Source organism: Haemophilus sp. CCUG 66565, from assembly GCF_001679495.1.
Classification (GTDB): domain Bacteria; phylum Pseudomonadota; class Gammaproteobacteria; order Enterobacterales; family Pasteurellaceae; genus Haemophilus; species Haemophilus haemolyticus_K.
The window spans coordinates 223,760-305,751 of record NZ_LZOX01000013.1 but is presented as its reverse complement, the minus strand read 5'-3'; the positions used below and the strand labels follow the sequence as shown (position 1 = coordinate 305,751).

Below are 81,992 nucleotides of genomic sequence, written 5' to 3'. Positions count from 1 at the left end.
CCAAGAGATGAGTTCTCCCGGGTTATAAACCTGTAAGGGTTGTTTAAGACTAAGACGTAGATAGGCAGGGTGTGTAAGTGATGTGAGTCATTGAGCTAACCTGTACTAATTGCCCGAGAGGCTTAACTATACAACGCTCAAGTGTTTTTGGAAAACAGAGTGAAAGAAAAAGAAATTAACTAAACGTTCAGCTTGTGGCCAATGAAGAACGAGTGAAAGGTCAAGTAAGAGCTGAGTAGCGAAAGATAAAAGAGAAAAGAGAAGTTATCAAAGAATTATCCTGGCGGCGATAGTGCGGTGGAACCACCTGACACCATACCGAACTCAGAAGTGAAACGCTGTAATGCCGATGGTAGTGTGGGGCTTCCCCATGTGAGAGTAGGGCACCGCCAGGTTACTAAATACTTATCTAAGTTAAATCAAATAAAAACAGAAGAACCCCAGTTTAATTACTGGGGTTTTTGTTTTCTCTATAGAATATTAATTCGAATATTTCGTATTTTAAGGTATTATATCTATCATCTAATTTTCTATTTTGTATGAATATTTTTAATGAAACCAACCTTTCTAGAATTTAGACATCTTAAAACTTTATTGGCCTTAAAAGAGACGGGCAGCGTTTCTTTAGCTGCAAAACGAGTATATCTAACGCAATCAGCCCTTTCTCACCAAATTAAATTAATAGAAGAACAGTTTGGTTTGCCTTTGTTTGAACGTAAAAGTAATCCACTTCGTTTTACTTCGGCTGGAGAGCGTTTAATTCGTCTTGCTAATGAAGTGATGCCAAAAGTTGTTGATGCTGAACGAGATCTTGCTCGTGTTAAACATGGAGATGCAGGTCAGCTTCGCATAGCTGTGGAATGTCATACTTGTTTTGATTGGTTAATGCCTGCCATGGATGAATTTCGTCGGCATTGGGGACTAGTTGAGTTGGATATTGTATCTGGTTTTCATACGGATCCTGTTGGTTTATTGCTTTCTCACCGAGCAGATTGGGCGATAGTATCAGAAGTAGAGCATAATGATGATGTCATTTTTAAACCGCTCTTTTCTTATGAGATGGTTGGAATTTGCTCAAAAGATCACCCTTTAGCAGAAAAAGACATTTGGGATGCAGAAGATTTTGTAGATGAAACCTGGGTAACTTACCCAGTTCCTGATGATATGTTAGATCTATTGCGTAAAGTGCTTAAACCCAAAGGCATTAATCCTACTCGCCGCACAACTGAATTGACTATTGCTATGATTCAATTAGTAGCGAGTCGTCGTGGCATTGCGACTATTCCTTATTGGGCTGCGTTGCCTTATTTGGAAAAGGGGTATGTCGTGGCAAGAAAAGTCACAAAAGAAGGTTTATATAGCAATCTATATGCGGCTATTCGCAAAGAAGATGAATCCCTTTCTTATTTAGAAGATTTTTATCAAACCGTAAAAGCTCAAAGTTTTTCAACTTTACCTGGGCTATCTGTTTTAGATTTATAGAAGTAATAAATGAATTTTTCTCAACAAAATCAGCAGCCTCACCTGATTAGTGTGGCGGCTAAAGCTGCTTTTCCTTATAGTGCACCAATGATTGCAGGATTTTTATTTCTTGGTGTGGCATACGGTATTTATATGAAGGCACTAGGTTTCGGATTTTTATATCCTACTTTGATGGCTTTACTTATTTATGCCGGTTCTGTTGAGTTTATTGCTGCTGGAGCACTTATTGCACCTTTTTCTCCCATCAGTGTGTTATTAATTACCTTGATGATCAGTACTCGTCAGATTTTCTATGGCATATCAATGTTAGAAAAATATGGCGTACACATTGGTCATAAACGTTGGTATTTAATTACCACCCTTGTTGATGAATCTTTTTCTTTAAATTATATGGCCAAAACTCCACCGCACTTAGATAAAGGTTGGTATATGTTTTTTGTAAGCTTATATTTGCATATTTATTGGGTGGTTGGCGCTGCAATTGGTAACTTATTTGGCTCTGTTTTACCTTTTGATTTAAAAGGTGTGGAATTTTCGATGACCGCTCTTTTCTTAGTCATTTTTGCAGAAAATTGGATAAAGGAAAAATCCCATGAAAGCTCTCTCTTAGGTTTAGGGATTGCATTGGCTTTTTTACTGATTGTAGGCAAAAAATATTTCTTAATTCCAACATTAATTGGTATCTGGTTAATTCTAACTATGCGTGGGCCTAAATTAGACACAAAATTGGAGTCGCTAAAATGACACTTACAGAACAGATTATGACGATTGGAATTTGTGTGCTTACGGTGCAATTTACGCGCTTATTGCCATTTTTTGTATTCCCGGCTAATCGTCCGATTCCACAATATATTCGCTATCTTGGGAAAGTTTTACCTCCAGCTATGTTTGGTATGCTTGTAGTTTATTGCTATAAGAATATTGATGTTTTAACTGGTTATCATGGTATTCCTGATTTTCTTGCAGGCATAGTGGTGCTAGGGCTACATTTTTGGAAGAAAAATATGTTTCTATCTATTGCTGTTGGTACGCTTTTCTATATGTTTTTAGTACAACTTGTCTTTATTTAGAATAAAACCATAACTTTCATTTCTTTATAATCCTCTTGAATCTAAAGTTACTTCATAGCTTATAATCAATCCGATTTCTAGAATAATAGAAATTGGAATTCTGGTTATTACAAAAGATATAACCTCATTTTATTAAATTTCTTTATTGTTCATTGTTCGAACATCTAGATTACTAAAAGAATTTAGCCGGTGACAAAGTGCGGGTTGAGAGAGCTAGAGTTATCTAATTCTCCCAAATTGGATATGCTCCCAAGATTTTTGATGTGCGCACTCGTCTCGGCTTTTACGCGCTAATGATGATAAAAATACCTTTATTCTTTGTAAAATAAAATAATTTTATCTTGCAATCGGTTGCTTTTTTTTCTGATCTTTTCCTTATTTTAAAAATCTTTTATCATGGCGCCCGTTTTTATTTTTAATCGAAGAGAACAGAATTATGGAATTGAATTTAGTTGAATTATTGGGTTATATCGCAACCTTTTTTGTTGCAGTATCGTTTTTGTTTAAATCTATTGTACATTTACGCATAGTGAACAGCATTGGTGCAATTTTATTTGTCATCTATAGCGTAATTATCGCCGCTTATCCTGTAGCATTATTAAATGCATTTTTAGCTGTTGTGAATGTTTATCAACTTTGGCGATTAAGACAAGAAAAAGTTTCTAAATAAAAGAAAAGCGTTGAATTAAATTTCAACGCTTTTTTTCTGGAAAAGTGCGGTGAAATTTCACTGCACTTTGTCGTTTTAATGTTCGCGAGTTTTGTAAAAAACGACATCAGGATAACGTTCTTGAGCTAAATTCAGATTTACCATTGTTGGCGCAATATAGGTCAAGTTATCCCCGCCATCTAAAGCTAAATTTTGCTCATTTTTGCGTTTAAATTCTTCGAATTTTTTCGCATCGGCACATTCCACCCAGCGTGCGGTTGCAACGTTCACATTTTCATAAATGGCTTCTACGTTATATTCAGTTTTTAGACGAGAAACCACCACATCAAACTGCAAAACACCCACTGCGCCCACGATTAAATCGTTATTCATTAATGGGCGAAATACCTGAACAGCACCTTCTTCTGAAAGTTGTACTAAACCTTTAAGTAATTGTTTTTGTTTGAGAGGATCTCTCAAGCGAATACGGCGGAATAGCTCTGGCGCAAAGTTTGGAATACCGGTAAATTTCAAGGTTTCGCCTTGCGTAAAGGTATCGCCAATTTGGATCGTTCCGTGATTATGTAAACCGATAATATCTCCAGCGTAAGCTTCTTCGGCGTGAGCACGGTCGCCAGCCATAAAGGTAAGTGCATCAGAAATCACGACATCTTTACCAATTCGAACATGTTTTAATTTCATGCCTTTTTCATATTTGCCTGAAACAACACGCATAAAGGCAACACGGTCGCGGTGTTTTGGATCCATATTGGCTTGAATTTTAAATACGAAACCAGAGAATTTTTCTTCTGAACTTTCGACTGTTCTTGTATCAGCTTGACGAGATTGTGGTTTTGGCGCCCATTGTGTTAAACCATCAAGGAAATGATCCACACCAAAGTTACCTAATGCTGTCCCGAAAAATACCGGCGTAAGTTCACCTTTAATAAAGGCATCATGTTCAAATTCGTTACTTGCGCCTTGCACTAATTCCAATTCATCGCGAAGTTGTTGTGCTAAATCATCGCCAACCGCGGCATCTAATTCTGGGCTATTTAAACCTTTGACAATGCGAACTTCTTGAATGGTTGAACCTTGACCGGATTGATAAAGATAGGTTTCATCTTTAGCGATATGATAAACGCCTTTAAATAATTTTCCGCAACCAATCGGCCATGTAATTGGCGCACAACGAATTTTCAGAATATTTTCTACTTCATCTAATAATTCCATTGGATCGCGAATATCGCGGTCGAGTTTGTTCATAAAGGTGATGATTGGCGTATCACGTAAGCGAGTTACTTCCATTAGTTTAATTGTACGTTCCTCAACCCCTTTTGCTGAGTCGATAACCATTAAACAGCTATCCACAGCAGTTAAAGTGCGGTAAGTATCTTCAGAGAAATCTTCGTGCCCCGGGGTATCAAGTAAGTTTACCAAGCAATCGTTATAAGGAAATTGCATTACGGAAGTGGTAATCGAAATCCCACGTTGTTTTTCCATTTCCATCCAGTCGGATTTGGCATGCGCAGTTGAGCCTTTGCCTTTTACAGAACCTGCAGTTTGAATCGCATTTCCGTATAAAAGTACTTTTTCGGTGATGGTTGTTTTACCTGCATCGGGGTGGGAAATAATTGCAAAAGTGCGACGTTTATTAACTTCTTCTAATGGATAACTCATTGTTTCTTCTTCGTTCAATTAAAAATGTGGGCTATTTTCGCTGATTTTAGGTTTTTGCTCAAACGAATTTGTAAATAAAGTGCGGTTGGTTTTATTAGAAAAATTGGTCTGCTTTGTACAAAGACAAATTTTCGCTTATACTACGCAAGTTTTTTACGCTAACAATATAGGAAAAATTATGGGTTTCTTAACAGGTAAACGCATTTTAGTAACCGGTCTTGCAAGCAATCGTTCTATCGCTTACGGGATCGCAAAATCAATGAAAGAACAAGGTGCAGAACTTGCTTTCACTTATTTAAATGATAAATTACAACCGCGCGTAGAAGAATTTGCCAAAGAATTTGGTTCTGATATCGTGCTTCCTTTAGATGTTGCAACTGATGAAAGCATCCAAAATTGCTTCGCAGAATTAAGTAAGCGTTGGGATAAATTTGATGGTTTTGTTCACGCTATCGCATTTGCGCCAGGCGACCAATTAGATGGGGATTACGTAAACGCAGCGACACGTGAAGGTTACCGTATTGCTCACGATATTAGCGCATACAGCTTCGTTGCAATGGCACAAGCGGCACGTCCTTATTTAAATCCAAATGCTGCATTATTAACGTTGTCTTACTTAGGTGCAGAGCGCGCAATTCCTAACTACAACGTCATGTGTTTAGCGAAAGCGTCTCTTGAAGCGGCAACTCGCGTGATGGCTGCTGATTTAGGTAAAGAAGGTATTCGTGTGAATGCGATCTCTGCTGGTCCAATCCGCACTTTAGCAGCATCAGGTATTAAAAACTTCAAGAAAATGTTTTCTACCTTTGAGAAAACCGCTGCATTACGCCGCACTGTCACTATCGAAGATGTAGGTAACTCAGCAGCATTTTTATGCTCTGATTTAGCATCGGGTATTACTGGTGAAATCGTTCACGTAGATGCAGGTTTCAGCATCACCGCAATGGGCGAATTAGGCGAAGAATAATTTTTCTTACATTCTTTTTTAGGCAGGCTTTTCAGTCTGCCTTTTCTCTTTTTTAAAATATAACTATGTTCCAAGATAATCCATTACTCGCACAACTTAAGCAACAAATCCACGACAGCAAAGAGCATGTAGAAGGCGTGGTAAAAAGCACAGATAAAGCCTATGGTTTTTTAGAGTGCGATAAGAAAACCTATTTCATCGCGCCGCCTTCAATGAAAAAGGTGATGCACGGTGACAAAATCAAAGCTACCATTGAAAAGCAAGGCGATAAAGAACAAGCCGAGCCAGAATCCTTAATTGAGCCAATGTTGACACGTTTCATTGCAAAAGTGCGGTTCAATAAAGATAAGAAATTGCAAGTTTTGGTGGATCATCCAAGTATTAACCAACCGATTGGCGCACAACAAGCTAAATCCGTAAAAGAAGAATTACAAGAAGGCGATTGGGTGGTTGCTAATTTAAAAACGCACCCATTACGTGATGATCGCTTTTTCTATGCCACTATTAATCAGTTTATTTGCCGAGCTGATGATGAATTTGCCCCTTGGTGGGTAACATTGGCACGTCATGAGCAATCTCGTTATCCTGTGCAAGGCGCTGAAACTTATGAAATGTTAGATCAACAAACCCGTGAAGATCTGACCGCACTTCATTTTGTGACGATTGACTCTGAAAGCACAATGGATATGGACGATGCCTTATATATCGAGCCTATCGAACAAAATGCAGTACAAACAGGTTGGAAATTAGTTGTTGCGATTGCGGATCCAACTGCTTATATCGCGTTAGATTCTCAAATTGAAAAAGATGCGAAACAGCGTTGTTTCACCAATTATTTGCCTGGCTTTAACATCCCTATGTTGCCACGCGAATTATCTGATGAATTATGTTCGTTAATCGCAAATGAAACGCGTCCAGCGCTTGTTTGTTATATAGAAACGGATCTTGAAGGCAATATCACGGCTAAATCGCATTTTGTTTCGGCTTATGTTCAATCTAAAGCGAAATTGGCTTATAACAAAGTGTCGGATTATTTAGAACAGGCAGATAACGCATGGCAGCCTGAAACATTAGAAATTGTACAGCAAATTGATTGGTTACATCAATTTACCAAAGCACGTATTCAATGGCGTAAGACTCATTCTTTGTTATTTAAAGAAAAACCGGATTATTCTTTTGTGCTCGCTGAAAATGGCAAAGTGGCAGAAATCAAAGCAGAATATCGTCGTATAGCCAATCAAATTGTCGAAGAATCGATGATTATTGCTAACATTTGTGCTGCGCAATTCTTAGCAGAGCAGGCTCAAACTGGTATTTTCAATACTCATAGCGGTTTTGATAAAAAATTCTTAGAGAATGCGCACAATTTCTTAATGGCAAATTTAGCCAATGAACAAAATCAAGCTGAACTTGCTGAGCGTTATTCGGTAGAAAATTTGGCAACATTAAATGGTTATTGCCAAATGCGCCACGATATTGAACCGATAGAAGGCGACTATTTAGAATTCCGTTTACGTCGTTATTTAACGTTCGCTGAATTTAAATCAGAATTAGCACCGCACTTTGGTCTTGGTTTAGAAGGGTATGCGACATGGACATCTCCAATTCGTAAATATTCTGATATGGTGAATCATCGTTTAATTAAAGCAGTATTGACACAACAAGCTTGTAACAAGCCACAAGATGAAGTGCTGGCCCGTTTACAAGAGGCTCGTCGCCAAAATCGCCTAGTAGAACGTGATATTGCAGATTGGTTATATTGCCGTTATCTTGCTGATAAAGTTGCATCAAATACTGAATTTGAGGCGGAAGTGCAAGATGCGATGCGTGGTGGATTACGTGTGCAATTATTAGAAAATGGCGCCTCAATGTTTATACCAGCTTCAACTTTACATAATAATAAAGAAGAAATGCAGGTGAATTCTGATGAGATTGCCCTTTATATTAAAGGTGAGCGTATTTACAAAATAGGTGATATTGTGAGAGTGAAACTTACGGAAGTGAAAGAAGCAACTCGCAGTATTGTCGGTGAAATCGTTCAATAAAATTGTTCTTCTTTAAACCGATTTTCAGTGATTGAAAATCGGTTTTTTCTTTTTAAAAACTTGCTTAGTTTATACCGCACTTTTTATCCAAAAGTTATGAAGTGTAATTAAGCAATAATGTACGCCAAATTATTGCGTTTACAATACTTTTTGTGTTCTAAAAAATTGATATATGTCAATTTTAATGGTACAAGCACTTATAATTATCTTGAGTTACGCAATCGTTTACTCTATGCTCTTGACGATTTATTTCAACCTTAGGAGTATCCAATGATTCAAGTAATCGTTGCAGCTCACGGCAAGCTTGCTGCTGAGTTGGTCAATTCTTCTGAAATGGTGTTCGGTGAGGTGGAAGGCCTACACGGTGTAACATTCGTTCCAGGAGAAGGGCAAGACACCTTGGTGGAAAAGTATGAGGCTATTATTGCTGAATGCTCGCCATCAGATAGCGTGTTATTTTTGGTAGATTTATTTGGTGGTAGCCCCTATAACGCAGCGGCCCGAGTAGCGGCAAAACGCCCTCAAGACGATATTGTCACTGGTGTAAGTTTACCAATGTTATTAGAAGTATTAGATGCCAAGGATGATGCAAAATCAGCGGAAGCACTTGCTGATGTCGCCAAGGAAGTTGGCGTAATGGCAGTGAAAAGTTATCGGAAACCAGATGACATTGCTTCTTTCGCTCAACCTGAAACTCCAAAAGAGGAAGCAAAAGAAGAACAAGAAAGCGAAGAAGATAATACTCAATACGATCCTAATGGACGTATGAGTGTCAACTTACTGCGTATTGATGATCGTTTAATTCATGGTCAAGTCGCTACTTCTTGGGCAAAAGCAGTGAAATGCGAAGCCATTTTTGCTATTAGTGATGAAGTGGCAAATGATGAATTGCGTAAGGAATTGCTTCTTCAAATTGCTCCGCCACATTTGAAAGCCTATGTAATTCCTGTGGATAAAGCGATTAAGGTTTACAACAATCCAAAATATGCGAGCCGTAATATTTTAATGCTTGTGACCAAGCCTGAAGATGCAGTGCGTTTAATCGAAGGTGGTTTGCGTATTGATACCATTAACGTGGGCGGAATGACGCATAAAGAAGGAAATAAACAGCTTTCTGATGCAGTCACAGTGAATCCATCTAATGTCGCTGCATTCAAAAAATTACTTGATATGGGCGTGAAGCTTTCCCTTCAAAAAGTGGCAGCGAATAAGCCTGTTGAACTTACTCGCGAAAAACTTGATTCAATTAAATTCTAGGAGCGCATTTTATGTCAACAATGGAACTCATTTTAGTCGTGCTTGTCGCGGCAATTTGCGGTATGGGGAGCGTATTAGATGAACGTCAAACCCACCGTCCACTTTTTGCTTGTACTATGATTGGCTTGGTATTAGGCGATCTTGAAACCGGTATTATCCTTGGCGGTACATTAGAAATGATCGCACTAGGTTGGATGAACGTTGGGGCTGCTATGGCGCCAGATGCAGCGCTTGCTAGTGTGATCTCCGCGATTCTTGTTATTAAAGGCGGTCAATCTGTGGGTACGGCGATTGCTATCGCGGTGCCAGTTGCTGCTGCAGGTCAAGTGCTTACTATTTTTGTACGTACACTAACAATCTTCTTACAACATAAAGCGGATAAATTTGCCGAACAAGCTAATTTCCGTGGGATTGAACTTTGCCATTTTGCAGGGCTTTCCTTACAAGCATTGCGTGTTGCAATTCCTGCATTAGCGGTTGGTTTAGTTGCTGGCACAGATGCTGTAACTAGTGCATTAGATGCAATTCCTGAAGTGATTACTCGTGGCTTACAAATTGCGGGTGGATTTATCGTCGTAGTGGGTTATGCAATGGTGATTAATATGATGCGTGCGGGTGCATTAATGCCATTCTTCTTCCTTGGTTTTGTTATTGCTTCCTTTACTAATTACAACTTAGTTGGATTGGGTATTCTTGGTACTTGTTTAGCAATGCTTTATATCCAATTAAATCCGCGTTTTAACCAAGTCGCGATACCAGTGGCAAGTAAAAGAAAACTTGCTGATAACGAATTAGAAGGTCTATAAGGAGCGTATTATGTCAGAACAAAAAGTAACTCTCACAAAGGGCGATATTTTAAGTACTTATTTCCGTTCAACGTTCCTTTTAGGTTCATTTAACTTTGAACGTATGCAATCAATGGGATTCTGTGTTTCGATGATCCCAACAATCAAACGCCTATATAGCAAAAAAGAAGATCAAGCTGCGGCATTAAAACGTCATCTTGAATTTTTTAATACTCAACCTTGGGTTGGATCTGCAATTATGGGCGTGACTGCCGCAATGGAACAAGAACGCGCGAATGGCGCAAAAGATGTCGATGATGCGGCAATTAGCGGTGTAAAAGTCGGACTTATGGGGCCACTAGCTGGTGTAGGCGATCCTATTTTCTGGGGAACTTTACGCCCAGTTTTAGCCGCACTTGGTGCTGGAATTGCTTTAACAGGTAGCATTTTAGGTCCATTATTGTTTTTTATCTTAATCAATGTGATCCGTGCTGTCACTCGTTGGTATGGTTTCAAATATGGTTATGAAAAAGGCACCGAAATTGTTTCTGATATGGGAGGTGGGCGTTTGCAAAAAATCACTCAAGGGGCTTCTATTCTTGGGCTCTTTGTCATGGGCTCGCTTGTTTCTAAATGGACAAGCATTAATGTCCCATTAGAACTTACTCGCTATAAAAACCAATTAGGTGAAGAAGTTGTGGTCACCTTGCAAGGCGTATTAAATGACCTACTTCCAGGTTTATTAGCCTTATTACTGACTTTCTTATGTATGTATTTATTACGTAAAAAAGTGAATGCAATGGTTATTATCTTCGGTTTATTTGGTGTAGGGATTTTAGGTTACTGGGCAGGTATTCTTGCATAATCCTTGCGAAAGTTAATAATAAGGGCGATGATAACGCCCTTATTTTTTATGGTGAATTTGAATGAAATTATCTGAACTTATCCAAGCGCCCCCCAGTGAAACTTATATTAAAAACAGCTCTCGACTGGTTTCAGGCTTATTTGTTATAGGTGGAGTATTGTATTATCCGACGAACGGTTATGGCACTGTCATTGCATTGGCATTAGCACTAATTGTGTTAGTTGGGCAAAAGATGTTGCTTACCCAAGCAAATAAGGATTTTGCTGATATGTATCAAGCACAGTCTTTATTTGAAAAAACGCAAAACTATGATTATTTACGTTTTATTATGGCGCGTTCAGAACAGATGTTAAAGGATAATAAAGTGCTTTCTGACAAAGCAAAAAATGAGATTCATAAGCTACAAGTATTTTCTCAAGATGAATTAGAAAAGATGGGGGAATAAAAAATGGCTACATGAAGTAGCCATTTTTATAATCGGAAAAGTTCGGTAATTTTTCACCGCACTTTTATCTTATTTCTTGCCTAATTGTGGCAATACTGAATCTTTAATTGCGCTTAATAAACCTGTTTGTGCATAGATGCCAAGTTTACCTCGGGTGTCAGATACATCTAAATTGCGCATTGTTAATTGACCGATACGATCAATTGGATCAAATGGTGCATCTTCCACTTTTTCCATACTTAAACGTTCTGCTTCGTAGGTTAAGTTTGGTGATTCAGTATTTAAGATAGTGAAGTCGTTACCACGACGAAGCTCAAGTGTTACCGTACCCGTAATTGCTTTTGCCACCCAACGTTGTGCCGTTTCACGCAGCATTAATGCTTGTGGATCAAACCAACGGCCTTGGTATAACAAACGGCCTAAACGGATACCATTAATACGATATTGTTCGATGGTATCTTCATTGTGAATACCAGTTACCAAACGTTCATAAGCAATATGCAATAATGCCATTCCTGGTGCTTCATAAATACCACGAGATTTTGCTTCAATTATGCGGTTTTCGATTTGGTCAGACATCCCTAAACCATGACGACCACCGATACGATTTGCTTCTAGAATAATATCAACTGCATTATCAAAACGTTTACCATTTAATGCGACAGGGACGCCTTCTTCAAATGTGACGGTTACTGTTTCTGGTTTAATTTCTACCTTCTCGTCCCAAAATGCGACACCCATAATTGGTTTAACAATTTTCATGCCTGTGCTTAATTGCTCTAAGTCTTTTGCTTCATGGGTTGCACCCAGCATATTGGAATCGGTCGAATAGGCTTTTTCAACGGACATCTTATAGTCAAAACCATGTTCGATAAGAAATTGAGACATTTCGAAACGACCGCCGAGTTCTTCAATAAACTGTGGATCTAACCAAGGTTTATAGATTTTTAAATTCGGGTTTGTTAATAAACCATAACGATAGAAACGTTCGATGTCATTCCCTTTGAATGTAGAACCATCGCCCCAAATATTCACATCGTCTTCTTTCATTGCCGCAACGAGCATTGTGCCGGTTACTGCACGACCAAGTGGAGTCGTATTGAAGTAAGGAATTCCGCCTGTAGAAATATGGAATGCACCGCATTGAATTGCAGCAATGCCTTCGTGAGCAAGCTGAGAGCGACAATCAATTAAGCGAGCATTTTCTGCACCATACGACATCGCTTTTTTCGGGATTGCGCTGTAATCATCTTCATCAGGTTGACCTAAATTGGCGGTGTATGCATAAGGCACAGCACCTTTTTGACGCATCCAAAGTAATGCTGCGCTGGTGTCTAATCCTCCAGAGAAAGCAATACCGACTTTTTGCCCTTCAGGTAAATGTTGTAGAATTGTATTTGACATATCTTTTCCTTGTTTATAATTTAGATTGAATAATTAATCATTTTATTTGAATAAAAAGTCATTTAAATATAACCGCACTTTTTATGTTTGTCTAGCCTTTTATGTATTTAGACTAAAAATCTTTAGTTGTCATCATGCATAAAAATCCCCGCTGTAAATAGCAGGGATTTTGATCTCTATTTTGCGGCATTATGTAGCAGTTGCACAAAGATTTAACCACTTGAAAATACTACAATCTCCATTGAACTTACAATTCAATGGAGATTTTTATTATGTCAGAAGCCTATCTAATTTCGCAAATGGTAAAGTTACTTGAGAAATGCCATAAAGAAAAAACGATTGTCTCTTATAGATTGAAAGAATTGGTTAATCAAGAGAAATTATTAGAAGCACAGATTAGCTCTTTTACAACATCTTTAGGATATATCGATCCCAATTTTGATTTTAACACGATTAAAAAGGATTATGATGCTGCAAAATTACTTCGTCAAAAACCATTCAATAAGAATTTATCGTATCTAATTTCAGAAGTATTTAAACAAAAGAATCAATGGCTAGATTTATATTTAATCACTTCTTATGCGATTAAAATAGATAAAGAGTTATTAACCACTCATTACCCTGAAGTAACAATACAGCATAAATGTGCTATCGGAAATGCACTGCGTAAGTTATATAAACAAGGAATCATTGAGCGACAAGAGAAGTACTTACATTATAAGATTAAGAAAAGAGGAATGTTTGATACATCAGAATGGCGGTTAAAATCGTTTGAATAGGGGGAAGGAATAGCGGTAGAAATACCGCTATTATCATTTAGAATTTCATTTTAAGCGAGGACGACACAACATTTTGTGGTGTTTCTTCTTTCTTATTTGTTGCTTCATCTAGCAATGCTTTAAATTGCTTTTGAGCATTAGGCGTTAATGCCTGCATAGCTGGGTGATTGTGCATTTGTTGCGTGAAATAAATCATTTCTGCCATTTCATTTAGCTCAAGTGCAATTTGTTCAACGTCCATAATCTTATTTAGTAATGGATCGGCTTCAATATCTTCCCGATATAAGCTCACTAATTTATCAGGATCTTGTGAAAAACCTTTTAAACGTGCAGCAAGTTCATCATCGAAATATTCAGCATAATGGCTTGCTAAGAAATGCAAATCAAATAAATCACGCCCTTTCGTTCGAATATTATCACCATCATAAGTGGCGTGCAGTTTGTTATCAATAATGCGTTCTACCGATGAAAAACGAATGCCATCTTTAACCGTAATTTGCTCATCTGATGCGGGTGTTCGGTAAGAAATTTCCATTTTTAGGGCATCTTTGACACCTGTATCACGGATATGATAATTCACAATATAACGGCTCACTGTATCTGTATCTTTTTTCACATTAATCTCATCAATGACAATACCGTGCGGAGCTGATGCTTTAATTTTATTGAGCAAATTTAACTTCTTACCAGAGTCAAAATCTAAATCTTCGGAAAAACGGTTTAAGCCGTAACCGAGATAAAGTGCTGTACCGCCCTTTAAAACCAAAGGCGTATCAGAAAGATTTTTTAGGATATTCACCATCAATTTTTCGTGATGTTTATCACGTTCCGTGAGCATTACATTATCGGGTTTTTGCGTTTCCATAATTGTAAATTTTCCCATTCTTGTTCAGTTAAGTGTGGTTCAATTTGATTCAGCAAATCATAAACTGACTGTTTATCTTCATCATTAGGAAACCAATCATCTAAAATAACACGTCCGATTGAGCCTGTTTGAAGTACAGCGGTATAGAGATAATCCACGCAAGCACGGGGGTGGTCGGCAAGCCAAACAGGATAATTTTTAGGGTAATATCCCATTTCATTTAATCGTTTAGTGCCATCAATTACGCCTAGATTTCCCAATAGATGATTAGTGTTTCTTTTTTGGTTTTCACCGTAAATGTAAAAATCTTGCGGATAAGCATCATCATTTAACGCTGCCGCACTATGCCAATCGCCCGTACCATTTGGACTATGCACGTTTAATGCCACAATACTACTGACATAGCGTTTAGAGTGTGTTTGAGGAATATACAGCATAAACTTTCCTTAAATTGATTATGTTTTAAGCTCATTATCTTTGAATTTCCATTTCACGTCCACCACATTAATTTCCAATCGTTCTACAACACCTTTATCAAGCCAATGCTTTAACGCAGCACGCATCGACACGGTATGTTGAGGGTGAATGATAGGTTCTTGACCGCACTTGATTAATACGCGTTTAATCAACTCATTCACGGTAAAATATCGGTCGGGTTCGGCTTTTAATTCTGCCAGTAATAATTGGCGGAGTTTCCCTTTAAATCGCCGTTTATAAGTACGATAAGAGTAAACCTCGGTATCGTATTCATTAGTCAAAGCTTCGGCTTCCATCACCTCTAAGGCATCTTGGAGCTTTTTGATTTTGCTATCAACCAATTCAAGGTGTTCTAATACTTGCTTTCGTTCACGCTGCAAGCGGTCGACTTTCGCCTGAATTTGACTAAGGTAGATTTTCTTTGCCATTACATCATGAGCCTTTCTGCTGGGCGGTGATTACCTTGCCAATAGCCTTGCCAGTCGGTTGCATTGTCGGTGGCAAGGCATTGCTCAAGCATACTGTTGAACAAGCTAAGGTTATCGACACGGCGATTATCTTCACGATAAGCACATTCATTGGCGTAATTATCGAGGTATTTATTGCTGATTTTATGGTGCGTGCCGATAATCATACGCTTAAAGCGACTGAAATAGCTTTCTGCAAGATTGTTAGTGATACCTTCATCGCTACGGTATTCTTTTTGATGGTTCACACGGCGTAAATCGTAGTGAATCATCAATTCGTCATAAGCCGAGTTTTCGTCTGCGTGAATACGACTGCCTGCCTTAATATAGCTTGTTGCCAGTTTATTCACGACTTGACTATTTTCCGATAAAATCGGAAAGGTTAAGGTTTTCTTTGCGCCCACTAAATACGGGTTTTCTGCGGTTTCTTCTTCGCTATAACGGCTTCGCATCACCAAAATTGACCGTTTATTAGGATTGGCATTTTCTTTCAACCGTCTGTCCACGCGTTCGTTTTTCTTATTTTTAGGACGTGGGGCAGAATGAACATAAGTGCCGTCTATGTGAATTTCACCCGAAAGCGGAAATAATTGTTTCTGAATTTGTAAACTTTCACGGATTTTGTGAGCAAGCGTAAAAGCCGTCTTATATTGCACGTTTAAATCACGAGAGAGTTGGCAAGCGGACAAGCCTTTGGCAGCATTAACGAATAAGGCAATGGCGTAAAGGTAGGTCTGAATAGACAGCTTACGGTTGGCAAAAATTGTGCCTGATGTCACGCTAAAGGTATGATGACAATGTTTACACCGCCATTGATTACGACTGGCAATGCGATAAGCAATATGTTGTACACTACATTTTGGACATACCACATTTTCCTCACTTCCCCAACGGATTTGGCATAGCAGCGAACGAGCTTCGGTATCAGATAGCTGTGCCATCTTGATAGGCGAAAACTTGCGAGACTTACTTAACAAGTGAAAATGAGATGCCATAATAATTTTGCTTTATTGACGATTTAACTCTAAAATATACCCGTTAGGGTAACTTTAACGCAGTAAATATTACCCTAAAGAACATAAAAAGTCAATATGGAATACCCGAATGAGTATAAGCGAAAGATTAAAACAAGTTATTGAAGATAAAAATTTGAATATCAAAGCATTCTCGGAAATCTCTGGCATTCCTTATCGTTCCATTCAAAACTATTTGCGTAATGAAAGAGAACCGAACGTAGAAGCTCTGATTAAGTTAAAAGAAGCAATGAACATTGACATTAACTGGTTGCTTACTGGTGAAGGAAAAATGTATCGCAACTTACCTAATGATGAATTAAAAGCAAAAGAACAAGCTCTTATCAACCATTACCGAATGATGTCGAATGATACGCAAACTGCGTTTGATGTGTCGTTTAAAACATTATCTGAAATGAAAAAAAACAGCGAGTAGTTTGCTTACCAAAGAGATTTTTCGGTCGATTAAAAATAGAATATTATTACGGCAAGCAATTTGAGACTTTCGAACAACTTGAGCAAACAATCCATGAGTATATTAATTTTGTTTGCTATACTTCTGAATAGGCGAATATTGGCAAGAAGGACTGTTTTTTGTTCATATTTCAAAAAAGTAGTTAAAGCCTTGTAATAAGGTTTTAACCACTTTTTTACCAACTATTTTGTCCTATATACCTTTGAAAATACTATAAAAGGGCTTTTTCTATTGAATCCCTAATTTTCTGGAATCCACTAGAATTATACATTGCCTCATTAGATATCAGAGCATCCATAAGATCTTTATATTTCTTATTTTTTGATTTAATATATAGACATTGGCTTCTATTAGATGGTTCTGATGAATCGCATTCACCACATGAAAAACGGCTTGTTACACAACCTTGAGAATGAATAAATTTGATGTACTCTAATGTGGCATAACAAAAATAAGATAGCAACCATTTTCCTTTAGTATAGTTTTTTATAACATAATTAATATCATTAATATTTGATATATTATACCTTCTTTCCCATCTTTTTTGTATGAAATTCCTTATATATCCAACCTTATTACGATTAGAGATATTTTCATACATACCATGCCTATTAGCCCCTAAAAATATATGAGTAACATCATCGCAGTCATAAGTTAGTTTAAATTTTTTAGCATCTCTACAACAATAATTCTTGTTAATAGCGACTGCATTCTTCTTATCTTTTTTTATTAAAATTTTTTTCCTTCCATTTTTAATAAATGGTCTATTGTTTTGCGTTTTTTTATGTCTATATTCTGAAATATAAGAATATAGAATAAATAGTGTTAGATTATATAGTTCAACGAGTTTATTTTTAATAAATTCTTCGAATGCTTCTTCAGTAAACAAATTATTCACCTGCTCTTGAGATAGATCAGTTACTAATTCTATAATCTTCTTAAATGCTAAGAAATTAAAGAAATAACTTTCTATCGAATAGCAATCTAATATAATTAAGCTATTATTCTTCAGATTCTTTCTAAAAATCGAGATAGGATGAAGATCTTTATCAATTATACCAAGGAAATATTTTTCAGAAGTATCAGGTATCTGTTCCATTATAGCTATTACAGATAGACAGCCTCCTACATAATTTTTATTAGGTATATCAATTTTATTGGGTGTTATTATCTTTATATTATCTTTATTCTTTATATAAGAATAAATCTTAGGATCTGATTTCCCTTCAACTATAAGATACTTTATCTTATTTCTTTCCATTTGAGATAAAGTAATATATTCATTAATACTTTTCTTCATTTTCAGAAATTTCTATTTTACATAAATAATTAATAACATGGCTATTGTCATGATTACTTGCTAATGTTGAGCTGTGTGATGCAACAATAATTTGTGAGTCGGATATTTTAGCTAAGAATGGGAGCAACTTCCTTTTCCAAGTCGCATGTAATGATGACTCTGGCTCATCAATAATAATAAAATCCTTCTTGTTTGAAATTAATATTATAGTAAGAAGCAAAAGAAATTGTCTTTCTCCACTAGATAATTTATCAATAGAATGAGATATGTTTTCTCCTATAACTATTTTCAACTCATCTTCTGTAATTATTAACTCCTTGTTAAGAATAGATGTTTGATTATCATTAAGGAATTCATTATAATATTCGATTAATGAGATTATTTTAGTGTTCGCTTCATAAGACTCTTTAATTAATCTAATAAATTCTATCAAAATAGATGTTGTTAATTTGTCATTATTAACATTTTTATCTAAATTATAACTTTTAATAAAAAGAATGTTGGTCAAATACTTATCTATTACTTTCCTATTTGGATAAATATATTTCTCTAGATCGTGATTATTTATTCGGGTAAAGTCGTCTGATTGTTCTGACTTATGATTTAATCTACTTAGCAGATGTGCTACAGCAGAATAAAGATTTTGTTTTATATACTCAACGTACTCCTTATGACTATTTTTTAAAATCCCAATTAAATCTCTTAAATCAAAATTTTCAACTAGAACATGTCTATGGTTAAAGATTCTATGCCTTTTAAATTCTGTTGTTCTAATAATCGTTCTTTTCTGTAAAAACGATGATAATTCTAATGCTAGATCTTTAGCTTGTTTTTCATTTAAATTTAAATTTGTTTTCTCATTAAAAAAGGGAAGGGAAGTTTGATTTGTAACATATCTATAGAAAAAATCATATAAATCAGCCAAAGGTATTCTATTAGTTTTTTCAGATGCTGAAGAATACCTAGAAATATTAAAATATATTGAACTTAATTGATTTTCACTACTCCATTCATATTTTAATGGTTCTACACGTTTAACAATTAGATTTCCGTTATCAAAAGTTAATTCAACTTTAGATACCTTATATTCTATTAAATAATTACTTTCTTCGTTTAATACATCATATAATATATTTAATATAGATGTTTTACCTATCCCATTTTCTCCATAAATAACAGATATACTATTATTAATATCAATAGAGATGTTTACATTTTGGTTTTTAAATGAATTTATTTTAATTTTTTTAAGATTTCCCATACCAAGCTTCATTTGATAATCTCCATTAATAGTGAATGATTTTGTTTTTTATTCTTGTTTATATAAAAATAAATTAATAATATTTATTTTATTTATAGATTAATTGCTTTCAAATATTAAAAAAAACATTGTTTTATACATCACTATTCAGGTTCTATTCTTTTTAGTAAATCTTTTAGAATCTTAATTTCAGTATCCTTTTGTTCAAGTAACTTATTCAATAACCCTTCTTTTTCTCTTGCATGAGACAGCTCTAGTTTCAATCGTTCAATCTCAATCAGCATTTGAGTCTCCCCACCACCTTGATAGACCGAACTTAGTGGCGATTCAATTTGGAAACAGATATTTTTACCATCAGACTGCATTAGCTCCACAACATCAATATCAAAAACTTGAGCAATTTGCTCCAGTTTATCTAGATATAGTTTTGTTTCGCCGCGTTCAATTTTGGCATAGCCATTTAATGACATATTCAGTTTTTCAGCCATTTGCTCTTGCGACCATGCTTTAGATTCCCTGACTTTTCGGATTTTTTCGTTCACACTCATCGTATCACCCACTATTAGGTTAGCTTACCCACAACGAGGGAAGGTAATAGATACTACCTGTTGCTAGTTAATTTATAAGTCAAATTCTATCATAAAACAACTAAATTACACACGCACAAAACCATATCTTCACTCAAATTTAACCTATCAAATTAGGCATTTAAGGACAAATTATGAAAGAAATCATCTACTTTTATCTTATCGTTGGCTGTTACGTTGCTCACCGTAAAACCGCTGGGCTTGACGTTCATTCTCCCGACTTTCTCAAAACTTACTTAAAGATAGTATGTACATATCCGAAAGACCTGTTTGCAAAATTTAGTAAGAAACAACAGGAAAAAAGCGACAAACCTCAACAAACAGGAGAATAATCATGAATTTTAACAAATTTGGAAAATTCATTTTCCCTACTGTTGCCACGCTTTGCACGTTAGATGTTTTATCGTCGGTATATGACGATATGTCCTATTATGATCTTTCTTATCGAGAATCAGGAAATTTAGATGAAGCTGAATTTCCTCATACTGTAAAAAACATGTGTCGCTCAGATGTGAAAATGATTTCTGCTAAGGGCATGCTATATCGTCATGAATATATGGATTATTTTGTTGAAAATAAGATAGATCTGAGAAATAGCGAGTATTTTCCTAGATATGATTGTAACAATGATGATTCATTAAAGCGTAAACAGGCAGAAGCCACAGAGTATTTAGAGAAAAATTTTGAATCATTACAGAATGATTATAAGGATCACCTTGATAAGGCTAAAAAATATCTACTTTCCGAGAGTTCCTATGAAATTAAAAATGCTAATGGTCCAAATATTGAATATGAACACGCCCTTTATAAAGATAAAGGAAGAGTTAAATTAGATTTAGAAAATTTAGTTTCCTCTTTTAGTATTGAAGAAGCAAGTGGAAAACCTTTTGACCAATTGGTGTTTTATATAGAACCATCTCAGAAACAAATAGATTTAATTTCTAAGTTAAAGGATTGGTCAGAACAAGCATCTTATAGGGTAAAAATGAATCTAAAATTAGGTAGTCTGAAAGACTTTATGCGTCATGGTTGCAATGCAGACACTAAAACTTACAGAGGTTCTTTGGGTTTACTTAATGGAACGGTGGTCAGTTCTGATTCTGCATGTATAGCGACAAAGTTAGTTGATGGTGAAATTAATATTATAAAATATGATAGTATTAAAGAAGAATATCAAGATGAGTTCACTAATGATTCGACTACTCCGTATGCGCGCGTCTCTTCTCCAGATGATGAAAAATTACGTTGGAAATTAGTGGCTTCTATACCAATAAAATGGGAATAAGAAACCGCTAATAATTTTATATTATAGTTTAGGCAACCTAGTAATGGTTGCTTTTTATTGAAACAATATTCTATCTGATCTAATCTGATATTGTATGTGTAAGCTGTTTACCTAATCCATTACAGATTACTAGAAAATCACCTTGCGATGTTATAAATAACATATCCTATTAAAAGGAACTCACTATGTTAAAGTTTATTATTGTTAATCTGTTTAAAATTATCTATCCATTTATTAGTAGAAAATTCAATTTTTCACCTAAAGTAGATAATCTTGTAAATACGGTATTTAAGACTAATTATTGCAATAGTAGTGATTCTATTCAATATGAACACATCAACAGAAATCAGAGATGGGTTATATCTGATTGGTGCTATCATTATTGGTCTTTATCTATTTTATATGTCAAAAAGGAAACAGTACCAATGTCAATATTGCTTCATTACAAGCAAATTATCTGAATATGAGAAACTTGATATGCAGCATACAGGTACACACCAAACAAGCACAACTCAATTGCGTTATTTAGGTCAAGATCAGTTTTCTCATTACTACACAACAGATGTACATAATAAAACCACAAATTTTTATGACAGAAAATCTAAATGTCCTTGTTGTGGCTATGAACAGGTTATCAAGGTTCAACGAACAACTAGAACCTGATTATTCATACTTGTAAATCAACCCCGAAGGGGGGGTTACTTGACGAATCCATCATTTAGGATTACATTCAAATCTCATTCTTTAGGAAAAAATTCCCACCAAGAATGACTACAATTTGCCAACGAACCACTATTTAATTAAGCCTAACATTTCCTTATTGGAAGTAAGATGAACCAATAGGCGTAGAACCTTGCATTTATATCAAGATTCTATTTTAAGTTTGTCGCCATTTTTATTTAAAAATCCACGGATTTCTTTGTGGTGTTACGGTATTCGAGACATAAACGCTTTGAGTCGACTTGAATTTTCAAGTGGGCGATTTTTTATGTCTAGCGTTTAGCAAATCTCGAATGCCTTGTACTACACAAGGAAATTCACAATGGCTCAACATCACCTATTGGCAAGTAAATCCAAAAATATCGGACTAAAAGATATTTTCCGTTTAACCGAAAGCGAAGCCTTTCACCTGCTCAAAGTAAAACGCTGGGGCAATCCTGATAACATTCGTGATGTCTGCTGTCCGCATTGCGGCATTCGCCACCACGCCTATTTTCTCGAATCTCGCAAACGCTGGTGTTGCAAACATTGCCAACGTTATTTTTATATTACCACCAACACGATTTTTGCTTTTCACAAGCTCCCTTTGGTTGATATTCTTGCCGCTACATTACTGATGGTAAACAGCTCAAAAGGCATTAGTGCCATTGATATTAGTCGCCACCTCAACATCAATTACAAAACCGCTTTCGTACTTTGTCATAAGTTGCGTGAAGCTCTGTTTAAAACGCGTGATTTACGCCCGATGAAAGGTGAGATTCACGAAGATGGGGCGTGGATTAATTTTACCCTACGCAAGCCAAACTACCGCAAAAACAACTACAAACAACGCCAACATGAAAAAGGACGGAGATTTCCCAAATTCCGCCCGACTAAACGCTGTATTATCAGCTTGAACCAACGCTCCGCCAACGATGAACAAATGTGGGGTTCAAATCGCACCATTGTCGCGATGGATTACACCGAAAGTGCCAACACCGTATTCGCCTTAAATCAACGTTTTGTCACCGCAGGCAGTGATATTATGTGCGATGAAAATCCAGCCTATCACAACCTCGATTTCCATTACACGCGTTGGTCGGTCAATCATCAAGAAGCCTTTAGTGCCAAAGGCATAAACAACAACCTTGCGGAATCCTTTAACGCACGTTTTCGTGATTTACATCGTGGCGTACATCACAAAACCGATAATAAATATGCCCTGCATTACGCCAATCAAGCGGCATTTATGTCGGATAATCGTAGAAAATCCAATGGTGAATTATTTTCTGATGTACTTCAACGCTGTTTATGGGTATTACCACTCAAAGAATGGGTCGGTTATTGGCAAGGGAATCACCGTCAAGGTGAGTTAATTGGCATGCAAGCCTTTGCGCCCGAAGAAATTTCACAAAATTACTTCAAGCGATTAGAAGAACAGATGAAGTATGATGAAATGCTGTTGGCTGCATAACTTGTAACTGACTTAGATATATTTCATCAGATTTAAATAGAAAGAGATAATTAGCTTACCAAAATCGCGGTCGAGCGGATTAGCTACGCTCAAATCAGCGGAAAATGGAAAATTTGCGTGAAAAATGATGATGTTGTTAGTAAAATTTCAGAAAAAATAAATGCCTTTCGCGAGATCATCTCGGAAAGGCATTTAATTTGGAATACGGTTTTAGTCAATTTTCGGACTTTGTGCAACTGCTACATAATGCCGCTATTTTGTTAATAAATCCAGCGCTTCCTGATATTTATCAACAGTTTTCTGAATAATATTTTCTGGTACTTTCGGTGCAGGCGCTTGTTTATTCCAGCCGCTATTTTCTAACCAATCGCGTACAAATTGTTTATCGAATGAGGGAGGATTAATCCCTTCTTGATAAGTATCGATAGACCAAAAACGGCTAGAGTCAGGTGTTAATACTTCATCCATTAAGGTGAGCGTACCATTTTCATCTAAACCAAATTCAAATTTTGTATCGCAAATAATAATGCCTTTAGTCAGTGCATATTCTGCAGCTGCAGTATAAAGTGCGATAGCTTTTTCTTTTACTTGTGCGGCTAAATCAGCCCCGATGAGTTTTTCACATTCAGCATAGCTGATATTTATATCGTGATTGCCTACGGCTTCTTTACTTGATGGGGTGAAAATAGGTTCTGGTAATTTACTGGCTTCAACTAAGCCTTCAGGTAATTTTAATCCGCAGATGGTTCCAGTTTGTTTGTAATCTTTTAAACCACTGCCAGTTAAATAGCCACGTACGATAGATTCAATTTTAATGGGATTCAAACGTTTACACACTACAGCTCGATCTTTGATTAAATCGGCTTCTTCTTTTGGCAACACATCATAAACACTCTCGCCAGTGAAATGATTCGGCATAATGTGAGCAAGTTTGTTAAACCAAAAATTGGAAATTTGGGTCAGGATTTCACCTTTTCGTGGAATGGGATCATCTAAAATAACATCAAACGCAGATAAGCGGTCAGAAGCAACCATTAGCATGCGTTTATCATCGATTTCATAGAGATCACGTACTTTACCTGAATAGATTTTTTTTAGACTTAGAGTAGGGAGTTGTTGTGTCATCGTTTTGCACCTGTATGAAAGTAAAAACTGGCGCGTATTGTACCGCACTTTTAAAGCAAACGTTTGCTATTTTTTTAAAGAAATAAAAAAATCCCCTGAAATTTCAGGGGATGTGTAGTTTTTTCGCTTCAAAATATTTGCTTACTATTAGAAATATACCGCGATTAATTATTGTGCGGGTGGATTTGGGTTATCCAATACATCCCAGACGCTTTCTTGTCGAGGAGCAATTTCTGTTTCAGCTGGTGGAGTAGCTGGCGATGTAGAAGCATTTGATGTGCCTCCGCAGAAATTTTGTCCATTATTCACCCAAACTGGGATCACTCGATTGCTGTCACAATCCCAGCTGCCATGTTGGGTAATACCAACCCATTTCATATTCGCTGGTTTATTTAGCTTCAATTTTTCAATATAAGTATGGCTTAAATAATCTTTATAAATCTGTAATGCACCCGATGCGCCAGTAAGTTTTGTTTCGCCATTATCATCTCGACCAAGCCAAACTGTGCTGATATTTTTTCCATCGATCCCCACAAACCAAGTATCACGTGCATCATTTGTTGTCCCTGTTTTACCAGCTAAACGTAAATCCGCATAATCATTTTGCAAGCTACGAGCTGTACCACGTTCAACAGTTTGTTGCATCGCAAATAACGTTTGGAATGCGGCTTCTTGTGGTACCACTTGTTTTGCGGTTTTATCATGTTGATAAATGATATTTCCTTGACGATCCGTAATGGTATCGACGGTCGTGAGGTCAATTCGGCCACCTTGATTCGCAATAGTTTGATAAAGTTTCGTTACATCATAAGGTGAGATGGTATAAGCCCCGAGTAACATAGCGGGCACTTTTGGAATTTCCACATTATCCCATCCCATCGCTTTTTGTGTATCAATGACTTTGCTCAAGCCGACTTTCATCCCAATATTAACAGTCGGAATATTTAAAGAACGCGCTAAGGCATCCATTAACATCACCGAACCGCTATATTTTTTGTCATAGTTGCGCGGCTGCCACGGCGGGCTACCTTTAACATTAATCGTAATTGGCTGGTTATTAATTGGGGTATTTAAACGGAACTGTTCTGGATTAGAAAGTGCGGTTAAATAAATAGAAGGTTTTACTAAAGAACCAATCTGACGTTTTGCCATTAATGCTCGGTTAAAGCCAGCGTATTGCGTTTGCAAACCGCCCACTACCGCACGAATTTCACCCACGCGGTAATCCGCAACAATCATGGCGCCTTCTAAATATGGGTTTTTCGTTTTCAGTTGTAGTTGTGAAACTGTATTCACCACTGCATTTTCTGCTTGGGCTTGTTGTTTTAAATCCATTGTGGTGAAAATCCGTGCGCCAAGTAAACTGGATATTTTATGTTCGCCTAGTTCACGACGTAAATCAGCCTGTAAAGTTTGAATAAATGACGGATATTTACGGGATATTTGTCCTTTTTGTTGAACACCTAAAGGTCGTTGGCTTAATAATTGGTAAAGTTCATCGCCGATCATTTTATGTTCAAGCATGAGCTTTAAAACAATATTACGACGCTCTAAGGCATTCTGAGGATTACGCCAAGGATTATAAAGTGAAGGACCTTTGACCATCCCGACTAAAAGTGCAATTTGATCTAAGCTGATTTCACGAATTGAACGACCAAAATAGAATTGGCTAGCTAATTCAAAACCGTGAATTTGCGTATCGCCATTTTGTCCGAGATAAATTTCATTGAGATAGGTTTCGAGAATGCGGTTTTTATCATAACGCCAATCTAACACCAATGACATCAAGGCTTCGTTCGCTTTACGGGTAATCGTACGTTCGCTTGATAAAAATAAATTTTTTACGAGTTGTTGAGTGAGCGTACTACCACCTTGTACCGTTTGCCCCGCACGGATATTGGTAATTAATGCTCGTATAATCCCCACTGGGTTTATACCATGATGATCATAAAAACGGCGATCTTCCGTTAAAATTAAGGCGTCAATCAATAAGCGCGGGTAATTTTGTAAAGGAATTGCAAGGCGATCTTCATTATCAGATTCCAACATTGCAATCAATTTTGGTGCAAGGCGAAATTCATCGATTGCTTTTACGGAAACGAGATCTTCAATTCGATTGAGTTTGTTATCGACAAAACGTAAACGTAAAACTCGTTGTGGTTCTGGTTTATCAGGGAAAGGGAACGCGCGGCGAAGAACCACAATGGTATCATCTTCTAATTTGAAATCGCCTGGTGCGGCTACCATGGTCGTTTGGCGATATTCGTTATCTAATAAAATTTGAATCACTTCATCGAAAGCGAGATTATCTGAAATTTTCACACTTTCAATGCGGCTATACACTTCAGCGGGCAAACGCCAAATTTGCCCGTCCATTTTTGAACGGATTTGCCAATCTAAATATCCGCCATAAAATACAGTTAATACCGCACCAGTAAACGCTACTTTTAATAGAAAACTTTTGAAAGAACGGCGTTTTTTAGGTGTTTTTTCTTCGGGATTTTTTTGAACGTTTTCGGTGGTCATAGTCGGTTAAGAGATAAAATCAACGTAAGCTTCGAGGAAATGGATAAAATCTTTCGTGCCACAAAAAGCAATGCTTTCTTCATCATAATAATGAAAATCGTCTTCCAGAATTTCATCGGTTTCAATGGCGAGATTATTCGCTCGTACCATTATTTCATCAGCATCTAAAAACAATGTATATTCTGCGCCGATTAAGATCTTTTCTTGATTTTCAGAGAGAGATTGCGCAGTAGAAAGTGCGGTCAAAATCGCCTTTGGATTTGACCGCACTTCAGTATTGAACCAGTTAGCAAGAGCAATGTGTTCCATCGAATATTTTACGGATACATTGCCTTGATAATGTGTAAATTGAAAATCCATCTTAGATACTAAAGGATGAACCACAGCCACAAGTGCTGGTAGCATTTGGATTATTTACAGTAAAGCGTGAACCTTCTAAACCTTCTGTGTAATCGACGGTACCACCGATTAAATACTGTAAACTCATTGGGTCAATCACAAGTTGAACCCCTGATTTTTCAATCGTTAAATCGCCTTCATTTACTTTTTCATCAAAAGTAAAACCATATTGGAAACCGCTACAGCCACCACCCGTGATATACACGCGTAATTTTAAATTAGTATTTTCTTCTTCGCTGATTAAACTTTTTACTTTATTCGCTGCTGCATCAGTAAATGTCAATGGTACTGCAATGTTATCTGTCATAATTATTTCCCGCTTCCCGAAAATTTGAATTCCGTTATTATCTAATAACCATTTACTCCATTCAAGTGTAATCCAGTTTTTTCCTAGAAATCGTGCTATAATCTGGCAAAAATTTTTTCAAAAAAGGTGAAATAAAATGGCTATTCCAATTAGAACAGAAAAAGAAATTGTAAAATTACGTGAGGCCTGCAAATTGGCTTCGGATGTGCTGGTGATGATTGAACCTTACGTAAAAGCAGGTGTAACTACAGGCGAACTTGATCGAATTTGCCATGAATATATGGTGAATGAACAAAAGGTTATCCCTGCGTGTTTGAATTATCATGGTTTCCCAAAGGCTACCTGTATTTCCATTAACGAAGTCGTCTGTCACGGTATTCCAAGTGACGATAAAGTACTTAAAAACGGCGATATTGTGAATATTGATGTCACGGTGATTAAAGACGGTTATTTTGGTGATAACTCAAAAATGTATATCGTGGGCGGAGAAACGAATATTCGTAGTAAAAAATTAGTGGAAGCGGCACAAGAAGCCCTATACGTGGGATTGCGCACAGTAAAACCAGGTATTCGTTTAAATGAAGTAGGTAAAGCTGTGCAAAAATATACTGAAAGCCAAACTTTCAGTGTTGTGCGTGAATATTGCGGACATGGTGTCGGTACGGAATTTCACTGCGAACCTCAAGTGTTGCATTATTACGCAGATGATGGTGGTGTGATTTTAAAACCAGGCATGGTGTTCACGATTGAGCCAATGATTAACGCGGGTAAAAAAGAAGTGCGTGTTATGGGAGATGGTTGGACAGTAAAAACCAAAGATCGTAGCCATTCAGCACAATATGAACATCAACTTGTTGTCACGGAAACTGGTTGTGAAGTGATGACTATTCGTGATGAAGAAATTGCAGATGGTCGAATTTCACGGATTATGGTGAATGTGTAATTGACATAAAATTATAAGATAAGGGCGTAGATATACGCCCTTTTTGTTTTTATTTATAATAAAGCGATTTCGAACTAATAAAAGGCAATTAATATGCTGTTTTCTCCGATACTCTCTTCTCCTTTAACGACAAGTGCGGTCAAAATTGAGCGAGAAAATCTCAAGCAATTTGAGCTCGAGAATTTTTCTCGTTATTCCATTTTTGAGCTTATTGAAAATCGCTGTGATTTTTATGATGCCTTATTGATTCAACTTTGGCAGGAAATAGGATTAAGTGAACAGCAAGGCATTTCTTTAATTGCGGTGGGCGGTTATGGACGGCGTGAGATGTTTCCTTTGTCGGATTTAGATTTTTTAATTTTGGTCGAGCAAATACCTAGCCTAGAGATTGAAGAAAAGATTACCCAATTTATCCAATTTTTATGGGATTGTGGTTTTGAAGTGGGAAATAGTGTTCGAACCTTAGAACAATGCGAATCGGAAGGAAAACAAGATATTACGATTGCCACTAATTTATTAGAAGCAAGATTTCTCACTGGAAATCGACCACACTTTGATGCGCTAAATGAATTGGTAAAACATGTAGATTTTTGGTCGAAAGAAGATTTTTTTAATGCCAAAGTGCAAGAGCAAATAGAACGTTATCAGCGTTATCACAATACGGCTTATAACCTTGAGCCAGATATTAAGTACAGCCCGGGTGGTTTGCGTGATTTGCATTTGTTGTATTGGGTGGCGTTGCGTCATTCGGGCGCTTTGACCCTTGAGGCCATTTTACAAAGTGGTTTTATTTATCCTCAAGAATATCAGCAACTACAAGAAAGTCGTACGTTTTTATTTAAAGTGCGGTTCGCTTTGCATTTGATTTTGAAACGTTACGATAATCGTCTATTGTTTGATCGCCAAATTAAAGTCAGTGAATTATTGGGTTTCCGAGGGGAAGGCAATCAAGCTGTGGAAAAAATGATGAAATGTTTTTTTCAAGCATTGCACCGTATTTCGCTGATTAGTAATTTGCTGATTCAGCATTATCGAGAAAATGTGCTTTCATCAAATCAGGACAGCGTGATTCGTCAGTTAGACGATGATTTCCAACTGCTTAACCAATGCTTATGTTTGCGTAATAGCCGTGTTTTTCAAGAAAAACCAGAGCGAATTTTAGATCTATTCTTTTATTTAACGCAGTACGCACAGGCCAATATTCATTCTGATACCTTGCGTCAATTACAAATTTCCTTAGAACAATTGCCACAAAAATTATGTGAAATTCCAGAGGCTCGAGAAAAGTTTCTACGTTTGTTTAATCAACCTAATGCGATTAAGCGTGCGTTTATGCCTATGCACCAATATGGCGTATTAACTGCGTATCTTCCGCAATGGCAAGCCATTGAGGGATTAATGCAATTTGATTTATTCCATATTTATACGGTGGATGAGCATACATTGCGCGTGATGTTGAAATTGGAAAGTTTTCTGTCACAGGAAAGTGCGCAAGAACATCCCATTGCCCATCGAATTTTTAGTCAACTTTCTGACCGCACTTTACTTTATATTGCAGCGCTGTTCCACGATATTGCAAAAGGGAGGGGCGGCGATCACGCAGAACTTGGTGCTGTGGATGTTACAGACTTTGCGCAATTACATGGTTTAGATCGTCGAGAAATTGATACCCTTGCTTGGCTAGTCCAATCCCATTTGCTGATGTCAATTACTGCGCAACGCCGTGATATTCATGATCCTGAAGTCGTCATGAATTTTGCGGAAGCCGTGCAAAATCAAGTTCGGTTAGATTATCTCACCTGTTTAACGATGGCGGATATTTGTGCAACCAATGGTAATCTATGGAATAGCTGGAAACGTTCGCTTTTTGCCTCTTTATATGAATTTACTGAACAGCAATTTGTACAAGGGATGAAAGAATTACTTGATTACTCAGAAAAATCGGAAGAAAACCGAAAACTTGCACAACAAATTTTAACGCAGGATTATTCCGATATTACGCCAATTTTGATTGAGCAATTATGGGATCGTTGCCCTGAAGACTATTTTGTGCGTAATACACCAAAACAAATCGCGTGGCATACAAGTTTACTGGTGGATTTCGCTGAGGCATTATTAGTGAAAATTAGTAATCGCTTTTCACTTGGTGGCACGGAAGTATTTATTTATTGCCAAGATCAACCGCACTTATTTAATAAAGTGGTAAGTACCATTGGCGCAAAAAAATTCAGTATCCATGATGCGCAGATTATTACGGCACAAGATGGTTATGTTTTTGATAGCTTTATCATCACAGAACTTAACGGTGAATTAGTGGAATTTGATCGTCGCCGAGAACTAGAGCAAGCCCTAACATTAGCCCTTCAAAGTGAAAAATTATCCGCACTTTCTATTACGCCGAATCGTCAGCTTCAACATTTTATTGTACAAACAGACGTGCGTTTTTTACATGAAAATAAAAAAGAGCATACTGAAATGGAACTGGTTGCGTTGGATAAACCAGGGTTATTAGCGCAAGTGAGTCAGATTTTCAGTGAGCTAAATCTCAATTTATTGAATGCGAAAATTACCACTGTGGGCGAGAAAGCAGAGGACTTTTTTATTTTGACGAATCAATTAGGGAAAGCTCTTGCTAGAGAGGAGAGAGAAAACTTGCGCCATGTGATTATCCAAGATGTTACATCTTAAGCCAAAATGCGGTGGAACACACCGCATTTTTTAACGCTAAGCAATCGCTGAAAAAGCAATATCTGCAGCTGAAAGCGTTCTCTCTATATCTTCATCGGTGTGGGCGAGCGACATAAATCCTGCCTCAAAAGCAGATGGCGCAAGGTATATCCCCTGTTCTAACATTTTATGGAAGAAAATTTTAAATTTCTCGGTGTCGCATTTCATGACTTCAGCATAGGATGTTATTTCCTGTTGTTCAGTGAAGAAAATACCAAACATACCACCTACATAGTTTACGACAAAAGGTACATGATGTTTTTCGGCAAGGGATTTTAATCCTAGACAAAGTTTCTCTGTTTTTATTGCAAGTTGTTGTTCATTGCCTGGTTTTTTCAATTCGTTTAAGCAAGCTAACCCCGCCGCCATTGCAATAGGATTACCAGAAAGTGTACCTGCTTGATATACTGGACCAGTTGGAGCAAGATATTCCATGATAGCTTTTTTACCCCCTACCGCACCGACAGGCATTCCACCACCGATAACTTTACCTAGAGTTGTAAGATCAGGTGTTACATTATAATAAGATTGTGCTCCAGCAAGTGCCACACGAAAACCTGTCATAACCTCATCAATGATGAAAAGTGCGCCATATTTGTCGCAAAGTTCTCGTATTCCTTGTAAAAATCCCGATTTCGGTGGAACACAATTCATATTGCCAGCTACAGGCTCGATGATGACACAAGAAATACTATCAGGATATTGTTCAAATAGCGCTTTTACTGAGTCAAGATTATTGTATTCTGCCGTTAATGTATATTTCGCAAAATCTTCAGGTACGCCTGGAGAGCTTGGTTGACCAAGTGTTAATGCGCCCGAGCCTGCTTTTACAAGCAATGAGTCTGAATGACCATGGTAACAACCTTCAAATTTTAAGATTTTATCACGACCAGTATAACCACGAGCAAGGCGAATTGCCGTCATCGTTGCTTCGGTGCCTGAACTCACCATACGCACCATTTCAATAGAAGGGACAATATTACAGACCAGTTCTGCTAAATCAATTTCAGAAGGGGTGGGAGCACCAAAACTTAAACCATTTTCAGCCGCTTTAAGTACAGCATTTAAGATCGATGGATGATTATGGCCTAAAATCATTGGCCCCCAAGAACCAACATAGTCAACATATTGTTTTCCATTAGTATCATAAATATAGGCACCTTGCGCTTTTTGAATGAATACGGGGGTACCACCAACGCCTTTAAAGGCGCGTACAGGGGAATTTACTCCACCTGGAATAAAGGACTGTGCACGAGAAAAAAGTGCGGTTGAATCTGTCATTGTTTTTTCCTTTCTTATAAAAATGACGGTATTGTACTGAAAAATAGACTCTTTGTTAAAAATATCTTTATTGGTAAATTTCCCTTATGTTATCCTTTACAAAAAAATTTTAGGATCAAATTATGTTGAGTCTTTTAGTTGCGTTTTTAGGCGCATTTATTACGCTTATCGTAATGCGTCCAATTGCAAATAAAATTGGATTAGTTGATAAACCAAATTATCGCAAACGCCACCAGGGTGCAATTCCGTTAATTGGTGGCGTATCGCTTTTTGTCGGTAATTTTTGCTATTACTTGATGGAATGGGATCAGCTTCGATTACCGTATCTCTATTTGTTCAGTATTTTTGTTTTATTGGCGATTGGGATTTTAGATGATCGCTTTGATATCAGTCCTTTCTTAAGAGCGGGGATTCAAGCAATTCTGGCGATTTTAATGATCGATCTTGGGAATGTTTATCTTGATCATCTAGGTCAGATTTTAGGGCCTTTCCAGTTAACGCTTGGTTCAATTGGTTTGATTATTACCGTCTTTGCTACTATCGCGATTATTAATGCCTTTAATATGATTGATGGTATTGATGGATTGCTCGGTGGGCTTTCTTGCGTTTCTTTTGCCGCGATTGGTTTCTTGATGTATCGAGATGGGCAAATGGATATGGCGCATTGGAGTTTTGCTTTAATTGCGTCGATTTTGCCTTATTTGATGCTAAATCTAGGGATTCCATTTGGACCGAAATATAAGGTGTTTATGGGAGATGCGGGGAGTACATTAATTGGTTTTACCATTATTTGGATTTTGTTATTGAGTACACAAGGAAAAGGTCATCCTATGAATCCAGTCACCGCACTTTGGATTATTGCGATTCCTTTGATTGATATGGTTGCGATTATTTATCGCCGAGTTCGTAAAGGTAAGAGCCCATTCCGCCCAGATCGTTTACATGTCCATCATTTAATGGTGAGAGCTGGGTTGACATCAAGACAAGCCTTTTTATTGATTACATTTGTTTCTGCAATTTGTGCAACGATTGGTATTTTAGGGGAAATTTATTATGTGAATGAGTGGGCGATGTTTATTGGCTTTTTCATTTTATTTTTCCTTTATGTATATTCAATTACGCGTGCATGGCGAATTACTCGTTGGGTAAGAAGAATGAAACGTCGAGCCAAACGGTTGAAGAAAGCATAAAAATAAAGGCTTGTGTTATTAAATCACAAGCCTTTATTTTTTGAGAAAATTCACCGCACTTTTAACATTTTGGTGATCTATTTTTATAGATAGAAAAAATCCCTAGCTTTTTGGCTAGGGATTGAAATTTGGAGCGGGAAACGAGGCTCGAACTCGCGACCCCGACCTTGGCAAGGTCGTGCTCTACCAACTGAGCTATTCCCGCAATAATGCTTTTATAATGTGAAATTTGGAGCGGGAAACGAGGCTCGAACTCGCGACCCCAACCTTGGCAAGGTTGTGCTCTACCAACTGAGCTATTCCCGCAGTTCACATCAGTGAATGAGCCCGCATTATACAAATATTTTTAGGGCTTGCAAGGGCAATTTCATAAAAAGAAATTTTTTGTTGAAGTTTTCGTCAATCTAATTTCATGAAATGTTCGCGATAATAAGCTAGCTCTTTAATCGATTCTCGAATGTCATCTAGAGCCAAATGCGTATTCTCTTTTTTAAAGCCTTCTAAAATTTCAGGTTTCCAACGTGCTGCAAGTTCTTTTAATGTGCTCACGTCTAAATGACGATAATGAAAATAATCAGCTAAATCAGGCATATATTTCACTAAGAAGCGTTTATCTTGCGCAATACTGTTACCGCAAATTGGCGACGCACCTTTGGGAACCCATTTTTTTAAAAAGTCTAAGGTTTGTAATTCTGCTGCACGTTCGGTGAGTTTGCTGGCTTTTACACGTTCAATTAAGCCGTTTTCACTATGTGTTTTTTGGCACCAATCATTCATTTTATTGAGTAATTCATCTGACTGATGAACAGCCAATACAGGGCCCTCTGCTAAGATATTTAAATTTTTATCTGTCACAATAGTCGCAATTTCAATAATACGTTCTTTTTCCGGATCTAAACCGGTCATTTCTAAATCAATCCAAATAAGATTTTGTTTATCGAATGGCATAATATCAGGTATCCTATGCAAAAATTTTTTTCATTCTACCAAAAACAAGGGAAAAAACGACCGCACTTTTATGGCTAAACGTAAATTAACTCAAAACCAAACTAGAAGAATTCAATCGAATAATGCGAAAACATTACATCGTCATAAGAAAAAAGAGATTGAATGGTCAGATGAAATGCTTGGAGAATCACAAGAAGGTGTTGTGGTAACGCGTTATTCGATTCATGCTGATGTCGAAAATGAACAAGGCGAAATTTATCGTTGTAATTTGCGCCGTACCTTGTCGAGTTTGGTGGTGGGAGATAAAGTCGTTTGGCGTAAAGGCAATGAACAATTACAAGGTGTGAGTGGTGTGATTGAGGCAATTCACCCTCGAGAAAATGAAATTTCCCGTCCCGACTATTATGATGGTTTGAAACCCATTGCGGCGAATATTGATCGTATTATTATTGTATCAGCAGTATTGCCAACGCTTTCCTTAAATATTATCGATCGTTATCTTGTTGTGTGTGAAATTGCGGGAATCACGCCTCTCATTGTTTTGAATAAAGTGGATTTATTGGCGCAAGAACAGCGCCAAGAAATTGAAGAGCAACTTAAAATTTACCAAGATATTGGCTATGAAATTTTAATGATTTCAGCAAAGAGTGGTGAAAATATGGAAAAATTAACCGTACTTTTGGCACAAGGTACGGCGATTTTTGTTGGGCAATCGGGTGTCGGTAAATCGAGTTTAATTAATCATATTTTGCCTAGCGTAAACGCTCAAGTAGGTGATGTGAGTGAAACATCAGGCTTAGGGCAGCATACGACGACATCATCGCGTCTTTATCATTTGCCACAAGGTGGTAATTTAATTGATTCGCCGGGAATTAGAGAATTTGGGCTTTGGCATTTAGATGTGGAGCAAATCACAAAAGGGTATCGAGAATTTCAATATGTTTTGGGAACCTGTAAATTCCGTGATTGTAAACATTTGAGCGATCCAGGGTGTGCGTTACGTGAAGCCGTTGAGCAAGGGAAAATTTCGCCTGTTCGTTATGATAATTATCATCGATTAATTGAAAGTTTAAGTGAAACAAAATCACAACGTCATTTTTCAGCAGTTTAACGATTGCGTAGTGTGGCTAAAAAATAGGCATATTTGTTGCTTTTTCACGATTTAGTTCAAGTTTTTTGTGTTTATTGTTGATTATTTTGCTTTGAACAAGGATACTAAGGCGATTTCTTAGTTTTTATTTTTTTAACTATTATTTAGTAGAGGTAGCATTATGTACTCAAAAGATGTTGAAATCACCGCGCCAAACGGTTTACACACTCGTCCAGCAGCACAATTTGTGAAAGAAGCAAAGGCATTTTTATCTGATATTACTGTGACTTCAGCAGGAAGAAGCGCAAGTGCGAAAAGTTTATTTAAGCTACAGACGTTAGGTTTAACACAAGGAACTGTGATCACCATTTCTGCAGAAGGTGAAGATGAGCAACAGGCTGTAGATCATTTAGTTGCTTTAATTCCAACCTTAGAATAATACTGACTTAGCCATAAAATTGAGAAATTTTATGGCTATTGTTTATCTATCTCTTTTTTAATTATTTCGGAAGGTATCTATGATTTCTGGCATTCTCGCATCCCCAGGTATTGCCTTTGGTAAGGCACTTGTTCTTAAAGAAGAAAAGATTGTTCTTGATACGCAAAAAATTACTGATGATCAAATTGACGCAGAAATTGCTCGATTTTATGAAGGTCGTGCATTGGCGGTGGAACAACTTAATTCGATCAGAGAGCGCGCATTAGTTTCTTTAGGCGAAGAAAAAGCCGCGATCTTTGAAGGCCACTTGATGATTCTTGAGGATGAAGAATTAGAAGAAGAAATTCTTGATTATCTTCGTTCAAATAAAGTTAATGCCGCAGTTGCAGCGAGCAAAATTATTGATCAACAAGTCACAATGTTGTCGGAGATAGATGATGAATATTTGAAAGAGCGTGCTGGCGATATTCGTGATATTGGTAACCGTTTAATTAAAAATATTTTGGGCATGAACATAGTAGATCTTGGCGATATTCAAGAAGAATCAATTCTTGTCGCTTATGATCTGACTCCATCAGAAACTGCCCAGCTTAATCTTGAAAAAGTATTAGGGGTTGTCACTGATATTGGTGGTAGAACCTCTCATACTTCTATTATGGCGCGTTCTTTAGAATTACCGGCGATTGTAGGCACAAATAATGTGACCGAATTAGTCAATACAGGTGATTACTTAATTTTAGATGCGATAAATAATCAAGTTTATATCAATCCAACACAATCTCAGATTGATGAATTAAAAACACTTGAAGCTAAAATTTCTGCGGAAAAAGCAGAGTTAGCTAAATTAAAAGATCTCCCCGCAATCACATTGGATGGGCATAAGGTTGATGTTGTTGCGAATATCGGGACGATCCGTGATTGTGAAGGGGCAGATCGCAATGGTGCAGAAGGTATTGGTTTATACCGAACTGAATTCTTATTTATGGATCGTGAACAGCTTCCGATAGAAGAAGAGCAATTCATCGCCTATAAAGAAGTCGTAGAGGCAATGAACGGGCGTTTAACCGTGCTTCGTACTATGGATATTGGTGGCGATAAAGAGCTTCCATATTTAGATTTACCAAAAGAAATGAATCCATTCTTGGGATGGCGTGCGATTCGGATTGCGTTAGATCGTCGTGAAATTTTAAATGCACAATTACGCGCGGTGTTGCGTGCTTCAGCGTTTGGTAAATTGGCGGTGATGTTCCCGATGATTATTTCTGTAGAAGAAATTCGAGAACTAAAATTGGTTATTGAAACATTAAAAGCGGAATTGCGTGCAGAAGGTAAAGCTTTTGATGAGCATATCCAAGTGGGTGTCATGGTTGAAACGCCATCCGCAGCTGTAAATGCAAAATTCTTAGCAAAAGAAGTGGATTTCTTCAGTATCGGTACTAACGATTTGACTCAATATACTTTGGCGGTGGATCGAGGCAATGAGTTAATTTCTCATCTTTACAATCCGATGCAGCCATCTGTGCTTGGTTTAATAAAACAAGTAATTGATGCTTCTCACGCAGAGGGTAAATGGACGGGAATGTGCGGTGAATTAGCCGGTGATGAAAGTGCAACCTTATTGTTACTTGGTATGGGATTAGATGAATTTAGTATGAGTGCTATTTCCGTACCTCGAATTAAAAAATTAATCCGTAATGTGAATTTCCAAGATGCAAAAGCACTTGCTAATGCCGCATTACAAAAACCGACCGCTTCGGAAATTGAGCAGTTAATCGAAGAATTTTTGGCGGAAAATGCATTAAATTAAACAAAATTGTTTGATTTTACGTTAAAATAACAGCCATCTATGAATTGATAGGAGATTAAAATGGGCTTATTTGACAAGTTATTCGGTTCAAAAGAAAACAAATCTGTGGAAGTTGAAATTTATGCACCTATCTCTGGTGAGATTGTAAATATTGAAGATGTTCCGGATGTAGTTTTCTCTGAAAAAATCGTGGGTGATGGTGTTGCTATTCGTCCTACCGGTAACAAAATCGTTGCGCCAGTGGATGGCGTGATTGGTAAAATTTTTGAGACCAACCATGCTTTCTCAATGGAATCAAAAGAAGGTGTAGAATTATTTGTACACTTTGGTATTGATACCGTTGAGTTAAAAGGTGAAGGCTTTACTCGTATTGCGCAAGAAGGTCAATCTGTTAAGCGCGGTGACACCGTGATTGAATTTGATCTTCCTTTATTAGAATCAAAAGCAAAATCTGTATTAACACCAGTTGTTATTTCTAATATGGATGAAATTTCTTGCATCGTGAAAAAATCAGGTGAAGTCGTCGCTGGAGAGTCAGTGGTATTAAGCTTAACTAAATAATTTCTTTACGATAAAAAAGTCCGCCTTTGTGCGGATTTTTTATTTATGTAAATAAAACTGCGGTGTAGATAGGATTCAAGGGAAAAATTAAAAATGATCTATAAACTTACTGGCTCACTCCAAAATTACGTATGGGGAGGGCATCAATATATTCCTCAATTACTGAATATTCCTGCGGAAGAAAATCAATATTATGCTGAATGGTGGTTGGGCGCTCATAATTCTGCACCTTCAACCATTGAAGTCGATGGTAAAAATTTGTTACTTACTGAATTTTTACAGAAAAATCCTACCGCACTTGGCGCACAAAGCCGAGCCAGTTTTGGTGATGAATTACCCTATTTATTAAAAATTCTTGATGTTGCCCAACCTCTTTCTATTCAACTTCATCCAACAAAAACGCAAGCTGAAATAGGATTTGCGGAAGAAAATGCGAAAGGCATTGATTTAAAAGCATCAACACGAACTTATAAGGATAACAATCATAAACCTGAAATGATGATTGCTTTATCTGATTTCTGGTTGTTGCATGGTTTTAAAAATAAATCGGATATTATCGAAACTTTAGAGGCACGATCATCTTTAGTCCCACTTGCAAACAAATTGCATAAGCAAGATTTACATGCTTTTTATGCCGATATTATGCAAGCAGAACAGGACCAATTACACCAATGCCTTTCCCCAATTCTGTTGGCGAATCAAGTAGATTATGAGGCTAATAATCTGGATTTAACTAATCCAGATTATTGGGTGCTTTACACCATTGATGCAATGAATATTTCTTTAGATAAATTAGATGCAGGTTTAATTTGCTTCTATTTGTTTAATATTGTGCACCTCAAAAAAGGTGAGGGAATTTACCAAGATGCTGGCATTCCGCATGCTTATTTGCGTGGGCAAAATATTGAACTGATGGCTTGTTCGGATAATGTGATTCGAGGTGGTTTAACCCCTAAATATGTGGATATTCCAGAATTGCTTAAAATTGTCGATTGCCGCGAAGTGGAGCCTAAAATTATCCCGTTGGCACCTCAGGACGCGCGTATATTTACTTATGCTACGCCTGCGCAAGATTTCGCTTTGCAAAATATTCAATATGAATGTGGTGAAACTCATCATTTAAAAGCACAAAGTGCGAGTATTTTATTGGTGATGAATGGCCAGTTAAATTTACGCTCAGAAACGACCGCACTTTCTTTGAAACAAGGTGAGGCAGCTTTCATTACCGCGAATGCTTCTTATGAGGCGGAAGGTTTAATTGAAGGCTATACAGTGGTGGCAAAATTGCCTTAATTTTATACAAAATGGGCTATAAAAGTGCGGGTGGATTTGATAGACTTTTTTCATTAAATCTACCCTAATAAAGGAGAAAAAATATGCTTGATGGATTCGCTATTTCCACATTAATTTTTGTGATATTAGTCGCATTAATTTTGTTTTCTACAGTGAAAACCGTACCACAAGGCTATAACTGGACAATCGAACGTTTCGGTCGTTACACAAGAACGTTAATGCCAGGGTTAAATTTAGTGGTGCCTTTTGTTGATCGTATTGGCCGTAAAATTAATATGATGGAACAAGTTTTAGACATTCCTTCACAAGAAGTGATTTCTAAAGATAACGCCAATGTTTCTATTGATGCGGTTTGTTTTGTGCAAGTGATTGATGCGCGAAGTGCGGCTTATGAAGTAAACCATTTGGAACAAGCTATCATCAATTTAACCATGACAAATATTCGAACCGTGCTTGGCTCGATGGAGCTTGATGAAATGCTTTCCCAACGTGATTCTATTAATAGTCGATTATTGGCTATTGTGGATGAAGCGACAAATCCATGGGGGATTAAAGTAACGCGTATTGAAATTCGTGATGTTCGTCCGCCTCGTGAACTGATTGATTCTATGAATGCTCAAATGAAAGCGGAACGAAATAAACGTGCTGAAGTATTAGAGGCTGAGGGGATTCGTCAAGCTCAGATTCTCCGTGCTGAAGGTGAAAAACAAGCTAGAATTCTAAAAGCGGAAGGGGAGCGACAAGAAGCCTTTTTACAAGCTGAAGCCCGAGAACGTGCTGCGGAAGCTGAAGCAAAAGCAACGCAAATGGTATCTGAAGCAATTACCAGCGGTGATACCAAAGCGATTAACTACTTTATTGCACAAAAATATACGGAAGCATTGAAAGAAATCGGAAGTTCAGGAAACAGTAAAGTCGTGCTTATGCCATTAGAAGCTGGCAATTTAATTGGTTCTGTTGCTGGTATTGCGGAGTTATTAAAGGGCGATAAGAAATCTTAATTTAGATAAAGTGCGGTGATTTTTTTAATCGTTTATCACCGCACTTTTGTAATAAAAAGCCTTTACAACAAATAGGAGAATCTATGGCGGATTGGTTAATAAATTGGACGCTTTGGCACTGGCTGATTTTAGGCTTTATTTTGCTTATTGGTGAAGTGCTTACACCTGGGATATTTTTGCTATGGTGGGGATTAGCAGCTTTAGTGACGGCATTTGTACAATTTCTTTTTCCCAGCCTTTCTCTTGCCTCACTTGCTATTTTTTACGCGCTATTAGCTTGCATACTTTCAGTGATTTGGTGGAAATATCAACATGGTAAAGATCGCCATGATCAATCTCATTCAACATTAAATCAACGCGATCATGCGTTACTTGGTAAACAAGGTATTGTTCAAGAACTTGGCGCGAATGGAATTGGTCGAGGTGCTTTTGGTGATACAACTTGGCGTATTCAAGGCGATAATCTCACGGTTGGCGCATTGATTGAAGTTGAACGTGTGGATGGTATTACGCTGATTGTAAAAAATATTTCTAATTAGTTTAGGATTTTAATTGATAACAAATAAGACAGGCATCAACCCTGTCTTTTTTGTATGATCAAAATATTCTTCCAAAATTTACCGCACTTTGAGATTAACCTAGCGTCGCTAAAATAATTTGCTCTTGATCAATATGAATCCAAACTTGTTGCCCGATTTGCCATTGATTTGGCTGGTGGACCGTGGCACAAAATTCAATGTCGCTGTCAGCAAATTGAAGGATGGCTTCCTCTTCATTAAGTGATTTGATATTTACAGGGAACTGATTAGATTGATTTTCTAGTGTTTTTTCACTAATTTTCACCCAAGGCGCTTTGAACATCAACATCACTTCTTTTTCCGTAATGAGTTTCAAACGAGCCGAGCTTTTAGTGGTAATTGAAACTTGCAACGGCGTTGGTAATCCTTGCACATTCACATCCACAACACAACGAGAGTCAATGATTCGTTGTTGTGCCACTCGCCCAAAAAATTGATTGCGTGCGCTACTTTGTAAAGAAAAACGTGCAGTTGCCGTGAGCAAACTATCTAACAGAACGGATTCATCTTGTAGAATATGAAAAGCGTGTTCTTGCGTACGTTCTAATAAATCATAAAGCTGTAGCAAACGCTCGGCATAAGTGGTAAGCGCTGTGCCTCCGCCATTTTTTCCACCTGTATTTCGTTCAAGCAATGGGCGAGGACTGATTTTATTCATGGCTTCTAAATGATCCCACGCACTTTTATAGCTCACTTTTGCATTTTTTGCTGCTTGATTAATCGAACCGCATTGTTGAATTTCTTTGAGTAAACGCACTCGTTTTGGATCGATAAAAAGTGCTTGTTGAAGTTTAATGGTGAGTAAGATCTCGGTATTTTTCATTTTTCTGTTCCTTATCACAATACGGACATTTTACTATGAAAATAGATGAGATAAAACGTTCTGGCGGATAAACTATCTTTGCATAATATTAACTAACTGTTTTTTTAAACAGTTGATTGTTGAAATATATTATGAACTTCAGTAAACTGTTCGTCAGTTTTTAAACAAGCATTAATGCGTTATTGATATTTATGAAAACGGCTTTTTTCCAACCTGATATTCCTACCCAACCCAATGATCACAAAATTTTAGGCAATGTATTACCCGGCGCTGATGCATTGGCGATTAGTGAAATTGCAGAGCAAAATCAAAATTTAACCGTAGTGGTGACACCAGATACGCGAAGTGCGGTGCGTTTATCACGTATTTTATCGGAATTAAGCAGTCAAAATGTATGCCTTTTCCCTGATTGGGAAACCTTACCTTACGATACCTTTTCCCCTCATCAAGAAATTATTTCCTCTCGTTTAAGTGCGCTTTTCCATTTACAAAATGCGAAAAAAGGCATTTTCTTATTGCCAATTTCGACATTAATGCAACGTCTTTGTCCGCCACAATATTTACAACACAATGTGCTTCTGATTAAAAAAGGTGATCGTTTGGTCATCGATAAAATGCGCTTACAATTGGAAGCAGCGGGCTATCGTGCTGTGGAGCAAGTATTAGAACACGGTGAATACGCTGTTCGTGGAGCCTTGTTGGATCTTTTCCCAATGGGAAGTTCGGTGCCTTTTCGTCTTGATTTTTTTGATGACGAAATTGATTCCATTCGCACTTTTGATGTGGATACGCAACGTACTCTTGATGAAATTAACTCAATTAACCTTTTGCCGGCTCACGAATTTCCAACGGATGACAAAGGGATTGAATTTTTCCGTGCGCAATTTCGTGAAACTTTTGGGGAGATTCGTCGAGATCCCGAACATATTTATCAGCAAATCAGTAAAGGTACATTGATTTCTGGCATTGAATATTGGCAGCCACTTTTCTTTTCTGAAATGGCGACTTTGTTTGATTATTTGCCAGAACAAACGCTGTTTATAGATATGGAAAATAACCAAATGCAGGGTGAGCGTTTTTATCAAGATGCAAAACAGCGTTATGAACAACGTAAAGTGGATCCGATGCGTCCGCTTTTACCGCCTGAAAAATTATGGCTTAATGTGGACGAAGTCAATCGTCGATTGAAATCTTATCCACGCATTACATTTAAAGCGGAAAAAGTGCGGTCATCGGTACGCCAGAAAAATTTATCTGTTGCTGCTTTACCAGAAGTGACCATTCAATCCCAGCAAAAAGAACCATTGGGACAATTACGTCAATTTATTGAGCATTTTAAAGGAAATGTACTGTTTTCTGTGGAGACGGAAGGTCGCCGAGAGAATTTGCTTGATTTGCTTTCACCGTTAAAACTCAAGCCAAAACAAATTCAATCATTGGATCAGGCTAAAAATGAAAAATTTAGCTTGTTAGTCAGTTCTCTTGAACAAGGTTTTATTATTGAACAATCGCTTCCTGTTGCGATTATTGGCGAAGCTAATTTACTTGGTGAGCGCGTTCAACAACGTTCTAGAGATAAACGTAAAACAATTAATCCTGACACGCTTGTGCGCAATCTTGCCGAGCTGAAAATAGGGCAGCCAGTTGTGCATCTTGATCACGGTGTGGGGCGTTATGGCGGTTTGGTCACCTTAGATACAGGTGGCATTAAAGCAGAATATTTGCTGCTAAATTATGCAAATGAATCAAAACTTTATGTGCCTGTTACTTCATTACATTTGATTAGCCGTTATGTTGGTGGTTCTGATGAAAGTGCGCCATTACATAAATTGGGTAACGAGGCTTGGGCAAAATCGCGTCAAAAAGCAGCGGAGAAAATTCGTGATGTGGCGGCCGAGTTACTAGATGTTTACGCACAACGCGAAGCGAAGAAAGGCTTTGCTTTTAAATATGATCGTGAAGAATTTCAACAATTTGCCGCAACTTTTCCTTTTGAGGAAACCTACGATCAGGAAATGGCAATTAATGCGGTAATTTCGGATATGTGTCAGCCAAAAGCAATGGATCGTCTTGTTTGTGGTGATGTGGGGTTTGGTAAAACTGAAGTGGCAATGCGCGCTGCCTTTTTGGCGGTGATGAATCATAAGCAAGTAGCAGTGCTAGTGCCAACCACACTGTTAGCCCAACAGCATTATGAGAATTTTAAAGATCGTTTTGCGAATTTGCCTGTGAATGTAGAAGTGTTATCGCGTTTTAAAACTGCAAAAGAACAAAAACAAATTCTTGAAAATCTTGCAGAAGGCAAAGTCGATATACTGATTGGTACCCATAAATTAATTCAATCAGATGTAAAATTTAGCGATCTTGGCTTGTTGATTATTGATGAAGAACACCGTTTTGGTGTAGGGCAAAAAGAGAAAATCAAACAGCTTCGTGCGAATATCGATATTCTTACCCTAACGGCAACGCCAATTCCGCGAACGCTTAATATGGCGATGAATGGTATTCGTGATCTTTCCATTATTTCTACGCCTCCTGCGCGCCGATTAAGTATTAAAACCTTCGTCCGCCAGAATGACGATCTTGTTGTACGAGAAGCGATTTTGCGTGAAATCTTACGTGGCGGGCAGGTTTATTATCTCCACAATGATGTCGCAAGCATTGAAAATACAGCAGAAAAACTGACAGCACTTGTTCCAGAGGCGCGAGTGATTGTGGGGCACGGACAAATGCGAGAACGTGAGTTAGAACGTGTGATGAGTGATTTTTATCATCAGCGTTATAACGTCTTAGTTTGTTCAACCATTATCGAAACGGGTATTGATGTGCCAACGGCCAATACCATTATTATTGAACGAGCAGATCATTTTGGTTTGGCTCAGTTGCATCAATTACGCGGACGAGTCGGGCGTTCACATCATCAGGCTTATGCTTATTTGCTTACGCCACCACCTAAAATGATGACAAAAGATGCCGAACGCCGTCTAGATGCGTTGGAAAATCTTGATAATCTTGGGGCTGGTTTTATCTTGGCTACTCATGATTTAGAGATTCGTGGCGCTGGCGAATTACTCGGAAACGAACAAAGCGGACAAATCGAAAGCATTGGTTTTTCGCTTTATATGGAATTATTGGATGCGGCGGTTAAAGCGTTAAAAGAAGGGTGTGAACCATCATTAGAAGAATTGACGCAACAACAAGCGGATATTGAATTGCGCGTGCCAGCTTTATTGCCTGATGATTATTTAGGTGATGTGAATATGCGTTTATCTTTTTATAAACGTATTGCCGCAGCAGAGAGTAAATCAGAGTTGGATGAGTTAAAAGTTGAGTTGATAGACCGATTCGGATTATTGCCAGATGCGACAAAAAATCTACTGCAAATTGCAGAGTTGCGTTTGTTGGTTGAGCCGTTGAAAGTTGTGCGAATTGATGCAGGAACGCAAGGCGGTTTTATTGAGTTTTCACCAAAAGCACAAGTGAATCCAGATAAATTTATTCAATTAATTCAAAAAGAACCTATTGTGTATCGATTTGATGGCCCATTGAAATTTAAGTTTATGAAAGACCTATCTGATAACAAAGTGCGGTTAGAATTTGTGGCAGATTTGTTGAAAGCAATTGCTTCATAAAAAAAGAAGTCCGATCATCATGATCGGACTTTTTGTTTATATCTTTGGTGGAAGAATTATTGCACTAATAAGTAAAAATTGTTGTCTCCACGTAAAATATTTAAGGCCACAGCCGATGGCTCCTCATCAAGCGCTTTACTTAATTCAGATGTGTTTTCAACCAGTTGACGGTTTATGCCAATAATAATATCGCCAGCTTTTAAACCTCGTTGCGCAGCAAGCGAGTTCGGTTGAACCTTGGTGATTTCAATCCCTTTGATGCCTTTTGCATCATAGTTTTTCAATGTTGCGCCATCTAACGCAGGTAATTCTGTTTTAGAGGAAAGTTGATTTCCATCATCCGCTTGTAATTTCACTTTAACATCGTGAGATTTACCATCGCGTAAGTAAGTTAAACTAATCTCTTTTCCTGCACCAGAGGTGGCAATTTTTGCACGCATTTCTGCGAAACTTGAGATTTTTTGACCGTTCATCGCCGTGATAATATCCCCCGCTTTAATGCCAGCTTTTTCAGCAGCAGATTTCGGTAAAACTTCACTTACAAATGCGCCTTGTTGTGCGCTTACATTAAAGGCTTTGGCTAAATCAGCATTGAGTTCGCCACCTTTAATACCAAGCAATCCTCGGCGTACTTCACCAAATTCTAAAATTTGTTGCACTAAATTGTTTGCTTGATTACTTGGAATCGCAAAGGCAATTCCTGCATTGCCACCGCTTGGCGAAATAATCGCGGTGTTGATACCAATGAGTTCACCATTTAGGTTGACTAATGCACCACCTGAATTACCGCGGTTTACCGCAGCATCAGTTTGAATATAGTTTTCATAAGCACCGCTATCAGAGCCAGTTGAGCGACCTAATGCAGAAACAATACCAGATGTCACAGTTTGACCTAAACCAAATGGATTACCAATTGCAACAGTGAAATCGCCTACTCGTAATTTATCGGAATCAGCAAATTTGATTTCTGTTAAATTACTTGGTTTTTCAAGCTGTACTAACGCAATATCTGATTGCTCATCTTTACCCACTAATTTGGCTTTAAACTCACGGCCATCTTGTAATTGCACGGTAATTTTATCTGCCCCGTCAATAACATGATTATTCGTTAAAACATAGCCTTTATTTGCATTAATAATGACGCCAGAACCTAAACCACGGAAGTTACGTTTTGATTCACCGCCTCCACCAAATTGTTCAGCAAAACGATCACCGAAGAAGAATTTAAATTCTTCAGGAATATCGTCTTGAAAAGGAGAACGTGAGTCAACTTTTGCTTTTCCTTCAACAGAAAGTGTCACTACTGCAGGTTGAACTTTTTCTAACATGGGTGCCAAACTATTTTGCTCTGAAATAAAACTTGGTAAACCAGCTTGAGTCACAAATGGTGTAGTCAAGACACTTAATCCGAGAGCAATACTGCTTAATACAAAACGTGTTTTTTTCATAAAATACTCCAAAATAGATTTCAGATAACGTGCTCTATGAGACAAAGAAATAAAAAAAATGTTCAATCATGGATTTATTTCTCATATTTATTGAAAGTCTCTAAAGGAAATCGGAGCAGTACAAAAACGCCTTACAAGTAGCAAATTCTGCAAATTTATGGTCTAATACGCAGAATTTTCTAGTCAATAAAAAGGTCGAAAAATGAGCTGGATTAACCGAATTTTTAGTAAGAGTCCGTCTTCTTCTACTCGAAAAGCAAATGTGCCGGAAGGCGTGTGGACTAAATGTACTGCTTGTGAACAAGTACTTTATAGTGAAGAACTCAAACGTAATCTTTATGTTTGCCCTAAATGCGGTCATCATATGCGTATTGACGCACGTGAGCGTTTATTAAAATTATTGGACGAAGGTTCAAGCCAAGAAATTGCGGCAGATTTAGAACCAAAAGATATTTTAAAATTTAAAGATTTAAAGAAATATAAAGATCGTATCAGTGCGGCGCAAAAAGAAACAGGTGAAAAAGATGCGTTAATTACCATGACTGGTACACTTTATAATATGCCAATTGTTGTGGCTGCGTCGAACTTTGCTTTTATGGGCGGTTCAATGGGGTCTGTTGTGGGTGCAAAATTTGTTAAAGCGGCTGAAAAAGCTATGGAAATGAATTGTCCGTTTGTGTGTTTCTCTGCGAGTGGTGGTGCACGTATGCAGGAAGCATTATTCTCTTTAATGCAAATGGCAAAAACCAGTGCAGTACTTGCCCAAATGCGTGAAAAAGGCGTACCATTTATTTCAGTATTAACAGATCCAACTTTAGGCGGCGTATCAGCAAGTTTTGCGATGTTGGGTGATTTAAATATTGCCGAGCCAAAAGCTTTAATTGGGTTTGCGGGGCCTCGCGTTATTGAACAAACAGTACGTGAAAAATTGCCAGAAGGTTTCCAACGTAGTGAGTTTTTACTTGAGAAAGGGGCAATTGATATGATCGTGAAACGTTCAGAAATGCGTAAAACTTTAGCAAGTGTATTGAGTAAATTAACGAATCAACCTTCTCCTTTTGTAGAACCTGAACTCATTTCTGAAGATGAATAATATGCAACTTAAAGCCACTTCGCCACTCGCTGAGTGGCTTTCTTATTTAGAAAAAAGCCATTTTAAACCTATTGATCTTGGTTTAGATCGTATTAAATCCGTGGCAGAAAAATTGGATTTACTTCATCCCGCCCCTTATGTGATAACGGTGGGGGGGACGAATGGTAAAGGCACGACTTGCCGTTTGTTAGAAACGATTCTGCTTAATCACGGATTACGTGTGGGCGTGTATTCTTCGCCTCATTTACTACGTTATAACGAGCGAGTACGCATTCAAAATCAAGATTTACCAGATGAAGCACATACCGCCTCTTTTGCCTTTATTGATGAAAACAAAACAGAATCGCTGACTTATTTTGAATTTAGCACCCTTTCTGCATTGCATTTATTTAAGCAATCAAAATTAGATGTGGTGATTTTAGAAGTGGGGTTAGGTGGCCGTTTAGATGCGACCAATATTGTGGATAGCCATCTTGCGGTGATTACTAGCATCGATATTGATCACACCGATTTTCTTGGGGATACCAGAGAGGCCATTGCTTTTGAAAAAGCAGGAATTTTCCGCAAAAATTGCCCTGTCGTGATTGGCGAACCTAATGTGCCACAAACAATGTTAGATCAGGCTGGAAAATTACATTGCCAAGTTTCCCGACGTGATGTGGATTGGTCATTTGAGCAAAATGCTGAAAATTGGCAATGGCAAAATAAAAAAGTGCGGTTAGAAAATTTGCCGTTTTGTCAGATTCCATTGGCGAATGCTGCAACGGCTCTTGCAGCCGTTCAATGTTTACCTTTTGATATTTCGGAACAGACTTTGCGAAAATCTTTGCAAGAGGTAGAACTGGTTGGTCGTTTTCAAGCAATAAAAGCAGATAGACGTGAAAAATTAGCGGATTATCTTGGCGTACCAGTTGAAACCTTGCCAATAATCATCGTTGATGTGGGGCATAATCCTCATGCTGCAAAATATTTATCTGAAAAATTGGCCGCACTTAAACATAGCATAGAAGGCAAAATTATTGCCGTATGTGGGATGCTCAAAGACAAAGATGCAAATGGTGTATTTGCGCATTTAACGTCTATTATTGATGAATGGCATTGTGTCACCTTAGGCGGCTATCGCGGGCAGTCAGGCGATGAATTAGCTGATAAACTGAAAAGTCATTTCCCACATGTTCAAGCTACATCAGATAATTCTGTTATGGATGGTATGCGTACTGCACTCAAAAGTGCGGTAAAAAATGATGTTGTTTTAGTCTTTGGATCTTTCCACACCGTAGCCGAATTTTGGTCGGTTATAGAGTAAACATCAATTTACCTTATTTATAGGGGAGGGCAGTGGTTCTGGCTCTCCCAAAAAATAAGGCTCAACACCTAATATCAAATCCAAAACCGCTTTTATACGCGCAAAAACTTCTCTTATTCGAGTAGATAGAGGTAATTCAGGTTGTTTGGCTACAAAACAAATTGCATCAATATCATGTGCTTTAGCAATTAAAAGTGCGCGTTCGCAATGAAATTTTTGACTGACAATCGTAAATGCTTGTACTTGGAAAATTTTATCTGCGCGGATAACGGAATCTAGCGTACGAAAACCAGCAAAATCGCGGAACATAGAGGCTTCTGATACGCCCATTTTTCGTAAATCACGAAACATTGCTCTTGGTTCGTTATATTGGACAGTGCGATTGTCGCCACTTAGTAAAAGGTAATTGACTTTTTGATGATCGATCAACTCTTTTGCTGCGGCTAAACGATACTCGTAATAAGCATTAGGTTTTCCACCAATAATATATTTCGATGTGCCCAACACAAGAGCATATGCTCGAGGGGGGATTTCATCAATACTCGTGAATATCTTATCACGCACATAAAAACTTACGCCTTTATCGACAAGCAAGCAAAGCATAATCAGTGCAAAGATTGTATAGATCGATATACGAAAAAGTGCGGTTAATTTTGATGGTAATTTTTTTATTATCATGTCTGTAAACATAATGAAAAATTCCCCGCACTTCAAGGAGAATTTGATGGATTTTATGAATTGCATTGATGTGTGATAATTTAGCCGTTTAGACGGCTAAAATTTCTTGACAACCTAATCGACTTACTGATAGTTTAAGCGCCATTCTCATTATTACGATAGGTTTCCAATGTCTGTGCAAAATGTAGTGCTTTTTGACACACAGCCTTTAACCATGACGCTTGGTGGCAAGCTTTCCCATATCAATGTCGCGTATCAAACTTATGGTACGCTCAATGCCGAAAAAAATAATGCGGTATTAATTTGCCATGCTTTGACTGGCGATGCTGAGCCTTATTTCGATGATGGTCGCGATGGCTGGTGGCAGAATTTTATGGGCAAAGGTTTAGCATTGGATACGGATCGTTATTTTTTTATTAGCTCAAACGTATTAGGTGGTTGCAAGGGAACAACAGGGCCTTCATCAATTAATCCGCAAACGGGTAAACCTTATGGTAGCCAATTTCCTAATATTGTCTTGCAAGATATTGTCAAAGTACAAAAAGCCTTGCTTGATCATCTTGGCATTAGTCATTTAAAAGCCATTATTGGTGGATCTTTTGGCGGTATGCAAGCGAATCAATGGGCGATTGATTATCCTGATTTTATGGATAATATCGTGAATCTTTGCTCATCCATTTATTTTAGTGCGGAAGCCATAGGCTTTAACCATGTTATGCGTCAAGCGGTCATTAATGACCCTAATTTTAATGGTGGCGATTACTATGATGGTACACCGCCGGATCAAGGACTATCTATTGCTCGTATGCTAGGTATGTTGACTTACCGTACTGATTTACAGCTTGCAAAAGCGTTTGGACGAGCAACAAAATCAGATGGCAGCTTTTGGGGTGACTACTTTCAAGTTGAATCCTACCTTTCTTACCAAGGTAAAAAATTTTTAGAACGTTTTGATGCCAATAGTTATTTGCATTTGTTACGTGCGTTGGATATGTATGATCCAAGCATTGGGTATGAAAATGTCAAAGAGGCATTATCACGCATTAAAGCGCGTTATACGCTGGTTTCTGTGACAACGGACCAGCTCTTTAAGCCAGTTGACCTTTATAAAAGTAAACAGCTTTTAGAACAAAGTGGAGTCGATTTACATTTTTACGAATTCCCATCAGATTACGGACACGATGCGTTTTTAGTGGATTATGATCAGTTTGAAAAACGAATTAGGGATGGTTTAGCGGGTAATTAGATATAAAAAAGTGCGGTGAAATTTCACCGCACTTCTTCTTTTATAATAGGTTATTCTTCAGAACCGCTTTCTTCCAAGGAATCTTCTTCATCTGCATCACAAACACGTTCTAAACTTACTACGTGTTCATCATCTGCAGTACGAATTAAACGGACACCTTGAGTGTTACGGCCTACGATGCTTACCTCGCTTACGCGTGTGCGAACAAGGGTTCCAGCATCGGTAATCAACATAATTTGGTCTGTTTCTTCTACTTGAGTTGCGGCAACGACTTTACCATTGCGCTCACTCACTTTAATCGAAATCACACCTTTTGTATTACGTGATTTAGTTGGGTATTCACTTAATTGTGTGCGTTTTCCGTAGCCGTTTTGCGTTGCGGTTAAAATTGCACCTTCACCTTTTGGCACAACGAGAGAAACCACTTTATCGATATTTAAGTCTAATGATGCTTCGGCGTTGTCATCAGAAATATCTTCAATTTCTACCGTACTTTCATCGTCAGAAATATCGTTTGTTAAAGCTAGTTTAATACCGCGAACACCTGTCGCTAAACGACCCATTGCACGCACTGCATTTTCTGCAAAACATACCACACGACCTTGTGATGAGAACAACATAATTTCGTTGCTACCATCGGTAATATCCACGCCGATTAATTCATCTTCGTCACGTAAATTTAATGCGATGATACCGTTTGAACGTGGACGGCTAAATTCGGTTAAGGCGATTTTCTTCACAATACCGCCAGCAGTTGCCATAACCACGAATTTATCTTCTTCGTAAGCAGAAACTGGCAAGATTGCAGTAATACGTTCGTTTTCTTGTAACGGAAGAATATTCACAATTGGACGACCGCGTGCGCCACGGCTTGCTTGTGGAAGTTGATATACTTTCAACCAATATAAACGACCACGGCTAGAGAAACAGAGGATCGTATCGTGAGTATTTGCCACCAGTAATTTTTCGATGAAATCTTCTTCTTTCATCTTCGTTGCAGATTTACCTTTACCGCCACGACGTTGTGCTTCATAGTCAGTTAGTGGTTGGTATTTCACATAACCTTCGTGAGAAAGCGTCACAACTACGTCTTCTTGTGCGATTAAATCTTCTAAATCAATATCGCCAGAAGCAGCGGTAATTTCAGTTAAACGATCATCACCGAATTGTGCTTTCACTTCTTCCAATTCTTCACGAATCACTTCCATTAAACGTTCTGCGCTACTTAAAATATGAAGAAGATCCGCAATTTTAACTAATAATTCCTCATATTCTTTTACAACTTCTTCAAAGGCAATGCCCGTTAAACGGTGTAAACGAAGTTCTAAAATTGCGTTTACTTGCGCTGGTGATAAGTAATATTGTTCACCTTGAATACCTAGATTTTCTTCTAAATCATCAGGACGAGCAGAAACATCAAGAAGATTAATAATGTCGCTATGTAACGTCCAAGAGCGTGAACTGATTGCTGTTGCAGCCTCTTCACGGTTTTTAGAGTTACGAATGATCGCAATCATTTCATCGATATTAGAACGAGCAACCGCTAAACCTTCCAAAATGTGCGTACGTTCACGCGCTTTGCGAAGCTCAAAGATAGAACGACGTGTAACCACTTCACGGCGGTGTAAAACGAAGGATTCAATGATTTCTTTAAGATTAAATAAACGTGGCTGACCGTGATCCAATGCCACCATATTGATACCAAAGGTCACTTGCATTTGGGTTAGCGAGTAAAGATGGTTTAATACCACTTCACCTACTGCATCACGTTTAATATCAATTTCAATACGGATCCCTTCTTTGTTTGAAAGGTCAGTAATATTGCTGATACCTTCGATTTTTTTCTCGCGAATTAATTCGGCGATTTTCTCGACTAATTTTGCTTTATTTACTTGGTATGGCAATTCAGACACGATAATTTGCTCGCGTCCTTTTTCGTTGGTTTCTACTGTTGCACGAGCACGAACATAAACTTTACCACGACCAGTGCGGTAGGCCTCTTCAATTCCTTTACGACCATTAATTAATGCCGCGGTTGGGAAGTCTGGGCCTGGAATATGTTGCATTAATTCATCAATGGTAATTTCATTGTTGTCGATATAAGCCAAACAACCATTTAATACTTCATTTAAGTTGTGAGGAGGAATGTTAGTTGCCATCCCCACTGCAATACCTGAAGATCCATTTGCTAAAAGTGCTGGAATACGAGTTGGCAATACATCTGGAATCATTAATTCGCCATCATAGTTTGGCGAGAAATTGACGGTTTCTTTATCCAAATCTGTGAGTAATGCTTGCGTAATTTTTTGCATACGCACTTCGGTATAACGCATTGCAGCTGGCGCATCACCATCAATTGAACCAAAGTTACCTTGTCCATCAACCAACATATAGCGAAGTGAGAATGGTTGTGCCATACGAACGATGGTATCGTACACAGCCGAGTCACCATGCGGGTGATATTTACCGATTACATCACCCACAACACGCGCTGATTTTACGTATTTTTTATTGGCGGTATTACCTTCGCGATCCATTGAGAACAATACGCGGCGGTGAACAGGTTTTAAACCATCTCGAACGTCAGGTAATGCACGCCCAACGATAACCGACATCGCGTAGTCAAGGTAGGAAGATTTGAGTTCTTCTTCGATATTGACAGGGGTGATAGATGATTGGATTGAATCCGTCATTGGTATTCCTTTTTTGATCAAAAATTGTGGCGGATTATAGCATAAAATTGTGGATATGTGGTTTTTGATATCAGGATTTCGCCTGATGGCGACCTACTTTTTCTTTGCCTTGCCAAAGAAAAAGTAGGCAAAAAGAAAGGCAACCCTGCTTTTCCTTATTTCCTTTGTTCCATTGAATTTGTTTCACGGAAATTTTCTGAACTCGCTGCGCTCAAACAGACGAAAATTTCCTACAAATTCAATTACACAAAGGCGGAAAAGAAGGGATTATTTTTAAGTGCGGGTAAAATATTTAAATATTTTTATAATGCTTAGATAAACTAAAGTCCCCATATAAATCGCCTTTGCGACTTTCAATTTTTAGGCAATTTTCGTCTGTTTGAGCGCAGCGAGTTTAGAAAATTGCCGTTAAGAAAATTGAAATAAAGCAAAGATTAGCGATTTAATTGGGGTGTGTTTTCTTTGCCTACTTTCTTTTACACGAGTAAAAGAAAGTAGGTAGTCGTCAGGCGAAATCCTGACCTAATTATTTCCAATTTTCTTTTTTGGCTTTCTGCAACTTCCCATAAGCCCCTAACAACGCCTGATGTTCCTTAAAGTTTTTTAAATTCTCATCACTTGCTGGAAGATTGTAGAACGGATTGCCACTTTCAGAGACAGCGGCCCAAGCTTGTTTAACCGCATCTTTACCATACATTTTCTCAAACACTGCACGATATTGTGCTGGGGCGCGATTTTGATCTAAATGTAATTCAATGATGGAAATTAATGCGCGGTAATAATTCACACGTTCTACAGTAAATACAGAACTATTCATATTCAGCGTCCAGTTTGCCCAATCTAATGCCTGTTCTAATTCGCCTAATGCCAGGTGAAGCATTGATTTTAATTCGCCCACGCGTAAGGTTGTCCAGCCGCTATTTTTAGGGGCAACGATGCCGATAAATTCACGCACGCGAGTTGCATCGTCAATATCTTGTCCGTCTAATTCGTCTAATAACTCTTGATAGGTTTCCGCATCGTGATGCCAATTTGGTAAATCCAGTAAAATTTCGCGCCAATCCATTCCCATATTGTTGTTGGCGTAAATTAAATCGTCTGCAGGATAAATATCAGAGATGCCTGGCACAATAATACGGCACGCATAGACATCCAAATGGTTGTAATCCATCACGTAAACTTCTTTTTCATCCTCACGGAAAATTGCCATTAAATTATTGTATTCTTCCTGCGTTGTACCGCTGAAATCCCAATCAGCAAAGTCATAATCAGGCGTTTGTTTAAATAAATCCCAAGAAATTAAACCGCTCGAATCAATAAAGTGGGTTTCTAAATTAGCGTGTTCAGCCACATCATCGTTATTGAAAGATGGCGGTGAGAAAACATCTAAATCTTTCAAGCTACGACCTTGTAAGAGTTCAGTCACCGTGCGTTCTAACGCTACTTGGAAATTTGGATGTGCGCCGAAAGAGGCAAAGCACGTACCGTTATTCGGATTTAATAATACGACGCAAATAACAGGGTATTTTCCGCCAAGTGAAGCATCAAAAGCATAAATTGGGAAACCTTCTTCCTCTAATTTTGCAATGGAAGCCTGAATAGATGGATAGCGATCCATCACTGATTTTGGAATTTCTGGTAGACTGATCGCTTCAGCGATAATTTTGTTTTTCACATAACGCTCAAATACTTCTGACAAGCCTTGCACGCGCGCTTCAAATTTCGTATTGCCTGCAGACATTCCGTTTGAGACATAAAGGTTGGCAATAATACTTTGCGGAATATAAACGGTTTGTTCATCCGATTGACGAACATAAGGCATCGCTACGATCCCACGATCATAATTGCCAGACTGTAAATCTACCAATAGTTCAGGCGTAAGCTCGGCATTAGGATCAAAATAATCCAATAAATAATCATCTAAAATGCCATTAGGCAGTAAGGCATCATCTTCAATCGGGAACCATTTTTCATTGGGATAATGCACAAAATCGCCGTTTGCAATTTTTTGCCCTAAATAGAAATCAGCAAAGAAATAATTAGTGGAAAGACGCTCAAAATATTCGCCAAGGGCAGAAGCTAACGCCGCTTTTTTGCTTGCCCCTTTACCATTCGAAAAACACTGTGGGCAGTCTTTATCGCGAATATGCACAGACCATACATTTGGCACCGGATTTAGCCAAGATGCCTCTTCAATATTAAAACCAAGGGCGGTCAATTTTTGTTGAAATTTTGCAATGCTATCTTCTAATGCGGCATCTTTGCCAGGGATAAACGTTTGTTCTGTCATTTTTGTTCCTAAATAAGAAAAAAGTGCGGTGAATAATAGGGGAGTTTTAATAGCGGGGCAAGATTTTTTCGGCAAAAATAAACCCCGAAACACTTCGGGGTTTTTTACCGCACTTTTAACGTATATTTGATTGGCGTTAAAGTAACGTTGGATTGAACCGCACTTTCAATGCAATCGTAATGGTAGCGAAAATTTTTTCATCGTTGAGAGGAAAGTTTTCACGTAAAGTGCGGTGGGAATCAGTTATGTTTATTTGAGCTTGTGATAATTCATTTAATAAAATTGGGAGAGAAAGATTGAGTTGCTCAGCGATTTGTTGAATAGAAAAATGTTCGAAAGTCATCATCAAGTGATCCAAATTGCAATAAGAGGGCATGCGATTATGAGTGATGAGATCGGCAAATTGAGTGTTGATTTTTACCCATTTCTTCTTGCGGCTATAAAAATGCAGTAACAAACCAAATACGGCAAATCCTGCAAAGAAAAGATGAATGTCTAAGGCTTGAGCAAAAGGAAATTCTAGCCACATTGAAATGCCACTTGCAACAACGAAAAGCAAACTTAAGGCTAATCCCCATACTAAGAAAAATTTATAAATTACTTCAAATTTCATTGAATAGTCCTTTTCTACAAAATAACCATAGGAAAATATAGAACACCTAATATTATAGAATTCTTTTATCTTATTTTACTACGTTATGTTTGAATTAATATATCGATACTGTAGAATTGGTTGCAATGTCTCGTTTTTAAAAAGTTAAAATGAAAAAATGCTTTATCATTTTAACCGCACTTCACCTGAACTTTTACATCGACATTTGAATAACTACATTGAAAAATCACTATGACTATTTACGACATCAATTTTGCTGAACTTTATCAACAACACTTAATCGCGTGTAATCATTACAACTTACCTCCGACAAAATGGGATAAAAAAGCCGTGAAAATGGCAGAAAATTTGGTCGGCAAGCCTTCAGCATATAATCAGCAATTATTGCAAGCTATGAATGTGCAAACCGATGAAACTGTGTTGGATATTGGCTGTGGGCCCGGTACTTTTGCTGTGCCACTCGCACAACAAGGTTCAATCGTATATGCCTTGGATTATAGCAATGGAATGTTAGATTGCTTGGCACAATTCAAACAGAAATTTGGTTTACATCACCTCACGACATTTCATAAATCTTGGGCAGATAATTGGGATGATGTGCCGCAAGCTGATGTGGTATTGGCATCTCGTTCAACGTTGGTGGACGATTTGGACGATATGATCGAAAAACTCTGTGCCAAAGCGAAAAAACGTGTGTTTTTGACTTCTGTCACGCAACGCCATTTCTTCGATGAGGGCGTATTTGAGGCGATTGGCCGTGAAGATATTGGTTTCCCTACTTATATTTATTTACTCAATCGGCTGTATCAAAAAGGCATTCAGGCAAATTTGAATTTTATTGAAACCGAATCGGGTTGTTTTCAAGGGGAAAGCTACGAGGATTTATTAGCCTCGGTGGAATTTTCTTTAGGCGAACTTTCCGAAAAAGAAAAACAAGGTTTAAAAGCCTTTTACGATCGTAAACAAGCTAACAACGAACGAATTTCTCACGGGCAGAAAAAATGGGCGTTGATTTGGTGGAATGTAGAGCGTGCCTAGCTTTTAAGCTTAAATGCATTTACTGGCTCTAAAAATACCGGTATTTTTGACCGCACTTTTTCTGGGGTAAGCGTCAGTGGATAGGTACGTTTTTGCGCAATGATTAACGTGAGTGAAGAAAAAATTGTTGCGCGTTTATTCTTGGTTGCGATAGGGCATTTTTCAATCACTTCAAAATTGAGCAATGAAAGCCAATCAATCACACGCCAAGTAGGGTAGTGACGCAACGGATAATCTCCCATTTTTCTTTTGAAAATCAGCGAACTTAATGGATTAAATAAAGCAATAAAAATCCAGCCATCGTCAGCTAGTACACGATGAGATTCACGCAGAATTTGATGTGGATCTTGTGCAAAATTAAGCGTATTCATTAAAAACGCGGCATGGATTTCTTTTTGAATGAACGGCAATTCGGTGAGGCTTGCTTGAACTAAGCTAACTTTAGCATTGCAAAGTGCGGCAAGGTTTGGCGTGATTTTTTCGCTCAAAATAATCTGGTGGTGCATAGGTAAATTCGTCGTAACTTCACCACTTAACCCACCGATTTTCAAAACCTGATGACCTAAAATTTTTGGTATCCAAGGCATTAACGTTTGGCGTAAGGCTTGGCAATAGTCATCACCCTTTGGCAAATTTTGCCAACTTTCAGGCTGAATGAAAGGCTTGGTCGCTTTGGCATTCCAGTTTACAATCATTTTATTCCTCCATCACAAATGAAAAGGACGATTATGTTATTTGCTTTGCCTGCGCTGAATGATAACTACATTTGGCTTTATCAACGAGAAAATCTGCCTCTTATTATTGTCGATTTACCTGAAACGGACAAGCTATTTACATGGCTAGATAAGCAAAACGCAAAAGTTGAAGCGGTGTTGCTTACTCACGAACATGAGGATCATACACAAGGTGTGTCGGAATTTAAAAAACGTTATCCAACAGTACCGATTTATGGGCCGCGAGAATGCGAGAAAAAAGGCGCAACTCAAATTGTGAACGAAGGGAAGATCCTTACCAAACATTATCAAATTGATGTCATTCCGACGGGAGGACACACTAAACAGCACGTTAGTTTTTTAGTGGATAATCATTTATTTTGTGGCGATGCGTTATTTTCTGCAGGTTGCGGACGTGTTTTCACAGGTAATTATGCGCAGATGTTTGAAGGTTTGCAGCGTTTGAATACATTGCCTGACGAGACGATTGTTTGCCCTGCTCATGAATATACATTGGGAAATTTAGCATTTGCGGAAACCGTGCTGGTGGAGAAAAGTGCGGTAGAAAAACAACGTATTTTGGTTGAAAAACAACGGGCTGAAAATAAACCAAGTTTGCCGACAACCTTAAAACTAGAGCGAGAAATTAATCCGTTTTTACAAGCAAAAACACTTGAAGAATTTACCGCACTTCGTAAAGCAAAAGATATTTTTTAATCATTTGGCACGATTCTAATAAATTTATGATGTGTGAATTTGCTCAATGCGTCACAATTCATTAGAATAATACACCGTATTTTTATCATTAATATGTAGGCAGGATGGAAATAAGGTGTGGTGCTTAAAGTATCATATCTATGTTTTTGAAATTTTGCTTTCTACAGATTATTTTTTAATTATTTTATGACACTTCTTGTTCTCGGCATTAATCACAAAACCGCATCTGTTTCAGTGCGTGAAAAAGTCGCGTTTTCAAATGAGAAACGCGAGCTTGCCTTGCAACAAATTTATCACCAAAACCTTGCTGAAGGTGCAGTGATTCTTTCTACGTGTAATCGCACGGAAGTGTATTTTCATCATCGACAAATCTCGCCACAAGAATGTGAAAAATGGTTGCATAATGCAGAGCAATGGTTTGCTGATATCCATCAACTTTCTTTATCAGAACTGAATCCGAGTATTTATACCTATCAAAATCAGCAAGCGGCAAATCACTTAATGCGTGTGGCTTGTGGATTAGATTCACTCATTTTAGGTGAGCCACAAATTTTAGGACAGGTAAAACAAGCATTTCAAATTACAGAAGATTATTATCAAGCTGCTCATTTACCTCTATCAACAGAGCTTTCTCGTTTATTTCAAAAAACATTTTCTACGGCAAAAAGGGTCCGAACTGAAACCAATATTGGCGAAAGTGCGGTATCAGTGGCTTATGCTGCTTGTAGTCTTGCTCGTCAGATTTTTGAATCACTCCGAAACCTAAATATTTTACTGGTTGGTGCAGGGGAGACGATTGAACTCGTCAGCCGTCATTTATTGCGTCATGGTGTGAAAAAATTAATGATTGCAAATCGTACTCGAGAAAGAGCCGTGCAATTAGTTGAGAAATTAGCAACTGAGACGCAGATAGATGTATTTGGTTTAGATGAATTGCAATATGCATTGCATCAGGCTGATATTGTGATTAGTTCTACAGGTAGTCCAAATGTGTTGATCACTCAAGATATGGTGAAACAATCTCAAAAAGTGCGTCATTATGCGCCAATGTTATTGGTAGATATTGCGGTTCCTCGAGATATTGATGAAACGGTGGCAGAACTTGATAGTGTATATCATTATACCGTAGATGATTTGCAAGATATCATTCAGCGTAATTTGAATCAGCGAGAACTAGCTTCTGAACAAGCACAAGAAATTATTTCTCAAGAATGTCATGATTTCTTTGAGTGGTTAAAGGTTCATCAATTCTCTAATTTAATTAAATATTATCGCCAAGATGCGGAGCGAATTCGCCAGGAGCTACTTGAAAAAGCGCAATTAAGTTTACAAAATGGCGAGCTCGCCGAAGATATTTTGCAAGAGCTGAGTTATAAACTTATGAATAAATTGATTCACGTACCAACACAGACAATGCAAGCAATGATGAAAAGTAGTAATGCCGAAGGATTACATGCATTTTCTAACGCCTTACATTTGGATCATCCGTTGAATGAAAAATAAGGTAAATATTCAAAGAAGAAACCAATATCACTCAGCGATAACTTATCTACGTTCTTTTTAATAATGTAAAAGAATATAGATTTCCTCCAAGTAACACTTCATTTCAGCTACACATATTGAATATGTTTCGGAAAGCCAATCTCAATGTCCAAAGATCGGTTTGTTACAATAACGTTTTCCCTATCTGCGATAAAAAATCTTGATGTCATGGTTTTTTCACCACTATTTAAGAAAATTTCTACAATAGAACGATCAAAGAAAATTTCGATAGTATGAAGTTCGTGTACTTTGCAGTAACGTTGCGATCCAAATTTTATCATTAACTCAGTTTGTGTGGATTGATGACGATCTAAGCAAATTATGCCATTTTCATAAGATAAGCTTAGCTTTTCCTTAGCTTTATTGGAAAAGAAATCTAATGTAAAGGGGCGATTTTGCGCATCAAATTTCAAATAAGCCCGATCTAAATGTTCAACTTCCATTTTTCCTTTTAATGTGAGGGATGAAAGTGCGGTCATATTTTCATAGATTTTTTTAATCGGGCGCTGGAATAGCTGATTATTTTTTAACTGAATTTCGCGTGGCATGGTAAGGGCTGAATGCCATTTGAATTGATTTGTTGGATAAGTTAAATCAGGCAAGCCTATCCAGCCTAGTAGAATAGTATTCTCTTTATTTTCTAAACCTGAAAAGGTTTGCGGTGCATAGAAATCAAAGCCTTGATCAAGTTCTGCAATATATTCTGCATCAAAAGTATACTGGTTTAATTGACCGATAGCATAAGTAGCATGATAGTTATTTTGGAACTGATGCGTTTCACGCGCTTTTCCTTGTGGTGACCAAATAAAAATATCTTTATTGCCTAATTTCATTAAATCAGGGCATTCCCACATAAAAACCTGATGGTTATTAAATTTAGGGACGTCAAGTTCACCCAGTAAACGAGGCGTATCATCTAAATTATCCATTTCAAACAGGAGAGCGGTGCCGGTGAGATTTTGCCGTTGCGCACCACAGATAAAACGAATTTTACCTTCAGGAGTCAAGTAAGGTTTAGGATCCCGCACATGTTCTGTATAACCTTTAGGCGCTTTTTCAATCAGCGGACGTTTACTGATAAGCATGCCGTTACAATCAAAAATAGCAAGGTTTTGGTAAGGGATTCGTTGATTATCAGTCAAACGGCGAGTATTCCCCGTATAGAATATTGCTAATTTATCATCGACTTTTAATGCCCCTCCAGAATAACAACCATGAGATTCAAATGGCTCACATGGGATTAAATCATCTGCATGTTGGAAGACTTGAAAGTCATTTGTAATAAAATGTTTCCAGTGCTTCATCCCATGTAATGCATCAAAGGGAAACCATTGATAAAAAAGATGATATTTTTCACCATCAAACACTAAACCATTCGGATCATTTAATAATCCTGTTGGTGGGGCAATGTGATAGGTCGGATAGAAATCTTTATCGCTTTCCACCGTTTGACGTATAGCGTTGAGCTCATCTGGTTCTGCTGCAAGAATACTTTTGTATTTACCGTTGTTAAAAATGATCATTATGGTGTTGTGCCTAAATTGAAATGTGCGAATTCAGTGAAAAAAGTGTGTGAACCTTTTATTCACACATTCAGCAACTAATTTTCTAAAAATTCAGTTAATTGATTTTTATTTGGCAGGGCGGACATCGCTCCTTTGGCTGTGGTTGCCAATGCGCCACAAGCATTTGCCTGACGAATAATACGAACTAGCACGTCACTATCACGCCAATTTTTATGTTGAGAAAGTCCTGCTAATAAACCGCCCACGAAAGCATCACCTGCACCGGTGGTATCAATTGGTCTTAATGCCTTACCCGCAACGACATCCTTTTTCCCTGCAAGGTGATACAATGCCCCATCTTTACCTAAGGTGACAATAATCAATTTCTCAGGATAAAGTGCGGTGATTTTTTCAAATGCTTTTTCAAGGCTGTCAGTATTGGTTAAAAGCGTTAATTCTTCTTCGGAGAATTTCAATACATCAGAGAGGGCTACCGCATCCATCACAACGCTTTTCATTTCATCTAAGCTTGCCCATAGCGATTCGCGTAAATTGGGATCAAAGGAAAAAAATCCTCCTGCAACTTTAATACGGCGAATTGCTTCAAAAGTTGCTTCACGTGATGGGTTATTAATGAGAGCAATAGAACAACAGTGTAACCATTCTCCAGATTTAAAATGAGGGAGATCATTGGTTTGTAAAAACTGATCCGCACTTGGATTAACCATAAAAGTGAAGCTACGTTCACCATTATCTAATCCTACAACCACCGTTGATGTACGATGTTGAGGATCGAGAATCATATGAGTTGTATCTACGTTTTCCGAATTAAGGGTTTCTTGCATAAATTGGCCGAGAGGATCATTTCCCACTCTTCCGATAAATGCACTTTGTCCACCTAAACGCGCAACCCCCACCGCCACATTTGCAGGTGCGCCACCCGCACAACGTAAATAGTGATTTTCACCGTCTGGGATTAAATCGACTACAGCATCACCGGTTACCCAAATTTTTTGATTCATTTTACGTTCCTTTATATGACAAAATTGATTAAAAATAACCGCACTTTAAAGCGCGGTTATGTTATGTTTTTATTCTACCGTTATACGAGCAAATTTTCGTTTACCCACTTGGTAAACATTTGTGCCTTTCGGTGCATTATCTTTTACGTTATCGACTTTTTCACCATTGATTTTTACACCGCCTTGTTGAGCAGAGCGAATCGCTTCTGAAGTGGAAGGCACAAGTCCCGCCTCTTTTAATAAGGTGGCTAAACCCATTTCACCAGAGAACGTAAATTCAGGCATTTCATCAGGCATTGCGCCTTTTTGGAAACGATTAATGAATTCTTGCTCTGCGGCGTTTGCTGCCTCTTCATTGTGGAAACGGGCAATTAATTCTTTTGCTAGTAAGATTTTTACATCACGAGGATTTTTGCCGTTTTCTACTTCCGATTTTAATTGTGCAATTTCACTTAATGGACGGAATGAAAGAAGGTTATACCAATCCCACATGAGTTCATCTGAAATAGACATCACTTTACCGAACATATCGTTTGGTGCTTCTGTTACACCGATATAGTTGCCAAGTGATTTGGACATTTTTTTCTCGCCATCTAAGCCAACGAGCAATGGAAGTGTAATCGCAACCTGTGGTTTTTTGCCTGCTGATTTTTGTAATTCACGACCAACAAGTAAGTTGAATTTTTGGTCTGTACCACCTAGTTCTACATCAGCATCTAATGCAACAGAATCATAGCCTTGTAGTAATGGATAAATAAATTCATGGATGGCAATGGGTTGGTTGTTGCCAAAGCGTTTTTTGAAGTCGTCGCGTTCAAGCATACGCGCAACGGTGTAGTTACTTGCAAGACGAATCATGCCTTCCGTACCAAGTTTGCTTAACCACTCAGAGTTGAAGACGATTTTGGTTTTTTGTGGATCGAGAATTTTATAAATTTGCTCTTTATAGGTTTCCGCATTGCGCAATACATCTTCACGGCTGAGTGGAGGACGTGTGGCATTTTTACCTGATGGATCGCCCACCATTCCAGTGAAATCACCAATTAAGAAATAGACTTCATGACCGAGTTGTTGAAATTGACGTAATTTGTTTAATACAACGGTATGCCCTAAATGAATATCTGGTGCGGTTGGATCTGCGCCTAATTTTACTTTTAATGGGCGATTTTCTTTCAGTTTTTCGATTAAATCCGCTTCTGAAAGGATTTCATCAGTACCGCGCTTTAGTTCCGCGAGAACGGTATTAATGTCAGTCATTATTATTTCCTAATTATGTTTTTTGAAAGGTTTTATTATAGGGATTCTTAGCGATTTGTGAATAAAAAAAACGCCTATTTGTGGGGAAATAGGCGGGAATGTTGGAGTGATTATCTGTTGAACGCTTCAAATTAAGAAAACGCTCTGTTATTGTTGGAATGACTAGATGATAATTGTTATCAATAATCTTGTCAACAGGAAAATGAAAATAATTCTCAAAAATATTATTTTATATAAGGCACCGATTCTGTTAAGGAAAGTGCGGTAGGAATTCCATTAGAAATTTCAAATTTGCCCGCATAAGCATAGGCTTCAATGCCTTGTTCCATTGCTTCTTTTAATAAGCGATCATATTCGGGATCGATATATTCTGCGATTTTGAAGTGATCAAACCCATTATGTACCCCAGCAAATAGCACTATTGCACGATGACCTTGTTTTTTCATTGCCAGTAATTCACGGACATGTTTTTGCCCACGTGTAGTCACTGCATCGGGGAACATACCTAAATTTCCTTTCACTAGGGTGATGGATTTCACTTCCACATAACAATCGGGTAAGCCTTCACCTTTCAGTAGGAAATCAATTCGGCTATTTTCTTCACCATATTTCACTTCAGGATAAATTTCGTCGTACATTGCCAATTCTTTGATTTGCTTATTTTGCAGTGCTTCAAAGACAAGCTGATTAGAACGATGCGTATTGATACAACAAAGTTGTCCATTCTCAAGTTGAGTGAGTTCCCAAGAATGAGGATATTTGCGGGTTTGGCTATCGGAATGTGAATACCAAATTGTGTCGCCTTTTTCACCGCACCCCGTCATCGCGCCTGTATTGGCGCAATGAATTGTCATAACATCACCAGTCGGTAGTTCAATATCCGCAAGAAAGCGTTTATAACGACGAATTAATGTCGCTGATTGTAAAGCTGGAAGTTGCATAAAGTTCCTTATTTGAGTTTTTCTAAACGTTGTAAAATGGCGTTATCGGTCATGGCTTGCATTTTTTTCATTCTCAAAGAAAGTAAGATTGCTGCGAAAGTGAGTGAGACCACAAAGGCAATCCAGAAACCTTTCGCATCAATGTGAGGCACAAGCCAATCTGTACGACCGAGCGTATAACCAAGTGGCACACCAATTACCCAATAAGAGAAAAGGGTAATGTATAAAATGACTTTAGTATCTTTATAGCCCCGTAAAATGCCGCCAACCACCATTTGGATGGTATCTGAAAATTGATAAAGTGCGGCAAATAATAATAAATTTGCCGCCATGGCAATGACAATTTCATCGGTGACGAAAATAGAGGCAATTTCATAACGGAAGAAAATCGTAATTAATGCAGTAATGATTGTCACCGTTAGCCCTAATAATAATGCAGCATAACTCATTTTTTTCGCTTTTTGTGGTGAGCCAGTGCCCAATGCCTGTCCGACTAAAATCGTTGTTGCCATACCAATTGACATAGGGAACATAAAAATGAAAGAGCTGGTATTCAATGTAATTTGATGGCTCGCCACAACGGTTGAGCCTAGCGGAGAAAGCATTAAGGACGTAAGTGCAAATAACGCCACTTCGCAACAAAGTGCAATAGCAATGGGCAAGCCTAAACGCAGTAGTTTTTTAAGCGTTTTGGGATTCGGCATTTCAATTAATTGGCTAAATACTTTTAGCGAACGTTCTTGAGCATTCGTGTAGGAATAAAACATCATCATAAAGCACATTGCCCAGTTCACAATGGCTGTTGCAATACCACAGCCCACCGCACCAAAAGCAGGCATGCCAAATTTTCCATAAATAAAAATGTAATTAAGCGGAATATTTAGCAGTAAACCTAAAAAGGTAATGACCATCGCAGGCTTAGTTTTAGCAATCCCATCATTTAAACAACGAAAATTAATCAGCATCAAATAAGCAGGTAATCCCCACAACATCGCATGTAAATAATCGCGTGCTAAATCTGACATTTTGCTTTCCATTTGCATGTATTGCAGCGGAATCTCACAGAAATAAATCAGCAAACCTAAAGGAATACTCACGCCTAACACAAGCCAAATGCCTTGGCGAACTTGATGGGCAATGCGATGGCGTTGGTCTGAACCGTTTAGGTAAGAAATAGTCGGAGGCAGCGCTAATAATAAGCCTTGACCGAAAAGCACCAATGGCATCCAAATCGATGCTCCAACAGAAATTGCTGCCATATCAGTGGAACTCACGCGACCAGCCATAATAGTATCCGCTAATCCCATAGAGTTTTGTGCGATTTGCGCTAATAAAATGGGTAAAGAGATTTTAATTAATTTTTTAATATCAGCGTGATATTGGGATAAAAGACGAAAATTCATAAATTTGATATACTAAGAAAAATTTTTAGAAAAGGAGAAAATATGTTTACCGGAATTGTACAAGGCACTGCGCCTATTCATTCAATTACAGAAAAGGCTAATTTTAGAACACAAGTGGTAAAATTACCACCTGAAATGCGTAAAGACCTAGAAATTGGCGCATCGGTGGCAAATAACGGTGTATGTTTAACCGTGACTGAAGTCAATGGTGATCTCGTTAGCTTTGATCTCATGCAAGAAACCTTAAGAATTACGAATCTTGGCTTGTTGAAAGTAGGCGATAATGTCAATATCGAACGAGCAATGCAAATGGGAACAGAAATTGGCGGGCATTTATTATCTGGTCACGTCTATTGTACAGCAAAAATTTCAAACATTATCGCCAGTGAAAATAACCGACAAATTTGGTTTGAGCTGCCAAGCGCAGATGTAATGAAATACATTTTAACGAAAGGATTTGTTGCGGTAGATGGCATTAGCCTGACTATTGGCGAAGTAAAAGGCACGCAATTTTGTGTGAATTTAATCCCCGAAACTTTGCAACGAACCTTAATGGGGCAACGTAAAGTGGGCGATATTGTGAATATTGAAATAGATCCACAAACGCAAGCCATTGTGGATACAGTGGAAAATTATTTAAAAGCGAGAAATTTATAGTCCATTGAAATAAAAAGAGCGGTTAAAAAATACAGAATTTTTTAACCGCTCTTTTGGTTGATTACTTCGCTTATTTTTTCGATTTTTTCCATTTCCAGAAAAGGAATAGGGCAAGTAAAGCAATAAGCACATAAATCACCATTTGACCTTTTTCAATTTGAGCATGTAACCAGTCTAAATTTTTTGCGCCAAATTCGCCTAAATAAACCCAAATTGGCACAGAAATAATGGCAGCACAGAAATCAATCAAGACAAAACGTGTGTAACTTACTCGGCGAGTAATGCCAGAAACCATATAAATTGGAGCACGCAAGCCGGGTAAAAAACGTGCGACAAATAACACACGGTTGCCATATTGGCTGAATTTTTCACGCACCATTCTTAAACGTTGTAATGTCACGATTTTACGCATTGGGCGAAAACGTAAAATTTTTGTGCCATAAATACGACCAAGCCAATACATGGTGGAGTCACCCGCAAGCACGCCAAGCATACTGACGAGTAACATTAAATGTGAATTAACACTTTCAGGATAAAGTCCCGCAATAACACCACCAGAAACCAAGGTGATATCTTCTGGAATCGGCACACCAAATCCGCAAATAATTAAAACAAAAAGAACAGCCCAATAGCCGTACTCAGTAAAAAATCCAATCAGAAATTCCATAATATTCCTACTTTATTTTTTTATAAATATCGTAAAAAACTGCTAAGCATTCTAATCTTTTCAGGGTAAAAAGCCTAGAAAAAGTTTGCTTTGAAAAGCGGGATATTCTATAATTCGCTGCCTCAGAGCATAGCTCAATGCTTGTCTTTGAGAGCAATATTTGGAAAATTGCTGGGTCGCCTGCAATTTTCTTTCTTTTAACATTAATTTAAAGAGAACATTAAAATGGCATTTAAATTTAACGCTGAAGTTCGTACAGCGCAAGGTAAGGGTGCGAGCCGCCGCCTGCGTCACAATGGTCAAATCCCTGCAATCGTTTATGGTGGCAGCGAAGAGCCAGTTTCAATCATCTTAAACCATGATGAATTAAACAACGCGCAAGCACATGAATCTTTCTATTCTGAAGTGATTACTTTAGTGATCGGTGGTAAAGAGGTTGCAGTTAAAGTACAAGCAATGCAACGTCACCCATTCAAACCAAAATTGGTTCACATTGACTTCAAAAGAGCATAATCCAGTATTTACGCTATCTAAAGTCAATTTTAATTCCGAAACCTTTTCTTATTTTTAGGTTTTAAACTTTAATAAAATCAATGGGTTTTAAAAACGTTTCGGAACGTGATTTGTGACAAAAAAAGGCTCTTCAAATGAAGGGCCTTTTTTATTTGGTTGGATTGAGTGGTTTTTCTTTTCTGATGTAATGTTGAGTGGTACGTGCAGAAGTATGGCCAAGTTGTTTTCTTGCTCGTTCATCATCAATCATTAATGAAAGGTCTGTTGCTGCTTTCGCGCGAAGATCTCTCAATTGCACTTGGTTGATCTCTTCGGCTAGCTCTTTATATTTTCTTGATGCCGCATTACGTGTATCCTTGAAATAATCTGTAAGTGATCTCCGCTCGAGCTTTCGCCCCCATTTATTCGTAAATAGAAACTGATTTTCTTCAGTGATCCGCTTGTCGATAATCTCTTTTAATTTACCTATGACTTTAATAGCAACACGTTTACCTGTTTTTTGCTGTGTAATATGCAGTAAATCGTTGTAGATATGTGAACTATGGATTTTTACCACGTCTATTGGGCGTTGTCCGGTTAAATACATCACATCCATAATGTCCTTCATATCACCTGTGGCGCAGTCGTAGATTTTATCCAAGATATAATCTTCAATGTACACATCACGGTAATTCACTTTGAATTTTTTAACCCCTGTTGATGGGCTGATCTTTTCAGTGTAACCCCATTCTCTCGCCATGCTCCAAATGTGTCCAAATAACCCAACTTCGATATTTGCGGTTGGTTTAACGTCTTTTCTCCAATCTAAATATTCACGGATGTGTATAGGCTGTATTTCATCAAGGGTAAATGGTGGATCTTGGAAGTATTGGCGTAATTTCTTTATTGCCTGAATGTTTGAGCTTCGAGTGTTCTTCGCTTTTTTAAGCGGCACAACTTCTTTTTCATATCGCTCAAGCACTTCAATAAAAAGGATATTATCTTTTTTCGTCAGATACTGCATATTCAGCTTTGCTGCTTCCAGAATAGCAATGTGCTTATCTTTACCTAAAGCAACTTCTTTTTTATCTGCCATCGTGTAGTAATAATAAACCACGATTGAGCCATCCGCTCTTTTTCGATTCCGACACACTAAACCTTGTGGCAATCCTTGATTAATTCGTTTTCTTGGACGTGCCATAATATCCCCCTTACTAACTTAATACTGCAGACCGCCGTCTTTCCTTTGTTTGTGTAATCGGCTGCACTTTCTCACCTTTCAAAATTTTGTCACCATCAGATCGTAACACAAGCGGGAATTTTCTATTTCCTTTTGGGTGAAGGAAAGGAATTCCGAATTCATTTAAGCTTTTCATCTGATATTTAGGACAAACATATCCAGTTATTAACGCTAATAATTCTGGACTGCAGTATTCATCAAAAAATTCTCTTCCCATATTTACTCCAATAAAAAACCGCCCATAAGAGCGGTTATAACGATTTATTTTAGTTAGCCAACTTCATCTAACTTATCCCCTCTTTCGTAAAGAGGGGCTAGGGGAGATTTAATGGGCTGTAAATGGGTTTTATCCCTCATTAACGGTTTCTACATCTTTCCAAATTGGCTTCATCATCTTGCTACCATCATACTTTTCATAAAATCAAGCCATTTTTGAGCATCTTTTTCCGTTTTAAAGCAACCATAAAGAGGTCCAGTATAATTAGATGCTCTAGTGTCTTTAACTACACCAAGGGGATTCACATAATAAAACCATTCACCCATTTTTGGATAAAACGGCTTAGGTAAATCTTCAATCCTAATCTTTGGCTCTTCCCACATTCCGATTACGTTATCTTGATCAAACGAATTCTTGCCATCTGGAAGCCAGCTAGCTGGGTAGCAGTCATTCTCTTCACAATCAGACATAACAAGTCCGTTTAAAGGCCGTCTGTTTGCGTGTTTTAATAATTCAGGGTATCTACTTAAATCGTAAAGTATGTATGCCTTTCTTCCACAGGCGAGCTTTACTGGTTCGCCATTTAAAGCTGCATCTAAGTTAAATTCTTTCATTTTCTTTCTCCATTAAAACAAAAGGCGCTCACATGGAACGCCTATTGGATTTATTTGTTTAAATAATTAATCATTCTTTCCCCGATCCACTTAATAACCGATACAGCCATACTATTGCCGATAGCTTTATAGCGCGGACTATCAGGGCAATCATTCGCAAGTTTGTTACGATATGGGATTTGCGTGTAACCTGGAGGAAAACCTTGTAATTTTTCGCATTCTGAAGGGGTAAGTTTGCGAATGTTTTGGTTGATACTCATGCATGGAATGTTATTCCCACCTGTCCCCATTCTTGCGGTAAGTGTTGGCGTAGTGCCGTCCTTTTGTATGCGCACAACATCGCGTCGTTCTGAAATATCGAACAAAACATTTTCCTGCCCATTATTGCGTCCTAGGCAGTGGGCAGTTGATGTGGAAATAATCGGATCTTGCGTACCATGTACTACAATAGTTTCAGAGCCACCACCAAGCGCCCCACCACTAGCTTTTACTAGCCCCCCCAATACGGATTGGCGATACGTTCCAAAGCTTCCCTCAGCGTAGCAGGTAAAACCTTGTTGCGTTTTTCCGCACGATTGAGAATACCCTTGCAAGCTTTTGCGCTCAAAAAGTATTTGGGCGACGCTTCTTTCTCTAGCACTTGCCACAAGGAACACGCGCTTGCGTCGTTGGGCGAGTCCGAAGTATTGAGCATCGAGGATTCGCCACGCGATAGTTCGGGACGAATGCACATAACCAGCGTTTGACCATTTAGCCCCTGTTGGTTGCAGTGGCTCACGCTCTTGAACCAATCCAGCCAAAAGGTGTCCGAATGCGTTGTCTTTTGTGGATAGTACACCCGGAACGTTTTCCCACAACAAAACGCACGGCTGCTTACCGTCTTGGTATCTAACATAATCAATAGCCTCTAATATGTGTATTAAAGTTAACGTGAGATTTCCGCGGTCGTCATCTAACGAGTTTCGCAAACCAGCGACAGAAAATGCTTGACAAGGAGTACCTCCAACAAGCACATCTGGAGCAGGAATTTCACGGTTTAAGATTTTTTCGGGTAAGGTGGTCATATCACCAAGATTTGGGATGTTGGGATAATGATAAGCAAGCACGGCGCAAGGAAAAGGCTCAATTTCGCTAAACCACAGCGGTTTACTTAAGCCTTTCCATGCCACGCTTACCGCTTCAATCCCTGAACAGATTGAACCGTAGGTAAACATAGTGCGGTTATTTTTTCCTCTGTTTTGGATTAATTACAGGCAACACAGGCACAATCGGTTTTGCGGTTGTGGCCGTTGTTGATGTGCTGCTGCAGTTTTCATTTATCCAGTCAGCTAATTCCTCCCACGAATCGTAGTCAAGTTTGAGGAATGGGTCATTTCGGTCACTTTCCCAGCGTTTCAGATGCTCATTAATATCGCGCGTAATTACCTCTTGAGTGTTACTGCTTAACACGCTCCAGTAGGTTTTAACATCGTGAATAGTTTCACTAACGATATAAGTATGTCGTGGCAAGCTGTATCGGACGTGACTAATCATTAAATCTTGGAGTTTATGCAGTGGGATTTTGATATTAATTTCATTCATTTTCGTTTACTTTTCTTTTTACGTTTACTAAAAATACGTTCTTGTTTTATCGCTCTAAGCTCAGTTTCAAGCTTTGTATTTTCCAGTTTTAGTTGATCATTCTCAGCTTTCAGACTTTTAATTAAGTCACCCAATTTTCGCAGCTCCAACTCAATATGTTTATCTAATAGTTCAAGATCTTCCATCATGACTTTTTTCAGCTAGCCGTTTAAGTAATCTCATAATCTATCCTTGAGCCCGCCAAATTCTTTTATTAGGCTATCCACTGTTTTGCCAAGCACGTTTACCATTAAAACAAAGTCTGCATCAAAACGAGCAGCTGCATCTTCTTTTACAATGTCATCGTTCTTCTCGATGATATTGTCGTCAAACTTCAAGCGCTTCAGCGTGCCGTCTTCAACTAAAACAAATTTAAGGTTGTCTTCCCACTCAAGCGCGAGTTTTGATATTGAGCCATTTTTCGCAAGCTCGATAATGTCCTCGTCTTCAACATCTTTTTGCTTGCAGTGAATAACGCCAAGATCTTCTTTTTCGCGGATTTCCACTTCCTTACGCAAGATTAGCCAATCGGGCGCAGTATCTGTAACCCATTTTGTCATCACTTCACATGGTGCACTATTAAACGCCAACGGTACTACTGGCAAGCTACCGAGCGATTTACGCAAAAGTGCAAGTGCATCTTCGGCTGTTTTACTTGATGCTGCATCAACAAAGATAAGTTGTTTCAATGTGTCGATATAAAGTGCGGTCGTTTTGATACGAGAAAACGCTTGCGGAAGTAGGGTAGCTATCACATCATCTTTTATGGATAATCGTTCTACTTTCTTTAATTTTCGCTGTTCTTTTTCTTCAAGTGCAGTGATTCGTTTATTGAGTTCACGATTCACAACTTCTATTGGTAAAATCTTTTCTTCACGCTTTGCCACAAGTAAGATTTTTCCGTCCGCTTGATGTGCTAAATTTTCTCTGGTGACGAGCGGAGCAGACCAACCGAAATGGCTAACATCTGCCGAACCACACGGAGTAAATTCACATTCTTTGAGTTGTTTCTCGATATTCTCAAAGTCTATTTGTTTTGTTAATTGGTAAATAATTGCATTTTTGAACCAGTACATTTTTATTATTCCTCATAAATAAAAGCCGCTAATTAATAGCGGCAGATTTTAAGCATCATCTTCGTAGTAGTGTTATTCAACTACGAACCCATCTTTAACCTCAACAAACTCACCTATATCATCTAACGTGTACCAAGTATCAGCTTTGATGTTATTTTCACCGACCTTTGATGCTTTAATATGAATTAGCTCTCCATCATCATTGCGATACACACAAACAATCGCACCATCGATACTCGCCTTAGCTTTAGATTGCCAACCAAGCGCAACAGCTATAGATTGCTCGCCAGATACTTCCGCTGCCGACCGATAGCCTGTATTAGTCGCTGCCGACCAATTGCCTGTATTGGTCGCTGCCGACAGATCGCCTGTATTGGTTGCTGCCGACCAATTGCCTGTATTGGACACCTTGGCAGCATCCCAATCAACTTTACCTTTTATCCACTCAACGGCTTTTTTTACCATTTCCGGTAAGTTAATTTCGGTTTCGATCGTGATTTTTGCAGATGCAATTTTTGTATCATCACTATCTTTTGATGTTCCGCCGCTCATTTTAACTACAGCAAATTTACTTACCGCTGGACTGTAATAGCTAAGCACATCAAGAGGGTATTCGCAGGCGTGAAATCCACTCTCACAAGCCTTAACATCACCTTTATGCACATACGTTTTGCCTACCTCATACTGATAACCTCGACAAGTCCAGTCTTGATTAAACCCTTTATAAGCTATAATTTCTTTGTTTTCTTCGGCCATTTTTTTTATCTCTCAAATTTGTATAATAAAAAAGCCACTATTGGTTAGTGGCTTGTGGTGTAACTCAAAACGGAATATCATCATTAAACCCATCTTGTTCTGCTGCTGCGCTTAATGGATCGGGTTTTTCTTTGTCTTTGATTGGCTGTTGTGTATCACTGCTTGCCTTGCTGTCTAGCATTTCAAAGGATTGTGTTGCTACTTTAAGTGCGGTGCGGTTATTGCCGTTTTGGTCTTGCCAACTTTCTTGTACCAGCTTTCCTGTTACGCAGATTTTTGAGCCTTTTTGCAGATATTGTCTTGCTACATCAGCGGAGTTGCCGTGTACAACAATCGGTATCCAATGGGTACGTTTAACTGTATTGCCTTGTTTATCTCGGTAATCATCACCGATAGCAAGATTAAATGTGGCAATTTGCCCGCCATTTTGCAATTGGCGGATTTCTGGGGCACTGCCTAAATGACCGACTAATATCACGGTGTTGGTGTTACGAGCCATAGTTTTTCCTTACATTAAATTAAGTAAATAATCGTTATACATTAGATTATATTCATCAACGAGATCGGGGTGTTTTTCCTCTAACCAAACGATAGACTTATCGTAAATTTTACCGCACTCCTCTTTGTTTTTTCCTTTCAGCCTATCTTTAAGTTGCTCTATAACCGATTTGCTAGTTACGTTAGCTTGAGTAGAGCTCATAGCCTGCTGGGTCGATTTGTTGGAGTTGTTTGACCGTTCGGACTTTGGGGACGATGACTGCTCACGCTTTCCCACGCTTGCCGCATCATCATCTTCTTGCGCCATAAACAACATTGCGGTTAAGGCGTAACGACGTGCATAGGTAATGGCTGCACCAACTTGTTGAGCATCGTTAGCTTGCTTAACTCCAGCCTTAACCAATGGATAACAACTCCGTAAAAACTGCCCGCTTTTGTGAAAGAGTGTCGTTACAAGTGTTGGCTCGTCATTTAGGACGGTAACAAGTTGCGTGATAACTAAATTATGCTCCGCAAGGATTGGGCGACAGGTATCAAGCACTTTGCTTAGTTCTGCGTATTTATAACCATAACCTTGTTTATCTTTGCTTAGATTCCCAAGCTGGCTAATCGCTTGAATAAGTTCAGGCATAAGCTCACTTAAATTTGCACTTTGCAGTTCCATTTCTCTTTCCTTATCTAATCGTCAGAATTTGACTATCAACCAATTTCGCACCAGGAATTTCTTCCCCTGCTTTTAATCGTGCTTTAATTTCGGTTTTATTTGCTGTGATTTTCACATTAACAAGGGTTTCATCGCAGTTGTTGGCGAGGAATAAATCTTCGTCTAATTGCACTGCACTTTGCTTACTTTCACGGTAAGAAATGGTAAACAAAGGACAGTTAATTTTTGCTGTGCCAGTTACTCCCATATTGTGTTTGAGATAATTTTTAATCTGCTCAATACCGTTTTGGCGTTGTTTTTTCATTGCCTGCAAGCGTTTAATTTCAGCGTCAATCACTTCAATATCGCCCTCTGTATTTTTAATGACATAGACGACATTTTCCGCTTTTTTGTCAAAATCTTGTTGCACCGCATCTAATGCTTTGGCAATGTCAGCGTTATCTGCAAATTCAGGGTTTTCTAGCAATTCTTTGATGTTTTCGAGTTGTTCGGTGATTTCGTAAAGTTTCATAGTAACTCCTTAAAATGGTAGTGGGTTGTGTTGGATATATTCAATTTCAGCTTGTAATTCTTCTGGCGTAATTCGTTCTTGCCATAACCAATCCCGAATGGCATTTAACAAATCCGCCTTGCTTTCTAGGCGTTCACGCGGTGTTTCTTCCATTTTTAAGCTCTCCCATAACAATTGGATTGCCAATATTCACAATCAGCATCTTCAGGTTCACGCCAATCTTCTTCTGGCTCATAATCTTCTTCAGGGTTTTGCTCAAGTTGACTGTAATAGTCATCTGGCGTATCACACATTTCTGGAGGCAGGTGTCTTTTCATTTATTTCCCCCATTGATTTCAATCTAAAGTGATGTCTTTCGCAAAAATCGATACGGTGTTGGCAATACTCGATATTCTTTTGTACTGCGGTATGGCGTTTAGCGTCAGCCCAATTCTTTGCAGCCTCAAGGTAATGACCTTTCTTTTCTGCTTTTACTGCCGATTCTGCGTAGGTTTTGTAAGTCGGTCTCATTATTTACTCCAAGTGCGGTTAATTTCTGCTTGTTTTTGCTCGACATAACGATACATATCAGCATTGACCTGTGGCGTTAAATTCGCTTGATAGATGCCGTTTTCTTCACGCCATTGTGCTTTGGCTTTCGCACGTGCCTCTTGTTGGATTTGTTCGCTTAGCGTATTGTTGTGCCAGTCGGTAGGTTCATCGGCAAAACAGTAGGCGATACCGCCAATTAAAAAAGCGAGGGCAAAGGCGATGGCTGTTTTACAAAGAAATGGGATGGTTTCAGCGAATACATCAGTAAATTTTTGCATTTTTGTTTTCCTTTTTTAGATACGTCTGATTACGTGGTATATTGGCTTTTCCATCCATTCAATGGAGAAGAATAAAATGGAAAAGCAATTTGAGTTTATTGATGCTTGGAATATGGCGGCGAGCCTTTTGGTTCATCAGTCGTTTGAATCGAATCAGGCTCGGGTCGATGCGTTGGCTGATTTAGCGGTGCGCCTTTACATTCGGTATGATGATTTTCATCAGCAGTTTCTTGAGATTGAAGCTGAGTACGAAGAGAATCAATCTTCAAGCGATGCAAATCGTCTGAATTGTCTTTCTGCGCTACGTGACTTTTTAAACGATATAAAATCAAAGATGTGATGATGGCTGTAATGCATGCGAAAAATGCGCTGATAAATAAGCTCATTTTGTTTCCTTTTTAGTCGATTTGTTGAATTTAAGGTGTAGCAATCCGCCGCAGGCTTAAAAAAGTGCGGTCGGATTTTGTGGTGTTTTAGAAGTCGATTTTGACTGCTTTTGGATTAAAGCCTCGCAAGTGTTTTAATACACGCCAGTTTGTCATTTGGTCGATGTTAAAATCGCTTGTGATGCGGTTTAAGATTTGGTTTGTTGAGCGTAGCACGCTTAAATATTCGTAAGCCTGTCCATAGATTTGTCCGCTCATGTTCGAGCCTAAAACGTTAAAGGCTCTCTCAATATGTTGGAAAGTGCCGACGCCACGTTTGAAAGCGAACCACAACCAAGCAAGCTCTTGAAGTTCATATTCGGTAAATTCAAACGTAAATGTTGTCGGTTCCTGCGTGGCAATATTGGGGGATTGATTTTCTTCCATATCTTTCTCTTTTTTACGTTGATTTATGCCTTCTTTGAGTTTTACAAAGGCGGAAAAGGTGGGTTTAATTTCATCATTGAGTTGGTGATACTGTAATTTCTTTCGCCAAGCCATTTCAACACGTGAAATTAATTCGAGATTTTCAAGGGTGCAATTTCTTGAATTGCCGTCTTTGTAATCAATAATATGTCCACGCGGGATTTTTCTACCGGCTTTGCGCCAGAGATAATGCGATTTCCGTTCATAACGTTTAATGCTTGCTTTTATTAACCAACATTTTGCATTTTCACAATATCGCTCAAAGCCAATCGGTTTTAAATTTTCACCTTTCTCAAATCGACCGCTTCGTCCAGTTAGCCATTGTCTCTTCACGCGCAAAACCTTTAACGCGTGTGGATTAAATGGTTTATTGAAATAAACTTCCATTTTTTGAGCCAAGATTCTTTCATTTAACGTGCAATTCGCTTTAATGAACGCAAGTTCTTCTTTGCTGTAACGATTAGCATGCTTAAGGCTGGGAATATTGTGTTTCTTTTTTAATTTATAGAAAACATTACGATTTATTAATAAATCAAACTGTTGCTGAAACAATTTAATTAGATCAGATGGCTTTTTATCCCAATGTAAGCGAATAAACGCAATATGCTCATCGGTGAATTTAAATCGTTCCGCATTAGATGTCATCGCCTTGCGCCTTAGATATTCTTAGAAAATCAGGGGATTCTCTTTCAATTTGACGATTTTCAAACAATGTCATTGCTTTAAGAGAAATCGCATTGCTTGCGATAATATTTGCCGCAATGCCTGATACGGCATTGGCACGTTTAATTTCTCGATTAAGTTCTTCATCGGTTAAGTCTTCATCAAGCAGTTTTTCTAACTGGGAAAATAAATGATTATTTAAGTCTGTGATTTTATTTTTCATTTTAAATACCCTTAAAAAAACCACCCTTTCGAGCGGTAACTGGAGTAGTGAAATCAGTCTATGTTGATTTTGTCTAGATAGGGTTGCTTAGTGATTACACTTTAATTTCTAATTTTTCCATTGTTGCATTCCTCGTTTGTTTGCCATTTAAAAACACACTTCATCTATCATTCGCAACGGTTTCACATGCCGTTGTGTCTCTGTATTAGCAAATGTGTTTTGAAATATCCACATTAGGATATTCGCCTGCTTGAGCTCCACTTTCGGCAACTACACCGTTTTTCACTGGCTTTGCATGGGCAGACTTTAAACCACAGTGTTATTAAGTAGGTTAGGGCTTTTAATCTAACGACCGCTTAATACCGTTATGCACTGTGATTCTGTAAGATAAATTATTAAAGAGCATCGAGATTGTGTATCTCGTTTCGATGGCCTAATAATACTAAAACTAATATTAATAGTAAATATCAAAACTAATATATTTTGCAAAATATACTATTTAAACTATTAAATTACTGTTTTTACTAATATTTTATTTTTGAAAAACTTTGACTATTTGCTGAACTTGTGATCTAGATCACAAAAAAAGAGAGTAGATGAGAGTGTGATTTTAAAAAGTGCGGTCGGTGTTTAGCACAAAATTGAGAAGAAATGGCAAAATTGAACAAATGAACTTGTTCAGTGAACAAAATAAAGTGCGGTAGGAATTTCGGGCAAAAGAAAACCACCGTTATGGTGGTTTCTAACTTAGTTTGTTTGACAGATCTTCCATTGTATGAATGGAAATGCCAATCTGGGATTGTATATTAATATGCTCGCTTAATTTTTTTTTCAATTTATTTAAATCTTCTTCCTGAAGAAAATCTCTGTTATTTTGAATTTGTTTCTTTAAATTTTTTATACTCTTCTTTATATTTTTATTCATTCTAAGTATATCTGGGCTTGTGCCAAATTGTCCGATAAATAGAGCTACAGAAAAACTAAGAATCGGTGTTACTAAGGGTACTGCTAAGTTAGCCATTTCCACCAAATCGGGGTGATAGGGGACAATGTAAAACTTTATGATAATCGAAAGCAAAAGCCCTATTCCTGCGGTGTAAGAACCGTATTCAAACATTGAGAAAGGTTTTGCGACTGTATTTTGTTCAGCCATTGCTTTCCTCACTACGTTTAATTGCTCTTAATTGTTCAATGATAGAATCTTTTGTCGATATTCTTATTGATTTGGAACCAACCAAATCCCCATTATGATAATGATTGATGATGATTTTATGATATGGATTTAAAACACTGCTAAGATAAAACGATAAGATTTTTAGTAAACGAGAGAATACGGGGGTACACAAAAGTACCCCTATAAATAAAGCTAATTCGTTGATGTGCTCAACAAGTAAACTAATTAATCTTTCCATTATCAGAGATAATACGCCGCTCTTCTGGAGCTAAATGATGTTTAACTTTTGTTATAGTATAGTGTTCTTTTGTTTCATAACCTAGCATTTTTATTGTTTTGTTCATTGTTACAGTAAACAAATCACCTTTCTTGAAACTGGCAATGTTCTCATTTATTCGCTTAATAAAATCTTCGTCAGTAATTTCAACCGGGTAAGAGTGATTGCCGTAAGTCATTTCCCACCCTTTGCTACCTTTAAAGCTTACGGTAAGTAGTGCGATTGTTGTTTCTAATGTTTCAACCCTTTCTTTGGGATCGTTGATTTTCATCTTTTGAATCGTTTTTATTTCTTCTGGCTCCAACTTAACTAATACCTCTCTGGAATCTTCAAATGAATAAGGTGTTTTGGTAGTATTTCCGGCCAATATTTTAAATGCGGGTTTTATGTTTCCTTCCAGAGGTGAGGAAACCAGTGTTTTTATATTCTCACGAACATCCTTATTGGCTAATAACTTAGCTATGTTTTTATCTGATTTGATTTCTTTTCCATCAACACTTAAAGTTGCAACATCACTGTTATCATCGGTATGAATACCAATTACAGTTTCTCCTTTGGTATCATTAATTGCATCAAATATGGTCTTTCCTAAGTTGGATACGCTTTTTCTTGATTTTACACCTGCATAACCTAATCCAATATATGGCAACACATCTATAACTTGCGTAGCCATATTATAAATATCAATTCCAAAAACAACCTCAAGAGAGCCTTCTTGTGCAGGTGTTTCTACAAAAACACCAAGACTCTTGCGTCTGCCTGGATTTAACAAATTATCTGATTTTTCAATCAGATCATGCATTGCTATTATAGCCTTTCCAAGCTCTCTCGCATTCATGCGGTGATTTTCTAAATCTCGACTATTTGAATCATATGATAGAGTAATAAACTCAGTTCTAACAACCTTGCGTTGCTTAGGTTGTTTTTTATTGTCTGGCAAACTCTTAATTTTATTTGTCATATTTCTTCCTTAGGTCAGTTGTTACTACAGATCAACAATATCCAGTGTTAGTTTCTTGATTAGTTTTCCGACAAAGTGAATCTGTTCTACTTGGTATTTTTCTAAGATTTCGGGCTCATAACTTGGATTGTCAGAAATTACTTTTAGTCTATATCCGCTTAGATACTGCAAGCGCTTAATTCTTGCTTTTCCTTCATATACAAACGCATAAATTCCGTCATCTTTGAAGTCATTAATTGTTCTATCAATCGCCACGATGTCACCATGCTTTAGGCTCATTTCGGCATTATTTGGGTTGTACATGCTGTTTCCGTCGATAATCGCAATCGAGAGATTATGAGCCGTTCTGCGTTGGAAAATCTCCATGAACTTGTCGCGCGAAAATTCAATAGAGCGGATTGTGTCCGGGTAATCAAGGTTGATGACGCCATCACCGGCGGCAAGATGGTTATCAAGTAGTGTGAGCTTGATTGAATCGGAGGCTGTCGGTTCCGAAAACTCTTTTGCTTTTGCTAC

The 81,992-nt window shown here is 38.0% G+C and carries 85 protein-coding genes, 2 tRNA genes, 2 rRNA genes and 1 pseudogene (1 of these 90 cut by a window edge); 39 read left to right on the top strand and 51 right to left on the bottom strand.

What is annotated here, in order from left to right:
* The 6 genes from A9501_RS05185 to A9501_RS05160 form a co-directional block, all read left to right on the top strand.
* Positions 1-130: ribosomal RNA gene (locus tag A9501_RS05185) — 23S ribosomal RNA — on the top strand; the annotation flags it as partial.
* Between the two features lie 149 nt (positions 131-279).
* Positions 280-395: ribosomal RNA gene (gene rrf / locus A9501_RS05180) — 5S ribosomal RNA — on the top strand.
* 157 nt (positions 396-552) lie between these two features.
* A complete protein-coding gene (locus A9501_RS05175) occupies positions 553-1,482 on the top strand; it encodes a LysR family transcriptional regulator (protein WP_065265171.1) in 930 nt (309 codons plus the stop codon).
* Between the two features lie 9 nt (positions 1,483-1,491).
* Complete coding sequence (azlC, locus tag A9501_RS05170; RefSeq protein WP_065265170.1) at positions 1,492-2,226, top strand: azaleucine resistance protein AzlC; 735 nt, start codon at positions 1,492-1,494, stop codon at positions 2,224-2,226.
* Complete coding sequence (locus tag A9501_RS05165) at positions 2,223-2,552, top strand: branched-chain amino acid transporter permease (RefSeq protein WP_005638861.1); 330 nt, start codon at positions 2,223-2,225, stop codon at positions 2,550-2,552. Before azlC ends, A9501_RS05165 begins: the two co-directional genes overlap by 4 nt.
* A gap of 436 nt (positions 2,553-2,988) precedes the next feature.
* The gene (locus A9501_RS05160) at positions 2,989-3,222 is read left to right on the top strand and encodes a YgjV family protein (RefSeq protein WP_005628380.1); all 234 of its coding nucleotides are present in this window, start codon (positions 2,989-2,991) and stop codon (positions 3,220-3,222) included.
* Positions 3,223-3,297: 75 nt separating this feature from the next.
* Here A9501_RS05160 and prfC read toward each other — a convergent pair whose 3' ends face one another.
* A complete protein-coding gene (gene prfC / locus A9501_RS05155) occupies positions 3,298-4,881 on the bottom strand; it encodes a peptide chain release factor 3 (protein ID WP_005644678.1) in 1,584 nt (527 codons plus the stop codon).
* Between the two features lie 178 nt (positions 4,882-5,059).
* On the opposite strand from prfC, the gene A9501_RS05150 reads away from it, so the two are divergent.
* The 6 genes from A9501_RS05150 (at position 5,060) to A9501_RS05125 (ending at position 11,245) form a co-directional block, all read left to right on the top strand.
* On the top strand, positions 5,060-5,848 hold the full coding sequence (locus tag A9501_RS05150; protein ID WP_065265169.1) for an enoyl-ACP reductase FabI: 789 nt from the start codon (positions 5,060-5,062) through the stop codon (positions 5,846-5,848).
* 65 nt (positions 5,849-5,913) lie between these two features.
* Positions 5,914-7,893 (top strand): exoribonuclease II, encoded by a 1,980-nt coding sequence (gene rnb, locus A9501_RS05145; protein WP_065265168.1) that lies wholly within the window; start codon positions 5,914-5,916, stop codon positions 7,891-7,893.
* Positions 7,894-8,163: 270 nt separating this feature from the next.
* On the top strand, positions 8,164-9,150 hold the full coding sequence (locus A9501_RS05140; protein WP_065265167.1) for a mannose/fructose/sorbose PTS transporter subunit IIA: 987 nt from the start codon (positions 8,164-8,166) through the stop codon (positions 9,148-9,150).
* Between the two features lie 11 nt (positions 9,151-9,161).
* Positions 9,162-9,956: a PTS mannose/fructose/sorbose transporter subunit IIC gene (locus tag A9501_RS05135; RefSeq protein ID WP_005635876.1), complete on the top strand. Its 795-nt coding sequence runs from the start codon at positions 9,162-9,164 to the stop codon at positions 9,954-9,956.
* A gap of 10 nt (positions 9,957-9,966) precedes the next feature.
* The gene (manZ, locus tag A9501_RS05130) at positions 9,967-10,800 is read left to right on the top strand and encodes a PTS mannose transporter subunit IID (RefSeq protein WP_005635877.1); all 834 of its coding nucleotides are present in this window, start codon (positions 9,967-9,969) and stop codon (positions 10,798-10,800) included.
* A 61-nt stretch (positions 10,801-10,861) separates the two neighbouring features.
* Positions 10,862-11,245: a hypothetical protein gene (locus A9501_RS05125; protein ID WP_065265166.1), complete on the top strand. Its 384-nt coding sequence runs from the start codon at positions 10,862-10,864 to the stop codon at positions 11,243-11,245.
* Between the two features lie 69 nt (positions 11,246-11,314).
* Here A9501_RS05125 and argG read toward each other — a convergent pair whose 3' ends face one another.
* Positions 11,315-12,649, bottom strand: a complete 1,335-nt coding sequence (gene argG, locus A9501_RS05120) for an argininosuccinate synthase (protein ID WP_065265165.1) — start codon at positions 12,647-12,649, stop codon at positions 11,315-11,317.
* A gap of 272 nt (positions 12,650-12,921) precedes the next feature.
* On the opposite strand from argG, the gene A9501_RS05115 reads away from it, so the two are divergent.
* Positions 12,922-13,428, top strand: coding sequence for a hypothetical protein (locus A9501_RS05115; RefSeq protein WP_065265164.1), 507 nt, complete (start codon positions 12,922-12,924; stop codon positions 13,426-13,428).
* 37 nt (positions 13,429-13,465) lie between these two features.
* Here the strand turns inward: A9501_RS05115 and A9501_RS05110 are convergent, their stop codons facing one another.
* The 4 genes from A9501_RS05110 to A9501_RS05095 are packed head-to-tail and all read right to left on the bottom strand — an operon-like array spanning position 13,466 to position 16,232.
* Positions 13,466-14,293, bottom strand: coding sequence for a nucleotidyl transferase AbiEii/AbiGii toxin family protein (locus A9501_RS05110; protein WP_065265163.1), 828 nt, complete (start codon positions 14,291-14,293; stop codon positions 13,466-13,468).
* Positions 14,266-14,730 carry a hypothetical protein gene (locus A9501_RS05105; RefSeq protein WP_065265162.1) on the bottom strand — a complete coding sequence of 155 codons (465 nt, stop codon included), beginning with the start codon at positions 14,728-14,730 and terminating at the stop codon, positions 14,266-14,268. Before A9501_RS05105 ends, A9501_RS05110 begins: the two co-directional genes overlap by 28 nt.
* An 18-nt stretch (positions 14,731-14,748) precedes the next feature.
* A complete protein-coding gene (locus A9501_RS05100; protein ID WP_065265161.1) occupies positions 14,749-15,198 on the bottom strand; it encodes a DNA repair protein in 450 nt (149 codons plus the stop codon).
* The gene (locus A9501_RS05095; protein ID WP_065265160.1) at positions 15,198-16,232 is read right to left on the bottom strand and encodes an IS1595 family transposase; all 1,035 of its coding nucleotides are present in this window, start codon (positions 16,230-16,232) and stop codon (positions 15,198-15,200) included. The genes A9501_RS05100 and A9501_RS05095 overlap by 1 nt, the downstream gene beginning before the upstream one ends.
* A 109-nt stretch (positions 16,233-16,341) precedes the next feature.
* Here A9501_RS05095 and A9501_RS05090 point away from each other — a divergent pair, with 109 nt between their 5' ends.
* Together A9501_RS05090 and A9501_RS09545 are read left to right on the top strand one after the other, a co-directional pair.
* Positions 16,342-16,686: a helix-turn-helix domain-containing protein gene (locus tag A9501_RS05090; RefSeq protein ID WP_065265159.1), complete on the top strand. Its 345-nt coding sequence runs from the start codon at positions 16,342-16,344 to the stop codon at positions 16,684-16,686.
* Positions 16,687-16,703: 17 nt separating this feature from the next.
* Positions 16,704-16,796 (top strand): annotated as a pseudogene (locus tag A9501_RS09545) (IS3 family transposase); the annotation flags it as partial.
* A 140-nt stretch (positions 16,797-16,936) separates the two neighbouring features.
* Here the strand turns inward: A9501_RS09545 and A9501_RS05085 are convergent.
* From A9501_RS05085 to A9501_RS05075, 3 genes are all read right to left on the bottom strand, one after another.
* Entirely contained in the window at positions 16,937-18,025 is a 1,089-nt protein-coding gene (locus A9501_RS05085) for a DUF4435 domain-containing protein (RefSeq protein WP_065265158.1), read from the bottom strand.
* Entirely contained in the window at positions 18,009-19,298 is a 1,290-nt protein-coding gene (locus tag A9501_RS05080; RefSeq protein ID WP_065265157.1) for an AAA family ATPase, read from the bottom strand. Before A9501_RS05080 ends, A9501_RS05085 begins: the two co-directional genes overlap by 17 nt.
* A gap of 131 nt (positions 19,299-19,429) precedes the next feature.
* On the bottom strand, positions 19,430-19,834 hold the full coding sequence (locus A9501_RS05075; protein WP_065265156.1) for a helix-turn-helix domain-containing protein: 405 nt from the start codon (positions 19,832-19,834) through the stop codon (positions 19,430-19,432).
* A 173-nt stretch (positions 19,835-20,007) separates the two neighbouring features.
* Between A9501_RS05075 and A9501_RS05070 the strand changes: the two genes are divergently transcribed.
* From A9501_RS05070 to A9501_RS05055, 4 genes are all read left to right on the top strand, one after another.
* Positions 20,008-20,205, top strand: a complete 198-nt coding sequence (locus A9501_RS05070) for a hypothetical protein (RefSeq protein WP_065265155.1) — start codon at positions 20,008-20,010, stop codon at positions 20,203-20,205.
* 2 nt (positions 20,206-20,207) lie between these two features.
* Complete coding sequence (locus A9501_RS09540) at positions 20,208-21,158, top strand: hypothetical protein (protein WP_083071903.1); 951 nt, start codon at positions 20,208-20,210, stop codon at positions 21,156-21,158.
* A gap of 477 nt (positions 21,159-21,635) precedes the next feature.
* Positions 21,636-21,821, top strand: coding sequence for a hypothetical protein (locus A9501_RS09620; RefSeq protein ID WP_133253122.1), 186 nt, complete (start codon positions 21,636-21,638; stop codon positions 21,819-21,821).
* A 379-nt stretch (positions 21,822-22,200) separates the two neighbouring features.
* A complete protein-coding gene (locus A9501_RS05055; protein WP_065265153.1) occupies positions 22,201-23,331 on the top strand; it encodes an IS1595 family transposase in 1,131 nt (376 codons plus the stop codon).
* 252 nt (positions 23,332-23,583) lie between these two features.
* Here A9501_RS05055 and A9501_RS05050 read toward each other — a convergent pair whose 3' ends face one another.
* The 4 genes from A9501_RS05050 to erpA form a co-directional block, all read right to left on the bottom strand.
* A complete protein-coding gene (locus tag A9501_RS05050; protein ID WP_005632612.1) occupies positions 23,584-24,456 on the bottom strand; it encodes a phosphoribosylaminoimidazolesuccinocarboxamide synthase in 873 nt (290 codons plus the stop codon).
* Positions 24,457-24,624: 168 nt separating this feature from the next.
* Positions 24,625-26,982: a penicillin-binding protein 1B gene (mrcB, locus tag A9501_RS05045; protein ID WP_065265152.1), complete on the bottom strand. Its 2,358-nt coding sequence runs from the start codon at positions 26,980-26,982 to the stop codon at positions 24,625-24,627.
* A gap of 6 nt (positions 26,983-26,988) precedes the next feature.
* Positions 26,989-27,342 (bottom strand): YacL family protein, encoded by a 354-nt coding sequence (locus A9501_RS05040; protein ID WP_065265151.1) that lies wholly within the window; start codon positions 27,340-27,342, stop codon positions 26,989-26,991.
* A 1-nt stretch (position 27,343) separates the two neighbouring features.
* The gene (erpA, locus tag A9501_RS05035; protein WP_005632606.1) at positions 27,344-27,688 is read right to left on the bottom strand and encodes an iron-sulfur cluster insertion protein ErpA; all 345 of its coding nucleotides are present in this window, start codon (positions 27,686-27,688) and stop codon (positions 27,344-27,346) included.
* A gap of 136 nt (positions 27,689-27,824) precedes the next feature.
* Between erpA and map the strand changes: the two genes are divergently transcribed.
* A complete protein-coding gene (gene map, locus A9501_RS05030; RefSeq protein ID WP_065265150.1) occupies positions 27,825-28,631 on the top strand; it encodes a type I methionyl aminopeptidase in 807 nt (268 codons plus the stop codon).
* A gap of 93 nt (positions 28,632-28,724) precedes the next feature.
* Positions 28,725-31,319, top strand: coding sequence for a bifunctional uridylyltransferase/uridylyl-removing protein GlnD (gene glnD / locus A9501_RS05025; RefSeq protein WP_065265149.1), 2,595 nt, complete (start codon positions 28,725-28,727; stop codon positions 31,317-31,319).
* A 36-nt stretch (positions 31,320-31,355) separates the two neighbouring features.
* Here glnD and hemL read toward each other — a convergent pair whose 3' ends face one another.
* Complete coding sequence (gene hemL, locus A9501_RS05020) at positions 31,356-32,639, bottom strand: glutamate-1-semialdehyde 2,1-aminomutase (protein ID WP_065265148.1); 1,284 nt, start codon at positions 32,637-32,639, stop codon at positions 31,356-31,358.
* Positions 32,640-32,761: 122 nt separating this feature from the next.
* On the opposite strand from hemL, the gene wecA reads away from it, so the two are divergent.
* Entirely contained in the window at positions 32,762-33,829 is a 1,068-nt protein-coding gene (gene wecA / locus A9501_RS05015) for a UDP-N-acetylglucosamine--undecaprenyl-phosphate N-acetylglucosaminephosphotransferase (protein ID WP_065265147.1), read from the top strand.
* A gap of 129 nt (positions 33,830-33,958) precedes the next feature.
* On the opposite strand, the gene A9501_RS05010 is transcribed toward wecA, so the two are convergent.
* The 3 genes from A9501_RS05010 to orn all read right to left on the bottom strand — a co-directional run bounded on the left by A9501_RS05010 (position 33,959) and on the right by orn (position 34,777).
* Positions 33,959-34,034: transfer RNA gene (locus A9501_RS05010), tRNA-Gly, on the bottom strand.
* Between the two features lie 25 nt (positions 34,035-34,059).
* Positions 34,060-34,135 (bottom strand) — tRNA-Gly (locus A9501_RS05005).
* Between the two features lie 93 nt (positions 34,136-34,228).
* Positions 34,229-34,777 (bottom strand): oligoribonuclease, encoded by a 549-nt coding sequence (orn, locus tag A9501_RS05000; RefSeq protein ID WP_009500975.1) that lies wholly within the window; start codon positions 34,775-34,777, stop codon positions 34,229-34,231.
* 70 nt (positions 34,778-34,847) lie between these two features.
* On the opposite strand from orn, the gene rsgA reads away from it, so the two are divergent.
* From rsgA to A9501_RS04965, 7 genes are all read left to right on the top strand, one after another.
* Entirely contained in the window at positions 34,848-35,888 is a 1,041-nt protein-coding gene (gene rsgA, locus A9501_RS04995; protein ID WP_065265146.1) for a small ribosomal subunit biogenesis GTPase RsgA, read from the top strand.
* A gap of 160 nt (positions 35,889-36,048) precedes the next feature.
* Positions 36,049-36,306: a phosphocarrier protein Hpr gene (gene ptsH / locus A9501_RS04990; RefSeq protein ID WP_065265145.1), complete on the top strand. Its 258-nt coding sequence runs from the start codon at positions 36,049-36,051 to the stop codon at positions 36,304-36,306.
* Between the two features lie 79 nt (positions 36,307-36,385).
* On the top strand, positions 36,386-38,113 hold the full coding sequence (gene ptsI, locus A9501_RS04985) for a phosphoenolpyruvate-protein phosphotransferase PtsI (RefSeq protein ID WP_065265144.1): 1,728 nt from the start codon (positions 36,386-36,388) through the stop codon (positions 38,111-38,113).
* 60 nt (positions 38,114-38,173) lie between these two features.
* A complete protein-coding gene (crr, locus tag A9501_RS04980) occupies positions 38,174-38,674 on the top strand; it encodes a PTS glucose transporter subunit IIA (RefSeq protein ID WP_005635907.1) in 501 nt (166 codons plus the stop codon).
* Positions 38,675-38,767: 93 nt separating this feature from the next.
* A complete protein-coding gene (gene manA / locus A9501_RS04975) occupies positions 38,768-39,967 on the top strand; it encodes a mannose-6-phosphate isomerase, class I (protein WP_065265143.1) in 1,200 nt (399 codons plus the stop codon).
* A gap of 83 nt (positions 39,968-40,050) precedes the next feature.
* Positions 40,051-40,968 carry an SPFH domain-containing protein gene (locus A9501_RS04970; RefSeq protein WP_005628412.1) on the top strand — a complete coding sequence of 306 codons (918 nt, stop codon included), beginning with the start codon at positions 40,051-40,053 and terminating at the stop codon, positions 40,966-40,968.
* Between the two features lie 83 nt (positions 40,969-41,051).
* Positions 41,052-41,507: an NfeD family protein gene (locus A9501_RS04965; protein ID WP_046939317.1), complete on the top strand. Its 456-nt coding sequence runs from the start codon at positions 41,052-41,054 to the stop codon at positions 41,505-41,507.
* A 94-nt stretch (positions 41,508-41,601) separates the two neighbouring features.
* Here A9501_RS04965 and A9501_RS04960 read toward each other — a convergent pair whose 3' ends face one another.
* Entirely contained in the window at positions 41,602-42,369 is a 768-nt protein-coding gene (locus A9501_RS04960; protein ID WP_065265142.1) for a TOBE domain-containing protein, read from the bottom strand.
* A gap of 191 nt (positions 42,370-42,560) precedes the next feature.
* Between A9501_RS04960 and mfd the strand changes: the two genes are divergently transcribed.
* Positions 42,561-46,001, top strand: coding sequence for a transcription-repair coupling factor (mfd, locus tag A9501_RS04955; protein WP_065265141.1), 3,441 nt, complete (start codon positions 42,561-42,563; stop codon positions 45,999-46,001).
* A gap of 56 nt (positions 46,002-46,057) precedes the next feature.
* Here mfd and A9501_RS04950 read toward each other — a convergent pair whose 3' ends face one another.
* The gene (locus A9501_RS04950) at positions 46,058-47,449 is read right to left on the bottom strand and encodes a DegQ family serine endoprotease (protein WP_065265140.1); all 1,392 of its coding nucleotides are present in this window, start codon (positions 47,447-47,449) and stop codon (positions 46,058-46,060) included.
* Positions 47,450-47,651: 202 nt separating this feature from the next.
* Here A9501_RS04950 and accD point away from each other — a divergent pair, with 202 nt between their 5' ends.
* Both accD and folC read left to right on the top strand, forming a co-directional pair.
* Positions 47,652-48,542, top strand: a complete 891-nt coding sequence (gene accD, locus A9501_RS04945; protein WP_065265139.1) for an acetyl-CoA carboxylase, carboxyltransferase subunit beta — start codon at positions 47,652-47,654, stop codon at positions 48,540-48,542.
* A gap of 1 nt (position 48,543) precedes the next feature.
* Positions 48,544-49,848, top strand: a complete 1,305-nt coding sequence (folC, locus tag A9501_RS04940) for a bifunctional tetrahydrofolate synthase/dihydrofolate synthase (RefSeq protein WP_065265138.1) — start codon at positions 48,544-48,546, stop codon at positions 49,846-49,848.
* Between the two features lie 3 nt (positions 49,849-49,851).
* Here folC and A9501_RS04935 read toward each other — a convergent pair whose 3' ends face one another.
* Positions 49,852-50,538 (bottom strand): SanA/YdcF family protein, encoded by a 687-nt coding sequence (locus A9501_RS04935; RefSeq protein WP_065265137.1) that lies wholly within the window; start codon positions 50,536-50,538, stop codon positions 49,852-49,854.
* 157 nt (positions 50,539-50,695) lie between these two features.
* On the opposite strand from A9501_RS04935, the gene metX reads away from it, so the two are divergent.
* Positions 50,696-51,772, top strand: a complete 1,077-nt coding sequence (metX, locus tag A9501_RS04930) for a homoserine O-acetyltransferase MetX (RefSeq protein WP_065265136.1) — start codon at positions 50,696-50,698, stop codon at positions 51,770-51,772.
* A 50-nt stretch (positions 51,773-51,822) separates the two neighbouring features.
* On the opposite strand, the gene gyrA is transcribed toward metX, so the two are convergent.
* From gyrA to A9501_RS04910, 3 genes are all read right to left on the bottom strand, one after another.
* Positions 51,823-54,465: a DNA topoisomerase (ATP-hydrolyzing) subunit A gene (gene gyrA / locus A9501_RS04925; RefSeq protein ID WP_065265135.1), complete on the bottom strand. Its 2,643-nt coding sequence runs from the start codon at positions 54,463-54,465 to the stop codon at positions 51,823-51,825.
* A gap of 526 nt (positions 54,466-54,991) precedes the next feature.
* Positions 54,992-56,755 carry a 30S ribosomal protein S12 methylthiotransferase accessory factor YcaO gene (gene ycaO / locus A9501_RS04915; RefSeq protein WP_065265133.1) on the bottom strand — a complete coding sequence of 588 codons (1,764 nt, stop codon included), beginning with the start codon at positions 56,753-56,755 and terminating at the stop codon, positions 54,992-54,994.
* A 136-nt stretch (positions 56,756-56,891) separates the two neighbouring features.
* Positions 56,892-57,368, bottom strand: a complete 477-nt coding sequence (locus A9501_RS04910; RefSeq protein ID WP_065265132.1) for a hypothetical protein — start codon at positions 57,366-57,368, stop codon at positions 56,892-56,894.
* 231 nt (positions 57,369-57,599) lie between these two features.
* Between A9501_RS04910 and A9501_RS04905 the strand changes: the two genes are divergently transcribed.
* A complete protein-coding gene (locus A9501_RS04905; RefSeq protein ID WP_065265131.1) occupies positions 57,600-58,406 on the top strand; it encodes a methyltransferase domain-containing protein in 807 nt (268 codons plus the stop codon).
* On the opposite strand, the gene A9501_RS04900 is transcribed toward A9501_RS04905, so the two are convergent.
* Positions 58,403-59,101, bottom strand: coding sequence for a methyltransferase domain-containing protein (locus tag A9501_RS04900; protein WP_065265130.1), 699 nt, complete (start codon positions 59,099-59,101; stop codon positions 58,403-58,405). The genes A9501_RS04905 and A9501_RS04900 overlap by 4 nt on opposite strands.
* Positions 59,102-59,134: 33 nt before the next feature.
* Here A9501_RS04900 and gloB point away from each other — a divergent pair, with 33 nt between their 5' ends.
* On the top strand, positions 59,135-59,836 hold the full coding sequence (gloB, locus tag A9501_RS04895; RefSeq protein WP_065265129.1) for a hydroxyacylglutathione hydrolase: 702 nt from the start codon (positions 59,135-59,137) through the stop codon (positions 59,834-59,836).
* Between the two features lie 186 nt (positions 59,837-60,022).
* On the top strand, positions 60,023-61,339 hold the full coding sequence (gene hemA, locus A9501_RS04890) for a glutamyl-tRNA reductase (RefSeq protein ID WP_065265128.1): 1,317 nt from the start codon (positions 60,023-60,025) through the stop codon (positions 61,337-61,339).
* Positions 61,340-61,446: 107 nt separating this feature from the next.
* Here the strand turns inward: hemA and A9501_RS04885 are convergent, their stop codons facing one another.
* From A9501_RS04885 to hmrM, 5 genes are all read right to left on the bottom strand, one after another.
* Positions 61,447-62,901 (bottom strand): glycoside hydrolase family 32 protein, encoded by a 1,455-nt coding sequence (locus A9501_RS04885; RefSeq protein WP_065265127.1) that lies wholly within the window; start codon positions 62,899-62,901, stop codon positions 61,447-61,449.
* A gap of 77 nt (positions 62,902-62,978) precedes the next feature.
* Positions 62,979-63,905: an aminoimidazole riboside kinase gene (locus tag A9501_RS04880; protein ID WP_065265126.1), complete on the bottom strand. Its 927-nt coding sequence runs from the start codon at positions 63,903-63,905 to the stop codon at positions 62,979-62,981.
* Positions 63,906-63,974: 69 nt separating this feature from the next.
* Positions 63,975-65,162 carry a tyrosine--tRNA ligase gene (tyrS, locus tag A9501_RS04875; protein ID WP_048953048.1) on the bottom strand — a complete coding sequence of 396 codons (1,188 nt, stop codon included), beginning with the start codon at positions 65,160-65,162 and terminating at the stop codon, positions 63,975-63,977.
* A 224-nt stretch (positions 65,163-65,386) separates the two neighbouring features.
* The gene (gene sfsA, locus A9501_RS04870) at positions 65,387-66,103 is read right to left on the bottom strand and encodes a DNA/RNA nuclease SfsA (protein WP_065265125.1); all 717 of its coding nucleotides are present in this window, start codon (positions 66,101-66,103) and stop codon (positions 65,387-65,389) included.
* 8 nt (positions 66,104-66,111) lie between these two features.
* Positions 66,112-67,506 carry a sodium-coupled multidrug efflux MATE transporter HmrM gene (hmrM, locus tag A9501_RS04865; RefSeq protein WP_065265124.1) on the bottom strand — a complete coding sequence of 465 codons (1,395 nt, stop codon included), beginning with the start codon at positions 67,504-67,506 and terminating at the stop codon, positions 66,112-66,114.
* Between the two features lie 42 nt (positions 67,507-67,548).
* Between hmrM and ribE the strand changes: the two genes are divergently transcribed.
* Complete coding sequence (gene ribE, locus A9501_RS04860) at positions 67,549-68,163, top strand: riboflavin synthase (RefSeq protein WP_032803632.1); 615 nt, start codon at positions 67,549-67,551, stop codon at positions 68,161-68,163.
* Between the two features lie 70 nt (positions 68,164-68,233).
* Here the strand turns inward: ribE and A9501_RS04855 are convergent, their stop codons facing one another.
* Entirely contained in the window at positions 68,234-68,830 is a 597-nt protein-coding gene (locus tag A9501_RS04855) for a DedA family protein (RefSeq protein ID WP_065265123.1), read from the bottom strand.
* 225 nt (positions 68,831-69,055) lie between these two features.
* On the opposite strand from A9501_RS04855, the gene rplY reads away from it, so the two are divergent.
* Positions 69,056-69,343, top strand: a complete 288-nt coding sequence (gene rplY / locus A9501_RS04850) for a 50S ribosomal protein L25 (RefSeq protein ID WP_005633680.1) — start codon at positions 69,056-69,058, stop codon at positions 69,341-69,343.
* 148 nt (positions 69,344-69,491) lie between these two features.
* On the opposite strand, the gene A9501_RS04845 is transcribed toward rplY, so the two are convergent.
* The 15 genes from A9501_RS04845 to A9501_RS04785 all read right to left on the bottom strand — a co-directional run bounded on the left by A9501_RS04845 (position 69,492) and on the right by A9501_RS04785 (position 77,327).
* Positions 69,492-70,523: a tyrosine-type recombinase/integrase gene (locus tag A9501_RS04845; protein ID WP_065265122.1), complete on the bottom strand. Its 1,032-nt coding sequence runs from the start codon at positions 70,521-70,523 to the stop codon at positions 69,492-69,494.
* A gap of 13 nt (positions 70,524-70,536) precedes the next feature.
* The gene (locus A9501_RS04840) at positions 70,537-70,779 is read right to left on the bottom strand and encodes a hypothetical protein (protein WP_048952983.1); all 243 of its coding nucleotides are present in this window, start codon (positions 70,777-70,779) and stop codon (positions 70,537-70,539) included.
* A gap of 173 nt (positions 70,780-70,952) precedes the next feature.
* Positions 70,953-71,393 (bottom strand): hypothetical protein, encoded by a 441-nt coding sequence (locus A9501_RS04835; protein WP_065265121.1) that lies wholly within the window; start codon positions 71,391-71,393, stop codon positions 70,953-70,955.
* A 50-nt stretch (positions 71,394-71,443) separates the two neighbouring features.
* The gene (locus A9501_RS04830) at positions 71,444-72,607 is read right to left on the bottom strand and encodes a DNA cytosine methyltransferase (protein WP_065265120.1); all 1,164 of its coding nucleotides are present in this window, start codon (positions 72,605-72,607) and stop codon (positions 71,444-71,446) included.
* A 7-nt stretch (positions 72,608-72,614) separates the two neighbouring features.
* Positions 72,615-72,974 (bottom strand): hypothetical protein, encoded by a 360-nt coding sequence (locus tag A9501_RS04825; protein ID WP_065265119.1) that lies wholly within the window; start codon positions 72,972-72,974, stop codon positions 72,615-72,617.
* Positions 72,971-73,162, bottom strand: coding sequence for a hypothetical protein (locus A9501_RS04820; protein WP_065265118.1), 192 nt, complete (start codon positions 73,160-73,162; stop codon positions 72,971-72,973). The genes A9501_RS04825 and A9501_RS04820 overlap by 4 nt, the downstream gene beginning before the upstream one ends.
* A 30-nt stretch (positions 73,163-73,192) precedes the next feature.
* The gene (gene rdgC / locus A9501_RS04815) at positions 73,193-74,089 is read right to left on the bottom strand and encodes a recombination-associated protein RdgC (RefSeq protein WP_065265117.1); all 897 of its coding nucleotides are present in this window, start codon (positions 74,087-74,089) and stop codon (positions 73,193-73,195) included.
* Between the two features lie 72 nt (positions 74,090-74,161).
* Positions 74,162-74,845 (bottom strand): DUF7666 domain-containing protein, encoded by a 684-nt coding sequence (locus A9501_RS04810; RefSeq protein WP_065265116.1) that lies wholly within the window; start codon positions 74,843-74,845, stop codon positions 74,162-74,164.
* A gap of 64 nt (positions 74,846-74,909) precedes the next feature.
* Positions 74,910-75,344, bottom strand: a complete 435-nt coding sequence (locus A9501_RS04805) for a single-stranded DNA-binding protein (protein ID WP_065265115.1) — start codon at positions 75,342-75,344, stop codon at positions 74,910-74,912.
* Positions 75,345-75,353: 9 nt separating this feature from the next.
* Positions 75,354-76,007: an ERF family protein gene (locus tag A9501_RS04800; protein WP_065265114.1), complete on the bottom strand. Its 654-nt coding sequence runs from the start codon at positions 76,005-76,007 to the stop codon at positions 75,354-75,356.
* Positions 76,008-76,017: 10 nt separating this feature from the next.
* The gene (locus A9501_RS04795) at positions 76,018-76,518 is read right to left on the bottom strand and encodes a siphovirus Gp157 family protein (RefSeq protein WP_065265113.1); all 501 of its coding nucleotides are present in this window, start codon (positions 76,516-76,518) and stop codon (positions 76,018-76,020) included.
* A 9-nt stretch (positions 76,519-76,527) separates the two neighbouring features.
* Positions 76,528-76,671, bottom strand: a complete 144-nt coding sequence (locus A9501_RS09725; RefSeq protein WP_179855786.1) for a hypothetical protein — start codon at positions 76,669-76,671, stop codon at positions 76,528-76,530.
* 2 nt (positions 76,672-76,673) lie between these two features.
* Complete coding sequence (locus A9501_RS09720) at positions 76,674-76,835, bottom strand: hypothetical protein (protein ID WP_179855785.1); 162 nt, start codon at positions 76,833-76,835, stop codon at positions 76,674-76,676.
* Positions 76,804-77,028 (bottom strand): ANR family transcriptional regulator, encoded by a 225-nt coding sequence (locus A9501_RS09895; protein ID WP_065265112.1) that lies wholly within the window; start codon positions 77,026-77,028, stop codon positions 76,804-76,806. Before A9501_RS09895 ends, A9501_RS09720 begins: the two co-directional genes overlap by 32 nt.
* Positions 77,028-77,327, bottom strand: a complete 300-nt coding sequence (locus tag A9501_RS04785) for a hypothetical protein (protein WP_065265111.1) — start codon at positions 77,325-77,327, stop codon at positions 77,028-77,030. Before A9501_RS04785 ends, A9501_RS09895 begins: the two co-directional genes overlap by 1 nt.
* Positions 77,328-77,403: 76 nt before the next feature.
* Between A9501_RS04785 and A9501_RS09715 the strand changes: the two genes are divergently transcribed.
* Positions 77,404-77,667, top strand: coding sequence for a hypothetical protein (locus A9501_RS09715; protein ID WP_179855784.1), 264 nt, complete (start codon positions 77,404-77,406; stop codon positions 77,665-77,667).
* Positions 77,668-77,800: 133 nt separating this feature from the next.
* Here A9501_RS09715 and A9501_RS04775 read toward each other — a convergent pair whose 3' ends face one another.
* From A9501_RS04775 to A9501_RS04755, 6 genes are all read right to left on the bottom strand, one after another.
* Entirely contained in the window at positions 77,801-78,823 is a 1,023-nt protein-coding gene (locus A9501_RS04775; RefSeq protein WP_065265109.1) for a P22AR C-terminal domain-containing protein, read from the bottom strand.
* Positions 78,813-79,064: a hypothetical protein gene (locus tag A9501_RS04770; RefSeq protein WP_065265108.1), complete on the bottom strand. Its 252-nt coding sequence runs from the start codon at positions 79,062-79,064 to the stop codon at positions 78,813-78,815. Before A9501_RS04770 ends, A9501_RS04775 begins: the two co-directional genes overlap by 11 nt.
* A gap of 742 nt (positions 79,065-79,806) precedes the next feature.
* Positions 79,807-80,217 carry a hypothetical protein gene (locus A9501_RS04765; RefSeq protein ID WP_065265107.1) on the bottom strand — a complete coding sequence of 137 codons (411 nt, stop codon included), beginning with the start codon at positions 80,215-80,217 and terminating at the stop codon, positions 79,807-79,809.
* Complete coding sequence (locus A9501_RS09710) at positions 80,210-80,476, bottom strand: hypothetical protein (protein ID WP_179855783.1); 267 nt, start codon at positions 80,474-80,476, stop codon at positions 80,210-80,212. The genes A9501_RS04765 and A9501_RS09710 overlap by 8 nt, the downstream gene beginning before the upstream one ends.
* Positions 80,460-81,476, bottom strand: coding sequence for a hypothetical protein (locus A9501_RS04760; RefSeq protein ID WP_065265106.1), 1,017 nt, complete (start codon positions 81,474-81,476; stop codon positions 80,460-80,462). The genes A9501_RS09710 and A9501_RS04760 overlap by 17 nt, the downstream gene beginning before the upstream one ends.
* 24 nt (positions 81,477-81,500) lie before the next feature.
* On the bottom strand, positions 81,501-81,992 hold the 3' portion of the coding sequence (locus tag A9501_RS04755; RefSeq protein ID WP_065265105.1) for a LexA family transcriptional regulator. Its footprint extends 261 nt past the window's final position; 492 of the gene's 753 nt are visible here — the last part of the coding sequence; its start codon lies off the right edge, out of view; it ends in the stop codon at positions 81,501-81,503.

What these genes read in the sequence shown, in the direction of transcription:
- A9501_RS05175 (WP_065265171.1), top strand. Translation starts at nt 553, where the DNA reads ATGAAACCAACCTTTCTAGAATTTAGACATCTTAAAACTTTATTGGCC.
- azlC (WP_065265170.1), top strand. Translation starts at nt 1,492, where the DNA reads ATGAATTTTTCTCAACAAAATCAGCAGCCTCACCTGATTAGTGTGGCG.
- A9501_RS05165 (WP_005638861.1), top strand. Translation starts at nt 2,223, where the DNA reads ATGACACTTACAGAACAGATTATGACGATTGGAATTTGTGTGCTTACG.
- A9501_RS05160 (WP_005628380.1), top strand. Translation starts at nt 2,989, where the DNA reads ATGGAATTGAATTTAGTTGAATTATTGGGTTATATCGCAACCTTTTTT.
- prfC (WP_005644678.1), bottom strand. Translation starts at nt 4,881, where the DNA reads ATGAGTTATCCATTAGAAGAAGTTAATAAACGTCGCACTTTTGCAATT.
- A9501_RS05150 (WP_065265169.1), top strand. Translation starts at nt 5,060, where the DNA reads ATGGGTTTCTTAACAGGTAAACGCATTTTAGTAACCGGTCTTGCAAGC.
- rnb (WP_065265168.1), top strand. Translation starts at nt 5,914, where the DNA reads ATGTTCCAAGATAATCCATTACTCGCACAACTTAAGCAACAAATCCAC.
- A9501_RS05140 (WP_065265167.1), top strand. Translation starts at nt 8,164, where the DNA reads ATGATTCAAGTAATCGTTGCAGCTCACGGCAAGCTTGCTGCTGAGTTG.
- A9501_RS05135 (WP_005635876.1), top strand. Translation starts at nt 9,162, where the DNA reads ATGTCAACAATGGAACTCATTTTAGTCGTGCTTGTCGCGGCAATTTGC.
- manZ (WP_005635877.1), top strand. Translation starts at nt 9,967, where the DNA reads ATGTCAGAACAAAAAGTAACTCTCACAAAGGGCGATATTTTAAGTACT.
- A9501_RS05125 (WP_065265166.1), top strand. Translation starts at nt 10,862, where the DNA reads ATGAAATTATCTGAACTTATCCAAGCGCCCCCCAGTGAAACTTATATT.
- argG (WP_065265165.1), bottom strand. Translation starts at nt 12,649, where the DNA reads ATGTCAAATACAATTCTACAACATTTACCTGAAGGGCAAAAAGTCGGT.
- A9501_RS05115 (WP_065265164.1), top strand. Translation starts at nt 12,922, where the DNA reads ATGTCAGAAGCCTATCTAATTTCGCAAATGGTAAAGTTACTTGAGAAA.
- A9501_RS05110 (WP_065265163.1), bottom strand. Translation starts at nt 14,293, where the DNA reads ATGGAAACGCAAAAACCCGATAATGTAATGCTCACGGAACGTGATAAA.
- A9501_RS05105 (WP_065265162.1), bottom strand. Translation starts at nt 14,730, where the DNA reads ATGCTGTATATTCCTCAAACACACTCTAAACGCTATGTCAGTAGTATT.
- A9501_RS05100 (WP_065265161.1), bottom strand. Translation starts at nt 15,198, where the DNA reads ATGGCAAAGAAAATCTACCTTAGTCAAATTCAGGCGAAAGTCGACCGC.
- A9501_RS05095 (WP_065265160.1), bottom strand. Translation starts at nt 16,232, where the DNA reads ATGGCATCTCATTTTCACTTGTTAAGTAAGTCTCGCAAGTTTTCGCCT.
- A9501_RS05090 (WP_065265159.1), top strand. Translation starts at nt 16,342, where the DNA reads ATGAGTATAAGCGAAAGATTAAAACAAGTTATTGAAGATAAAAATTTG.
- A9501_RS05085 (WP_065265158.1), bottom strand. Translation starts at nt 18,025, where the DNA reads ATGAAGAAAAGTATTAATGAATATATTACTTTATCTCAAATGGAAAGA.
- A9501_RS05080 (WP_065265157.1), bottom strand. Translation starts at nt 19,298, where the DNA reads ATGAAGCTTGGTATGGGAAATCTTAAAAAAATTAAAATAAATTCATTT.
- A9501_RS05075 (WP_065265156.1), bottom strand. Translation starts at nt 19,834, where the DNA reads ATGAGTGTGAACGAAAAAATCCGAAAAGTCAGGGAATCTAAAGCATGG.
- A9501_RS05070 (WP_065265155.1), top strand. Translation starts at nt 20,008, where the DNA reads ATGAAAGAAATCATCTACTTTTATCTTATCGTTGGCTGTTACGTTGCT.
- A9501_RS09540 (WP_083071903.1), top strand. Translation starts at nt 20,208, where the DNA reads ATGAATTTTAACAAATTTGGAAAATTCATTTTCCCTACTGTTGCCACG.
- A9501_RS09620 (WP_133253122.1), top strand. Translation starts at nt 21,636, where the DNA reads ATGCAGCATACAGGTACACACCAAACAAGCACAACTCAATTGCGTTAT.
- A9501_RS05055 (WP_065265153.1), top strand. Translation starts at nt 22,201, where the DNA reads ATGGCTCAACATCACCTATTGGCAAGTAAATCCAAAAATATCGGACTA.
- A9501_RS05050 (WP_005632612.1), bottom strand. Translation starts at nt 24,456, where the DNA reads ATGACACAACAACTCCCTACTCTAAGTCTAAAAAAAATCTATTCAGGT.
- mrcB (WP_065265152.1), bottom strand. Translation starts at nt 26,982, where the DNA reads ATGACCACCGAAAACGTTCAAAAAAATCCCGAAGAAAAAACACCTAAA.
- A9501_RS05040 (WP_065265151.1), bottom strand. Translation starts at nt 27,342, where the DNA reads ATGGATTTTCAATTTACACATTATCAAGGCAATGTATCCGTAAAATAT.
- erpA (WP_005632606.1), bottom strand. Translation starts at nt 27,688, where the DNA reads ATGACAGATAACATTGCAGTACCATTGACATTTACTGATGCAGCAGCG.
- map (WP_065265150.1), top strand. Translation starts at nt 27,825, where the DNA reads ATGGCTATTCCAATTAGAACAGAAAAAGAAATTGTAAAATTACGTGAG.
- glnD (WP_065265149.1), top strand. Translation starts at nt 28,725, where the DNA reads ATGCTGTTTTCTCCGATACTCTCTTCTCCTTTAACGACAAGTGCGGTC.
- hemL (WP_065265148.1), bottom strand. Translation starts at nt 32,639, where the DNA reads ATGACAGATTCAACCGCACTTTTTTCTCGTGCACAGTCCTTTATTCCA.
- wecA (WP_065265147.1), top strand. Translation starts at nt 32,762, where the DNA reads ATGTTGAGTCTTTTAGTTGCGTTTTTAGGCGCATTTATTACGCTTATC.
- orn (WP_009500975.1), bottom strand. Translation starts at nt 34,777, where the DNA reads ATGCCATTCGATAAACAAAATCTTATTTGGATTGATTTAGAAATGACC.
- rsgA (WP_065265146.1), top strand. Translation starts at nt 34,848, where the DNA reads ATGGCTAAACGTAAATTAACTCAAAACCAAACTAGAAGAATTCAATCG.
- ptsH (WP_065265145.1), top strand. Translation starts at nt 36,049, where the DNA reads ATGTACTCAAAAGATGTTGAAATCACCGCGCCAAACGGTTTACACACT.
- ptsI (WP_065265144.1), top strand. Translation starts at nt 36,386, where the DNA reads ATGATTTCTGGCATTCTCGCATCCCCAGGTATTGCCTTTGGTAAGGCA.
- crr (WP_005635907.1), top strand. Translation starts at nt 38,174, where the DNA reads ATGGGCTTATTTGACAAGTTATTCGGTTCAAAAGAAAACAAATCTGTG.
- manA (WP_065265143.1), top strand. Translation starts at nt 38,768, where the DNA reads ATGATCTATAAACTTACTGGCTCACTCCAAAATTACGTATGGGGAGGG.
- A9501_RS04970 (WP_005628412.1), top strand. Translation starts at nt 40,051, where the DNA reads ATGCTTGATGGATTCGCTATTTCCACATTAATTTTTGTGATATTAGTC.
- A9501_RS04965 (WP_046939317.1), top strand. Translation starts at nt 41,052, where the DNA reads ATGGCGGATTGGTTAATAAATTGGACGCTTTGGCACTGGCTGATTTTA.
- A9501_RS04960 (WP_065265142.1), bottom strand. Translation starts at nt 42,369, where the DNA reads ATGAAAAATACCGAGATCTTACTCACCATTAAACTTCAACAAGCACTT.
- mfd (WP_065265141.1), top strand. Translation starts at nt 42,561, where the DNA reads ATGAAAACGGCTTTTTTCCAACCTGATATTCCTACCCAACCCAATGAT.
- A9501_RS04950 (WP_065265140.1), bottom strand. Translation starts at nt 47,449, where the DNA reads ATGAAAAAAACACGTTTTGTATTAAGCAGTATTGCTCTCGGATTAAGT.
- accD (WP_065265139.1), top strand. Translation starts at nt 47,652, where the DNA reads ATGAGCTGGATTAACCGAATTTTTAGTAAGAGTCCGTCTTCTTCTACT.
- folC (WP_065265138.1), top strand. Translation starts at nt 48,544, where the DNA reads ATGCAACTTAAAGCCACTTCGCCACTCGCTGAGTGGCTTTCTTATTTA.
- A9501_RS04935 (WP_065265137.1), bottom strand. Translation starts at nt 50,538, where the DNA reads ATGTTTACAGACATGATAATAAAAAAATTACCATCAAAATTAACCGCA.
- metX (WP_065265136.1), top strand. Translation starts at nt 50,696, where the DNA reads ATGTCTGTGCAAAATGTAGTGCTTTTTGACACACAGCCTTTAACCATG.
- gyrA (WP_065265135.1), bottom strand. Translation starts at nt 54,465, where the DNA reads ATGACGGATTCAATCCAATCATCTATCACCCCTGTCAATATCGAAGAA.
- ycaO (WP_065265133.1), bottom strand. Translation starts at nt 56,755, where the DNA reads ATGACAGAACAAACGTTTATCCCTGGCAAAGATGCCGCATTAGAAGAT.
- A9501_RS04910 (WP_065265132.1), bottom strand. Translation starts at nt 57,368, where the DNA reads ATGAAATTTGAAGTAATTTATAAATTTTTCTTAGTATGGGGATTAGCC.
- A9501_RS04905 (WP_065265131.1), top strand. Translation starts at nt 57,600, where the DNA reads ATGACTATTTACGACATCAATTTTGCTGAACTTTATCAACAACACTTA.
- A9501_RS04900 (WP_065265130.1), bottom strand. Translation starts at nt 59,101, where the DNA reads ATGATTGTAAACTGGAATGCCAAAGCGACCAAGCCTTTCATTCAGCCT.
- gloB (WP_065265129.1), top strand. Translation starts at nt 59,135, where the DNA reads ATGTTATTTGCTTTGCCTGCGCTGAATGATAACTACATTTGGCTTTAT.
- hemA (WP_065265128.1), top strand. Translation starts at nt 60,023, where the DNA reads ATGACACTTCTTGTTCTCGGCATTAATCACAAAACCGCATCTGTTTCA.
- A9501_RS04885 (WP_065265127.1), bottom strand. Translation starts at nt 62,901, where the DNA reads ATGATCATTTTTAACAACGGTAAATACAAAAGTATTCTTGCAGCAGAA.
- A9501_RS04880 (WP_065265126.1), bottom strand. Translation starts at nt 63,905, where the DNA reads ATGAATCAAAAAATTTGGGTAACCGGTGATGCTGTAGTCGATTTAATC.
- tyrS (WP_048953048.1), bottom strand. Translation starts at nt 65,162, where the DNA reads ATGACTGACATTAATACCGTTCTCGCGGAACTAAAGCGCGGTACTGAT.
- sfsA (WP_065265125.1), bottom strand. Translation starts at nt 66,103, where the DNA reads ATGCAACTTCCAGCTTTACAATCAGCGACATTAATTCGTCGTTATAAA.
- hmrM (WP_065265124.1), bottom strand. Translation starts at nt 67,506, where the DNA reads ATGAATTTTCGTCTTTTATCCCAATATCACGCTGATATTAAAAAATTA.
- ribE (WP_032803632.1), top strand. Translation starts at nt 67,549, where the DNA reads ATGTTTACCGGAATTGTACAAGGCACTGCGCCTATTCATTCAATTACA.
- A9501_RS04855 (WP_065265123.1), bottom strand. Translation starts at nt 68,830, where the DNA reads ATGGAATTTCTGATTGGATTTTTTACTGAGTACGGCTATTGGGCTGTT.
- rplY (WP_005633680.1), top strand. Translation starts at nt 69,056, where the DNA reads ATGGCATTTAAATTTAACGCTGAAGTTCGTACAGCGCAAGGTAAGGGT.
- A9501_RS04845 (WP_065265122.1), bottom strand. Translation starts at nt 70,523, where the DNA reads ATGGCACGTCCAAGAAAACGAATTAATCAAGGATTGCCACAAGGTTTA.
- A9501_RS04840 (WP_048952983.1), bottom strand. Translation starts at nt 70,779, where the DNA reads ATGGGAAGAGAATTTTTTGATGAATACTGCAGTCCAGAATTATTAGCG.
- A9501_RS04835 (WP_065265121.1), bottom strand. Translation starts at nt 71,393, where the DNA reads ATGAAAGAATTTAACTTAGATGCAGCTTTAAATGGCGAACCAGTAAAG.
- A9501_RS04830 (WP_065265120.1), bottom strand. Translation starts at nt 72,607, where the DNA reads ATGTTTACCTACGGTTCAATCTGTTCAGGGATTGAAGCGGTAAGCGTG.
- A9501_RS04825 (WP_065265119.1), bottom strand. Translation starts at nt 72,974, where the DNA reads ATGAATGAAATTAATATCAAAATCCCACTGCATAAACTCCAAGATTTA.
- A9501_RS04820 (WP_065265118.1), bottom strand. Translation starts at nt 73,162, where the DNA reads ATGATGGAAGATCTTGAACTATTAGATAAACATATTGAGTTGGAGCTG.
- rdgC (WP_065265117.1), bottom strand. Translation starts at nt 74,089, where the DNA reads ATGTACTGGTTCAAAAATGCAATTATTTACCAATTAACAAAACAAATA.
- A9501_RS04810 (WP_065265116.1), bottom strand. Translation starts at nt 74,845, where the DNA reads ATGGCCGAAGAAAACAAAGAAATTATAGCTTATAAAGGGTTTAATCAA.
- A9501_RS04805 (WP_065265115.1), bottom strand. Translation starts at nt 75,344, where the DNA reads ATGGCTCGTAACACCAACACCGTGATATTAGTCGGTCATTTAGGCAGT.
- A9501_RS04800 (WP_065265114.1), bottom strand. Translation starts at nt 76,007, where the DNA reads ATGGAACTGCAAAGTGCAAATTTAAGTGAGCTTATGCCTGAACTTATT.
- A9501_RS04795 (WP_065265113.1), bottom strand. Translation starts at nt 76,518, where the DNA reads ATGAAACTTTACGAAATCACCGAACAACTCGAAAACATCAAAGAATTG.
- A9501_RS09725 (WP_179855786.1), bottom strand. Translation starts at nt 76,671, where the DNA reads ATGGAAGAAACACCGCGTGAACGCCTAGAAAGCAAGGCGGATTTGTTA.
- A9501_RS09720 (WP_179855785.1), bottom strand. Translation starts at nt 76,835, where the DNA reads ATGAAAAGACACCTGCCTCCAGAAATGTGTGATACGCCAGATGACTAT.
- A9501_RS09895 (WP_065265112.1), bottom strand. Translation starts at nt 77,028, where the DNA reads ATGAGACCGACTTACAAAACCTACGCAGAATCGGCAGTAAAAGCAGAA.
- A9501_RS04785 (WP_065265111.1), bottom strand. Translation starts at nt 77,327, where the DNA reads ATGCAAAAATTTACTGATGTATTCGCTGAAACCATCCCATTTCTTTGT.
- A9501_RS09715 (WP_179855784.1), top strand. Translation starts at nt 77,404, where the DNA reads ATGGAAAAGCAATTTGAGTTTATTGATGCTTGGAATATGGCGGCGAGC.
- A9501_RS04775 (WP_065265109.1), bottom strand. Translation starts at nt 78,823, where the DNA reads ATGACATCTAATGCGGAACGATTTAAATTCACCGATGAGCATATTGCG.
- A9501_RS04770 (WP_065265108.1), bottom strand. Translation starts at nt 79,064, where the DNA reads ATGAAAAATAAAATCACAGACTTAAATAATCATTTATTTTCCCAGTTA.
- A9501_RS04765 (WP_065265107.1), bottom strand. Translation starts at nt 80,217, where the DNA reads ATGGCTGAACAAAATACAGTCGCAAAACCTTTCTCAATGTTTGAATAC.
- A9501_RS09710 (WP_179855783.1), bottom strand. Translation starts at nt 80,476, where the DNA reads ATGGAAAGATTAATTAGTTTACTTGTTGAGCACATCAACGAATTAGCT.
- A9501_RS04760 (WP_065265106.1), bottom strand. Translation starts at nt 81,476, where the DNA reads ATGACAAATAAAATTAAGAGTTTGCCAGACAATAAAAAACAACCTAAG.